Source organism: Acinetobacter sp. 3657 (assembly GCF_031456775.1).
In the GTDB taxonomy this organism is placed as follows: domain Bacteria; phylum Pseudomonadota; class Gammaproteobacteria; order Pseudomonadales; family Moraxellaceae; genus Acinetobacter.
The window spans coordinates 1-115,343 of the sequence record NZ_JAVDVH010000010.1 but is presented as its reverse complement, the minus strand read 5'-3'; the positions used below and the strand labels follow the sequence as shown (position 1 = coordinate 115,343).

Annotated in this window: 111 protein-coding genes and 2 tRNA genes (1 of these 113 running past the window's edge); 41 read left to right on the top strand and 72 right to left on the bottom strand. The window is 41.1% G+C overall.

Annotated features, from left to right (window positions below):
• A protein-coding gene (locus tag J2Y37_RS11990) for a zinc ABC transporter substrate-binding protein (protein WP_349032967.1) crosses the window boundary here: on the bottom strand, positions 1-543 show its 5' portion. 297 nt of this gene lie to the left of the window's left edge; 543 of the gene's 840 nt are visible here — the first part of the coding sequence; its start codon is at positions 541-543; the stop codon falls past the left edge of the window.
• A 259-nt stretch (positions 544-802) separates the two neighbouring features.
• Between J2Y37_RS11990 and J2Y37_RS11985 the strand changes: the two genes are divergently transcribed.
• The 3 genes from J2Y37_RS11985 to znuB are packed head-to-tail and all read left to right on the top strand — an operon-like array spanning position 803 to position 2,874.
• Positions 803-1,300 (top strand): transcriptional repressor, encoded by a 498-nt coding sequence (locus tag J2Y37_RS11985; protein ID WP_349032966.1) that lies wholly within the window; start codon positions 803-805, stop codon positions 1,298-1,300.
• Positions 1,273-2,061, top strand: coding sequence for a zinc ABC transporter ATP-binding protein ZnuC (znuC, locus tag J2Y37_RS11980; protein WP_349032965.1), 789 nt, complete (start codon positions 1,273-1,275; stop codon positions 2,059-2,061). Before J2Y37_RS11985 ends, znuC begins: the two co-directional genes overlap by 28 nt.
• A 3-nt stretch (positions 2,062-2,064) precedes the next feature.
• Complete coding sequence (gene znuB / locus J2Y37_RS11975; protein WP_005194582.1) at positions 2,065-2,874, top strand: zinc ABC transporter permease subunit ZnuB; 810 nt, start codon at positions 2,065-2,067, stop codon at positions 2,872-2,874.
• 7 nt (positions 2,875-2,881) lie between these two features.
• On the opposite strand, the gene J2Y37_RS11970 is transcribed toward znuB, so the two are convergent.
• Positions 2,882-3,508, bottom strand: a complete 627-nt coding sequence (locus J2Y37_RS11970) for a LysE family transporter (RefSeq protein WP_349032964.1) — start codon at positions 3,506-3,508, stop codon at positions 2,882-2,884.
• Between the two features lie 161 nt (positions 3,509-3,669).
• Between J2Y37_RS11970 and J2Y37_RS11965 the strand changes: the two genes are divergently transcribed.
• The 3 genes from J2Y37_RS11965 to J2Y37_RS11955 all read left to right on the top strand — a co-directional run bounded on the left by J2Y37_RS11965 (position 3,670) and on the right by J2Y37_RS11955 (position 7,421).
• On the top strand, positions 3,670-4,590 hold the full coding sequence (locus J2Y37_RS11965) for a Dyp-type peroxidase (RefSeq protein ID WP_349032963.1): 921 nt from the start codon (positions 3,670-3,672) through the stop codon (positions 4,588-4,590).
• A 169-nt stretch (positions 4,591-4,759) separates the two neighbouring features.
• Complete coding sequence (argS, locus tag J2Y37_RS11960; RefSeq protein WP_349032962.1) at positions 4,760-6,559, top strand: arginine--tRNA ligase; 1,800 nt, start codon at positions 4,760-4,762, stop codon at positions 6,557-6,559.
• Between the two features lie 259 nt (positions 6,560-6,818).
• Positions 6,819-7,421, top strand: coding sequence for an SPOR domain-containing protein (locus tag J2Y37_RS11955; RefSeq protein WP_005194574.1), 603 nt, complete (start codon positions 6,819-6,821; stop codon positions 7,419-7,421).
• Between the two features lie 59 nt (positions 7,422-7,480).
• Here the strand turns inward: J2Y37_RS11955 and J2Y37_RS11950 are convergent, their stop codons facing one another.
• The 6 genes from J2Y37_RS11950 to J2Y37_RS11925 form a co-directional block, all read right to left on the bottom strand.
• Positions 7,481-8,134 (bottom strand): glutathione S-transferase, encoded by a 654-nt coding sequence (locus J2Y37_RS11950; protein ID WP_005194573.1) that lies wholly within the window; start codon positions 8,132-8,134, stop codon positions 7,481-7,483.
• Between the two features lie 97 nt (positions 8,135-8,231).
• On the bottom strand, positions 8,232-8,630 hold the full coding sequence (locus J2Y37_RS11945; protein ID WP_349032961.1) for an OsmC family protein: 399 nt from the start codon (positions 8,628-8,630) through the stop codon (positions 8,232-8,234).
• Positions 8,627-9,574 (bottom strand): pirin family protein, encoded by a 948-nt coding sequence (locus J2Y37_RS11940; RefSeq protein WP_349032960.1) that lies wholly within the window; start codon positions 9,572-9,574, stop codon positions 8,627-8,629. The genes J2Y37_RS11945 and J2Y37_RS11940 overlap by 4 nt, the downstream gene beginning before the upstream one ends.
• 154 nt (positions 9,575-9,728) lie before the next feature.
• Positions 9,729-10,220: a flavin reductase gene (locus J2Y37_RS11935; RefSeq protein WP_349032959.1), complete on the bottom strand. Its 492-nt coding sequence runs from the start codon at positions 10,218-10,220 to the stop codon at positions 9,729-9,731.
• A 159-nt stretch (positions 10,221-10,379) separates the two neighbouring features.
• Positions 10,380-11,408: a methionine synthase gene (locus tag J2Y37_RS11930; RefSeq protein ID WP_349032958.1), complete on the bottom strand. Its 1,029-nt coding sequence runs from the start codon at positions 11,406-11,408 to the stop codon at positions 10,380-10,382.
• Positions 11,409-11,435: 27 nt separating this feature from the next.
• Positions 11,436-12,437, bottom strand: a complete 1,002-nt coding sequence (locus J2Y37_RS11925; RefSeq protein WP_349032957.1) for a DUF1852 domain-containing protein — start codon at positions 12,435-12,437, stop codon at positions 11,436-11,438.
• Positions 12,438-12,877: 440 nt separating this feature from the next.
• Between J2Y37_RS11925 and J2Y37_RS11920 the strand changes: the two genes are divergently transcribed.
• Positions 12,878-13,393: a tetratricopeptide repeat protein gene (locus J2Y37_RS11920; protein ID WP_349032956.1), complete on the top strand. Its 516-nt coding sequence runs from the start codon at positions 12,878-12,880 to the stop codon at positions 13,391-13,393.
• Positions 13,394-13,581: 188 nt separating this feature from the next.
• Here J2Y37_RS11920 and guaA read toward each other — a convergent pair whose 3' ends face one another.
• Entirely contained in the window at positions 13,582-15,150 is a 1,569-nt protein-coding gene (guaA, locus tag J2Y37_RS11915) for a glutamine-hydrolyzing GMP synthase (protein ID WP_034594860.1), read from the bottom strand.
• Between the two features lie 447 nt (positions 15,151-15,597).
• On the opposite strand from guaA, the gene J2Y37_RS11910 reads away from it, so the two are divergent.
• A complete protein-coding gene (locus tag J2Y37_RS11910; protein ID WP_349032955.1) occupies positions 15,598-16,836 on the top strand; it encodes a DUF445 family protein in 1,239 nt (412 codons plus the stop codon).
• 50 nt (positions 16,837-16,886) lie between these two features.
• On the opposite strand, the gene J2Y37_RS11905 is transcribed toward J2Y37_RS11910, so the two are convergent.
• A complete protein-coding gene (locus J2Y37_RS11905) occupies positions 16,887-17,255 on the bottom strand; it encodes a NirD/YgiW/YdeI family stress tolerance protein (RefSeq protein WP_349032954.1) in 369 nt (122 codons plus the stop codon).
• Between the two features lie 131 nt (positions 17,256-17,386).
• Complete coding sequence (locus J2Y37_RS11900; RefSeq protein WP_349032953.1) at positions 17,387-17,809, bottom strand: DoxX family protein; 423 nt, start codon at positions 17,807-17,809, stop codon at positions 17,387-17,389.
• Between the two features lie 228 nt (positions 17,810-18,037).
• Between J2Y37_RS11900 and J2Y37_RS11895 the strand changes: the two genes are divergently transcribed.
• A complete protein-coding gene (locus tag J2Y37_RS11895; RefSeq protein ID WP_349032972.1) occupies positions 18,038-18,679 on the top strand; it encodes a DedA family protein in 642 nt (213 codons plus the stop codon).
• Between the two features lie 22 nt (positions 18,680-18,701).
• Here J2Y37_RS11895 and J2Y37_RS11890 read toward each other — a convergent pair whose 3' ends face one another.
• The 5 genes from J2Y37_RS11890 to J2Y37_RS11870 all read right to left on the bottom strand — a co-directional run bounded on the left by J2Y37_RS11890 (position 18,702) and on the right by J2Y37_RS11870 (position 21,539).
• The gene (locus tag J2Y37_RS11890; RefSeq protein ID WP_004668082.1) at positions 18,702-19,292 is read right to left on the bottom strand and encodes a LysE family transporter; all 591 of its coding nucleotides are present in this window, start codon (positions 19,290-19,292) and stop codon (positions 18,702-18,704) included.
• A 208-nt stretch (positions 19,293-19,500) separates the two neighbouring features.
• Complete coding sequence (locus J2Y37_RS11885; protein WP_130162502.1) at positions 19,501-19,893, bottom strand: hypothetical protein; 393 nt, start codon at positions 19,891-19,893, stop codon at positions 19,501-19,503.
• A 9-nt stretch (positions 19,894-19,902) separates the two neighbouring features.
• Positions 19,903-20,745: a ParA family protein gene (locus J2Y37_RS11880; RefSeq protein ID WP_349032952.1), complete on the bottom strand. Its 843-nt coding sequence runs from the start codon at positions 20,743-20,745 to the stop codon at positions 19,903-19,905.
• Positions 20,746-20,828: 83 nt separating this feature from the next.
• The gene (locus tag J2Y37_RS11875; RefSeq protein WP_349032951.1) at positions 20,829-21,221 is read right to left on the bottom strand and encodes a SirB2 family protein; all 393 of its coding nucleotides are present in this window, start codon (positions 21,219-21,221) and stop codon (positions 20,829-20,831) included.
• A gap of 9 nt (positions 21,222-21,230) precedes the next feature.
• The gene (locus J2Y37_RS11870; protein ID WP_121930381.1) at positions 21,231-21,539 is read right to left on the bottom strand and encodes a BolA family protein; all 309 of its coding nucleotides are present in this window, start codon (positions 21,537-21,539) and stop codon (positions 21,231-21,233) included.
• Positions 21,540-21,728: 189 nt separating this feature from the next.
• Here J2Y37_RS11870 and J2Y37_RS11865 point away from each other — a divergent pair.
• Together J2Y37_RS11865 and J2Y37_RS11860 are read left to right on the top strand one after the other, a co-directional pair.
• A tRNA-Gly gene (locus tag J2Y37_RS11865) sits at positions 21,729-21,801 on the top strand.
• Positions 21,802-21,842: 41 nt separating this feature from the next.
• Positions 21,843-21,918: transfer RNA gene (locus tag J2Y37_RS11860), tRNA-Gly, on the top strand.
• Positions 21,919-21,966: 48 nt separating this feature from the next.
• Here the strand turns inward: J2Y37_RS11860 and J2Y37_RS11855 are convergent.
• The 8 genes from J2Y37_RS11855 to J2Y37_RS11820 form a co-directional block, all read right to left on the bottom strand.
• Entirely contained in the window at positions 21,967-22,425 is a 459-nt protein-coding gene (locus J2Y37_RS11855; RefSeq protein WP_349032950.1) for a GNAT family N-acetyltransferase, read from the bottom strand.
• A gap of 182 nt (positions 22,426-22,607) precedes the next feature.
• The gene (locus J2Y37_RS11850) at positions 22,608-23,969 is read right to left on the bottom strand and encodes an MFS transporter (RefSeq protein WP_349032949.1); all 1,362 of its coding nucleotides are present in this window, start codon (positions 23,967-23,969) and stop codon (positions 22,608-22,610) included.
• A 123-nt stretch (positions 23,970-24,092) separates the two neighbouring features.
• Positions 24,093-25,118, bottom strand: a complete 1,026-nt coding sequence (locus J2Y37_RS11845; protein WP_349032948.1) for an enoyl-CoA hydratase/isomerase family protein — start codon at positions 25,116-25,118, stop codon at positions 24,093-24,095.
• A gap of 12 nt (positions 25,119-25,130) precedes the next feature.
• Positions 25,131-25,904 carry an enoyl-CoA hydratase gene (locus J2Y37_RS11840; protein ID WP_349032971.1) on the bottom strand — a complete coding sequence of 258 codons (774 nt, stop codon included), beginning with the start codon at positions 25,902-25,904 and terminating at the stop codon, positions 25,131-25,133.
• A 21-nt stretch (positions 25,905-25,925) separates the two neighbouring features.
• Complete coding sequence (locus J2Y37_RS11835; protein ID WP_349032947.1) at positions 25,926-27,053, bottom strand: acyl-CoA dehydrogenase family protein; 1,128 nt, start codon at positions 27,051-27,053, stop codon at positions 25,926-25,928.
• An 11-nt stretch (positions 27,054-27,064) separates the two neighbouring features.
• On the bottom strand, positions 27,065-28,714 hold the full coding sequence (locus J2Y37_RS11830; protein ID WP_349032946.1) for an AMP-binding protein: 1,650 nt from the start codon (positions 28,712-28,714) through the stop codon (positions 27,065-27,067).
• 95 nt (positions 28,715-28,809) lie between these two features.
• Entirely contained in the window at positions 28,810-29,700 is an 891-nt protein-coding gene (mmsB, locus tag J2Y37_RS11825) for a 3-hydroxyisobutyrate dehydrogenase (RefSeq protein ID WP_349032945.1), read from the bottom strand.
• Between the two features lie 11 nt (positions 29,701-29,711).
• Positions 29,712-31,229: a CoA-acylating methylmalonate-semialdehyde dehydrogenase gene (locus tag J2Y37_RS11820; RefSeq protein WP_349032944.1), complete on the bottom strand. Its 1,518-nt coding sequence runs from the start codon at positions 31,227-31,229 to the stop codon at positions 29,712-29,714.
• Between the two features lie 166 nt (positions 31,230-31,395).
• Between J2Y37_RS11820 and J2Y37_RS11815 the strand changes: the two genes are divergently transcribed.
• A complete protein-coding gene (locus J2Y37_RS11815; protein WP_004668017.1) occupies positions 31,396-32,277 on the top strand; it encodes a LysR family transcriptional regulator in 882 nt (293 codons plus the stop codon).
• A gap of 73 nt (positions 32,278-32,350) precedes the next feature.
• Here J2Y37_RS11815 and J2Y37_RS11810 read toward each other — a convergent pair whose 3' ends face one another.
• The 4 genes from J2Y37_RS11810 to J2Y37_RS11795 form a co-directional block, all read right to left on the bottom strand.
• Positions 32,351-33,784, bottom strand: a complete 1,434-nt coding sequence (locus tag J2Y37_RS11810; RefSeq protein WP_349032943.1) for an amino acid permease — start codon at positions 33,782-33,784, stop codon at positions 32,351-32,353.
• Positions 33,785-33,974: 190 nt separating this feature from the next.
• Positions 33,975-34,334: a RidA family protein gene (locus tag J2Y37_RS11805; RefSeq protein WP_349032942.1), complete on the bottom strand. Its 360-nt coding sequence runs from the start codon at positions 34,332-34,334 to the stop codon at positions 33,975-33,977.
• A 26-nt stretch (positions 34,335-34,360) separates the two neighbouring features.
• On the bottom strand, positions 34,361-35,464 hold the full coding sequence (gene alr / locus J2Y37_RS11800) for an alanine racemase (protein ID WP_349032941.1): 1,104 nt from the start codon (positions 35,462-35,464) through the stop codon (positions 34,361-34,363).
• 24 nt (positions 35,465-35,488) lie between these two features.
• Positions 35,489-36,745 carry a D-amino acid dehydrogenase gene (locus J2Y37_RS11795; RefSeq protein WP_349032940.1) on the bottom strand — a complete coding sequence of 419 codons (1,257 nt, stop codon included), beginning with the start codon at positions 36,743-36,745 and terminating at the stop codon, positions 35,489-35,491.
• A 137-nt stretch (positions 36,746-36,882) separates the two neighbouring features.
• On the opposite strand from J2Y37_RS11795, the gene J2Y37_RS11790 reads away from it, so the two are divergent.
• Positions 36,883-37,353 carry an Lrp/AsnC ligand binding domain-containing protein gene (locus J2Y37_RS11790; RefSeq protein ID WP_349032939.1) on the top strand — a complete coding sequence of 157 codons (471 nt, stop codon included), beginning with the start codon at positions 36,883-36,885 and terminating at the stop codon, positions 37,351-37,353.
• Between the two features lie 77 nt (positions 37,354-37,430).
• Here the strand turns inward: J2Y37_RS11790 and J2Y37_RS11785 are convergent, their stop codons facing one another.
• Positions 37,431-38,579 (bottom strand): heparan-alpha-glucosaminide N-acetyltransferase domain-containing protein, encoded by a 1,149-nt coding sequence (locus J2Y37_RS11785; RefSeq protein WP_349032938.1) that lies wholly within the window; start codon positions 38,577-38,579, stop codon positions 37,431-37,433.
• Between the two features lie 79 nt (positions 38,580-38,658).
• Here J2Y37_RS11785 and J2Y37_RS11780 point away from each other — a divergent pair, with 79 nt between their 5' ends.
• On the top strand, positions 38,659-40,749 hold the full coding sequence (locus tag J2Y37_RS11780) for a TonB-dependent siderophore receptor (RefSeq protein ID WP_349032937.1): 2,091 nt from the start codon (positions 38,659-38,661) through the stop codon (positions 40,747-40,749).
• A 50-nt stretch (positions 40,750-40,799) separates the two neighbouring features.
• On the opposite strand, the gene J2Y37_RS11775 is transcribed toward J2Y37_RS11780, so the two are convergent.
• From J2Y37_RS11775 to J2Y37_RS11710, 14 genes are all read right to left on the bottom strand, one after another.
• Positions 40,800-41,168 (bottom strand): ribonuclease E inhibitor RraB, encoded by a 369-nt coding sequence (locus J2Y37_RS11775; RefSeq protein ID WP_349032936.1) that lies wholly within the window; start codon positions 41,166-41,168, stop codon positions 40,800-40,802.
• Between the two features lie 126 nt (positions 41,169-41,294).
• Positions 41,295-41,780, bottom strand: coding sequence for a GNAT family N-acetyltransferase (locus J2Y37_RS11770; protein ID WP_349032935.1), 486 nt, complete (start codon positions 41,778-41,780; stop codon positions 41,295-41,297).
• A 19-nt stretch (positions 41,781-41,799) separates the two neighbouring features.
• Positions 41,800-42,465 (bottom strand): pseudouridine synthase, encoded by a 666-nt coding sequence (locus J2Y37_RS11765; protein ID WP_349032934.1) that lies wholly within the window; start codon positions 42,463-42,465, stop codon positions 41,800-41,802.
• A 132-nt stretch (positions 42,466-42,597) separates the two neighbouring features.
• Positions 42,598-43,389 (bottom strand): dihydrodipicolinate reductase C-terminal domain-containing protein, encoded by a 792-nt coding sequence (locus J2Y37_RS11760; RefSeq protein WP_004668005.1) that lies wholly within the window; start codon positions 43,387-43,389, stop codon positions 42,598-42,600.
• 754 nt (positions 43,390-44,143) lie between these two features.
• Entirely contained in the window at positions 44,144-45,031 is an 888-nt protein-coding gene (locus J2Y37_RS11755) for a DMT family transporter (protein WP_349032933.1), read from the bottom strand.
• Between the two features lie 170 nt (positions 45,032-45,201).
• Entirely contained in the window at positions 45,202-46,158 is a 957-nt protein-coding gene (locus J2Y37_RS11750) for a carbon-nitrogen hydrolase family protein (protein ID WP_349032932.1), read from the bottom strand.
• Positions 46,159-46,306: 148 nt separating this feature from the next.
• The gene (locus J2Y37_RS11745) at positions 46,307-46,882 is read right to left on the bottom strand and encodes a DUF4126 domain-containing protein (protein WP_349032931.1); all 576 of its coding nucleotides are present in this window, start codon (positions 46,880-46,882) and stop codon (positions 46,307-46,309) included.
• A gap of 124 nt (positions 46,883-47,006) precedes the next feature.
• Positions 47,007-47,150 (bottom strand): zinc ribbon-containing protein, encoded by a 144-nt coding sequence (locus tag J2Y37_RS11740; protein WP_349032930.1) that lies wholly within the window; start codon positions 47,148-47,150, stop codon positions 47,007-47,009.
• Between the two features lie 189 nt (positions 47,151-47,339).
• Positions 47,340-47,795 carry a hypothetical protein gene (locus tag J2Y37_RS11735; protein ID WP_349032929.1) on the bottom strand — a complete coding sequence of 152 codons (456 nt, stop codon included), beginning with the start codon at positions 47,793-47,795 and terminating at the stop codon, positions 47,340-47,342.
• Positions 47,796-48,059: 264 nt separating this feature from the next.
• On the bottom strand, positions 48,060-49,253 hold the full coding sequence (locus J2Y37_RS11730; RefSeq protein ID WP_349032928.1) for a hypothetical protein: 1,194 nt from the start codon (positions 49,251-49,253) through the stop codon (positions 48,060-48,062).
• A 182-nt stretch (positions 49,254-49,435) separates the two neighbouring features.
• On the bottom strand, positions 49,436-52,057 hold the full coding sequence (gene acnD / locus J2Y37_RS11725; RefSeq protein WP_349032927.1) for a Fe/S-dependent 2-methylisocitrate dehydratase AcnD: 2,622 nt from the start codon (positions 52,055-52,057) through the stop codon (positions 49,436-49,438).
• A gap of 1 nt (position 52,058) precedes the next feature.
• Positions 52,059-53,219, bottom strand: a complete 1,161-nt coding sequence (prpC, locus tag J2Y37_RS11720; RefSeq protein ID WP_349032926.1) for a 2-methylcitrate synthase — start codon at positions 53,217-53,219, stop codon at positions 52,059-52,061.
• Between the two features lie 177 nt (positions 53,220-53,396).
• Positions 53,397-54,278: a methylisocitrate lyase gene (gene prpB / locus J2Y37_RS11715; protein ID WP_004667983.1), complete on the bottom strand. Its 882-nt coding sequence runs from the start codon at positions 54,276-54,278 to the stop codon at positions 53,397-53,399.
• Positions 54,271-54,981 carry a GntR family transcriptional regulator gene (locus tag J2Y37_RS11710; RefSeq protein WP_241323834.1) on the bottom strand — a complete coding sequence of 237 codons (711 nt, stop codon included), beginning with the start codon at positions 54,979-54,981 and terminating at the stop codon, positions 54,271-54,273. Before J2Y37_RS11710 ends, prpB begins: the two co-directional genes overlap by 8 nt.
• Positions 54,982-55,407: 426 nt before the next feature.
• On the opposite strand from J2Y37_RS11710, the gene J2Y37_RS11705 reads away from it, so the two are divergent.
• Both J2Y37_RS11705 and J2Y37_RS11700 read left to right on the top strand, forming a co-directional pair.
• Positions 55,408-56,613 carry an amino acid aminotransferase gene (locus tag J2Y37_RS11705; RefSeq protein ID WP_349032925.1) on the top strand — a complete coding sequence of 402 codons (1,206 nt, stop codon included), beginning with the start codon at positions 55,408-55,410 and terminating at the stop codon, positions 56,611-56,613.
• Between the two features lie 124 nt (positions 56,614-56,737).
• Complete coding sequence (locus tag J2Y37_RS11700) at positions 56,738-58,108, top strand: phosphomannomutase CpsG (RefSeq protein ID WP_349032924.1); 1,371 nt, start codon at positions 56,738-56,740, stop codon at positions 58,106-58,108.
• A 42-nt stretch (positions 58,109-58,150) separates the two neighbouring features.
• On the opposite strand, the gene galE is transcribed toward J2Y37_RS11700, so the two are convergent.
• The 16 genes from galE to J2Y37_RS11620 form a co-directional block, all read right to left on the bottom strand.
• The gene (galE, locus tag J2Y37_RS11695) at positions 58,151-59,167 is read right to left on the bottom strand and encodes a UDP-glucose 4-epimerase GalE (protein ID WP_349032923.1); all 1,017 of its coding nucleotides are present in this window, start codon (positions 59,165-59,167) and stop codon (positions 58,151-58,153) included.
• Positions 59,160-60,833, bottom strand: a complete 1,674-nt coding sequence (gene pgi, locus J2Y37_RS11690; protein WP_349032922.1) for a glucose-6-phosphate isomerase — start codon at positions 60,831-60,833, stop codon at positions 59,160-59,162. The genes galE and pgi overlap by 8 nt, the downstream gene beginning before the upstream one ends.
• Positions 60,834-60,835: 2 nt before the next feature.
• Complete coding sequence (locus J2Y37_RS11685; protein WP_349032921.1) at positions 60,836-62,095, bottom strand: nucleotide sugar dehydrogenase; 1,260 nt, start codon at positions 62,093-62,095, stop codon at positions 60,836-60,838.
• A gap of 16 nt (positions 62,096-62,111) precedes the next feature.
• Positions 62,112-62,987, bottom strand: a complete 876-nt coding sequence (gene galU / locus J2Y37_RS11680) for a UTP--glucose-1-phosphate uridylyltransferase GalU (protein WP_349032920.1) — start codon at positions 62,985-62,987, stop codon at positions 62,112-62,114.
• Between the two features lie 13 nt (positions 62,988-63,000).
• A complete protein-coding gene (locus J2Y37_RS11675) occupies positions 63,001-64,875 on the bottom strand; it encodes a nucleoside-diphosphate sugar epimerase/dehydratase (protein WP_349032919.1) in 1,875 nt (624 codons plus the stop codon).
• Positions 64,876-65,009: 134 nt separating this feature from the next.
• Positions 65,010-66,197: a DegT/DnrJ/EryC1/StrS aminotransferase family protein gene (locus tag J2Y37_RS11670; RefSeq protein ID WP_349032918.1), complete on the bottom strand. Its 1,188-nt coding sequence runs from the start codon at positions 66,195-66,197 to the stop codon at positions 65,010-65,012.
• A gap of 30 nt (positions 66,198-66,227) precedes the next feature.
• Positions 66,228-66,878 (bottom strand): acetyltransferase, encoded by a 651-nt coding sequence (locus J2Y37_RS11665; protein WP_349032917.1) that lies wholly within the window; start codon positions 66,876-66,878, stop codon positions 66,228-66,230.
• Positions 66,875-67,486: a sugar transferase gene (locus tag J2Y37_RS11660; RefSeq protein WP_349032916.1), complete on the bottom strand. Its 612-nt coding sequence runs from the start codon at positions 67,484-67,486 to the stop codon at positions 66,875-66,877. Before J2Y37_RS11660 ends, J2Y37_RS11665 begins: the two co-directional genes overlap by 4 nt.
• Positions 67,479-68,732 (bottom strand): glycosyltransferase family 4 protein, encoded by a 1,254-nt coding sequence (locus tag J2Y37_RS11655; protein ID WP_349032915.1) that lies wholly within the window; start codon positions 68,730-68,732, stop codon positions 67,479-67,481. The genes J2Y37_RS11660 and J2Y37_RS11655 overlap by 8 nt, the downstream gene beginning before the upstream one ends.
• Before the next feature lie 31 nt (positions 68,733-68,763).
• Positions 68,764-70,101, bottom strand: a complete 1,338-nt coding sequence (locus tag J2Y37_RS11650) for a UDP-glucose/GDP-mannose dehydrogenase family protein (protein ID WP_349032914.1) — start codon at positions 70,099-70,101, stop codon at positions 68,764-68,766.
• A gap of 33 nt (positions 70,102-70,134) precedes the next feature.
• On the bottom strand, positions 70,135-70,908 hold the full coding sequence (locus J2Y37_RS11645) for a glycosyltransferase (protein ID WP_349032913.1): 774 nt from the start codon (positions 70,906-70,908) through the stop codon (positions 70,135-70,137).
• Between the two features lie 2 nt (positions 70,909-70,910).
• Positions 70,911-71,984 (bottom strand): EpsG family protein, encoded by a 1,074-nt coding sequence (locus J2Y37_RS11640; protein ID WP_349032912.1) that lies wholly within the window; start codon positions 71,982-71,984, stop codon positions 70,911-70,913.
• Positions 71,981-73,096 carry a glycosyltransferase gene (locus tag J2Y37_RS11635; protein ID WP_349032911.1) on the bottom strand — a complete coding sequence of 372 codons (1,116 nt, stop codon included), beginning with the start codon at positions 73,094-73,096 and terminating at the stop codon, positions 71,981-71,983. Before J2Y37_RS11635 ends, J2Y37_RS11640 begins: the two co-directional genes overlap by 4 nt.
• Before the next feature lie 26 nt (positions 73,097-73,122).
• Positions 73,123-74,268 carry a polysaccharide pyruvyl transferase family protein gene (locus J2Y37_RS11630; protein WP_349032910.1) on the bottom strand — a complete coding sequence of 382 codons (1,146 nt, stop codon included), beginning with the start codon at positions 74,266-74,268 and terminating at the stop codon, positions 73,123-73,125.
• 5 nt (positions 74,269-74,273) lie between these two features.
• Positions 74,274-75,332 carry a nitroreductase family protein gene (locus J2Y37_RS11625; protein ID WP_349032970.1) on the bottom strand — a complete coding sequence of 353 codons (1,059 nt, stop codon included), beginning with the start codon at positions 75,330-75,332 and terminating at the stop codon, positions 74,274-74,276.
• Positions 75,332-76,795 (bottom strand): MOP flippase family protein, encoded by a 1,464-nt coding sequence (locus tag J2Y37_RS11620; RefSeq protein WP_349032909.1) that lies wholly within the window; start codon positions 76,793-76,795, stop codon positions 75,332-75,334. Before J2Y37_RS11620 ends, J2Y37_RS11625 begins: the two co-directional genes overlap by 1 nt.
• 602 nt (positions 76,796-77,397) lie before the next feature.
• Between J2Y37_RS11620 and J2Y37_RS11615 the strand changes: the two genes are divergently transcribed.
• From J2Y37_RS11615 to J2Y37_RS11595, 5 genes are all read left to right on the top strand, one after another.
• A complete protein-coding gene (locus J2Y37_RS11615) occupies positions 77,398-78,498 on the top strand; it encodes a polysaccharide biosynthesis/export family protein (protein WP_349032908.1) in 1,101 nt (366 codons plus the stop codon).
• Positions 78,498-78,926, top strand: a complete 429-nt coding sequence (locus tag J2Y37_RS11610) for a low molecular weight protein-tyrosine-phosphatase (protein WP_349032907.1) — start codon at positions 78,498-78,500, stop codon at positions 78,924-78,926. The genes J2Y37_RS11615 and J2Y37_RS11610 overlap by 1 nt, the downstream gene beginning before the upstream one ends.
• A 17-nt stretch (positions 78,927-78,943) precedes the next feature.
• Positions 78,944-81,127 (top strand): polysaccharide biosynthesis tyrosine autokinase, encoded by a 2,184-nt coding sequence (locus J2Y37_RS11605; protein WP_349032906.1) that lies wholly within the window; start codon positions 78,944-78,946, stop codon positions 81,125-81,127.
• Between the two features lie 200 nt (positions 81,128-81,327).
• Positions 81,328-82,035 (top strand): FKBP-type peptidyl-prolyl cis-trans isomerase, encoded by a 708-nt coding sequence (locus J2Y37_RS11600; protein WP_349032905.1) that lies wholly within the window; start codon positions 81,328-81,330, stop codon positions 82,033-82,035.
• Positions 82,036-82,094: 59 nt separating this feature from the next.
• Positions 82,095-82,778, top strand: coding sequence for an FKBP-type peptidyl-prolyl cis-trans isomerase (locus J2Y37_RS11595; protein ID WP_349032904.1), 684 nt, complete (start codon positions 82,095-82,097; stop codon positions 82,776-82,778).
• A gap of 57 nt (positions 82,779-82,835) precedes the next feature.
• On the opposite strand, the gene murJ is transcribed toward J2Y37_RS11595, so the two are convergent.
• Together murJ and ampD are read right to left on the bottom strand one after the other, a co-directional pair.
• On the bottom strand, positions 82,836-84,377 hold the full coding sequence (murJ, locus tag J2Y37_RS11590; RefSeq protein WP_005194458.1) for a murein biosynthesis integral membrane protein MurJ: 1,542 nt from the start codon (positions 84,375-84,377) through the stop codon (positions 82,836-82,838).
• Positions 84,378-84,475: 98 nt separating this feature from the next.
• On the bottom strand, positions 84,476-85,042 hold the full coding sequence (gene ampD / locus J2Y37_RS11585) for a 1,6-anhydro-N-acetylmuramyl-L-alanine amidase AmpD (RefSeq protein WP_349032969.1): 567 nt from the start codon (positions 85,040-85,042) through the stop codon (positions 84,476-84,478).
• Between the two features lie 145 nt (positions 85,043-85,187).
• Between ampD and nadC the strand changes: the two genes are divergently transcribed.
• Complete coding sequence (gene nadC / locus J2Y37_RS11580) at positions 85,188-86,033, top strand: carboxylating nicotinate-nucleotide diphosphorylase (protein WP_349032903.1); 846 nt, start codon at positions 85,188-85,190, stop codon at positions 86,031-86,033.
• Here nadC and J2Y37_RS11575 read toward each other — a convergent pair.
• The 6 genes from J2Y37_RS11575 to J2Y37_RS11550 all read right to left on the bottom strand — a co-directional run bounded on the left by J2Y37_RS11575 (position 86,030) and on the right by J2Y37_RS11550 (position 92,301).
• A complete protein-coding gene (locus J2Y37_RS11575; RefSeq protein ID WP_155757132.1) occupies positions 86,030-86,200 on the bottom strand; it encodes a hypothetical protein in 171 nt (56 codons plus the stop codon). The two genes, nadC and J2Y37_RS11575, sit on opposite strands and share 4 nt — an antisense overlap.
• A gap of 503 nt (positions 86,201-86,703) precedes the next feature.
• Positions 86,704-88,884, bottom strand: coding sequence for a phospholipase C, phosphocholine-specific (locus tag J2Y37_RS11570; RefSeq protein ID WP_349032902.1), 2,181 nt, complete (start codon positions 88,882-88,884; stop codon positions 86,704-86,706).
• Between the two features lie 24 nt (positions 88,885-88,908).
• Positions 88,909-89,052 (bottom strand): hypothetical protein, encoded by a 144-nt coding sequence (locus J2Y37_RS11565; protein ID WP_004667931.1) that lies wholly within the window; start codon positions 89,050-89,052, stop codon positions 88,909-88,911.
• 147 nt (positions 89,053-89,199) lie between these two features.
• Positions 89,200-89,916: a ribonuclease PH gene (gene rph, locus J2Y37_RS11560; protein WP_004667930.1), complete on the bottom strand. Its 717-nt coding sequence runs from the start codon at positions 89,914-89,916 to the stop codon at positions 89,200-89,202.
• 124 nt (positions 89,917-90,040) lie between these two features.
• On the bottom strand, positions 90,041-91,231 hold the full coding sequence (locus J2Y37_RS11555; protein WP_005194454.1) for an acyl-CoA desaturase: 1,191 nt from the start codon (positions 91,229-91,231) through the stop codon (positions 90,041-90,043).
• A gap of 29 nt (positions 91,232-91,260) precedes the next feature.
• Entirely contained in the window at positions 91,261-92,301 is a 1,041-nt protein-coding gene (locus J2Y37_RS11550; RefSeq protein WP_349032901.1) for a ferredoxin reductase, read from the bottom strand.
• Positions 92,302-92,614: 313 nt separating this feature from the next.
• Here J2Y37_RS11550 and J2Y37_RS11545 point away from each other — a divergent pair, with 313 nt between their 5' ends.
• Together J2Y37_RS11545 and J2Y37_RS11540 are read left to right on the top strand one after the other, a co-directional pair.
• A complete protein-coding gene (locus J2Y37_RS11545; protein ID WP_004667927.1) occupies positions 92,615-93,265 on the top strand; it encodes a TetR family transcriptional regulator in 651 nt (216 codons plus the stop codon).
• Between the two features lie 106 nt (positions 93,266-93,371).
• On the top strand, positions 93,372-94,007 hold the full coding sequence (locus J2Y37_RS11540) for a TetR/AcrR family transcriptional regulator (protein ID WP_349032900.1): 636 nt from the start codon (positions 93,372-93,374) through the stop codon (positions 94,005-94,007).
• A 52-nt stretch (positions 94,008-94,059) separates the two neighbouring features.
• Here J2Y37_RS11540 and J2Y37_RS11535 read toward each other — a convergent pair whose 3' ends face one another.
• Positions 94,060-94,680, bottom strand: coding sequence for a thiol:disulfide interchange protein DsbA/DsbL (locus J2Y37_RS11535; RefSeq protein WP_349032899.1), 621 nt, complete (start codon positions 94,678-94,680; stop codon positions 94,060-94,062).
• A 169-nt stretch (positions 94,681-94,849) separates the two neighbouring features.
• On the opposite strand from J2Y37_RS11535, the gene ubiG reads away from it, so the two are divergent.
• From ubiG to J2Y37_RS11480, 11 genes are all read left to right on the top strand, one after another.
• Positions 94,850-95,563, top strand: a complete 714-nt coding sequence (gene ubiG / locus J2Y37_RS11530; protein ID WP_018678339.1) for a bifunctional 2-polyprenyl-6-hydroxyphenol methylase/3-demethylubiquinol 3-O-methyltransferase UbiG — start codon at positions 94,850-94,852, stop codon at positions 95,561-95,563.
• Positions 95,563-96,261 (top strand): HAD-IA family hydrolase, encoded by a 699-nt coding sequence (locus J2Y37_RS11525; RefSeq protein ID WP_349032898.1) that lies wholly within the window; start codon positions 95,563-95,565, stop codon positions 96,259-96,261. The genes ubiG and J2Y37_RS11525 overlap by 1 nt, the downstream gene beginning before the upstream one ends.
• Before the next feature lie 27 nt (positions 96,262-96,288).
• Positions 96,289-97,035 (top strand): YciK family oxidoreductase, encoded by a 747-nt coding sequence (locus J2Y37_RS11520; protein ID WP_004667918.1) that lies wholly within the window; start codon positions 96,289-96,291, stop codon positions 97,033-97,035.
• 176 nt (positions 97,036-97,211) lie between these two features.
• Positions 97,212-97,592, top strand: a complete 381-nt coding sequence (locus J2Y37_RS11515; RefSeq protein ID WP_004667917.1) for an RcnB family protein — start codon at positions 97,212-97,214, stop codon at positions 97,590-97,592.
• A gap of 111 nt (positions 97,593-97,703) precedes the next feature.
• A complete protein-coding gene (gene argA / locus J2Y37_RS11510) occupies positions 97,704-99,059 on the top strand; it encodes an amino-acid N-acetyltransferase (protein WP_349032897.1) in 1,356 nt (451 codons plus the stop codon).
• Between the two features lie 306 nt (positions 99,060-99,365).
• On the top strand, positions 99,366-100,361 hold the full coding sequence (locus tag J2Y37_RS11505; protein WP_349032896.1) for a sulfonate ABC transporter substrate-binding protein: 996 nt from the start codon (positions 99,366-99,368) through the stop codon (positions 100,359-100,361).
• Between the two features lie 9 nt (positions 100,362-100,370).
• The gene (locus tag J2Y37_RS11500) at positions 100,371-101,357 is read left to right on the top strand and encodes an aliphatic sulfonate ABC transporter substrate-binding protein (RefSeq protein ID WP_349032895.1); all 987 of its coding nucleotides are present in this window, start codon (positions 100,371-100,373) and stop codon (positions 101,355-101,357) included.
• A gap of 32 nt (positions 101,358-101,389) precedes the next feature.
• Positions 101,390-102,565, top strand: a complete 1,176-nt coding sequence (gene ssuD / locus J2Y37_RS11495) for an FMNH2-dependent alkanesulfonate monooxygenase (RefSeq protein ID WP_349032894.1) — start codon at positions 101,390-101,392, stop codon at positions 102,563-102,565.
• Positions 102,562-103,365 carry an aliphatic sulfonate ABC transporter permease SsuC gene (ssuC, locus tag J2Y37_RS11490; RefSeq protein WP_349032893.1) on the top strand — a complete coding sequence of 268 codons (804 nt, stop codon included), beginning with the start codon at positions 102,562-102,564 and terminating at the stop codon, positions 103,363-103,365. Before ssuD ends, ssuC begins: the two co-directional genes overlap by 4 nt.
• Positions 103,366-103,378: 13 nt before the next feature.
• Complete coding sequence (locus tag J2Y37_RS11485) at positions 103,379-104,179, top strand: ATP-binding cassette domain-containing protein (protein ID WP_349032892.1); 801 nt, start codon at positions 103,379-103,381, stop codon at positions 104,177-104,179.
• Between the two features lie 240 nt (positions 104,180-104,419).
• Positions 104,420-105,031 carry a TetR/AcrR family transcriptional regulator gene (locus tag J2Y37_RS11480; RefSeq protein ID WP_004667910.1) on the top strand — a complete coding sequence of 204 codons (612 nt, stop codon included), beginning with the start codon at positions 104,420-104,422 and terminating at the stop codon, positions 105,029-105,031.
• A 312-nt stretch (positions 105,032-105,343) separates the two neighbouring features.
• On the opposite strand, the gene J2Y37_RS11475 is transcribed toward J2Y37_RS11480, so the two are convergent.
• From J2Y37_RS11475 to J2Y37_RS11460, 4 genes are all read right to left on the bottom strand, one after another.
• Positions 105,344-105,904 (bottom strand): hypothetical protein, encoded by a 561-nt coding sequence (locus J2Y37_RS11475; protein WP_349032891.1) that lies wholly within the window; start codon positions 105,902-105,904, stop codon positions 105,344-105,346.
• Entirely contained in the window at positions 105,891-106,559 is a 669-nt protein-coding gene (locus J2Y37_RS11470) for a hypothetical protein (protein WP_349032890.1), read from the bottom strand. The genes J2Y37_RS11475 and J2Y37_RS11470 overlap by 14 nt, the downstream gene beginning before the upstream one ends.
• Positions 106,560-106,753: 194 nt before the next feature.
• The gene (locus tag J2Y37_RS11465; protein WP_349032889.1) at positions 106,754-107,320 is read right to left on the bottom strand and encodes a 5'-nucleosidase; all 567 of its coding nucleotides are present in this window, start codon (positions 107,318-107,320) and stop codon (positions 106,754-106,756) included.
• 72 nt (positions 107,321-107,392) lie between these two features.
• The gene (locus tag J2Y37_RS11460; protein ID WP_349032888.1) at positions 107,393-108,526 is read right to left on the bottom strand and encodes a TDT family transporter; all 1,134 of its coding nucleotides are present in this window, start codon (positions 108,524-108,526) and stop codon (positions 107,393-107,395) included.
• Positions 108,527-108,733: 207 nt separating this feature from the next.
• Between J2Y37_RS11460 and ribF the strand changes: the two genes are divergently transcribed.
• The 6 genes from ribF (at position 108,734) to J2Y37_RS11430 (ending at position 115,168) form a co-directional block, all read left to right on the top strand.
• Entirely contained in the window at positions 108,734-109,735 is a 1,002-nt protein-coding gene (ribF, locus tag J2Y37_RS11455; protein WP_349032887.1) for a riboflavin biosynthesis protein RibF, read from the top strand.
• A 53-nt stretch (positions 109,736-109,788) separates the two neighbouring features.
• Entirely contained in the window at positions 109,789-112,626 is a 2,838-nt protein-coding gene (ileS, locus tag J2Y37_RS11450; protein ID WP_349032886.1) for an isoleucine--tRNA ligase, read from the top strand.
• Positions 112,619-113,149: a signal peptidase II gene (gene lspA, locus J2Y37_RS11445; RefSeq protein WP_004667903.1), complete on the top strand. Its 531-nt coding sequence runs from the start codon at positions 112,619-112,621 to the stop codon at positions 113,147-113,149. Before ileS ends, lspA begins: the two co-directional genes overlap by 8 nt.
• A gap of 1 nt (position 113,150) precedes the next feature.
• Positions 113,151-113,633: a peptidylprolyl isomerase gene (locus J2Y37_RS11440; protein WP_004667902.1), complete on the top strand. Its 483-nt coding sequence runs from the start codon at positions 113,151-113,153 to the stop codon at positions 113,631-113,633.
• A 118-nt stretch (positions 113,634-113,751) separates the two neighbouring features.
• A complete protein-coding gene (locus J2Y37_RS11435) occupies positions 113,752-114,300 on the top strand; it encodes an NAD(P)H-dependent oxidoreductase (protein ID WP_004667900.1) in 549 nt (182 codons plus the stop codon).
• A gap of 322 nt (positions 114,301-114,622) precedes the next feature.
• Positions 114,623-115,168, top strand: coding sequence for a type 1 glutamine amidotransferase domain-containing protein (locus tag J2Y37_RS11430; RefSeq protein WP_349032885.1), 546 nt, complete (start codon positions 114,623-114,625; stop codon positions 115,166-115,168).
• Positions 115,169-115,343: the final 175 nt, after the last annotated feature.

The following is a 115,343-nucleotide window of genomic DNA, read 5'->3' as shown; positions in this document are numbered from 1 at the left end:
GTATGACCAATAAGGTTTTGCTTTATTGCTTCCTTCATACTGTTGAGCAGCTTGTCGCATCTGTTGTGCGAAATCTCTAGCATTGGCTAAGTATTTGGCTTTATTTTCTGGGCACTGCTGTGAACGTAATGTCGCGATAAAAAAAGCAATACGTACTGCATTATTTGGTTCTAACCAAACATGACTGTCAATGGTATTTTCTAGTGACGCGCCACGTAAATTACGTTGCGGTAATATCGTTAAGATCCCCATATCTAATAACGCAACGGCTTTACGATTTTGATGTAGCAATCTCTCTAATGGGGCTTCGTGTGCTTTACCAAGCCACACCACCAAAGAAGCCTCTTGAATTGCTTTGCGATGTGCTGGTGTGAGTTGCACATCATGCCCAGTTTGATCACTGAGTAAAAGAACAGGTGTTTCTATCCCATTGGTGACTTCTTTTGCAATCAAATAAATAGGATGCGTTGAAACGACTAAACTTTGTGTCCAGCCCCATGTGCTTAACATTGAAAATGAGACAAACAGAAAAAGGCGCAACATCACAACACTACTCAACTTAGCAAAGCATGTTATAATATAACAAAAGTTAAAAAATACCTATGTCTATTTTTATATTCATCACGCCATTGCTTGCTCAGGCGACTTATATAGTTAGTTCCAAATGAATTGCATGTTATGATATACGGTCCGTTGACACTTCATAGATACTAGGCATCCGTCATCTATAGCGTAAGGTATTTTGACAACAAGCTTATCCGTGATAGATCAACCGACTCAAGGCAAACAATGAGGTCCATTTATGAGTTCTTGCTCACATGAACATGACAACGCTTTACACGGTGTTCATGGTCATCATGATATTAAAGCTCGACTCGCAGAGGCAGAACTTTTATGTGCTGCAACTGGCGCTCGACTGACTCCTCTACGTAAAGAAGTCCTTGAACTGATATTAAATGCATCTGCACCTATGGGTGCTTATGACTTATTGGCAAAAATTAAAGGTCAAGCAGACCGCCCTGCTGCGCCGCCGACGGTATACAGAACATTGGATTTCTTATTAGAAAAGGGACTGATCCATCGTTTAACGTCGATTAATGCTTATATTCCGTGTTGCCACCCACGTGAAGGACATCAAGCTGCGTTTTTAATTTGTACTGAATGCCGCTCTGTCAAAGAGGCTTCCGCACAAGGGCTGCTTCAACAACTTGATCAACTTGCTCACTCTGATCAATTTTCAGCTCAACACAGCATCATTGAAATTTCGGGAAAATGTCATCAGTGCAGCACATCGCAGTAAGCTCTCCCCTGATTCAGTTGGAAAATATCTCTGTCCAACGTGATGAGCGCGTTATTTTGAGAAATGTTGATTTTGCACTACAAGCAAAAGAAATTGTGACGCTGATTGGTCCGAATGGCGCTGGTAAGTCAACACTCATCAAAGTATTACTGGGCATCATGTCGCCCAATCAAGGCAAAGTTCACTTTGCTAAAAAACTTAAGATGGCCTATGTTCCACAGAAGTTCAATCCATCTGCTAGTCTACCGTTACGTGTTCAGGACTTACTCGATTTAGAAATTTGTGCAGCAAGTTTACGCCAAGAAATCATGGCGGATACAGGCATTCTGCAATTACAACATTCAAAAGTACAACAACTCTCTGGCGGTGAACGTCAACGCGTGTTACTGGCGCGTGCTTTATTGCGCCAACCTGATATTTTGGTGCTGGATGAACCGATGCAAGGCTTAGACATCCAATCTGAAGCAGAGCTATATGAATATGTCCGCAGCTTGCCCGAGCGATTTGGTTGTGCCGTACTCATGGTTTCGCATGACTTACAATGGGTCATGCAAGGGACACATCGTGTTGTGTGTCTGAATAAACATATTTGCTGTAGCGGTTTGCCTGAAAGCATTCAACAGCATCCTGAATACCAAGCTATTTTTGGGACGCAACGCATGTTCTATCAGCACCATCATGATGATTGTGCACATAGCGATCATGTCGAACCATGTACACATGACCCACGCCCTCACATTCACCCTGAACCAAAGGTCTAAGCAATGATGGAATGGTTACAACTGCTGCTCCCTGCTTGGATTATGGGTACACTTCTGGTATTTCTAACCGCCCCTTTGGGCTGCTTGATGCTCTGGCGCAGAATGTCATTCTTCGCCGATACCATGGCACACGGCACCTTACTCGGTGTTGCCATTGCAGGCATACTGAATTTACCTTTTTGGCTTGGTGTTGCGTGTTTAGCCGTCTTGCTGGTTGCTATTTTATGGATTTTGCACGATTCGCGCCTGCCCAATGATGCACTGCTTGCTTTATGCTCAGCCACCTTACTTTGTTCAGGTTTATTACTGATCCAACAAATTCCAAGCTTACGCCCAGAACTATTAAGCTACTTGTTTGGTGATTTACTCAGTGTTGAATGGGCTGAATTGCCAATCTTTGCTGTGGTGATTGCGGGCGCACTTATCGCGCTATATCGCTCTTGGTCGGCACAGATTCAAATTGCGATCGACCCAGATGTTGCCATGAGTGAAGGCGTAAACGCACACTGGCAACGTTTGATTTTCATGTTGCTACTGGCATTGTTTACCGTGCTGGCATTACGTGCAGTCGGTTCGTTACTGATGGGCGCACTATTAGTTATTCCAGCGCTGAGTGCTCGCTTATTGGCACATTCCCCTAAACAAATGGTGATTTGGGCATTTATATTGGCTCAATTTGGCATCACGGTTGGCCTATGGTCAAGTGCGGCATTAAACATTGCCACTGGCTTAAGTATTGTCTTATGTATGGCACTTTGTTTTGCGCTAATTTTCACAGCACAAAAATTGAAAAGTCGATCACAATCAATTTAAACCCTGTTTAGCTTGATTGCTGAATCGCACTAAGCAATAGTGCGGCACAACCAAACATCATCGCAAAGCCTCGATTTAAATACTTTTGTTGCCTAGGCGAACGCAATAATCTCAATACTTTTGAAGCCAAACCGGTATATCCCGCCATCACCATCAGATCAATCGCCACCATCGTTGACGCCATGATCAAGTATTGCAGCCATTGTGGTCGAGATAAATCTAAAAACTGAGGCAACACCGCCAATAAAAATACAATTGCTTTGGGATTACTGATATTCACCACAAAACCATTGAGCATTAGATTTAAGGCCGATTTATGCTTTTGTTCATGTTCAATTTGAATCGCTTTAATCGGTGCAGTCCATTGTTGATATGCTAAATAGATCAGATAGCCCACCCCAAACCACTTCACCGCTTGAAACGCCAATGGCGTCGTCGCAAAAAGCACCCCTACCCCAGCCGCAACAATCATGATTTGAATCAGCAGTGCAATCTGTAATCCAATCACATTCCAATACCCATGCTTAAACCCATAGTTCAAGCCATTGGACATCGAAGCAATTGCACCTGCACCCGGCGAAACACTAATCGCACAGCATGCCAACATAAAAGCAAACCAGACCTGTAAAGACATAATCAAAGAGCAAAATAAAAGTTGAATTATACCGTTTTATTGAGTGCAAGCAGTACTTTTTTTAGTCGATAAAAAATGAACAAAAAAATTGTTAAGTCCTACTTAGATCAGGCACAATGACTCCCTTTTTTGCCGCCTTAAAAATGACTAAGGAGATCTTAATGGCTGCTCAATCTGTCATTCTTCCACTACCTTCTGATCATGCGCGTTTTATTGTTCTCCGTTTAAAAGATTTAACGATCGCTGAATTAAAACGACAAATTTCAGCGCTGCTTTTAACTCGTGATCGCTTGATCACCCAACACCCAGATGCTCAGATCAAAACTGCGATCGCCTTCGGTCCTGAACTTTGGTCCAAATTGTACCCACAAACACCTGATGGGTTTAAACAACTTGATCCTGAGCAAGGTGCTTTCAATATGCCTGTGGTGCCAGCAGATGTATTTATTCACATCGCAAGTGCACGGGCTGATTTATGCTTTGCAATGAGCCAATCGTTCTTTGCAGGTATTCAAGATAAAGTTGAAGTGCTCGATGAGCGTGCTTGTTTCCGCCAATTTGATGGTCGTGATTTAACTGGTTTTATTGACGGAACTGAAAATCCGCAATTCCCCGATGATCGTGCCGAAGCAACATTGCTACCCGAATCCGCTGGTATCTTCCAAGCGGGTAGTTTTATTTTCGTACAACGTTATGTACACGATTTAGCGAAATGGCAACAACTGAAAGTCGATGCACAAGAACATGTGATTGGACGCACCAAGCTTGAATCAATTGAGCTAGATGACGAGATAAAACCTGAAAATGCGCATGTTGCTCGTACAGTGGTTGAGGATGATGAAGGTGAGGAAATGGAAATCTTGCGCCACAGCTTGCCTTATGGTGATGGAAAAGGTGAACAAGGCTTGTTCTTCGTTGCTTACACCAATAATTTAACGATTATTGATGCGATGTTAAAACGCATGTTTGGGACAGCAGGTGATGGTATTCATGACCGTTTACTGCACTTCACAACGGCTGTGGATGGTGCTTATTATTTCGCACCAAGCCATACCTTACTGGAACAAATTCTAGAAGATTAAAACAGTAAGATGCTATGCCATTGGCTGGTGTAGCATCTTTATGATCGCCACCAAACAAAGCGCTCAAAAAAGATTGACGGAATATGCGAATTCCCTGCATAGACTCTCCCCTTAAGCCATCAAAATTTGCTATATTTAACGTTTTTCCGCGACATTTATTTCGGTAACTATGAATACGGCAATACAAGCAGCTCTTGATCATGCGGTACAATCCCTTCAACAACAAGGTGTACTCCCTTCAGATTGGACAAACACGAGCCATTTAACCCGTACCAAAGACCGAAGTCACGGAGACTTTGCTTCCAATATTGCCATGATCGGCTCTAAAGCAGCAGGCATGAAGCCACGTGATCTTGCTGAAAAGATTTTAGCAGCACTGCCTGAAGTCGCTGACATTAACAAAGCAGAAATCGCAGGTCCTGGTTTTATTAACTTCTTTTTAAATGCAGACCAGCGCTTTGCTGTGCTCGATCAGATTCATGCACAAAAAGATCAATATGGTCGCAGCCAAGCCAATGCAGCCAAAAAAATTCAAGTCGAGTTTGTGTCTGCAAACCCAACCTCTAGCCTACATGTCGGGCATGGTCGTGGTGCAGCGTATGGTATGACGGTTGCAAACCTATTAGAAGCCACAGGTGCTCAAGTTGACCGTGAATACTATGTTAACGATGCAGGTCGTCAAATGGATATTTTGGCAACTTCAACCTATTTACGTTATTTAGAACTTACGGGTCAAACACTGGTCTTTCCTAAAAATGCTTATCAAGGCGATTATGTCAAAGAAATCGCACAAAGCATTATTGACCAAGATGGTGATGCGCATGTTCGCCCAGTCGCTGACATCTATAAAGATGTGCCAGAAGACGTTCAATACGCAGAAGAATTAGATGCTGAAGGCAACAAAGTTGTGCTTTCTGGTGATAAAGAAAAACATATCGATGGTTTAATCGCAAATTCACAACAACAGTTAGCTGAAGGTTATCGCGTTTTCCATCAAGCAGCATTACATGCCATTTTAGATGACATCAAAGATGATCTTGCTGACTTTGGCGTAACCTTTGATGAATGGTTTAGTGAAGCATCATTGGCCGACAAGATTGATGAAGCGCTCACAACTTTAGATCAACGTGGCTTCCTCTATGAAAAAGATGGCAACATCTGGTTTAAATCAACTGAATTTGGTGATGAAAAAGACCGTGTTGTAAAGCGTCGCAATGGTCAAACCACTTACTTTGCATCAGACATTGCCTACCACCTCAATAAATTACAACGTGGTTATACTGATCTGATTGATATTTGGGGTTCAGACCACCACGGTTATATCTCTCGTGTGAAAGCGGCGATTGATGCGATGGGTTATGACTCGAAGAAGTTAACTGTTCTTTTGGTTCAATTCGTCAGCTTATGGCGTGGTGGCGAGATGGTACAAATGTCATCTCGTTCAGGTCAGTTCGTGACTTTGCGTGATTTACGTAAGGAAGTCGGTAACGACGCTGCGCGTTTCTACTACGTGATGCGTAAATCTGAGCAGCACATTGACTTTGACTTAGACCTTGCAGTTTCACAAAGTAAAGACAATGCGGTGTATTACATTCAATATGCATATGCACGTGTAAACAGTATTGTGAATCGCGCTAAAGAAAAAGGCATTGCATTTGATGTGACATCTGCACGACAAGTTGCTGATCTGTTAACTTTAGATACTGAAACAGAAATTCTTGCGAAATTAGCGGCTTATCCTGAAGTTGTGGTACGAGCTGCGAATGTATGTGAACCACATCAGATCGGTACTTATTTGAAAGATTTAGCTGCGCTATTCCATGGTTGGTATGCACAAGATGGTGTGAAGTTTGTAGATGAAACAAATATTTCATTATCACAAGCCCGTTTATTATTATCAATAAACGTACAGCAAGTGATTCGAAATGGTTTAACATTACTAGGTGTGTCCACTCCTGAGACCATGTAAGCAAAGCAACGCTTTGCATGGTCGCAAGACGAGAGCTATGCTCGCAGTAAAGATGTAAGCAAAGCAACACTTTGCACATTGTCGCAAGACCTTGCGCCATATATGGCTCATATGCTGGAGTAAGCTGTAACAAGCAAAGCAACACTCTTACACAAGAGTAAGTAAAATACAGTAAACAAAGCATTATTTTAAATATAATGCTTTGTTTCCCAGAAGATTCAAGCTAGAAATAACATAATAGAATCAAGAGGAATTTCAGGTGTTTGGAAAAACGCAACGTGGTGTATCTGAACGACCAAATAAGCCCAAAAAACCGCTTATTCCGAAATGGCTAGGCATGTTTGTCGCCATTCTAGCGATCCTATGTGCCGCAGTCATGTTGATGCTCTGGCAGCCATGGCAACCTGTCCCTACAAAAACTCAGGTGCCTGCTGAACACTATCAAGAAGAAAACACCAACAAAGATTATCGTTTCTACGACTTGTTGCCACAACAACAAGTGACTCCGATTCCACAACAAGCTGTGCCTGAAACCAAACAACAAGGCAATATTGTGATTATTGAATCACCTAGAGTCGAAACAACAGAAGATTCAGCCAATCTCACCGCAAGTGAGCAAACACCGCCTGCACCGACCACCTATATTCTACAAGTCCGTAGCTATCCTGATCCTGATAGCGCAGATGCGCGTCGTGCAGAAATTATTCTAAATGGATTGTCTGCCGATGTGGTGAGAACTGTTGAAAATGGTCAGACATGGTACCGCGTGTTTTCTGGTCCGTATGATAGCCAAGAAGCTGCTTTAGCTGCACAACAAACACTACAGCATAGTGGCATTGATTCGATTGTCATTAAACGCTAGTCACATGATTTTAAATAAAAAAGGAACGAAAAATCGTTCCTTTTTTGCATCTCAACCACTCATGCACATTCAGAATCTAAACTCTTTTGCTCTGTGCGTTGAAAGGCTGCACGCTCCTGAACACGTTGTACAAAAGCTTGAATATGCGGATATTTGCCATGTAATCGATTTTGAATAGCAATGAGTGGGAATGCCATCTGAATATCAGCAAAAGAAAAATCCCCTGCAAAATAATCATGTTCTGACAAATAATTCTCAAGATAAAGAATATGCTCTTTTACACGCGGGCGAACAAAACCGGCTTTAACACCATCTGTAATCTTCTGAGCAATTGGGCGAATCACCCACGGCACGTGTTTACTTACACTATTCATCACCAAAGTCATCACCAATAATGGCATCAGAGAGCCTTCTGCATAATGCATCCAATAAGCATATTGCATCTGATCTTTAGCACTTTGTGGTTTGAATCTTTGCTGTTCATCATACTTTTGTTGCAGATAATCCAAAATCACAGCAGATTCAACAATCACCTGCCCATCATCCACTAAAATTGGCGCTTTGCCCAATGGGTGAATCTGTTTTAGGCTTTCTGGCGCGGTATAACTGGATGACCTTTGATAATATTCAACATGGCAATCCAAACCCAGTTCTTCTAATGCCCACAATATACGAAATGAGCGCGAGCATTGTAGATAATGTAAGGTAATCATTTTTGTGCCTGCTTTTTTGCTGTGTGATTGCTGTTTTGATCCCTCTAACAATCACACTTAGAATTATGTTTTGCCCAAGCACAATAGCACTTTAGTCTTAAAGAATCACGGTCTCTATGTCTAAACTGCGTAACAAAGTTTTAGTCACTGGTGTTTTGCTACAGACATTGAGAAGCTTTTCTTTTAAGTCTTGTGAAATAGGTTGCGTAAAGATTACGCGGCGCTGTATTTTTTCCTGTTGTTCGCGATTAGTATGAAAATCGACCTCAACTTGAAAATCATCCAACTCTATTTCCTTGTGTTTGGCATACATCCGCAAGGTAATCATGGTACATGATGCCAAACTCGCTGTGAGGAAATCATAAGGTGCGGGACCAGTATCGTGTCCGCCAGCAGCTTCTGGCTTATCGGTGAGAAATTGATGTGTACCACTCGTCACCTCACCTTTCCACGGTGCTGCCAAAGTCTGTACTTTTGCACTTGCAATCACACTCATTTCGACGCCCTCATTTGATCAGGTAATACTGGTGCTTCTAAGCGTTTGCCTTGATAGTCAGTAATCTCGCCAAAGCGCGCATCGTGATTAATCCAATCTTGGCGTGCTTGTTTTAAATCATCCATAGTACGTGCTACAAAATTCCACCACAGTAAAATAGGTGACTCAAAGGGTTCACCACCAATCAATAACACACGATGACCTTTTGTCAGCTCCACTGATATTTCAGTTAAACCTTTTTCCAAGACCACCATATTGTCTATGTTTAGCTCATGACCATTGACGCAAGCCGTTCCCTCAAGTGCCATAAAGGCATATTCAAACTCTGGGTTTAACGGAATACGTGTTTTGGTATCGGCTTGGGCGGTGAGATCTACACCCACCAAAGGGGTATGCACTTTCACAGGTGATAACGTTTCTAAAAAGTCACCGACCAACACCGTAAACTCGACTTGGTCTTTGGTGACCACAGGCAATTCTGGATAATGTTCAAAGTTCGGTTCCATATCACGCTTATCATCTGGCAATGCAATCCAGAGCTGTGCCGCATGCATTTTGGTTTCAGTATCAGGGGCAACTTCAGTATGCGAAATCCCACGCCCTGCCGTCATAAGGTTGACTTGTTTTGGACGGATCAATTGTTTTGAACCCAGACTATCGGTATGCATCATGGTGCCTTCAATCATCCATGTGAATGTCTGCAAACCAATATGTGGATGTGGCCCCACATCTAAACCATCACCTGCGGGAAACGTAACAGGCCCGGCATGATCAAGGAAACACCACGCTCCCACTAGGCGTTTCTGTCGACTTGGCAAAGCACGCTTAATCACGGTGCCCTTGCCAATTTCAGCCGAACGAATTGTAAAATCTTGAATAAATTGATTGATATAAGTTTCGCAGTCTTTTGAATCAGAAATATCGTAATCGTTGTTATTGCTCATGATATCGCTCTCTTTTTTACCTATGCTATTGCAATGAGTTGTTTTATTGATCTTAACAATACACACACCAATCAATATAGTCTTTTAGTAATACGCAGAGTGTCATGAATGAGATAATCTATTTTTAGAGGGCACAAGAGAATACACAATGGGGTTAAGCGATTTCTGTCTGCCCCACTTGATGATAAGCGCGATTGAAATAAACTAAACTTTGATCGTGCTGACTTTGTTGAATCGCAACAATAGGACAAATAAAAATAGTGTGCGTTCCGACTTGTTGAATTTGCTCAATCTCACAATCAAAACTCACCAAAGCATCATTTAAAACGGGTGCACCAGTTTCCAATTCTGTCCAAATCCCATGTTTAAATCGTTCTTCTGGACCTAACTTAGACGAAAATACTTTGGAAACATGTTCATGATGTGCACCTAAAACATTCACGGTTAAAATTTTGTTTTCTACAAAATGCACATGTGAGCTAGAGGCTTGATTCATACAGACCAACAATGTCGGAGGCGTATCAGTAACACTACACACGGCAGAGGCAGTAAATCCATATCGACCAGATAAGCCTGCCGTAGTCACGACACTAATTGCACTGGTTAACAAAGACATTGCATTTCTAAAGTCTGTTGCTTCAATCATCACATTGTTCCTAAATTGCACCTTAGTTTTGAGATTTAGTGATACCAAGCTATTCCGTCACGCAAGCACTTCATCTTTATGGAGTGGGATGAGCAGTTTGATCATGAAAAAATCCAATCAAACTGCCTCATCCCTTTACACATACGATTTTGGTAAGTATTAAGCAGAAAGTTCTCTACGGATGATTTCCGCACCTGCACTTAAAGCATTGAGCTTGCCTCTTGCGACTTCACGTGCTAAAGGCGCCATGCCACAGTTGGTCGATGGGTAGAGCTTGTCAGCATCAACAAACTGAAGCGCTTTACGTAAGGTATCCGCAACTTGTTCAGGTGTTTCAATTTGATTGGTTGCCACATCGATCGCACCCACCATCACTTTCTTGCCTCGAATCAATTCAATCAGATCCATTGGCACGCGTGAGTTTTGGCATTCTAACGAAACGATATCAATCTTGGATTTTTGCAGTTTTGGGAATGCTTCTTCATATTGACGCCACTCTGAACCGAGTGTCTTTTTCCAATCAGTATTGGCTTTGATGCCATAGCCATAGCAAATATGAACTGCAGTTTCACACTTAAGACCTTCGAGCGCTCTTTCTAAAGTGGCAACACCCCAATCGTTCACTTCATCAAAAAACACATTAAATGCTGGCTCATCAAACTGAATGATATCTACACCTGCGGCTTCTAACTCTCTCGCTTCTTGATTAAGAATTTTGGCAAATTCCCAAGCAAGTTTTTCACGACTTTTATAATGCCCATCATAAAGCGTATCAATCATAGTCATCGGACCAGGCAACGCCCATTTGATCGGTTGCTTGGTTTGCTGACGTAAAAATTTGGCATCTTCAACAAAAACAGGTTTTTGACGACTCACTGCACCTACAACTGACGGTACACTCGCATCATAACGATCACGGATTCGAACCGTCTCACGTTTTTCAAAATCTACACCGTCAAGATGTTCAATAAAAGTGGTGACAAAATGCTGACGGGTTTGTTCACCATCGCTAACGATGTCAATGCCTGCATGCTGCTGTTCTTGCAACGACAAACGTAACGCATCTTGTTTGCCGTGAATCAGTTCTTCATCTTGTAACTTCCAAGGTGACCAAAGCTTTTCTGGTTCTGCAAGCCAAGATGGTTTTGGTAAGCTGCCAGCTGTTGAAGTCGGTAATAATATTTTCATCGTCAATCATCTTCTCAATATGAATAGTTAAACAGCAGCACAGTTTTGATCAGCGTAGTTCTTCGCCCACTGCTCAAGAATATTCTGATAGGGTTTGATGAACTGCTCTTCAACGAATTTGCCTTGTTCAATCGCCAATCGGCTACGCTCTTCTCGGTCATACACAATGCGAGTAAGTGAATAATCTTGGTTCTTCAAACTCGGTTGATAAGATGTTCCTGCCGCAGCGTTAGCGTTGTAAATCTCAGGACGATAAATTTTTTGGAAGCTTTCCATGGTACTAATTGTGCTGATCAACTCAAGATTGGTGTAATCACTTAACAAATCACCTGAGAAATAGAATGCCAAAGGCGCAACGCTATTTGGCGGCATAAAGTAACGAACTTTTAAGCCCATTTTTTGGAAATATTCATCGGTTAAAGAGTATTCATCTTGCAGGTATTCGACACCCAAAACTGGATGTTGATTATCACTACGTTGATAGACCTTACTGCTCGAAACACTGAGGCAGATCACAGGCTGTTTTTTGAAGTTTGCTTTGTAAGTATCAGAGTTAATAAAGCTCTTAAACAAGTTGCCATGTAGATCACCAAAGTTTTCTGGTGTTTTGAATTCAGACTGATTTTTATTATGATCAAGCAATAACACACTAAAATCATAGTCACGTACGTAAGAAGAAAAATTATTCCCGACAATGCCTTCAATGCGCTGATTGTTTTTTTTATCAACAATATTGGTTTTTAATATTTCAATCAAAGGCAATGCATTTGTATTGCTTTCAGCATCAATTTTCATTTCAACGGAAATAATTTCAAGTTCGACAGAATAGCGATCGCTATTTGGGTTATCCCAATGTGCCAAAGTATTGAAACGATTGTCGATCATTTTTAAAGTATTGCGTAAATTTTCTTGACGACTTTCGCCTCTAGCCAAATTCGCAAAGTTGGTGGTAATGCGAGTATTGTCTGAAGGGCGATAGTCTTCATCGAAACGAATACTCTTAAGCGTAAATTTAAATTCTTTACTCATTGATCTGACACCCTAATTTCCGTGATAAATCTAATTTCTTTATGATGTGATTTATACCCGATTCACAACATGAATAAAAATGATTTAGTTTCATAGAAAAGTGAGTAAAATTCATCTTTTTAGATTTATTATTTATTAACAATCTCTTGCGTAAATGTAGAGCCGCTTAGATTAGTAATTAAGGGTGTAATTAAACAGGTTTCATGTTTGAAGTGATGGGGTGGGGCTTTTTAGGTGCAACTTTTTTACTGTAATGTCAGATTATTAAGAATAAGAAAAGTGGGGAAAGTTTCCTATAGCCCCATTATGTAGAATAGTTCTAACTTTTCATTTTTTTAAATTAGTATTAATAATATAACGAAGTAAATGTAACTTTAATTGAAAGGTACAAAGTGAAAATTCTCAAACTTACATCTATTGTTTTAGGACTAATCTTTTCTATGGAAACTTCAGCTAATCCAACTTTTTCAAATGATTTATTAGCGAAAGCTAAAAATGGTGATTCATCAGCGCAACTAGAATTAGCCGATGTATATATACATGGTTACGGAATTGAAGAAGATGAGGCTCAAGCAGAAAGCTGGGCTATTAGGTCAGCGGAAAGTGGCAATGTTAATGCGATGTATTGGCTCGGTGATGGCTATGCGACATATGCTGGTCTAGTTGAAGATATGAATCCAACTGATGCTGATGAACACTATAAAAAAGCTTTTGTGTGGTTTTCAAAAGGGTCTGACCTAAATCATACTGATTCTATGGTGGGTTTAGCTACACTATATCGTAATGGTGAGGGAGTTACCAAAGATACTGATAAAGCATTAAATTTATTTAAAAAAGCTGCTTCTCTTGGCAGTAAAGAAGCGATGAGAGATCTTGAGTTTATGTATCAATATGGAGTAGGTGTAGAAAAAAATTTAGATACCGCAAAATTTTGGGAAGATAAAGCAAATCATTAATTATGTCTAAAATCAAAATAATACGCATTATACAAAATGATTTAAAAACTCATTAAACTCTAAAATAAAAACAAAAAGCCGACTTTTCTAAGTCGGCTTTTCTTAACGAGCTTTAGCAATCCCTAATACCAAGCGCAGAGCGCTTGACGTAATTCAGGCAAGAAGCTTCGCTTCTTGAAATCCCTGAATTACTCCCATTCAATCGTCGCTGGTGGCTTAGATGACACGTCGTACACAACACGTGAAACATCTTTGATTTCGTTCATGATACGTGTTGAGATTTTATCAACCAAGTCATACGGTAAATGAGCAAAACGCGCCGTCATAAAGTCAACGGTTTCAACCGCACGAAGTGCAATCACCCATGCATAACGACGGCCATCACCCACCACACCTACTGATTTTACAGGTTGGAATACCGCGAATGCTTGAGCTGTTTTGTCATACCAACCACTTGCACGAAGCTCTTGCATGAAGATGTCATCGGCAAGACGAAGAATATCTGCATATTCTTTTTTCACTTCACCCAAGATACGCACGCCCAAACCTGGACCTGGGAATGGATGACGATAAATCATGCTGTGTGGCAAGCCAATGGTGGTTCCCAATTTACGTACTTCATCTTTGAACAAGTCACGTAATGGCTCAACCAATTCAAACTCTAAATCATCAGGTAAACCACCCACATTGTGGTGAGATTTAATGACGTGTGCTTTACCTTGTTTGCTTGCTGCAGATTCAATGACGTCTGGGTAAATCGTACCTTGCGCCAAGAATTTCACGCCATCCAATTTACGCGCTTCTTCAGCGAAGACGGCAATAAATTCACGACCAATGATTTTACGTTTTTTCTCAGGATCAACTTCACCAGCCAATGCAGATAAGAAACGTTGTTCCGCATCGGCACGAATGACTCGAATCCCCATGTTTTCTGCGAACATTTGCATCACTTGATCACCTTCGTTTAAACGAAGCAGACCATTGTCTACAAATACGCAAGTTAACTGATCGCCAATCGCTTTGTGCAACAATGCAGCCACAACAGATGAATCGACACCACCAGATAAACCTAACAGAACTTTTTCATTACCAATTTGTTGACGTAATTGCTCGATACGCAAATCAATGATGTGTTCAGGTGTCCACAAACCACGGCAACCACAAATCTTGTGCACAAAGTTTGAAAGTAACTCAGCACCTTTTGCTGTATGCGTGACTTCAGGGTGGAACTGCACACCATAAAAACGGCGGGTTTCATCACTCACTGCGGCAAATGGACAGCTCGGCGTACTTGCTGTGACTTGGAAACCTTCAGGAATCGCACCGACTTTATCGCCATGGCTCATCCATACATGAAGTTGGTTTTCACGATCTTGCAAATGACCAATTAACTGATCACGCACCACAATATCAACTTCAGCATAGCCAAACTCATGAACTGTACCGGCTTCTACTTTTCCGCCCAGTTGTTCAGACATGGTTTGCAAACCATAGCAAATACCCAAAACTGGCACACCCAGCTCAAATACAACTTGAGGTGCACGTGGACTACCTTCTTGATGTACGCTTTCAGGGCCACCTGATAAAATAATCCCGTTTGGATTGAATGCACGAATGTCTTCTTCAGACATATCGAAGGCATACATTTCAGAGTAGACACCTGCTTCACGCACACGTCGTGCAATCAGCTGGCTATATTGAGAGCCGAAATCCAAGATAAGGATACGATCTTCAGTAATTTGAGTATTGGTCGTCATAGCTAAACATAAAAGCAAATGAAATAAGCGCCCTATTCTAACATTTTTCATGCTTTGGCGCACCGCAATTCATCACCTATCTTATTTTTTAGCGCTACTCATCAACGGCCGCTAATATTTAAATTAAATTTTTGCTGCACAACATCGAAAAAGAGAGCTAAATCAACAATTCTTGCCAATTCTGCTCAACACAAAGCAAAAATTGGTGCTAATATGATGAAGCGAAAATTTGCATTACCATGGAAAGGTATTCAATCGACGCCATCGTTTGCTTATTTTTTTGCGATTTCGATGTCCTTGAAAAAGGAAAACTAACAAAAGGGGACTCAAAGCCTAATACATACATGTATAGGCGAATCATCAACATCTATCCTCAAATATTTAACTCTTTATCTATGGCTTGCCCGATCACGAGCAACAATTAGGACTTGAAGGACCAATAAAATAATGTTTCAAGAAATGATTGCGGATTTTCAACAGAATTTCTGGTTATATATTTCCATCCCGTTTATTAGTGGCTTTATTGGTTATATAACCAAAGTCATTGCGGTTCAAATGATGTTCGGGCCACTTGAATTTAAAGGGCTTAGATTATTTGGCTTACCGCTGGGATGGCAAGGAATTGTACCCCGTAAAGCAGAAAAGATGGCAACCACAGCCGTAGAGCTGATGACCTCGAAGCTAATTAAACCTGAAGAAATTTTTGCCAGACTCGACCCAAAGCGTATCGCCCAAGAAATTGAAAAACCATTAATGGCGGCCGCAGAAGACATTACCCGTGAAGTAGCTCAACAGTATCAACCTGGTTTATGGGAAGGTATGCCAGAGTTTGCACGTCAGAGATTGATTAAGCGAGTTCAAGCTAAAGCGCCTGAAATTGTTGAACATATCATGGGCGAAGTACAAAAAGATGTCACTAAGTACTTCGATATTAAGCACATGGTGGTCAACAATCTGCTTAAAGATAAACGCTTACTCAACGAAATCTTTAAAAAAGTCGGCAAACAAGAGTTCAAATTCTTTAGTAATGTCGGCTTTATTTTTGGTTTCGGGATTGGTGTAATTCAGATGGTATGCTGGGTAGTGACCCAAGGTCAGTATCCATGGATGCTCCCTTTGTTTGGTGGTTTTGTCGGCTTTTTCAGTGACTGGATTGCTTTACAAATGATGTTTAGACCACTGCACCCGAAAAAAGTTATGGGTTTTACATTCCAAGGGCTTTTCATTAAGCGCCAAAATGAAGTCGCAGCCGATTACGCCGCTTTAATTTCAAAGCAGTTACTCACTTCTCGCAACATGATGGAAGAGCTTTTTTCTGGTACACACTCAGATAAAGTCATTGATCTGGTCAGTCGACATGTCAAACAAGAAATTGACTTACAAGCAGGCGTGGTTCGCCCTCTCGTGGTCTATGCGATTGGCGGTGAGAAGTATCAAAATATCAAAACAGAAGTAACTGAACGTATTTTGCAACAACTACCAGAAACAATGCGTTATGTAGAATCTTATGCTGAAGATGCAATGGATGTCCGCAATACGCTGGTCAAACGCATGCAACGACTCAGTCCTGAAGAATTTGAAGGTATGCTACGCCCCGCATTTAAAGAAGATGAATGGTCATTGATCATCGTGGGTGCGGTACTTGGTTTTATGGTCGGCGAGATGCAAATTCTCTTTATGCTCTAAATTTTTCCCAATCAAAAAAGGAAGCGCTCGCTTCCTTTTTTTATTTTTAATCAGTGCTGATGTTTCTCAATGCTAATCACTTCAATATCAGTCGGCTTATACCGATGAGTATCCACCTCACCCACGAGTCGTACATGGTCACCGACCTTTAATCCTGCTTGACGCCAAATATCATCATCAATTTCAACACCAATCGTACCACTGGCATCTTTGAACTCATAGTGATCACTTTTGAGATGCTTGGTAATTTGACCCGTCAAAGTAACGCCTGTTTCATCTGCCATTTTTGCTGCCTGACTCACTGTCACGACATTCTTAGCGGCTTCTTGTACCAACACATGATCATCTTTACCTGCCCAAGCACTTGAAGATAATCCCAGTACAATCAAAAGCCCACAACTCACCATCATTCTTTTCATTTCAAATCCCGCTGTGTTTAACATCTTATGATCTAAGCAGATATTTCGACTTTTGTTTGTAATCATCGGTAAAATTTATAGGTAAAAAAATAACCCTCACTGGTTTAAGTGAAGGTTATTTGCATCGATGATTATTTTTCAATGGCATGATCAAGACTAAAACGACCTGCGCCATGCAGCATCAGATAAAATAGACCGCCTGACATCGCTAAGTTCTTCATAAAGTTAATTTGTTGTGCTTGATCATCGGCAGCATGAAAAAGAAATGCAGTCAAAATACTAAAGATCGCTAGGCCAAATGCGGCAAAACGTGCTTGGAAACCAAATAACAGTGCTAAACCACCACCAAATTCAACCAAAATAGTCAGCGGCAACAATGCAGCAGGCACACCCATGGCGTCCATATAGCCTGCGGTAGCGCCATAGGCGGTAAGTTTACCCCAGCCAGCAATGATAAATATATAAGCCATCAAGATACGAGCAATCAGCGCCACGGTATTTTCTACACCAGACTGCGTTACGATATTTTTTACAACAACATTCGGATTTAACATGCTTTATTCCACGTGATTTTTTTAAGATAGGAACAGTTTATGTATCTTTTATTTTGCAATAAACACTATATTTGTTCACGCATCGTTCTGTATTTGAAACAAAGAGACTTTTTCTCTTCCTCTAGCCGTTTAAGTGTTAGCGCAAGTAAAGTTACCAATTAATTTGCTTTTTATACTGACATTCCACACACGCGCTGTTAGGATTTAGCTCAAATTTATAGTGTTAACATTTTCATGGAACTCATTGATTTTATTCTGCACGTTGACGAGCACCTTTTAGAGTTTATCACCAATTATGGCGTATGGATCTATGCCATTTTGTTTCTGATTATTTTTGTCGAAACTGGCTTTGTGGTTATGCCATTTCTACCGGGTGATAGTTTACTTTTTGCAGCCGGTGCACTTGCCGCTTCAACAGGTGTCATGGATCCATGGGTATTAGGTGTGTTGCTGTTTATTGCGGCTGTATTAGGCGATACCGTCAATTATCATATTGGTCACTATATCGGCCCACGTGTATTTGAAACTAATTCGCGTTTTATCAATAAACAGCACTTGTTTAAAACACAGCAGTTTTTTGAACGTCACGGTGGAAAAACCATTATATTTGCCCGATTTATTCCATTCGCACGTACCTTTGCACCCTTTGTTGCTGGTGCGGGTAGCATGAATTATAAATATTTCCTCACCTACAACGTCATCGGCGCTTTCTGCTGGATTTCCTCATTTATTACGTTGGGTTATCTATTTGGTAACATGCCAATTGTGAAAGACAATTTCACCTTTTTGATTTTCGGCATCATTATTCTCAGTATTTTACCGGGTATTATCGGTTTTATTCGTCAAAGAATGAATCGTCGCAAAGCCTAGCCAGCTCTGCTACTACTTGAGTTTAAAAGAAACGAAATACCATCGGTAGCATACAAATCAGCAATAACATCGCCGATCCTTTATATAAATGGTCGGCTTTAATTCCAGCCAAACTTCCCGCTAACAGAGCACGTCCAAAGACCATCCAGAAAATAGAAACTGGAATCAATATCAACGTAAAAATCGTAAATACTAAAGCCGCATTTTGCACCGAATTCCATGTCTCAAGCGGAAAAATCCCTGCTGCCAACAGCACCGTTTTTGGGTTTTTTAAGGTCGATATAAATAACTGTGTCTTGCGTATATGTTGATGATGTTGAGAATGTTTTTGTAGATGAGAGCTTTTCCAGAGATGGAATGCCATCCAAAGCACGTAGAGTAAACCACCAACATGGAGAATCACCCCCAGCGCGGGCCAAATAGGTTCAAAAAGATGGATAAACAATGCCCATAAACTCACACCATATATATAGCCTAACCATTCTATAGGGATAAACGCGAGTGTTTTAGGTACACCTTGTTGGTGTGTTGCACTGGCAAGCATAGCATTGGTTGGACCGGGAATAAGTAACACCGCCAACATTGCCAAAACAAAAAACCAACTCTCTATCATATATATACCGAATGACTGTTCGTGGTCGCCACCTTAAACGAATTTAGGGGGAATAGACAAGTTTTAAGCGACTGCCTGAATAGACAAGATGAAGATAATAGCACGGGGAATAAATACAAATTATTGATTTTTATAATTTTTACTTGAAACATTTTGCTAAGATTTAGTTTTTACTGCCGTAGCGAACTACGGCAATAATCGCTAAAAACTATGATTTCGGTCGTGGTTTCACAATAATTGGACAGCCTTTAAACTGTGCTGCTTGCACAATTGCGTCTTGCTGACCTAAAACTTTTGCGAGCTCAGTATTTTTGGTATTCATCGACTGGCCCATATTCACAGAAACTGATGGACCAAAGCCCCAACCGCTTTTGCCTCCCCAGCCACCACCAAGTCCCACGCCAACTCCGACACCAGTTCGTTTCGGCGTTTGTACACCATTGTCAATATAATGCTGAATACGGTTGTATTCCGCTTGTAGTTGTTGACAGTTTAAAGCTTGGTATTGTGTTGGCGAGACATAAGCGGGTTTAACCGTTGATGCACAAGCACCCAATAGCATCGTCGCGGCCAAAACAGGCATCCAATATAAGCGTTTCATAACGTTCTCTTATTGCTTTGATTCAATCTCATTGAACAAGGTGACATAAGCAAGCGTCAACTTATGTTCAGATGCCAAATGAATCAAGGGTAGATTCTTTTGATGTGATTCTTTCATCAATACAGATGGGGGCAGCATGCTTGCTAACACAGGTAAACCTTCATCTTTTAACTGTTGAACCACTTCACGCGGTAATTTTGCTTGAGCTTGGAATTGATTAACCACGATTCCTTCAATCTCCAAGCGATCATTATGATCATCTTGGGTTTCGAGCACATTTTCAATCAAAGTTTGTAACGCACGTTTTGAAAATACATCACAATCAAATGGAATCAACACACGTTGTGCTGAAATCAGCGCGGATAATGTAAAGAAATTAAATGCAGGAGGCGTATCAATATAAATACGGTCATAACGTGAACTTAACACCTGAATCGAATCACGTAACTTATAAATTTTATGCTTACTTTCCAAAGCATGTTCAAGCGCACCTAAACTTGGACTGGCAGGAATCACATCCAAATTTTCAAAAGATGTGCGATGAACATAACTGTCCAAACCTTTGCTGCGAGGCGCTTTAAGAATTGAGCCGATCGCATTGCCGATCAAGCCCTTTTGCTGTGTTGTCGCTAAAATATCGTCAAAGAAATTTTCAATGTTTGGCTCTAATGCGGCTTTGTCCGCAGAATATGTCGCATCTTCACCTAAAAGGTATTGGCTTGAATTTGCTTGTGGATCTAGATCAATCACCAAGGTTCTATATCCTTGTTTAGCGCTAATCGCCGCTAAATTTACAGTGATACTTGATTTCCCCACACCACCTTTTTGGTTAAATACCACACGAGTTAACATGATTTCCCTCTACACGATTTTTTTTGCAAATTGCACACAGTTTAACCTAGTGCCCCAACAATTACTAAAACAATGTCAGACAATTACCCAAAAACGGGCTTCATCATCACCAAACCAAGAATCCCCACCAATGCAATTGCACCGATCAAAACACCGATACGACGCTGTACCAATAAAATGCTGCTATCCTCTCTATACGTTTTAAGCATAGACGACCAAAGCACAAAAAATAGAATCACTTTGGCATAGAACCAAGGCTGTACTTCAAAGTTATTCATCACCAGTAATATTGCGCCAGTGATAATAATCAGCGTCAGCGACAAATGTTGTAAACCCACAAAGCCTTTGCGCACTTTAGGGCTAGGTTGTTGCTGTTCCGTGCCCACAAATAACGTTGCGGCACGTGCAACAAAGACCAAAATCAACAGACTGACTGCTGACATATGAATAATCTTGGTGATTAAATGTGCATCCATAATCTATCCTTAAGGTTTTGGTGCATGTGCACATTCAGGGCTTACTGGCGCTTGACCTTGCCATTCACTTGGCACATAGGCGTGAATGGCTAAAGCGTGAATCTGTCCTGGACTCATCAGCTCAGCGGCAACCGCATAAATTTTTTGATGGCGTTGTACCAAACGTAGGCCTTGGAACGCATCACTGACCACGATCACTTTAAAATGTGATTCTTTCCCAGGAAAATAACCGCCATGCCCTGCCGACTCATTGATCACTTCAAGATGGCTCGGAGCGAGGGTTTGTAAACGTTCAATCAACTGTTGTTCTAATTTCATCAGTCACTCTGTAGGTTCAGATTGAGGTAGTCCACTAGTATACATGAGCGTACCTTGAGTAAAACGCTTATACAAAATTTCGCTTTTTTGCTTTTTAAAACCTAGAAGTGCTTTTATTTTATGCAATTAATCAATTTCTTTGCATAAAATTATTGACCCTATTTTTGCATAATGTATTATACACGGCATGCGGGAATAGCTCAGTTGGTAGAGCATAACCTTGCCAAGGTTGGGGTCGGGAGTTCGAGTCTCCTTTCCCGCTCAAATTTTTTAGTGTAAGTTTTAGAAAAAACTGCTCAATAAGCGGGAATAGCTCAGTTGGTAGAGCATAACCTTGCCAAGGTTGGGGTCGGGAGTTCGAGTCTCCTTTCCCGCTCCAGATTCAAAAAAAGCCCTAGTCGAAAGATTAGGGCTTTTTTCTTATCTTTTAAGCAAGATTACCAGCTAGCCTTAATTGCATTTTAAAGCCGACTAACTTTTCATATTCGTAGATTTCTTCCAGAATGATAAAGTTTTTACGCTCATAAAATTTTTTCGCAGTTAGCGTAGATTCAAGCGTAATTTTATCGAGTTGGTGAGAAAGAGAAATGATGAAATCAATCATTGCACTTCCGATGCCATCGCCTTGATAATCAGGTAAAACATAATTTAGAAGGATGACTCCCCCTTTAGACATCAAAATAAAACCTACAATCTTATTGTCCTTTTTGTACACATACGAATAAGAGTTGTTTATCCAATTAATGATATTTTCTTCAGTTTTATTTGATAACCATTCATCAATAACATTTTGATTATCTTGATGATCTAGAGAGCAGGACACTATACTTTTTTTGATAACATTTAAGATTACTTTTGCATCTTGCTGTTGAGCAATTTCAATCATATTCAAACCTCAAAACAACGATTAGCAATAAATGGTAGTTCTATAGATTATCATCTAGCATAATTTATGTCCGTGACTATAGCTAAAGTTAGATTGGGTGTTCGAGTCTTCTTTCCCGCTCCAGATTCAAGAAAAGCCCTAGTCGAAAGATTAGGGCTTTTTTCTGTCTATACATCTATTCGCTATGATTGTTCAGTGATTTTGGTTTTCAAATCTAAATCTTCTGATTGCATATACGCACCATTCGCTCGATAAACTCGATCTCGTGGCATAAAGGTAGTGGCGACAATCGCCACCAGCGCCATCGAGCCAATATAAATCATAATCAGATAAGGATTCCCACCTCCGACGCTCAATAATTTAGTGGCGATTAATGGTGCGATTCCCCCACCCAATACGCCTGCTAATTGCACTGAGATCGAGATGCCACTATAACGAATTTCAGCAGGGAACTGACGTGCGAACAGTTGTGCTTGTGGTGCGTACATAATTGGGAAAACCACACCGATTGCCAAAACAATCGCAGTCCAGACCAATACAGGATCTTTGGTGTTTAACATACTAAAGAATGGATAGCTAAACAGTGCCAACACACATAAGCCAAACATAAACATATTGCGCTGACCAACTTTATCTGACAAATGTCCACACAACGGCGTCATAAATAAAATCACCGCTGCACCACAGATGGTGGCAAATAAAATATCTTGGCGTGGAATCCCCAATTGGGCCGTGGTGTATGCCAAAGTAAAAGTGGAAGCGATATAGAACCATGCATTTTCAGCGGCACGCGCCACGATAATGGTAATGAGTTGTTTAGGATGACGTTTAAACACTTGTAATGCAGGGACTTTGACTTGTTCGGCTTGCTGTTTTACTTTTTCAAAGTCCGGTGATTCAGGCACTTTGACACGGATATACCACCCCACACCGAGTAAAACAATGCTCGCTAGGAAAGGAATGCGCCAACCCCAACTAAACAATGCTGGTTCAGGAAGCAAGGACACAAGCCCAAGTGCAATCGAGGCCAACATCAAACCACCACCCGTACTGGCTTGAGGCAAACTGCCCCAAAATCCTTTTTTGCCTTCAGGTGCATGTTCAACTGCCATGAGCACAGCACCGCCCCACTCGCCACCCATCGCCATACCTTGAATAAAGCGCAAGATCACCAAGCAGACCGCAGCCCAATAACCTATTGTTTCGTAAGTGGGTAATAGCCCGATCAGAATCGTTGGAATACCCATGAGCATCAAGGTCAGTAACAACATGGATTTACGACCGATCTTGTCACCAAAATGTCCGAACACTAAACCACCTAACGGTCGTCCAATGAAACCAACGGCATAAGTACCAAATGCAGCCAACACACCTGTCAGTGGATCAAGATTTGGGAAAAATAACTTATTAAAAATCAGCGCTGCCGCCGCGCCATAGATAAAAAAGTCATACCACTCAATGGTGGTGCCGACCATGCTAGAAATCCCTGCCAATCGATGTGACGACTTTTTAGGGGCTGAACCGTTTCCATTTGCTGTTTGCATCACAATTTTCCTTTCTTGGATCTTCTTGTTTTTGCGTTTTGATGCTTATGGGCAACCCTGACCATAAGCATTTCAAATCCCGCTGTCTTTCTGTACGCTTTTTTATTTTTTTTTATAATGTGTTTAGCTAAGTTTTTCTAAAATTTGCTCCAGTTCAGGATTGGCTTTCTTCCATTGAGGTTGTTTGTCTTTATCAACAATCAGCGCACGTACCCCTTCAATAAAGTCGCCATGCTCAAACCAAATATCCTGCAAATCACGCTCAAGTTGCATACATTGCTCTAATGAAAGCCCACGCCCTAAATGTTGCAGTTTTAAACTGGTTTGTTTGGCGACAAAAGAACGTTGTTGCAGAAGATGGAGCATTTTGTTTGCCCACGGTTGTAACTGCTCGTCTTGTTCATTTGCAAGACTCTGCTCAATCTCATCCAAGTGTTGAAAACCAAAATGTTTACGAATCGCTTCCGCCAATTGTTTTAATTCACTTTCAACAGGACGCGTAATAAAACGGCTGACAATTTGTTCTATGTGTTCTTTGCTCAAATCTGACGCATCGATCAGTGCATCTTGCAGCGCTTGTAACTTCTCGCTCGGTACGTGATAGTCAATCAAATCAAGATAAAGGGCATCACTACTACTGATTTGCTCGCCCGTGATCGCCATATACACGCCAATATCATCCAGTCTGGACAGGAAATGCGTTGCCCCAACATCTGGGAAAAAGCCAATCGCAGTTTCAGGCATGGCAAAGCGTGATTTCTCACTACTCACAATAATGTGACAAGCTTGCGCTAAGCCAAAACCACCACCCAGCACATAACCATCGAGCAGAACGATGACGGATTTTTGGTAGTCACGGATGGTGATGAGCATCTTATATTCGGCACTAAAATAGCCTTGATGATCGGTTGTTCCCTGTTTATAGCTGTCATACAGATAGCGAATATCGCCACCTGCACAAAAAGCTTTTGGGCTATTCGATTTGATCAAAACCGCTTGGATAGAAGCATCATCTCGCCAAAGTTCGAGTTGTGCTCGAACCCCATCAATCATTTCAAGAGACAAAGCATTGAGATGGGTCACTCGATCCAATGTGATCATGCCAAGACCAGCTTGTTGCTCAATCATTAAGTGATTTTCTTTGTTCATTTTGTTGATCTCTTATTGATTTTTAAAATTTGCCTGCCGCTTTTCAACAAAAGCTTGCATGCCTTCTTTTTGATCCGAAGTCGCAAAAATCGAATGGAACATGCGTCGTTCAAAACGTAAACCTTCGGTCAAATTGACTTCGAATGCACGATTGATGGTTTCTTTCAGCATCATGTTTGCAGTCAATGAACGTGTCGCAATTTGTTCTGCTGCTTGTAGGGTTTGTTGGAGTAGGTCTTCTTTGTTGAATACACGTGCAACCAAACCACTCAACTCAGCTTCAACTGCCCCCATTTGTCGTGCAGTCAAACACATTTCCATGGCTTTGGCTTTACCAATCGCATGGGTTAAACGTTGTGTACCACCGATCCCCGGAATCACACCTAAAGTGACTTCAGGTAAACCAAACTTGGCATTGTCAGCGCAGTAGATAAAGTCACACATCAGAGCCAACTCACAACCGCCACCCAAAGCATAACCACTGACAGCAGCAATCAAAGGTTTACGGCGTTGAGCAATACGATCTGCGAGATGGAAAAAATCATCAAAATAAATATCAGGAAAATTCAACTCTGCCATTTCCTTAATATCCGCACCTGCTGCAAAGGCTTTTTCAGAACCCGCTAACACGATACACCCAATCTCACGATCTTTTTCTAGTTGGTCGAGGGCTTGATTCACTTCACTGATCAATTCACTGTTTAGGGCATTCAACGCTTTAGGGCGATTGAGGGTAATTAACCCAACACCATTACGCTTTTCCAATAAAATAGTTTGCCACTGCATCATTCATTCCTTGTTTTGGTTTTATAGGCTACGTGCGATCACTAAACGCTGAATGTCGCTAGTGCCTTCATAAATCTGACAAATTCGTGCATCACGGTAGATACGCTCAATCGGAAAATCTTTGAGATAGCCATAGCCACCAAAGACTTGTAGCGCATTTGAGCAAACGCGCTCCGTCATTTCCGAGGCAAACAGTTTCGCCATGGATGCTTCATTCAAACAGGGTTGGCCTGCTTCTTTCAGACGTGCGGCATAGTGCACCAACTGTCGTGCTGCCTCGATTTCGGTGGCCATGCTGGCCAAGCGAAAGGCAATCGCTTGATGCTCAAAAATCGGTTTGCCAAAAGTCAGACGTTCTTTGGCATAACGCGTTGCTTCTTCTAGTGCCGCTCGTGCTAAACCCACCGCTTGTGCAGCAATACCAATACGACCACCTTCCAAGTTCGCGAGTGCAATTTTTAGACCTTCACCCTCTTTGCCCAGCATCAAACTTTTGTGCACACGAACATCAGTCAAGGCGATCTGACAGGTATCCGAAGCATGTAAACCTAATTTCTCTTCGACACGAATGACTTCATAACCTGACGTATCGCGTGGTACTAAAAAGGCACTGATGCCTTTTTTGCCTGCACTCGGATCAGTAACCGCAAACACAATAATCACCCCTGCATTATGACCCGAGGTAATAAACTGTTTCGCACCGTTGAGAATGTAATCATCGCCATCTTTGACCGCGCGGGTTTTAAGCGCAGCAGCGTCCGAACCTGTATGTGGTTCAGTTAGAGCAAATGCCCCGATCATCTCACCTTGTGCTAAGGGCTTTAAGAAACGTTGTTTTTGCTCGTCATTGCCAAATTTTAAAATCGGCACACAACCGACCGAGTTGTGCACGCTCATAATGGTCGAAGTTGCACCATCAGCCGCCGCGACTTCTTCCAGTGCCAGTACATAGGCGAGATTGCCAGTATCTGAACCGCCCCATTGTTCTGGCACCAGCATGCCCATAAAACCAAGCTGCCCCATTTGCGCCAAAGCGGTTTTGGGAAAGGTGCCATCTCGATCCCAGTCACTGACATGGGGTTTGATTTGTTCTTGGGCGAAGCTTTTCGCCATGTCACGAATGAGTAATTGTTCTTCGGTCAATTGCATATTTTCGTCCTTTAACCTGCTTTCGCTTGTTGTTTCGCAATTTCCTGATTACGTAATAAAAAGCGCTGAATTTTGCCACTTGGTGTTTTCGGCAGTTCTGTCACAAATTCAACCAGACGTGGATAGGCATGCGCAGAAAGACGTTTTTTCACAAACTGGCTCAGCTCTTCAATCAATGTATTTGAAGGCTGTGCTCCTGCCGCTAAAATCACGAATGCCTTCACCAATTCAGTCCGATCAGGATCAGGTACGCCGATCACAGCAGCTTCGATCACCGCATCGTGTTCAAGCAATGCACTTTCGACATCGAATGGCCCAATGCGATAGCCCGATGTCGTGATCACATCATCACTACGCCCAACAAAACTCATACTGCCATCAGCATGTAATTCAGCAGTATCACCCGTCAAATAGTAATGACCGACAAAAGGCGATTTACGACTTTCCTTATAACCCCCAAACCACATCATCGGTGATTGACTGATATCCACCGCCAAAATTCCTGCGGTGTCTGGCGGAAGTTCTTCGCCTTGTTCATTGACCACCGCAACGCGATAACCCGGACTTGGAAAACCTGCGGCACCTGCACGAATTACATGACTTAGACCGTGATGGTTACACACCACCATACCCACTTCAGTTTGCCCATAATGATCATAAATCGGTGCATCAAGTACCTGTTTAAACCATCGAATCACTTCTGGATTGAGCGGCTCACCTGCACTACTGACCACACGAAATTGACCTTTTAACACTGCCATTTGTGCTGGATCGGCTGCCATCATCATCCGATAGGCCGTTGGTGCGCCTGCTAAGTTGGTGATCTGATAATCTTTGACGATTTGACACAGACTGTCGGTGCTAAAACCACCTTCATAAAACAAAGTGGCATGACCCAAGAATAACGGCCCAGTAATCGCGTAATACAAACCATAAGCCCAACCCGGATCGGCAATATTCCAAAAGGCATCGTCTTCAGTTAGACCAATCGCATCTAGCATATACCGACCAAATGCAATCAAAGCTTTTAGCGGCACTTCGAGGGGTTTTGCAGGTCCCGTTGTGCCTGAAGTAAACATGAGTAAGAACGGGTCTTGGATATTGCGCATGACCAATTCACATTGATCAGACTGCTGATTCAGCTCATTCCAAAAATTAAAATCACCCACTGTAAGTGCTGTGCCTTCAGCATCAGCAACCGTCACAATCGCAGGACATTGCTCAATCTCATCCAGCTTGCTACGGTTTGCTACATCCGTCACCACCAAATTACTTTGTGCAAGCTGTATACGATGTTCAATCGCTTTAGGGCCAAAAGCGGTAAATAGCGGCTGATATACGGCTCCAATTCGCCATGCGGCTAAAATCGTCACGATCAGTTCAGGTGTTCTTGGCAATAATCCCGAAATACGATCGCCTGCCTGTACACCTTGTGATTTTAAAAAGTTGGCAAATTGACTGGACCACTGTTGTAATTGAGCAAAAGTGTATTGCTCCTTGCGTCCATCTTTGCCTTGCCAATACAAGGCCACTTTTTCACCGTCTACATGTCGGTCACAACACTCATAACACGCATTGAGTGCATCTAATGAACCTGACAGCATGTGTTGAGCTGTGCTTTCTAAATCAAAAGCTTGTGCGACATCTTTATAATTTAACATCTCTATTCCCTCAGTCTGGATTTGTAGTTATTCACGACAGAGTTTCATGATTCAAAGCCATCCTATGGCTTCGTGCCTACAATAATGCTTGGTACTTAGACTTCTTCTGGAAGGTACTGCTGGATAATGCTAGAGAAATCAAGGTGAGCATTACCACGCATACACATTTGTTGATATAGCTGCTGCACCATGCCGCCTAACAAAATCGGCTGTTTAACCTGCCCCGCCGCTTCGACTGCGAGACCTAAATCTTTCAGCATTAGCTGTGTGGCGAAACCATCTTGATAGCCACGAGAGGCAGGTGCATTTTCATTGATGTGGGGCCACGGGTTACAGACCTCTGAACTCCAGCAACGACCACTTGAAGTATTCACCACACCAGCTAATGCTTGCGGATCAATGCCAAGTTTCGCACCCAACGCCATGCCCTCTGCCACAGCAGCCATCGAGATCCCGAGAATTAAGTTATTGCAAATCTTGGCAATTTGCCCTGCACCGACATCACCACAATGGATGACATTTTTGCCCATATGACTGAGTACAGGTTTGACTTCCTCAAAGGTCTGATCATTGGCACCCACCATAAACGTTAAGGTACCCGCTTGCGCGCCAATGGTGCCCCCTGAAACAGGTGCATCGCAAATGTGAATATTTTTACTTTGTGCAAGCGCAGCGATGTCTTTAATGGTCTGTGGGTCAATGGTACTGCTGTCTATACACAAAGCACCTGCTTTCAAGACCTCCAACACACCCTCTTCACCGAGATAAACCTCTTTGACATGCTTGGCTGCTGGTAACATGGTGATCACCACATCTGCATGTTTAGCTGCGGCTTGTGGACTGTCACAAACGATGCCACCCGCGTCAGCGAAGTGCTGATTTGCCACGTCACTGAGGTCATAACCATAGACGGTAAGCCCTGCTTTGAGCAGGTTATGGGCCATTCTGCCGCCCATATTTCCGAGACCGATAAAGGCGATATTCATCCGTGATCCCCTTAACGTAAACTAATGGTGGTGTTTACACTGCCCACTTCATGGCTGTCTTCAAACCAACGACTGGTAATAGTTTTGGTTTGGGTATAGAACTGCACGGCCTGCTTGCCGTATGGTCCCAAATCGCCCAGTTTTGAACCACGCGAACCAGTAAAGCTAAAGAATGGCACAGGTACAGGAATTGGAATATTGATCCCAACTTGACCAATATCAATTAAGTTTTGGAAAGTGCGGGCTATCGCACCGCTTTGAGTAAAGAGTCCAACACCATTACCAAATGGATTGGCATTGATCAGCTCAATCGCTTGCTCCAAAGTGTCTACAGCAATAATTGCGAGCACTGGTCCAAAGATTTCTTCTTTATAAATGCGCATATCAGTGGTCACGCCATTAAAAATGGTCGCACCAACAAAGTTACCTGATTCATAACCTTTAACTTGCACATCACGGCCATCAAGCAACAGCGCTGCACCTTGCTCGACACCGCTATTAATCAAGTCAATCACGCGTGCTTTGGCGCGTTGAGAAATCACAGGACCAATGTCTGTATTCGGCTCATGCCCCGCATTCACAGTTAAAGTTTTGGCTTTTTCAACCAGCTCTTGAACCCATTGCTTACTCTCACCGACCATCACGGCAACAGACAACGCCATACAACGCTGTCCGGCTGCACCGAAAGCCGCACCAACCAAGGCATTGAGGGTTTGTTCTTTGTTCGCATCTGGCATCACCACCACATGGTTTTTCGCACCCATCATCGATTGCACACGTTTGCCATGTTGTCCTGCGAGGTTATAGACATGGGTCCCCACCGCAGTTGAACCGACAAATGAAATCGCTTTAATATGATGATGCGTGCAGAGACGATCCACCACTTCTTTGCCGCCATGTACCACATTCAGCACACCTGCTGGCACACCTGCCTGAATCGCAAGTTCAACCAACATCATGGTGCTTAAAGGATCTTGTTCAGATGGTTTCAATACAAAGGTATTGCCACAGACGATTGCCATTGGGAACATCCACAATGGAATCATGGCTGGGAAGTTAAATGGGGTAATACCTGCACAAACACCTAACGGTTGTTGCAAGGTATAAGTATCAACCCCACGCGCGACACCTTCGATGTACTCACCCATTTGCAGTGTACCGACGGAACACGCATGCTCAACCACTTCTAAGCCACGTTGAATATCACCTTCAGCATCCGCTAAAGTTTTACCCTGTTCAGCGGTAAGTACCTGTGCAATTTCTTTCATGTTGGCACGAATCAAATCTTGCAACTTGAGCATGATGCGCATACGTGCCTGAATCGGGGTTTGACGCCAAGTCGCAAAAGCATCTTGTGCAGCTTGAATGGCAGCATCCACTTCCTGAATCGTCGCAAAAGGCACACGACCAATCACTTCCTGAGTTGCAGGATTGACGATGTCTTGCCATTGCTGTGTTTCAGATTCGATGAATTGTCCGTTAATGAGTAATTTAGCGGTTTCCAATTCGATTTTTTGGATTGTATTCATAACCTCTCCATAGGCACTATTTTTATTGTGTTCAGATGTTCGAAAATAGCGATTCGTCGTATTTTCTTTTTTTAACCATTGGTTGAGACTAACAAACAAATCTTTGACCACCAATGCAAATTAATGCACGATTGGTGTGCAAATATGCACAAGGGATACAATAACAATGAAAGTGGATTGGGATCATCTGCAATTTTTTTTGGTTCTGGCACGGACCAAGACCTTGACCAGTGCTGCACGTATCATTGGTGTCGAACACAGTACCGTGGCACGGCGTATTCAGGCTTTGGAACAGGCTTTAGGCACCACACTCTTTAAACGTGAAGCCACTGGATATGAACTGACCTTCGAGGGACTGGCACTTGTTCCTCAGGTTGAACAAATGGAACAAGCATTCTTACAAATCGAAAAACCACATCAGCCCTTGCAAGGTCGTGTGCGAATTGGCACACCTGAAGGCTTTGGTACGGCATTTCTTGCACGTTTATTGGCAGAGTTTTCGATTCGATATCCGTTACTGACCATCGACCTGATCCCCGTTCCCAAAATGATCAAGCTTTCACATCGTGAAGCCGATATCGTGGTATCGATTGAGCGCCCGACCTCTGGCCCTTATATCATCACGCGCTTGTCAGATTACTGTTTAAAAATTTATGGCAGCAAAAATTATCTGTCGCAAAACCCACCGATCCGTCGGCTGGAGGATTTAACCCAACATCGTTTTGTGAATTACATTGATGATCTGGTGTATAGCCCTGAATTGTATTGCCTAGAACGCTTACCCTTAAAACTGAATGCGAACTTTCGCAGCAGCAGTATTTTGGCGCAACAGATTGCGGTGAGTGCAGGTGCAGGGTTGGCGATTTTACCCAAATTTTTGGCAGACGACAAAGCTGAGCTTGAAGAAGTTTTAGAGCAACAGGTTCGCTTTAACCATACCTTCTGGATGCTGACCTTTGTCGATTTACAACATGAACCACGGATTAAACTGGTTTGGGATTATTTGCGTAAACAAGCTGATCAATATCAACATTTGCTCATTGATTAACGATTTAAATGGCAGATAAAAAAAGAGCGAATCCTTTAGGATCAGCTCTTTTAGCTATCGTTTGATACCTAGATTATGCCAACTCACGTTGCAGTTTTCGCATCCGTGGTTTGTACACGAACTGATAGGTCACAGCTAAAATCAGCAACCAAACTGGACTGACATAGAGTGCTTTTAAAGTATCTGGTTCAAGTGCCAAAATCACCAAGGCAAACAGCAAGAATGCAATCACTAGATAAGACATCCAGACCCCACCCGGCATTTTAAAATTCGATTGCAAGTGTAACTCAGGGCGTAACTTACGGTAGCGGATATAGCACACCATAATCAGGCTCCAAACACTGATAAATAAAATCACACACAGTGCGCTCGCCAAAGTAAAGGCTTCTAGCGTATTCGGTACAAAGTACTGTAGCACTGCCCCGCCCATAATAAAAACACAAGAGAAAAATAAGCCATTGGCAGGTACGGCTTTTTTCGACAATCGCCCTAATGCCGCAGGCGCTTGACCATCTTTAGATAAACCAAACAACATCCGACTGGTCGAAAACACGCCACTGTTCATGGATGACATCACCGAAGACAGCACTACTAAATTCATAATAATCGCAGAGGTGACGATCCCTGCATTCATGAACAACTCAACAAATGGACTTTTATCCGCACGAATACTGTCCCAAGGCGTGACCGCCATCACCACCAACAATGCCAAGACATAGAACAAGATAATCCGAATCGGAATCGCATTAATCGCTTTCGGGAGATTCTTATGCGGATCTTTGGTTTCAGCCGCAGTGGTTCCAACCAGCTCCACCCCAACAAAGGCAAACACCGCAATTTGGAACCCTGCTAAAAAGCCATCCAAACCTTTCGGGAACATGCCACCATGTGACCAGACATTGCTTAACGATGCCACAGCACCTTCTGGCGCTTGGAAATGACTAAAAATCATATAACCGCCGACACCAATCAAGCCGATAATCGCGAGGATCTTAATCAAGGCAAACCAAAATTCGATCTCACCAAACAAGCGTACTGTCAGCAAATTAAGACCCAGTACAAACAGCACACAACCCGCACTAATCAAGGCTTGCCCCATCGGTGTAAATGACACTCCATCTGGCAGCCAGAAACCCAGATAATTGATCACCGCAGCTAGATCTGCTATCCCAACCAGCACCCAACCGAGCCAATAGGTCCAACCGATGTAATACCCTGCCCATGGTCCAATCAGATCATGTGCCATATCTACGAAAGATTTATACTGTAAATTGGCAAGCAATAACTCACCAAGTCCACGCATCAGAAAAAAGAACATCGTCCCGATGATGATGTAAATAAAGAGAATCGAGGGACCTGCCAGAGAAATGGTTTTGCCTGAACCCATAAATAGTCCAGTGCCAATCGCACCACCAATGGCAATCATTTGTAAATGACGATTGGAAAGCTTGCGTTGTAAATCGTTCGGTGCGTGTTGATCTTCTGAATGCTGTTGCGTAACCGTCATAAAAAGTTCCCTTTTTCTTATTCCTGTATGAGCCAGCCTTTTTATTCTGTTGCGTTGATTCACGCTCTGTTAAAATGGCTGGCGCATATTCATTGCAAGAAAATACGCATCTGCTGCTGTTTTATCTACAATAAATACGTTACTTTTCATCTTTTTTAATATTATTTAAGCAAAACGATCACTGTTTGCTTTATTTTTGTGCTGCAATCACTGCAATCTCAATCAGCCAGTTCGGATTGACCAAATCGGCTTGAATCGTGGCACGCGACGGTGTGACACAATCTTTTAACCAATCGACATAGATCGCATTGACCGTTGGAAAATCTGAGAGATCTTTTAGAAACAGTTGGACCGACAATAAACGTGATTTATCGGTATTTGCCGAAGCCAAGAGCTGCTCAATCATCGCCAGAATATCTCGCGTTTGTCCTTCAATATCGAGGTCTGGATTTTTAGGCACTTGTCCTGATAAATACACCACCTTGTTAAAAACAGTGACTGCACTCATGACTTCAGTTGAGTTGATTTTCTGAATATCAGAATGTGACATGATGATTTCCTTCGTCTTGTTAGATATTAGTCTTGATTGATAAATGTGACACGGGCAGTTACGCCACACATCAGTTCATAACCGACGGTGCCAGAGGCTGCTGCAACATCATCAATGGGTAAAATACTTCCTGTTTTTGAGGTCCCCCAAAGCACAACTTCACTGCCAATCACAGCATTTGGGATGGGCGTTAAATCCACCGCCAACATATCCATGCTGACTCGGCCAATGGTTCGGGTACGAATGCCATTTACTAAAATAGGTGTGCCTGTCGGCGAAATACGTTGATATCCATCGGCATAACCACAGGCGACGATGCCTATGCTCATCGGCTGTTCTGCGACAAAACTAGAGCCATAACCGACGCTTTGATGGGCATTTAATTGTTGTATTGCAATAATTTCACTGCGTAGACTCATGCTTGGGGCGAGTCCCCAATCTTGAATCGTGTTTTTTGGATAATCAGGCGAACTGCCGTAAAGCATAATGCCAGCACGGACATAATCAGATTGCAGTTGGGTGGCGTATCTGAGAATGGCAGCACTATTGCTGACCGATCTTTCACCGGGCAAATCTTGAATATTGCTCTCGAATTCGGTCAGTTGATAATCCACCCCGACTTGGCCGAATCGCTCTCCATCCGCATCAGAAAAATGCATCATATGGGTGATTTTGGCGACAGTGCTGAGATGCTGAAGATGTCGCCAAACTTGACGATATTGTTGTGGATTGAAGCCTAAACGATTCATCCCACTGTTCATTTTTAGGAAAATATCGAACTGCGCAGGATAGATATGTTGTTGTAACCACTCCACTTGTTGCTCACTATGCACCGTGAAACTGAGTTGATATTGCGCGCAGTCAAACAAGTCTTGGGGTGAAAAAATGCCTTCAAGCAACAGAATCGGTCCTGACCAACCCAATGCGCGTAGACGTTTGGCTTCATCAATATCGAGTAAGGCAAAACCATCCGCTGTTTTAAAAGCGTCATAGACACGTTCAATCCCATGTCCATAAGCATTGGCTTTCACCACAGCAAAGACCTTGCTATTCGGCACAGATTGTCGAACACGCTCAAGATTTTGGCGTAAAGCTTGGTTGTGAATCACCGCAGTAATTGGACGAGGCATGATTAACTTCCTTGTAAACTCAACTTATGCCGCGTGTGAATAACGCTGAATCGACAAACCATCGGTACTAATCTCGGTACGATGATTCATGACCAAATCACTGATCAACTTGCCTGAACCACAAGCCATGGTCCAACCTAGCGTGCCATGTCCTGTATTCAAAAATAGGTTCTTATATTTGGTCGCACCAATGATCGGAGTACTGTCTGGGGTCATCGGACGTAAACCTGTCCAGAATGATGCCTGTTCTAAATCTCCACCGGGGAATAGATCTCGTGTCACCATTTCTAAAGTGCCACGACGGTCTTCATTCAAGCCCAGATTAAAACCGCTTAACTCCGCCATACCACCGACACGAATCCGTTGATCAAAACGCGTCAGCGCAACTTTATAGGTTTCATCCAATACAGTTGATTGTGGCGCAAGGCTAGGATCAACAATCGGCACAGTGAGTGAATAACCTTTCACTGGATAAACAGGTAAATTCAGTTCAAGTGGTTTCAGGAAGTCACGTGAATAACTACCAAAGGCCAGCACAAATCGGTCTGCGGTCAGGATTTCACCGTTCACCATCACGCCTTTGATCTGATCGCTTTCAACAATCAGTTTTTCCACATTTTGATCAAATTTGAATTCAACACCCAAGTCTTGGGCGATTTTTGCCAAAGCATTGGTAAAGAGGTAGCAATCGCCTGTTTCATCATTCGGCAAATGCAAACCACCCACCAGTTTATCGCTATGCGCTAATGCAGGCTCAACACTGCCCAGTTGTTCAGCATTGAGCAAATTGAAGTCCACACCACATTCTTTTAACACTTGAATATCACGTTGTACCGCTTCAAGTTGTGCCTCATTGCGAAACACTTGTAGCGTGCCCTTAGAACGATTTTCATAATGAATACCAGTTTGCGCTCTGAGGTCACGTAAACAGTCACGGCTATATTCAGCCACACGCATCATGCGTTCTTTGTTGACCGCATAACTTTGTGGATTACAGTTTTTTAGCATTTGTGCCATCCACTGTAGCTGCCACATACTACCGTCCACACTTATTGCAAGCGGTGCATGATGTTGGAACATCCACTTCACTGCTTTAAATGGAATACCGGGTGCAGCCCACGGTGTTGAGTAACCCGGCGAGATTTGTCCTGCATTACCAAAACTCGTTTCTTGGGCAGGGCCAGACTGACGATCAAGTACAGTCACTTGAGCACCTTGTTGCGCAAGGTAGTAAGCACTTGCAACACCAATAACACCACTTCCTAAAACGATAACGCGCATAATAGGTCCCTCTCGCCCACTAGTTTATTTAACTAGTATATTTTCGTATCAATAGTTTTTTTGACTGTTTTTAGGCTTATAATCTAGGTAATTTAATCGATTTGTCATGAAAAAATTAAAATAAAAGGAAATAATCTATGCGTACATTAGATCGTATTGATCGCCTGATTTTAGAGATTTTGCAGCGTGAAGGTCGTATTGCAATTAGTGAGCTGGCCTCACGTGTCAATTTATCGACCACGCCCTGCTCAGAACGTGTGAAACGATTGGAGCGTGAAGGTGTGATCATTGGCTATTACGCTCGGCTCAACCCTGCGTATGTGGATCGCAGCTTATTGGTATTTTTAGAAATTAAGCTGTCTGCCAAATCAGGTGATGTATTTGATCAGGTCGCGAGAGATCTGGTCGATATTCCTGAAGTATTAGAATGTCATTTAATCTCAGGTGAATTTGATTATTTAGTCAAAGCACGACTCAAAGAAATGAGTGCTTATCGACGCTTATTGGGTGACTTATTAAAAAAACTACCCGCATCTGCATCCTCACATAGTTATGTGGTGATGGAGGAAGTAAAAGAATCTTTATATTTAGATATGAGTAGGAGCTGACGTTCACAGTCGTTTACGACAGCCCTGATACAAAGCGTATCCAATCGGACACGCTATGCTTATGCAAACCGAGGCAATTAAAAATATTTTAAAATCGCGATGTGTTTATTCTGATGTTTGAATGTTGAAAACCACTTCACCACAGGATAAAGCGCAAAAGACAACCCAATCGAAATCAGCCACAGCATCCATACATGCGCAACCGAAAGATAAGCGCCTTGATTGACACCCCAAATACTTACCGCAAGTACATAGAGTAACTTCAGCACATACAAATGCAGTAAATAAAAGAACATCGGCACTGAACCGAACACCACCAAAGGTTTAAACCACTTTTGTTGCTGCCAACGATCGAAAGCCACAAGCAGAATCAATCCCACGCCAACATTCCATAAAATAAACAGTAATGACGGCGGATATTTAGTCAGATTAAAAAAGCTCATGATACTGAGTTGTAAACTATCAAAATGCTGCCAAGGTTGATCGCCATAGATATTGATCAAACGCAGTAAAATAAACAATCCGAGACTGATCAAGCCGATGCCCAATAAATACTGATTTCTCTGTTGAGCCGTATATTTTTGACTAAAGAAATGTCCCAAGACATAGCCCAATAAAATCACCCCAATCCACGGTAAAATAGGATATGAAGTACGTAATTTGATTCCTGCAAACTCGATCCAACCACGCTCATGCAAAACCAGCCACAATGTCTGCATTGCAGTTCCTTCGGAGAAATGAACCGCGTCCAATAGGTTATGCCCAAAAATAATAATCAAGCCGCTCAGGACCATCACAGGTAAAGGCAAACGAATACAAGCCGCCAAGACCACCATACTGATTCCGATCGCCCAAATCACTTGTAAATAAATCACGTCAGGTGGGAATGTTGCAGTCCAAGCAAAATTCACCAAAGTCAGTTCCAGAAAAATCAGAAATAAACCTCGCTTCAGTAAAAAGGCACGTGTCTCATGCAAACTTTGGGTTTTGGAATAAAACAAAAAAGCTGAAATACCCGTTAACAGCACAAAAATAGGCGCACAAAGATGTGCCAATATTCGACTGCCAAATAAAGCGGGTTCAGTCGCAGATACATCCATTGGATCTGGTACTTGTTTATGCAGATAGAAAGTTTCTCTGACATGATCGAGCAACATGATCAGAATAACCAAACCTCGCAATGCGTCAATCGACTGTAACCGTTGGCTCGTTTTCACTAAGGACATAACAAAAAAAGATTTAAAAATTAATGTAATGTTATACTATTACAAAATACTCCTTTTGTCTTTCTTTGGTTGATGATTTATGCAACGCACACTTGGATTTTGGTCTTGCTTGGGGCTTGGTCTTTTCTCTACAACAACATGGGCAGATGACCCGACCACGGTACTTGAAACCATCCGTATTCAAGCGGATACATCTCAACAGGATATCCAGCAAAACAGTAGCGCAAGCAAATTCTCCCACGATGTCCTCGATATCCCCTTTAACCGGTCATTCATTTCTCAACAAGTGATCGAGCAACAAGATGTGCAACGCATTGACGATGCCTTAACCTTGGTCAGTGGTGTGTTTCATCAAAATAACTATGGCGGTGGATTTTGGGATAATTATTCCTTTCGTGGTTTTAGTAGCGATCCCAATCTCGGTGCTGCAACCATTCGTAATGGTTTAAGCGTGAATCGTGGGGTGAGCGCACCCAAAGATATGGTCAATATCGAATCACTGGATTTTCTAAAAGGACCGATGGCTGCACTGTATGGACGTGGAGAAACAGGCGGGCTACTCAATATCAATAGTAAAAAACCACAGTGGCAAAGCGAGAGCGAAATTAATCTTCGTGCCAATAGCCAAGAGCAATACCGCATCAGCCTCGAACACACTGCGCCAATCAATGATGCGCTGGCTTATCGTTTTGCTGTTGCTCATGAAGACAATCAAAGCTTCCGTAATCATGTCAGTAGCGAACGTTGGTTCTTTTCACCACAACTGACTTGGAAAATTTCAGACCAAACCCAACTCGATTTTGATAGTGAATTTACCCAACATTTGGGCACCTTTGACCGCGGCATCAGTACTGTTCAGAAACAGTTTGTGATGAATCCAAAAACCTTCACTGGTGAACCCAGTGATGGCGATATGCGCGTCAAAGACCATTTTTATCAATTGCGTTTAAGCCATGAATTTAATGATGCATGGAAACTCAACAGTGCACTCAGTTATAAAGATGCGCAAATGGTTGGTTTCTCAACTGAACCTCGGCGTATGCAAGCCGATGCTCGAACATTGGAACGCCAACGTCGTTATCGTGATTATCAAAGCGAAGATGTACTGGCACAAACCGAACTGCTGGTAAAATTAGACAGCACATGGGCACGTCATGAAGTTGTTGTTTCAACAGAATTGGGACAATTGGACTATCGTCAATATCAATTACGTCGCAATCATAGTGCTGACCGCCCCAATATCATTGATATTTATCAGCCAAGTTATGGACAGTACACACCAAGCTTAGCGCCATTTACAGATACCGATGAGCGACAACGGTATTTTGCTCTCAACCTACAAGATCAGATGTTCTTCAATGATCAATGGAGCGTCTTAGTCGGTACTCGCTTTGATCGAGTCGAACAAAACTTTGAAAATCATCTGAGCCAAACTCAACACAAGCAAAGTCTTAACCAAGCCAGTCCACGCGTCGGTGTCAATTTCAAAGCATCGGATCAATGGTCGTTTTATAGTAATTATGGGCGCTCATTTGCGATGAACAGTGGTATGGATCGCAATGGCGAAAACTTTGCTCCTGAAAAAGGTCAAAGCTATGAAATCGGCAGTAAATATAAGATCAATGACCACAGCTTGCTTAGTCTCGCATTATTCAAAATGCAAAAGCAGAACGTACTAACCACAGATCCGATCGACAATGGTTTTCAAACCGCTGCGGGTGAAGTCAGCAGCCAAGGTATTGAATTGGATCTCAACAGTCAATTCACGGATCGCTGGTCACTCAATGCCAACTATAGCTATACCGATGCCAAGATCGAAAAAGACCAAGACTTAGCAAAAGGGGCACGCCTCAGCAATGTGCCTAAACACCAAGGCTCTATCAGTACCAATTATGAATTTTTACAACAAGATGCGAGAACAGCAGGTGTAGGAGCCAACCTCACCTATGTCGGTGAGCGTAGTGGTCATAATCTTGATAATGGTTTTAATCTGCCAAGCTACACACTGGTTAATTTAAATGCCTATTACGCACCGTCTGATCGCTTACGCTATCAATTCAACCTGAATAATCTGTTTGATAAAACCTATTATGTTTCGAGTTATAGTGATTTATGGGTTCAGCCAGGTGAACCTTTGAATGCCTCAGTATCGGCACAATTCAAGTTTTAAACACGATGACTCAGCCCTCCACCAAGGGCTGAGTCACGCTTTATCCCTGCTTATTCATCTTCTTCATCATAGATGTAACTCATACAGCCCCAACCATCATACTCACCCTCAAACTCTTGGGCGATACGGGTCATCCACTCTTCCAAATCTACAATATCTTCATGTTCAAGCATCATATTGACATGAATATTCAGCACCCACATGTCCGAACCGTCTGAGTGCAATTCTTCTTGAAACATTGAGATTTTTTGCTCTTGATGTAAAAGATGCAAAGCACATTTTTCAATTTGTTCTTGTTTCTCAAAAACAATCGAAAACTCCACCTCATGGGGTTCGCTCAGGTCGTTGCCATCTTCAAACATTTGCCACAGCACATTGCCGTTGTCGTCATCGGGAAATTGTTCATGGTCGCGTGTCATAAGAATATCCTTTGTTATGTATTTGACTTGATTGTTTGGCTATAGATTAAACCATTTTTATGTCAGTTTTTAGACGCATTAATATAATTATTGTAGCCAGAACTTGAGCCAAATCATCGCTGTGAATTATCGTGAAAGGTGATTAAATTCGATTGAAAGAATCACTTGATCAAGACACCGAATGCCATTTTCAAAAATAGGTTCAGGATAGTTTTTAAAGGCATCACGCTCGATACGCGATATGCGAAAACCGCATTTCTGATACAGTCCGAGTTGATTTAGACTCGAATTCCCTGTTTTCACCCATAAAGTTTGCACTGCCAATGGCGCGACATATTCAATCGCAAATTGAATTAAAGCCTTCGCCAAACCTTGCCCTTGCATCCTTTGATCTACTGCCAGATTTCGAATCTCTGCCTCACGGTCATTTTGAGTTAGACACAGTTGCGCAATGATATGATTCTGCTCATCAACAATCAGAAAGATATTTGCTTGTTCTAGATAAGTCGAGATTTGTGCCCAATTGGGATCAGCTTCCAATAACAACAACTTTAATTGTACTTGTTGTTGTGCGGATAATGCGACCCACGATGTATGCTGAATTGAAACCATCGTCTCACCCTTTTATTTTTTAGAATTTTACCTCAGCATGAATCTCAGTATTCTGCTTATTAAAGGGATGTTGAAAAGCCAGATAAGCGGCATGCAAAGCCATCCGTTTTAAATGAAACTTGGCAGGTTCAGGATGATAGAGTTTATCCCCCATAATTGGATGACCAATATGCATCATATGAACCCGAAGTTGATGCGAACGTCCTGTCACAGGCTCTAAACGCACACGGCTTTGATCCGTTTCTGCATCATAGTGCAACGATTGAAATAAGGTTTTGGCAGCCTTACCTATTTCAAAATGCACCATCTGACGCGGACGATTTTCCCAATCGGTAATCAATGGAACCTCGACACTGCCCTCAGCCTGAATCTGCCCCTGCACCAAAGCCACATAGTGTTTTTTCACACTACGCGCCTGAAACATTTTACTGACTGCAACTTCGGCATCACGATGCTTGGCAAACATCAACAAACCAGAAGTCGCCATATCCAGACGATGGGTGACTTTGGCGGTCGGATATTTTTCCAAAACACGCAAATAGGCACTATCTTGATGTTCAGGTAAACGCCCCATCACCGACAATAGCCCCGCAGGTTTATTCACCACCACCAAGTCTTCATCTTCATACAAGATTTCTAACGGATCTTGCGGTGGCATATAAACAAAGTTGTCATTTAGAGGCATAAGGTCGCAGTGGGCTAGCAAATATCAGCGCAAATCATAAAGAAATTCCCGTCATTCGGCAAAAGCATTTTGGCGGGGTCACAATGATAATAGAAGGTGTTCCACGTGAAACAAGCTCAGCTAATGCTCTGCTCAAGAACGCGTTGGCTGTATGTGCATACTGCTATCGGACTCATCCAACTTAAAAAATGGCAATAACAGCGCTTCCATACTATAAAAACCTTTAGGCTTATCTTTTAGGTTTTCGATGGCAAATAAGATGCCATTACCAAACGCTTCACGGGTAATTGACTCATGTTTGAGTCGAACGGTTTGAAATGGAAAACCAAATAAGATTTCATGCACCCCCACAATCCCACCAGCCCGTACTGATTTAATCGTGTCTTCAGACAGCCCTAACTCACGTGTGATCACTTTGGCTGTGCCTGACACCTCAGATTTGGCTTTAAAGTGTTCTTCAATGACATCAATATCGGTATAAGGGGCGATATTTTTTAAAATCTTGGCGGCAAGAATCAGGAAGTTGATCCCGATGGTGATATTTGGGGAATGTAAGACACAGGTGCTTTCAGCCAACTGATGGAGCTGATTGATGCGAGCATCGGGATACTGGGACACGGCACTGACAATGGTAATGCCTCTTTTTGCCGCTTCTTCAGCGTAATAATCTAAGCCTTGCTCTGAGGAAAAATCGACAATCACATCAACTGGATAGCGATCGAGAAGTTCAACGATAGAATACTCATCTTTTGAATGGATAATGCCTGGATCATCTGCCTCAACCCCTAAAAATTCAGGAACAGATCGGTGCTCAAGCTGTTTAGACTGACGAATAACCCATTGTAAACTGGTCTTTTTTGACTCTAATAATACGGATGCAACTGCACGGCCTGTTTTACCAAAGCCCATGATACCCACTTTCATTTTAATTGTCCTTTTCTGCACTTAGGGGCTTCCAACTATCCCCCCTATAAAGATCTATCAGATGCGAGCCATCTCATAAATAAATAGTGTAAAAAATCTCCAGCCTGCCAAAGTTAGGCCCAAACTAACAACTCAACATAAGCCTGTCAATCAATGTACCTTCATTTAAACTGAGACAATGAGAGCTAAATGATTGAAAATATTTAATTTATTAAAATGTCACATGATGTTTAGTCAACGGCAAATTATTGACAATCAATCACTTAGATATGGTCATTGAGGAGGATGGGGAACTTTGCAGCGAGGAAAAGTGAGATGGTTTTTTTTCTTATTTATTGTTGTTTCGCAGAATTTTTAAGGGTATCAAGGGAAAACATGTTGTTTACTTCAACACCTATGACTTTGTAAGTCACAACCTTTGCCTATAAACTTTTGGTTTATAGCGTCCTAAGCCGAATCGAGACCTTTTGGGTAAGTACACACTTGCTTTGTAAGCTTCGGCGCATGCTACTCTTTTCGATCCCTTTCACACCCTTGAGACATAGTTTAGGGGGATCGCTGTGGGATTGTTTTCCTAAAAAAATGGTATTTTCCGCCAATTTTGGAATAATTTTGCATATTTATTTTTAAAAGCAGAATTATTTACCATTATTACGATTTAAATACAGTTAAAATTCTCTATAAACCATATTTAATCGAAATTTTAATCAAAAATAGACATATAAAAATGGTACGTTTTCAAGATAAACAGACTCTACGCCCAAATCACCATAATTGCCGCTACAATAACTAACCACAATCCGAGATGGTCTGTTCTTGCCAGTTTCTCTTTAAAGAAAAACGCCGAGATGAGTAAACTAAATAAAATCTCAACCTGCCCGAGCGTTTTAACAATCGCGACGGTCTGCATACTCATGGCACTAAACCAACCCAATGAAGCAAGGAAGCTACAGACACTGACTTTAAAAGTTAGCCCGAGTCGTTGCCACATGCTATACAAAGTTTTTCGACTAAACAGTCCGAGATACAACAGCATAATGATGCATTGAAAACTGATCAGACTGCACAGCACCCAAGCTGCACGATGTAGAAATGGCAACATACCCAGTTCCAAACTGGCTTCACGCACCAACAATGACGTAATCGCAAAGCATAAACCACTGCCTAAACCAATCATCAAAGTTCTGATCGATAATTGGGCCTGCTGATGCCCTTTACTCAGTAGAAAAACCGCCACAGCGCCGATTGAAACGCCAATCCAGCCCCAAACGCTTAAATGTTCCTGTAAGAACAACACACCGACTAAAGCCGCCAAGATCGCTTCACTTTTGGCCAGTCCAACCCCAATCGCATAGTTTTTTTGTTGAAATAATTTGACCATCAATGCTGTGGCATAGATTTGGCTAATGCCTGCAATCACTACATAGAACCAAAATTTATTAGAAAAATGAACTTCAGTAGCAACAGGTTGGTGAAAATAGAGAAAAGCCAGATAACTGAAGGCAAAAATCGGAGCAAATAAGAACCGCGCTAATGTGGTTCCATACACATCAACAGTGGTGCTGAGCTGTTTTTGAAATGCATTGCGCCAAGCCTGCATAAATGCAGCCATAAGGGTGAACAAGATCCAAGTGATTGCCATAAGCTTGAGCGCAAAATCAAATATGCGTGTAATTTACTCGCTTCACTGTGATTTTTCGAGCGTTACTTTAGAAAAATCACCTTGATTGATACGGTTTTAATTGCTTGTTTTTAAGTGAAAGATCACCGAAAGTACAGCGTTACTAAAAATCAAAAATAGCGGGCTGATGCTTAGTTTTGCCATGGAAACTTTTTAAAACGATGTCGGAGTCGATACATTAAGCCACCATGAAGATTGCCTAGATGCCACGCCAATTTTGAAGTTACGGTCATATCTGGAATCCAGTAACGCGGCTGCACTTGATCCAAAGGCTGCGGCTCAGCGATTTCAACTTCTGCCGCAATATAGCCCTCGCCATCCTCCAAACTCATCCGTGCCAACACCTTGCCTGATGCATCGCAGATTTGAGTTTCACCCACCATTTCAGTCAACCATTTCACGTGTGGTAACAGAGGCATATCACTCATTACCTCCCCCACATGTGCGGCATGTACCACAGGTATCCCTGTCAAACGTGCCATTTGGGCAGGCAAAGCTTCACTTTGTTGTTTATAGATTTCATGTTCGTGTCGCATCCACTTGCCTAACACTCCATACCAGTTGATCGGCATGGAGTACCAACACATGCCGCCTAAAATCAGTTGTGCGTGCTGAGCTCGAATGCGTTTCACAGTACCGTAACGTGCCCACTCCCACCCTGACACTAAAGCAACTTTGCATTTCAAGGTGGTTGAATCGACAACGCCATCATCGACACCTCCACGATAAAAGTTTTGCTCCCATGCCGTTGGGATATCTTTGTCATGCAGATGATAGTCACCATTCGCCTCGACCAAGATATAAGTGCCGTAAGCGTGCCCATCCCGAATTGCAACAAATCCACCAGTGATAACGACATTGAGCTGCGTTGCTAATCGAATTAATAGTTGTAACGGTTCGCCTTGTAATGGTTGTGGTGTCTGCAATGCCAGTGGTGAATAAACATTTGGGGAAGTCATGGACTCAGGCAGCACGATAACATCAGGTTGATGCTCCTGATATGCCGCTAAAATCAGTTGTTCAAGCTTTTTTAAATTTGCTTCGACTTGTCCAAGTTTTAATGCAGGTTGAATCGCTACAATTTTCATTAGAACCTTTTTTTGTCGAAATTTTATTCTCAAAAGATTAGCATTAAATCTTAAAAAAACTGTGGCACTGCTCGATACATTTTCGGCTTATTTATCTAATACTCCAGCAATGACCATAAATTCTAAACTCATCGCACCATATATAAACTTATAATGAGGGGCTTATATTTTTTCGCTTATTTGCCCGTACCCAACGCACCGTCACCACCACAAAAACAATCACCAATACCGTAATCGCCACAGGCATCACAAACGCCAAAACTGACAATAAAATTGAGCCAATCAACTCCCCTGTCGCCACTATAAAGTTACCGAGTCCGCCTGTGGTTGCCGTTGAGACCCCACGTGCTGCAACAGTACTCATTTGCACCACACCTGCTGTTCCACCACCAACAATAATCGCGGCTGCCCAACTTGCAAACTGAGACATTTCTCCACTACTCACCGCCATCGTGGTCAATGTTCCAGCAATCACTGCCGCAGGTGTTGCAACGGTATCCAATAGATTATCGACCCATGGCACATAGTATGCAGCAATTTCACAGATCGTCGCAAAACCGAGCGCCGCGCAAACGGTAGGCATCGCCAACCATTCAAAACCTTTTGCAGGTTCATACCATCCCATTAAGGTCGCAATACTCATCACCAATAAAGGAACAAAAACACGAAAACCACAGGCGGCACTTAATCCTACGCCTATACAGAGTCCTAAAATTGTTTCCATGTTGGTTTTCCTTGTTTGCTGTATAGGGTCGATCTATTTATTTCATATTTTAAGCCAACAAAAAAGCCCTATCGCGTGATAGGGCTTTTTTTAAAACAGTGGATAACTGTTTGTTGTTTGCGGCTTAGGCATTCTTGCTGTTGAATTGATTGCCAAGGCATTTGGTACACGGAGGTAAACGATCAGTACCAATTTCTAAATAAGCGCGATGTCCGCATTGGACACAAAAATAGAAACCAGTTCCGGGTTTTTCGCCAGCAGTTACCATCTTTGCTCTCCATAGATTTTAGAAATGGTACATATACTATAACTTGATAGTATTGATTATTTATTGACCTTTTTGACGAGTGGGTGTGGCGGGAAAGCTAAAAACTTAAACATCTTCATTATTATGTTTGATATCACAAAGATAGATAATATAAGAATATAGAAATTCATAAGAACTTTATTATATTCATCATTTTGTACCAGTACGTCGATTAGATAAGTTCGGTACCTCGCTAACCTCTTTAATTAACGCAAATGCATGTTTTCCATCTGAAGAATGGCAATCTAACTGATATTTTTGATTAGGTTTCAATTCTACCTGAATCGTTGGTTCTGAGTATTTACTCGAATAAAAACTACAATGGACTTTAATATCATGCTTGCCAGGAAGTACATGCGTTACCAATGGAAATCCTAAAACAATTCTATCTCCATATGTTTTGCCATCTACATTAATCAAATAGGTATGACTTTCATCACCTTGTCGATTCGAATAAATGACAGCGACTTGATCCAAAGGTCTCGCTTCTCCTTGATAAGCCTTTGTAACTCCCCCCATTGTTCCATATACTGAAACACATGCTGGAAGCTGAATGCAGACACACAGCACTATTACACTCTTTAAAAAAAATTTAAACTTATTCACTTAAATTAGCCTCAAAATTGGTCATAAAAACTTTTATATTCTAATGAAAAATAAATCGATAACTAATAATGTAACAACATTTACCTATCTGAAAACTCCCCTCAAAATTCAATCACATGCTTAGTATTTCGCCACCCTAAGCTGAATGAATTAGCCAATAAAAAGCCCTATCGTTTCGACAGGGCTTCTAATTTAGATAAGTCTAAGATAAGTCACATGCTTAATACAAGATGATGCATTTTAAGTCGTTATAACTAAATCTTATTATCGTGTATACACGCCATCACAATAAATCATATCTATTTGATTACCTTTATTGTCTACTTGATATGCAGCTGCCATAACCAATAAATCATATTGAAAAAGGATTTCCACACGCTGGTTTCCTTCAGCGAGTAATAAGGTATTCATGACTGGATAACCATCTGTGATTTTGTCATTTTCTTGCTGATTTATTTTGACCTGATAATTAAATTGACCACTTTTAATTGAAAGGGTATTTCCTATCTTTTGGATCTCACAAACTTGCTTATCTTTTTGTCTTAATTTTTTAGATTTAAAGTCTGGCAACAAGTCTGAAGAACAATGCGTCAATAATTTTGTACTTCCCTGGTATTGTTCCCCTGCGCAAGCCTGATAGTTAATTTTTAAACGTGCATAATCTTCTGGTATTAGTGGAATTGCATCAACTTGACCTTTAGAAATTAAATCCACTAGATCAGAGTAATCCTTAAAACCTGTCGCACCATGAATCGATTCTTCTAACTTTTCTAATACAGTATAATAAGAAGCGTTACTCCCCATATCATTTGTTATCAGATTCAAATCTTTGTCAAGAACATAGCCTTTCTTAATTAATTCTTGTTTTATTGCTTCATTAGCTTTGTTTAAATCCATTGGAGTAAAAATATATTTAGAATTAAACCAATCTTCAGATTTTTGCTGAGATGCCAAAGCAACGACTAAGGTTGTAATAGGGTTAACATTAACAAAAACGTCTTTATCAAATACATAAGAGTAGTATGTGTCTTTTACTGAAACGACTTTTAACTTACATGGGAGTTGTTTACGATCTACCTCACCAGACCATGATCCATAGAGATCACTTACAACATCTGTTTTAAAACCAGTGCCATTCACACATTTAGCAGTGACGTTCAGTCTAATATTATCCAAAACATTGCCATATGCACGAGCATTACCTTTTAACGTAATATACTCAACTTTTGTTTCTGGTTTTGTTTCTGGCTTTGTCTCTGGCTTTGTCTCTGGTTTTGTCTCTGGTTTTGTCTCTGGTTTTGTCTCTGGTTTTGTCTCTGGTTTTGTCTCTGGTTTTGTCTCTGGTTTTGTCTCTGGTTTTCCAGTGGAATTATTTGAATTACCGCTTCCACCGCCACCACATGCTGTAAGAAAAACAGTACAAAGTAATGGGAGTATTATTTTTTGTTTAGAAAGCATTTTTGTATCATCTTAGGGAGTTAAATATACTGTGCAGTATAATCTATAGTATTTTTATTTCAAAAAAATAAATTTAGCCTTCATCATCATTAAAATAATCTAATTTTTAGCTTTTTAATCACCAAGAAAAAAGCCCTATCATAGCGATAGAGCTTCTTCATAAGAACCACAAACCCAGTAATCTAAGCCACTTGACCTTCTAAAAAGTCTTGTGCAAAACGTTGTAATACACCACCCGCTTCATACACAGAAACTTCTTCTTCTGTATCTAAACGGCACGTCACAGCAACTTCAATAATTTCTTCACGACCATCAGCTGTCGAGCGTTCGATCACCAAAGTTAAGTCAGAACGTGGCGAGATATTACCAATCACACTATAAAGCTCAGTACCATCTAACTTTAAGGTCTTACGGTTGACACCCGCTTTAAACTCCAGCGGTAAAACACCCATACCCACTAAGTTCGTGCGGTGAATACGCTCAAAACCTTCAGCCACGATCGCTTCAACACCTGCGAGACGAACACCTTTCGCAGCCCAGTCACGACTAGAACCCTGACCATAGTCCGCACCCGCAACGATGATCAACGGTTGCTTACGATTCATGTAAGTTTCAATCGCTTCCCACATCCGCATCACTTCGCCTTCAGGCTCGACACGCGCTTTTGAACCTTGCTTAATAGTACCGTCTGAACGAACCACCATTTCATTAAACAATTTCGGGTTAGCAAATGTCGCACGTTGCGTGGTGAGATGGTCGCCACGATGGGTTGCGTATGAGTTAAAGTCTTCCTCAGGCACACCCATTTTTGCCAAATACTCACCAGAAGCACTGTCGAGGACAATCGCATTCGATGGAGACAAATGATCGGTGGTGATGTTGTCACCCAAAATCGCAAGTGGACGCATATTGGATAATGTACGTGGCGCAGCCAATGCCCCTTCCCAATACGGCGGACGGCGAATATAAGTACTCATTGGACGCCAGTCATACAATGGGCTTGCTGCTTCTTCATTGACACCCAAATCAAACATTGGAATGTAGATTTTACGGAACTGTTCAGGCTTGACCGACTCTTTCACTAAGGCATCAATTTCAGCATCCGATGGCCAGATGTCTTTCAGGTAAATTGGATTACCGTCTTTATCTGTGCCTAAAGCGTCTTTTTCGATGTCAAAACGAATCGTCCCTGCAATCGCATAAGCAACAACCAGTGGAGGTGATGCCAAGAATGCTTGTTTTGCATATGGATGAATACGACCATCAAAGTTACGGTTACCCGAAAGTACCGCAGTCGCGTACAAGTCACGATCAATAATTTCTTGTTGAAGGACTGGATCTAATGCACCTGACATGCCGTTACACGTGGTACATGCATAAGCCACGATACCAAAACCAAGTTTCTCTAGGTCTTTCAGTACGCCCGCTTCTTCAAGATATAGCGCAGCAGCTTTTGAACCCGGTGCAAATGATGATTTCACCCATGGCTTACGTGTTAAACCAAGTTCATTGGCTTTACGTGCCAATAGACCTGCCGCCACGGTATTACGTGGGTTTGAAGTATTGGTACACGAAGTGATTGCGGCAATGATAATTGCGCCGTCAGGCATTAGACCATCGGTACGGTGCTCAACCACGCCTGCAATGCCTTTGGCTTTCAAATCAGCCGTAGACACACGCGCATGCGGATTCGATGGACCAGCGATGTTGCGCGTTACGCTTGAAAGATCAAAACGAAGTACACGTGGATATTGTGCTTGGGTCATATCCGATGCCCAAAGACCGATTTCTTTAGCGTATTGCTCAACCAGTTTGACTTGGTCTGCTTCACGACCTGTCAAGGTTAAATAATCAATGGTGTTTTGGTCGATGTAGAACATCGCCGCAGTTGCACCATATTCTGGGGTCATATTGGAAATGGTCGCACGGTCACCAATCGACATGGTGTCTGCGCCTTCACCGAAGAACTCAAGGTAAGCACCGACCACACGTTCTTTACGCAAGAATTCTGTGAGCGCCAATACGATATCTGTTGCAGTGATGCCTGCTTGACGTTGACCGACAAACTCAACCCCAATAATGTCCGGTAGACGCATCCACGAAGCACGACCCAACATGACATTTTCAGCTTCTAAACCGCCGACACCAATCGAAATTACGCCAAGCGCATCGGTATGAGGTGTGTGTGAATCTGTACCCACACAGGTATCTGGGAATGCGATTCCATCACGCGCCTGAATCACTGGAGACATTTTCTCCAAGTTGATTTGGTGCATGATGCCGTTACCCGCAGGGATCACGTCGACATTTTTAAATGCTGTCTTCGTCCACTCAATAAAGTGGAAACGGTCTTCGTTACGACGGTCTTCAATGGCACGGTTTTTTTCAAACGCGTCAGGATCAAAACCACCAAACTCAACTGCAAGTGAGTGATCAACGATCAACTGTGTCGGAACCACTGGATTGACTTTCGCTGGATCGCCACCTTGCTCCGCAATGGCATCACGCAAACCTGCGAGATCAACCAAAGCGGTTTGACCTAAGATGTCATGACAAACTACACGTGCAGGATACCAAGGAAAATCCATGTCCTGACGGCGTTCGATTAACTGAGTTAAAGCATCGTTGAGCAATGTTGGGGCGCAACGACGTACCAATTGCTCTGCCAATACTTTCGAGGTATACGGCAAAGTTGCATATGCGCCTGGCTGAATATCTTCAACGGCTTGACGCACGTCATAGTATTCGAGCTGGGTATCGCCATTATAATTTGGCAGCGGTTTACGGTATTGTGTGTTATTCATATTAGTCACGCTCCGCCAAAGGTTTGAATTCTAGATTTTCAGGACCTGTATAGTTCGCGCTTGGGCGAATGATCTTACCGTCTTGACGTTGCTCAATCACATGCGCTGACCAACCTGCGGTACGTGCAATCACGAACAATGGCGTAAACATAGCGGTAGGAACACCCATCAAGTGATAGCTCACTGCACTGAACCAATCAAGGTTCGGGAACATGTTTTTCACTTCTTTCATCACCGCTTCTAGACGTTCAGCGATCAAATACATTTTGTTATTTTCTTGTGCTTCAGCAAGATCATACGCCACTTTCTTGATCACTTCGTTACGTGGATCAGAAATGGTATATACAGGGTGACCAAAACCGATGATCACTTCTTTCTTTTCAACACGACTACGAATGTCTGCTTCTGCTTCGTCGGCATTGTCATAACGCTGTTGGATGACGAATGCAACTTCGTTTGCACCACCATGTTTTGGTCCACGTAGCGCACCAATACCACCTGTAATCGCTGAGTACATGTCTGAACCTGTACCTGCCACGACACGTGAGGTAAATGTTGATGCATTGAACTCATGCTCTGCGTACAGAATCAATGAGGTATGCATCGCTTCAATCCATTCTTCAGATGGTTTTTCGCCATGAAGTAAGTGCAGGAAATGTGCAGCAATCGAGTCATCATCAGTTTCGACTTCGATACGGCGACCATTGTTGCTGAAGTGGTACCAATACAACAACATTGAGCCTAGGCTTGCCATCAATTTATCAGCAATGTCTTTTGCGCCCGCTTCGTTGTGATCTTCATGTTCAGGCGTTAAACAGCCCAGAACTGAAACACCAGTACGCATCACATCCATCGGGTGTGCCGAAGGTGGAAGTTGCTCAAGTGCCGTCTTAAGTGCAGCAGGTAAGCCACGTAATGCTTTTAATTTTGCTTTATAGGCTTTGAGTTCGGCTTTGTTTGGCAGTTTGCCATGTACTAGTAAGTGTGCCACTTCTTCAAATTGGCTGCCCACTGCGAGGTCAAGAATGTCATAGCCACGATAGTGCAAGTCATTACCGCTACGCCCTACAGTACACAGTGCCGTGTTTCCTGCAACTTGACCACTGAGTGCAACTGATTTTTTTGGTTTGAAGCCTGTTGTTGGCGTTTCATTACTGCTCATAAGATTGTCCTTTTTTTATATCTTTGGGTTAAAACTTGCCAATTCCCTAATCCCCCTAAATCCCCCTTTTAAAAGGGGGATTTCACATTCATCCTAGACAATCTAAGATTTATGTTATTCCCCTCTTTTTCAAAGATGAGGAACATGGTTCCGCAAGGGGGGGGGGAGATTTATTACTTATTTCTTTTCAAAAGTTCCATCTAGATATTGTTCAAACGCGTGGTAGTTAATACGCTCATACAATTCTTGACGAGTTTGCATGGTGTCCACCACATTCTTTTGTGTACCTTCTTTGCGTAAAGTCTCATACACATTTTCTGCGGCCTTATTCATCGCACGGAATGCAGAAAGTGGATATAAAGCAATACTGACATCGGCAGAAGCCAATTCTTCCGTGGTGAATAATGGTGTAGAACCAAATTCAGTAATGTTCGCCAATACAGGCACTTTGGTCAAATCAGCAAACTGCTTATACATGGCCAATTCAGTAATTGCTTCAGGGAATAACATATCCGCCCCTGCTTCAATATATGCACCTGCACGATCAATCGCTGCTTGTAAGCCTTCAACCGCCAAAGCATCCGTACGTGCCATGATCACAAAACTGTCATCAGTACGTGCATCAACCGCTGCTTTGATGCGGTCAACCATTTCTTGTTGTGTCACGATTGCTTTATTTGGGCGGTGACCACAACGTTTAGCACCGACTTGATCTTCGATATGCATCGCTGCTGCACCGAACTTAATCATCGACTTGGTGGTACGTGCAATATTAAATGCAGATGCGCCGAAACCCGTATCCACATCCACCAATAATGGTAAGTCACAAACATCAGTAATACGACGCACATCTGTCAATACATCATCAAGGTTGCTAATGCCTAAATCAGGTAAGCCCAACGAACCTGCCGCGACACCGCCACCTGATAAATAAATGGCTTTATAACCTGCACGTTTTGCCAATAAAGCATGGTTTGCATTAATTGCACCCACCACTTGTAATGGTTTTTCTTGTGCGACCGCGTCGCGGAATAGCTGACCAGCAGACTGTTTAGCCATGTTGATATTCTCCTTGAGTTTGCAGCAATGTTTGCTCAACAATTTTGTAGGATGCATTGATGTGACGGTGCATCAGCATTTCGGCGAGTTCACCGTCACCTTCAGCAATCGCATCTAAAATGCGGATATGTTCGTCCAAAGCCTTGCTTGGTCGATCAGTGGTATTTGAAAACTGGATTCGATACATGCGAATGAGGTGATATAGCTCATCACACAACATTTTTTCGAGGGTCTTATTGCCACTACTTTTAATAATGCAGTAATGGAAATCATCTTGCCCTTCTTGCAAATAATAACCTTTACCTGCTTTAAAATTTTCATCTTCAGCATGCAACCGTAATACATCGCGTAATGCCAAGATTTGTTTTTTATCGATATGTTGCGCAGCGAGTTTACACGCCAACCCTTCTAAAGAAGCACGAATCTGATATAGCTCTTGGAACTGTTGCAGCGAGAGAGAGACCACACGGGCACCAATATGTGCAGTCCGCTCCACCAATTTCTGTCCTTCGAGACGATGAATCGCCTCCCGTAAAGGCCCACGGCTAATCCCATAAATACGTGCCAGTTCAGGTTCAGAAATCTTACTTCCCGCAGGAATCTGCCCCAAAACGATCGCAGACTGAATTTGCTTAAATACGTGTTCCGTCAGTGTTCTTCCCTGACTTGTGCTGATGGCTTGTGGAACAAGGGTATCTTGCATATTGTCGACAATCTCTACCGTTTTGATGATTTTATAACGAGATATGACAAAAATTGCAATAGGATTGTCGACAATAAAAATCAAGTCTCGGACAATCTCACCAGCGGCAGTTCCTGTCTAAACAAATCAGCAACCAAATCAAGAGTCATATTAATAACAAATAAAACAAAAACTTATAGAACAAGATCAACTCAATGTTGTTTTGATCCTTGCCACAAAGCTGACTTTATCTTTTTTATTCTACGACGATGGTATGACAGCTTGATTGTCAACAATCCTGATAACCTGCTCGTCTTAGACTGATTTTGTAAGTAAATACTGCACTAGAAATGCAAATAATAGAGTGCTTCATCTGCACTTTATTGGTACATTATTGGGCATTCAAAAACACCTCCATGCCCCTTGTTGAATAAAAGGACATTGTTAATGTTTCAACATATCCCACCTTATGCAGGCGATCCAATTCTTTCATTGATGGAACAGTTCAATGCTGATCCACGCGCTGAAAAGGTGAACCTCAGTATTGGTTTGTACTATAACGAAGACAGCATCGTTCCTCAGCTTGATACCATTATCGAAGCGCAAAAACGCATTGCACCGAAGAATACGCAAACCAAGCTTTATCTTCCAATGGAAGGTTTCAAACCTTACCGTGAAGCGATTCAAGCCTTATTGTTTGGTGCGAATAGCCCAGCAATTCAACAAGGTCGTGTTGCGACGATTCAAACATTGGGTGGATCAGGTGCATTGAAAGTCGGTGCTGACTTTCTAAAAACATATTTTCCAAATTCAGAAGTTTGGGTGAGTCAACCGACTTGGGATAACCATGTTGCCATCTTCAATGGTGCAGGTATCAAAAGTAATTTCTATCCATACTTCGATGCTGAAACGCGTGGTGTCGATTTTGATGGCATGTTGTCTACGCTGAAAACACTACCTGAACAAAGCATTGTGTTGTTACACCCTTGCTGTCATAACCCAACAGGTGCGGATTTGAATCCAGCACAATGGGATCAAGTGATTGCGGTATTAAAACAAGGCAATTTAATTCCATTCCTAGACATCGCCTACCAAGGTTTTGGCGATGGTATGGAACAAGATGCCTATGCAATCCGTGCCCTAGATCAATCTGGTTTAAACTTCATCGTCAGCAACTCATTCTCTAAAATCTTCTCGCTGTACGGTGAGCGTGTTGGTGGTTTGACTTTCGTTTGTGATGATGCAGAAGCAGCAAAATGCACATTCGGTCAGTTGAAAGCAACGGTTCGCCGTATCTACTCTAGCCCACCAACAACAGGGGCATGGTTAGTGGATCAAGTGTTAAATGACGCTGCACTGAACCAACAATGGCAAGACGAAGTCAAAGAGATGCGTGAGCGTATCCTTAAAATGCGTATCATCTTAAGAGATGAGCTGACCAAAGCATTGCCAGAACGTGACTTTAGCTATTTGGTGAATCAAAAAGGCATGTTCAGTTACACAGGTTTAACGGCTGAACAAGTAGATACCTTACGTGAAGAATACGCAATCTACCTCGTTCGTAGTGGTCGTATCTGCGTTGCTGGTTTAAACATGAATAATGTCTATAAAGTTGCGAAAGCGGTTGCTGAAGTTTTAGCGAAATCTGCTTAACTTATAAATTCATCTACACTTCTTTACTTAAGAATGGCTGTTTCAACTGAAGCAGCCATTTTTTATTTTCCGCTGTCTTTGTATACTGCAAGGTATTAATAAACAACAAACAGCGCTTTCAAATATGACACAACTCACTTGCTTTAAAGCCTACGATATTCGCGGCAAACTCGGTACAGAGCTGAATGAAGAGATTGCCTATAAGATTGGTCGCGCTTATGGGCAAATCTATCAACCGAAAACTGTGGTGATCGGGTGTGATATCCGTTTAAGCAGTGAAGGCTTAAAACAAGCCACTATTCGTGGACTCAATGATGCAGGCATCAATGTGCTTGATTTAGGGATGACAGGGACGGAAGAAGTCTATTTCGGTGCATTCCACCTCGATGTTCAGGGCGGTATCGAAGTCACTGCTAGCCATAATCCAATGGATTATAACGGCATGAAATTGGTCCGTGAAAACGCCCGTCCAATCAGTGCGGATACAGGCTTAAAAGAGATTCAAGCCTTAGCTGAATCAGGTCAGTTCGTTGAAGTCACACAAAAAGGGACGACAGAAAACTATAACATTCTGCCTGAGTTCATCGAGCACCTACTGACCTATATTGACCCACAAAAAATTAAACCGCTTAAATTGGTGGTAAATGCTGGTAACGGTGCAGCTGGTCATGTGATTGATGCGATCGAACAGAAGTTCCAACAGCTCAATATTCCAGTGGAATTTATTAAGATCCATCACGAAGCAGATGGTACATTTCCAAATGGTATTCCTAATCCGATCCTGATCGAGAATCGTGACAGCACTCGTGATGCAGTACTTAAACATCAAGCCGATATAGGGATTGCATGGGATGGTGACTTTGACCGTTGCTTCCTATTTGATGAAAAGGGTCAGTTCATAGAAGGCTATTATATTGTTGGCTTATTGGCTCAAGCGTTCCTGATCAAACAATCAGGTGAGAAGATCGTGCATGATCCACGTCTTGTTTGGAACACCTTTGATATTGTAGAAAAATATCAAGGGATTGCAGTACAGTCAAAATCAGGACATGCCTTTATTAAAGATGTGATGCGTGAACACAATGCCGTTTACGGCGGTGAAATGAGTGCACATCATTATTTCCGTGATTTTGCTTATTGCGATAGCGGGATGATCCCTTGGCTACTGACAATTGCCCTACTCTCTGAGACAGATCAATCACTTTCGACTCTCGTTGAAAACATGATTGAAAAGTTCCCATGTAGTGGTGAGATTAATTTTAAAGTCGCGGATACACAGGCAACGGTACAAAAGATCTTTGATCATTATGCCGATCAAAATCCACAGATCGACCGTACTGATGGGGTAAGTCTTGATTTTGGTGCTTGGCGCTTAAATGTTCGCGCATCGAATACAGAGCCGTTGTTGCGCTTAAATATCGAAAGCCGTGCCGACAAAAAACCTCAACCAATGCAGGTTTATGTCGATGAGTTGACGGCGTTGATTACAAGTTAAGTAAAAAAACAGGGAGCAATTGCTCCCTGTTTTTTAGATGGCCTATTGATAACCATTAGGATTTTGTTTTTGCCAATTCCAACTGTCTGCCAACATATCTTCAAGTGTATATTGTGGTTGCCATCCCAACTCTGCAACGGCACGTGCATTATCTGCAAATGACGTAGCAACATCACCCGCACGACGGGGCGCAAACTCAAAAGCGACTGAAGCCTCATTCACTTGCTCAAATGTATTTTTCACTTGTAGAACTGATGAGCCATTGCCAGTGCCAATATTCCACGCACGACAGCCTTGTGCAGAAAGTCGATTTTTCAAGGCACATAAATGTGCATTTGCAAGATCAACGACATGAATATAATCACGAACACCCGTACCATCCACCGTATCGTAATCATTACCATAAATCGATAATTTTTCACGACGACCAACAGCTACCTGTGTCACATAAGGCATTAAGTTATTTGGAATCCCTTGAGGATCTTCACCAATTTGACCACTTTTATGTGCGCCCACTGGATTAAAATAACGAAGTAAGGCAATCGACCATCTTGAGTTAGCTAAAGCCACTTTTTGTAGCATCTGCTCAATAATCAATTTGGTATAGCCATAATTATTACTTGGCATTCCTGTCGGCATATCTTCATTAAGTGGCGAAGTATTGGCTTCATCATAAACCGTAGCTGATGAACTAAACACTAATGTAAACACACCTGCCTTTTCCATCGACTTGATTAACTGGATACTACCAGCAATATTATGATCAAAATATACTAAAGGAATAGTCTGGCTTTCACCCACCGCTTTTAAACCGGCAAAATGAATCACTGCATCAATCTGATGATTTTGAAAAACTTGATCTAATGCAGCTTCATTACGAATATCGGCCTGTACAAAAGCCAAAGTTTTATTTGCTAATCGCTGTACTCGGTTGAGTGATTCATCTGAGCTATTGGATAAATTGTCAAAAACAATAACCTCATGCCCTGCATTCAGCAACTCTACACAGGTATGTGAACCGATATAACCAGCACCACCTGTGACTAATATCTTAGCCATCCGTTTTTCCTAATAAAATTTTAAGCAACCCTTGTGTCGATGCATCAAATACAGATAAATCATCTTGTTCGCGGTTTAAAATTGGCAAAAGCTGATTAGCGATTTCTTTGCCTTTTTCTACACCCCATTGATCAAATGGATTGATATTCCAGAGTACAGATTGCACAAAAACTTTATGTTCATAAAGCGCAATCAACATACCCAAACTATAAGGATTGAGCTCTTTTAATAAAATAGTCGAACTTGGCTGATTACCCTCGTATTGCTTATATGCGGGTAAATCTTTGAGTTCATCTGCTGCAAGTGCCTGATTACCAAATGCCAATAAACGAGATTGAGCTAAACAATTCGATAATGCGAGATGATGCTGTTCAACCAATGCATCGGCACTTTCGACATAGGTAAATTGATTAGCATTATACCGTTTAACAGGTGCAATAAAATCACAGCTGACCGAATGTGTGCCTTGATGTAACAACTGATAAAATGCATGTTGAGCGTTTGGACCCACTTCACCCCATACAATTGGACAAGTTGCCGTCTCTACTTTCTCTCCATTCCGCTGAGTTGACTTACCATTCGACTCCATTTCCAATTGTTGCAAATAAGAGGCAAAATATTTAAGTCGCCCATCATAAGGCAAGACAGCATGGGTCTGAATATCGAGAAAGTTATTATTCCACACGCCTAACAAGCCCATTAATACGGGAATGTTTTGAGAAAATGGTGCCGTTTGGAAATGTTGGTCAATCGCATAAGCACCCGCTAAAAGCTGCTTAAACCCATCCACACCAATCATTAATGCGATGGGCAAACCAATACATGACCACAGTGAATAACGACCGCCCACCCAATCCCACAATAATAATTGCTTATCAGGAGCGATTCCCCATTCCGTCATTTTTTCTGCTTTGGTTGAAACCCCAATAAAATGATTGGTCAGAATTTTGGTATCTGTGCCCAAAGCTTTTTCTAACCATTGACGTACCGTTTCTGCATTAGAAAGCGTATCAATCGTACCAAAAGATTTTGACGAAATAATAAATAAAGTCGTTTCAGGACGTAGACGATGAAGTAATGCTGAAAGCTGACTACCATCCATAGTCGAAACAAAATGAACATCCAAGGGTTTTGCGGTCTTGACCTTAAAATCTGACAGTGCATGCGTCACCATCAATGGACCCAAATCAGACCCCCCCACCCCAATATTCACCACATCCTGAATCACCTCACCTGTTGCACCACGATATTGTCCCGTATGGATCTTTTCCACCAAGGCATACATGTGCTCGAGTTGTGCTTGAACATGCTGATTAATATTAGAAAAATCTGGACTGGTTTTTGGTAACCTTAAGGCCCAATGCATCGCAGCACGATGCTCTGTGAAGTTAATTTGCGCTGATGAAAATAGTTTTTTGATCCATTGCGTTAAATCTTGACTGTGCGCTAAATCCACTAATCCATCTAGAATAGGCTGATCAATCCGGTGTTTACTAAAATCTAAAACAATTTGATCGTATTCCACTGAAAACTTGTGAAAGCGTGACGTATCCGCCGCAAAGAATTGATTCAGGTGCGTCTCTTTAGATTGTGCTTTCAAACGAGATAAGTGTTCCAATACAGTACGCTGATCTTTGACTGGAAATAGATGCATAGGATTCATCATAATTAACGCCCCACGCCCATGTATGCAAAACCTTGTGCTTTCACATACTGTGGGTCATAAATATTACGCCCATCTAAAATCAAAGGATGTGCCATACACTGTGCCAATTGCTTAAAGTCAGGACTCCAATATTGTTTCCATGCCGTCAAGACACATAAACCATGCACATCTTGAACAGCCTCATATTGATCATCACATAAGATAAGATCATCACGCTGACCATACATCGTACTAATTTCTTCTAAGGCTTGTGGATCATGTAACTGAACAGTTACCCCCTGCGCCCAGAGTGCGACCAACATTTGATGAATCGGGGACTGTTGAATACTCGAGGTATTCTCTTTAAAAGAAGCTCCCCAAATGGCAATTGTTTTGCCTTGTAAATCACCGTGGTAATAATTCCAAAACTTACGGAATAGGATTTCTTTCTGCTGCTCGTTGATTTCCCAAACTTGAGCAAGCAATTGGCTTTTGACCCCTGTATTGGCCACAGTATTGGAAAGTGTCAAAATATCATGCGAAAAGTTCTCACCACCAAAACCAGCACCGGGTGCTAAATAAGCTGCACCAATCCGATTATCCGCGGCCATACCCTGACGTACAGAAGCAATATCAATACCCAATTTTTCTGCCACAACCGCAAGATCATTGATATAACTAATCCGTGTTGCCAACATGCCAGAAATACTTAGCTTAGTGAATTCTGCATCTAAAACAGGCATAAACAAATAATGCTGTTCTAATGGGAAGAAAGACCGTAATAGTTCTTTCACTTTTGTTTGCACATCAACTTGTGTACACCCAACAATCAACTGCTTCGCCTGTGTTAAACTCTGTAAAGCATTCCCTTCCTGAACGTTATCTGGCAAATAGACCCAGTGGTCGTCTGACAAGATCTGTTGGAATTTTTCAGTGCCGTGCAAACCGAAAGTTGAAGCGTTGATCATCAATTTTGGATGGATAATTGGACGTTGTTTTAAAGATTGCAAAAGTCGGAAAACTTGTGCTTCTTGCATCTGATTAAAACTAAACAGATAGACATCAATATCTAAAGGGATATCATCCAGATCACGATAGTTGAGAAAACCACTGCTCTGTTGTTTTTCCAGCAGCCGACTGACATTTTCATCATGAAATGAATACTGTAGATCACCTATTACGGCATTGGGATGCGAACACCAATATACAAAATGACCTGATTCCGAGAATAAAGCGGACATTACCCCTGCATATAGGGTATTGCCAAAAATTGCAATCTTCATAACTATTAATCCTGAACTATAGTGCTAATTCACGAATTAAGCCCTTGAAATCTTTGCCCAATTTAGGATGCTCAATACCGTAGTGTAATACCGCTTTGAGATATCCAAGCTTACTACCACAATCAAAAGTCTGTCCTTTCATCCGATAAGCTTCAACAGCTTGCGATTTCTGCAATGCTGCGATGGCATCTGTGAGCTGAATTTCATTTCCAGCCCCACGCGGGGTATTTTCCAATAATTGCATGATTTCAGCAGGCAGAATATAACGGCCAACCACAGATAAATTTGAAGGTGCTGTTCCAACCGCTGGCTTTTCAACAATACCCTGCATGACGATACTTTCGCCTTCACTCGGTGAAACAGTCACATCCACAATACCATACTGATCGACTAAATGATCAGGAACCGCCTCAACCATGATTTGTGCAGCCTGAGACTGTTCAAAACGTTGAATCATAAGTGATAAATCATTTTCAGGAACAGCGTTCTTCACCAACACATCTGGCAATAACACCGCAAAAGCATCGTCACCGACAATATCTTTGGCACACAATACCGCATGACCCAAGCCTAAAGGTTGAGGCTGGCGCACACTGATCACACTGACATGTTTGGGTAAAATCTCAGTAATTTCTTTGAGTAAATCAAATTTCTTTTTTTGCTCCAAGGTCGTCTCAAGCTCAAAATTACGATCAAAATAGTTCTCAATCGAAGCCTTGGAAGAGTGAGTCACCAAAATAATTTGTTCAATACCTGCCTCGACCGCTTCACGAACTACATATTCAATCGCTGGACGATCCACAACAGTAACCATTTCCTTTGGAATCGACTTGCTCGCTGGTAAAAACCGTGTACCTAAACCTGCAACAGGTAAAATAGCTTTTTTAATCATATTCTCTCTCAATTTAGTTAACTCGAACGTCACCACTACGTTTATACCCATCGACATAATGTTCAAGCTGCATTAAAGCCCAATCCACATCATGATCAACTGCTGTCATTTGATTGATTTTAGCAAAGATTGCTTGTATCTCTGGTAAAGGATAATGCTTTTCAAATGAACGTAAAATCCGAGTATGTTGCGTATATTCAGTATTATCCTGATCGATCAATAGTTCTTCATAGAGTTTTTCACCTGGACGTAAACCACTATACGCGATTTCAACATCACCCTCAGTCGAACCAGACTCACGAACTTTTAGACCACTCAATTTGATCATTTGACGTGCCAAATCTTGAATTCGAACAGGCTCTCCCATATCCAACAAGAATACGTCACCACCTGATCCTAAGGCACCCGCTTGAATCACAAGCTGCGATGCTTCAGGAATGGTCATAAAATAACGCGTCACGTCTGGATGAGTCACGGTAATCGGGCCACCCACTGCGATTTGCTGTTTAAACAGAGGAACCACTGAACCAGAAGAACCTAAGACATTACCAAAACGAACAATACTAATTTGAGTGTTGGGTTTAGTTTCAGCAACCGCTTGGCAGTATAACTCTGCCATACGCTTAGATGCCCCCATGACATTGGTCGGTCGAACAGCTTTATCGGTCGAAATCAGAACAAATGTTTCAACACCTTTTTCAACCGCCGCATTCAAACTATTCGCCGTCCCAATCGCATTATTTTTTAAACCTGCAATCGGATTACACTCAACCAAAGGCACATGTTTATAAGCGGCGGCATGATAGACCGTTTGCACCTGATATTGTTCAATAATTCGTTCTAATTTTTGTTGATCTTGCACCGTACCCAAAATCGACACGATCTCACAGTTTGCAGTTAAGCGTAATTCCTTATCAATACTATATAAAGCAAATTCCGTTAACTCATATAAAACCAACAATTTCGGTTGATTCTTAATAATTTGACGACACAACTCTGAACCAATCGAACCACCTGCACCCGTGACCATTACCACTTTATTTTGAATATTTTTTACCAAAAGATGGGCAATAGGAGGAATAGGATCACGCCCAAGTAAATCAATAATATCAACTTCTTGAATATCAGAAACTCTGATTTCTCCGTCGACTAACTGGGTCAAACCTGGTAATTCAGTAATCTTTAAACCAGAAGATTCAAATTGTTGAATAATTTCAGTTTTTCGTACCCGCCCAACTGAAGGAAGTGCAAGTAAAATTTCATCAATATGTTCTTTTTCAAACCGTTGTAAGGCTTTTTCAACAGAATAAACATTTAAACCACCAACGATTTGACCTTGTAACGAAGCATAATCATCAATAAAAAAGATCGCCAGATGATCATCAGAACGATGTAATGCTGCTGCAATTTGTTGTCCTGCATCACCTGCACCATAAATCGCAATCCGTTTACGCCCCAGCTCTGAATAAAATGAAACTTTGACCACAAAACGAATAAGTGCCCGACTCATCCAGACCCACGTAAACATCATAAAACCAAACATAAACGGAATAGACATCGGAATATGTGCTTTGGTGATATATGTCAGTGCATATAAAGCCAGCATCGTCAAAAAAACAGCCAATGCTAATTTGACGATAAAAACCTCATTAAAGGTTCGGACAATAAAACGATAGACACCTGTAAGTGCAAGACTACAAATCGCAATCAAACTAACGAACAAAGATCCATGATCAATGCCTGAAACAACATCTGCTTTCAAATCAAATAAACGAATGACATAACACAGCCACAAAATGATAGGAAAAGCGAAAGCATCCAAAATCACAAGAAACAACTGTTTATACAGCCTTGGCGCTGAGGCAAATTGATGAATAATCTTTTTCACAATGATCTTCTAATCATCCCACATTCAGTTCGAACTTTATACGCACTTCTAATGTAACTGAAAATAACTTTTACACATCAAATACGCAATACTTAAAATAGTAGGATACACGTCGCATATCCTATGGTTTTCTATTACTTAGTTGCTGGTTTGGTCATAGCGGCTTGTACTGTTTGAATAGCATCCACAGTTTTTATCAAACTTTCTTCACTCAAATTCGGGTGAACTAGAAACATTAAACTTGTTTCACCGAGTTGCTTCGCATTTTTCAAACGTTCAACGGGGCGCCAAGGCGTGTTATCAAAAGCATGCTCTAAATAAACCTCTGAACATGAACCACTAAAACATGGCACTTGCTGGGCATTGATTTCTTGCATCACTCGATCACGCGACCAACCTTCAGGAAGGGTGTCCAAATTTATCTGTACATAACATTTATAGTGCGCGTGTACATAGTGATCTGCTGGACGATGTACCGTGAAGTACGGAGAGTTTTCAAATGCCTTTAATATTTTCTCTGCATTTTGGGTCCTATTTTTTGTCCATTCAAGCATTCGTGTTAGTTGAATTCGACCAATCACCGCTTGCATTTCCATCATGCGCCAGTTGGTTCCAAAAGAATCATGTAACCAACGGAAACCTGGTGGGTGCTGTTTGTTATAAATACTGTCAAAGCTTTTACCATGATCTTTATAAGACCACATTTTCTTCCAAAGATTCTCATCATTGGTGGTGACCATACCACCTTCACCACCTGTAGTCATAATTTTATCCTGGCAAAATGACCAAGCTGAAATATGACCAATTGATCCAGCGGGTTTACCATTATATTGCGCACCATGTGCTTGAGCGCAGTCTTCGATGACGTATAAACCTTTTTCTTCAGCAAGCTGCATGATTGGGTCCATATCACACATCCAACCTGCCAAGTGCACACAAATAATGGCTTTGGTCTTCGGTGTCAAAACCGCTTCGATGGTCCGTCTAGAAATATTTTGAGAATCTAATTCAACATCAGCAAATATTGGATTTGCCCCTGCCGTCACAATAGAACTTGCAGAGGCAAGAAAAGTTCGTGATGTCACGATCACATCATCACCAGCGCCGATGCATAAAGCTTTGAGTGCGACATCTAATGCCACCGTTCCATTCGCCAGTGCAATAGCAAATTTTGTGCCCGAGAAGGTTGCAAACTCTTTCTCAAACTCACGACATTCTTGCCCTGTCCAGTAATTTACTTTGTTAGAAAGCAGCACATTTTTGACGGCATCAGCCTCTTGCTGCGTAAAACTTGGCCATGGCTCAAATGCTGTGTTTAACATATTTATATTCCCAGTTCGTATTTACAAAGTCTATTTTTTCTCTAAAATCCGTGCAGGATTTCCTATGACAGTCACACCAGACGGAACACTCTTGGTCACTACCGCCCCCATACCTACAATCGCACCTTTTCCGATGACCAAAGGCTTATCAGGTGTTCCCTGTTTAATCACTGCACCAGTGCCAATATAGGCATGATCTTCAATATGGATATTGCCATTACACTTTACCCCTGGCGCAAAAGTAACATAATCACCAATGATGCAGTCATGTGCCACATAACTATAGATATTGGCATGAAAAAATTTGCCAATTTTAATATTTGAAGTCAAACAAGTGAATGGGCACAGCAAGCTTCCCTCACCCATTTCCACTGCATCCAATATAACTGTATTAGCTGCTATCACACCTAAATGTTGTATTTCATCCTGCTCTAAACGATGAGCTAGTTTTTCACGAACACTACTATTTGCAATAGCAATCGTTACTGCCTTCTGTGTTGCTGAGTTGTTAATAAAATCTGTGTAAGTTAAAATAGAATAATCATTTAAACTTCCACCTGCTTGACCATCATCAATAAAAACAAATTGTTCTTTTTTCAAGGTAGGAAATTGTTGGCGGACTAGCGGCATTACTTCTTTACCGAAACCACTTGCACCGTAAACACCAATAAATTCTGTCATTTATCTAATTCCTTGTTCTTTGTACCTGTAAATTTACTCATTGTTGCCTCTCCAGCTTCACTGATATCATCTTTGGCAATCACTTTTTTAACCGTCTGTAGCATAATTTTAAAATCCAACCAAAGCGATCGATTTTCTACGTACCAAGTATCCAGTTTAAATTTTTGTTCCCAACTAATTGCATTACGTCCATTGACCTGAGCATGCCCTGTCATGCCAGGGCGTACATCATGACGTTTCGCCTGCTCTTTATTATAAAGAGGTAAATATTCCATCAATAAAGGACGCGGTCCTACGATACTCATATCACCTTTAATTACATTCCAAAGCTCAGGCATTTCATCCAGACTGGTAGAGCGAAGCATTTTTCCAAAAGGTGTTAATCGTTCACTATCAGGTAAGACATTGCCTTGCGCATCAACAGCATCTTTCATCGTTCGAAACTTAATCATTTCAAACGGTTTACCATGTAAACCTGGGCGCACCTGGCGAAATAACACAGGCGAACCAAGATTCTTTTTTACCTTGCGAGCAACAATAAAATACAATGGAGATAAAAGAACTAATGCAGTAGTAGCAATAATGATATCGAGTAAACGTTTAATCATAGTATTCTCGGGTAATACACTCAGGAGATATATCCAATTGGTTAATATTGCTTAATAAGACCTGATTAAGCTGACTAGCGAGTTTATCTCTATTAAACTGAGTCTCAGCTAAGTTTTTTGCCTGCTTTCCTGCTTTTTCAATTCTGTCAGGACTCGAAATAAACTCAACAACAGATTTTGCAGCATCGTCTATAGATAATCTCCAAGTGATTAGACCACAATCATGGCGCTCTATAAGGTCGACCATCCATCCGCCATAGTTAATCAATATAGGTGTACCAGAAGCTAAACTATCAAAGAATTTATTTGCAGAGTTAGCCCTCATCTCTGGTTTATCTATAAATAATGCTGTACTTAATGTCGCAGCACTCATAATCACTGGAATCTCTTTTTTGGGTACTTGCTTCATCATAAATAAGTTTTGTTGCAGAACATTCAATAGCTCTGCCTGTTCTGCCACTTTTTCATACTCAACCCCATCCCCAACCAATAGAATACGGATCTCTGGATTAAGTACTTTCAACTTAGCAGCCAACTCAACGAGATAGCCAACACCATTAATGTGACCGAAAGTTCCTGTATAAACAATAAGTGGGCGATCTTGCAACCACTCATATGATTGGCGGAACTCACGAACTTTTATTTCATCAACTTCAAATAGCTCCATATCCGAACTATTTGGAATAACAGCGACTCTTTCCTTCGGATATCCTGTTTTAATAACCCCTGATTTCATCCCAGGAGACAAGGCAACAATAGCTTTAGAATTCCTATAAGCCCAGTCTTCTAAACGATATGCCAACTTCTGAGCTATTTTATTATTTAATGCTCCCATTGCAATTGGCAATTCAGGCCACAGGTCACGCACCTCAAAGACCATCGGTATTTTTAAAGCTCTCGCTGTAAATACTGCTGGAATTGCAATTGTCAAAGGTGTACTTGTTGCAAAAACCAAATCTGCCTGCAAACTTTTGCCTTTTTTGGCGGCATGGTATGCAAACCTAAAAAAAGCTTTGATTCTTTCAGAATATGTCATTTTGTTATTATAAAAGTTGGGAAACCAATGAACTTGAATTCCTGCCTCAATCGTAGTAAACCACGTTTGCTCATCCGTTTCTTTTAACCATGAAGTAATTACATGTACTTCATGGCCTGCTGCAACTAAACGACGAGCCATTTCATATGAACGAGTTCCCCCAGACATATCAGGTGTATTAAAGTATTGGTGAAAATATAAAATTCTCATAAGTGCTCTAGTCAGTATCCAAGAAATTTAGTTAAATTAAGCTGTCACCTCGCCCAATTGCATAATAAGCAAAGCCCATCTCTTTTAATTTTTGGGGGTTATATAGATTTCTACCATCAAAAATAACAGGGTTCTTCAATTGCTGCTTGATCAGATCAAAATCAGGTGCTTTGAAGACTTGCCACTCAGTACAAACCACCAAAGCATCAGCATTTTTTAGCGTATCTTCTTTTGAGGTCATTAGAACTAAATCATCTCGGCTACCATAGATTCTCTTTACTTCTTGCATCGCCTCAGGATCATAAGCTTGCACCTTTCCGCCGTTTTCCCAAATATATTCCATCAGAACACGACTAGATGCTTCTCTCATATCATCTGTATTTGGCTTAAATGAAAGCCCCCATATCGCAAATGTTTTGCCATTCAAATCACCGTTAAAATGTCTGGCTAAAAAATTAGGTAGTTTTTGCTTTTGGTTAAGATTTACTTTCTCAACAGATTGTAATAAGGATGCATCAAATCCTAATTGATCTGCCGTGCGGATAAGTGCCTGAACATCCTTAGGAAAACATGAGCCACCATACCCACAACCTGGGTAAATAAAATGATAGCCGATACGCTCATCAGAACCTATCCCCTTACGAACATGCTCGATATCAGCGCCAAGAAGCTCTGCTAAATTAGCCATTTCATTCATAAAGCTGATTTTTGTTGCTAACATACAGTTAGCCGCATATTTAGTTAATTCGGCTGAACGTACATCCATAAAAATTATTTTGTCGTGATTTCTATTAAATGGCTCGTATAACTCTCGCATTTTTTCTTCGACATAAGCGCTATTACTGCCAATAATAATACGGTTTGGACTCATGCAGTCTTTAACAGCACTGCCCTCTTTTAAAAACTCAGGGTTTGAAACCACATCGTAATCAATATTTTCTACATTTCTTTTTTGTAATATCTCTTTAACAACCCCACTCACCTTATCAGCAGTTCCAACAGGAACTGTAGATTTATTGATGATGATTTTTCTCTTTTCCATATGTTCAGCAATAGTTTTTGCAACACTGAGTACATATTTTAAATCTGCTGAACCATCTTCATCAGGTGGAGTACCTACAGCAATAAAAATAATATCTCCGTGCTCTACACCAGCAGCAGGGTCTACAGTAAAACTCAATCGACCATTGTTATAATTTTTGATAACCAGATCAGTTAACCCAGGCTCATAAATAGGTATTAGACCTTTTTTTAAGTTCTCAATTTTGTTTTGATCAATATCTACACATGAAACTTTATGACCTACTTCTGCAAGCACTGCTGCCTGTACCAGACCTACATAGCCGATACCAAATACAGTAATATTCATTTTTAAAACTCCTAAACAAATCAAAAAATTAACTTAAAATTCTGTATGACTAGATTTCTTTCGGTATTTGAGATATCCAATACTAAGTAATTTAAAAAAACTTAGAAAACTCATACCTGAATATCTATATTTTTTTAAAGAAAACAAGAAACAAATTAAAATACCCTTTTTTCCAAAAATACGATTAATCATCGCACCTTTTGCATAAACTAGTTCTTTATTAGTAAAAGCCCCACCTGATGATTCTTTAGGGTGATATACTATAACCTTTGGAACATACCCAATTTTTAATCCTTTACTAAAAGCATCAGCTAAAAATATATATTCCTCACTAGTAGGGAAATAACTCCCCAAACCAAAATCCTCATCAAATTTTATATTAGTTTTCAATATACTTTCCCTACGAAATGCTATTTCAACGGAAGATACTTTTGCAAGGCTCAGTTTATTATGCCAAAAAAAATTTTCTTTATAATTTTTATATAATTCTCCCTCAGGAGTTTCTACCTGAAATGTTAAAATATCTGCATCAGGATAGTCTGAAAATGCTTTTTTAATGACATCCTCCATATTATCATTAAAAAAAGTATCATTATCCGTGATCAAACAAATATCTGAGTTTGATTTTTCTAAACCACGGTTTCTACTTCTAGACAATCCTCTCTCATAAAAATTTAAAAAACTTTTATTTTCATGAATCTCATCCACACACTGATTGATAACAATTATATTGTGGGGGGGAGTACCTCTATTTAGACATAAAGGTATTGCTCCATACATTGTTGAACATAAGATTTCAATTTTCAACTCTAAAACCATCCGCGATAAAGGTGATATTCATATTCTGCAACAGGAAAAAATAAGACTTTTGCAATATAAAAAATAAAAACATAAACAAGGAGTAATAAAAAAGACAGCTTACTAGATCTAGAAAAAACATAATATATAGGGAAAATAAGGAAAATATTAAAATAAGCCCAAATTCTCAACATCATATCAAAACTCATAGCTTGCAAAAACATAAAATGCGTAAAGCTAAAAATCAAAATAAAAAAGTTATTTAAGCCACTTTTTTCACTGTCTTTATTTTTTAAAAAATAATACCAAAAAACGGCTATAATTGGAAGGTAGTAAAATTTAGTCACTAACTGCATTACATCTCTACCCTCAGTATATTGAGTACCCATATAAGATAAAAATCTTAGATTAAAAAACTCAAGAATATAGATAATTAGAGACTTAAAGTTGACAAGATAAATAAAGAAAGTAGATACAAATATTAAAAACAAATATTTACTACTAGAGGTAATCTTGATTTTAGAAAAAATTAATAAGAGGAAACTAGAAAGCACACTTGATGCATGTAAAAAAAGGCTAAAAACAGAGAAAGCCAAAGCCCTAAAGTTATTTCTCTTATAAAGGTGAATAGCAATAATAGGAACTGCATATATACATATATACTGTCTCAGACCATTCATCTGATTATGATAAATCCCAGTACATAAGAAAAATATCAAAAATATAAGCCAACTTTTATAACCTTCTATTTTTAATAAAAACAGCAAATAAAAAAATAAAAAAGCCTGAATTATACTTACCAATATAAATTGAAACTGAGGGTCTCCAAGAAACCTACCAAGCTCAACAATATAGTAATACAATATTTCATTTTTTTTTAGATAAAGCGCATGCTCATTATTAAAATAATATTGAAAATAAGTTGAATAGTCAGTTCCAACATTATATTGCAAACTTGGGACTACAGCAAAAATAATGAAAGCTGGTAACCAAAGAACGAACTGCTTCCAAAAATTTAATGAAAAAAATCTTTCTACACAGTACAAATATAGCGTTATAAAAAAGAAAACAAACAGAAATATCAAAGGCCTCCTCCACTTATGGTTTTAAAAACCTTCTTCATTTGAGAAAACCAAGTATAATTAATAATGAAATCCGTTATATCACTATCATTCCAACATCTATTTATATACCATTCACAAATACTATTAATATCAATATTACTTTCATCAGCAGGAACTTTATAAACAAAACTTTTCCCATCTAAGTCCCTATCATTTTCTGAGTAAATAATAGGAAGCCCATTTGCACAATACTCCTTATTCTTTAAAGTATTGATCTTAAATATATTAGACCGATGACGCCCCAAACTACCAACACCAATATGTGTATCTTTATATATCTCGTTAAGCTCTTGACTATTCTTGAAGCCTAAATACTCTACAAATTGATTTAACTTATTGTTTACTTCTAGTTTTTTTCTAATTTTTCGCATTTCTTCATTATTTGGACCCACAATATAAAATTTAAACGGGAAATTATTATTATCATGATTTATATGATGTTCAATTGAATCAACAAACCTATCAACACCATGCCAATAATATAATGAAGAAACAGATATAAACTTTAGAATGCCAGTATTTTTAACAGGTATATTCTTTTGAATTGAATCCTCACTTACAGCATTTGATATATTAATACATTTAACATCATAAATAAAATCATCATCAGAAAAAGTAACTATATAGTCAATTAGTCCTTTGTATTGCTTTCTATATATTCTATCTAAGAAATTATACACTTTTCCTTTAAAGCTTTTTGCCTCTTGATCATATGGATATGTTGGAATTTCCATGATTATTTTAACATTTAACGACTTCACCAATCTTAGGAATGAAATAAACCTTGGTGATGCGCCAATCATGCGAATATAAACCACATCAATATTTCTCTGTTTAATCTTCTTGATTAAAAAGTTAAACATAATTTTCTTTTTAGTTAGTAAACTTTGTGCTCTTAAATTAACTCTTTCAGTATCTCCAACAATACCATACAATCCACCTATGTTACCTGCCAATAAGACATTGCAATTCAATTGTTCAATAGCTTTGGTCTGAGCATAGATTTTTTTAGAAACCCCTGAAAATTTATCACTTAGATCATCGCTATAGCTAAAGTAAAGAACATTTTTCATTAATTACAAAATCCTAAAAAGCCTTATCAATTTCCAATTTTCATGTGTATTTGGTTAATCACACTATCCCACATATCATCCACCTGCTTTTTAATTTGATTTGCAGCAGAAATAACTTTCTCAGATTTAACCTTTTTGTAATCCTTGTCACTATATTTAGATACTAAACCTTCTAATGCACCAAGATCCTTCATGTCCGAAATAAGCCCTTCACTATTACAGAAGTCATTGAATAATTCTGGGTACTTATGTGACCATCCTACACCAATACAAAGAACACCTTGCGATAATGCACTAACCAAAGCATGGAATCGTGATCCAACTACAAATTCAGATTCACCTAGAACCCATTTCAGAACTCTAGGATCCTGATCTTGTATAATAGTTACATTTTGATACTTCTCACCCAACTGACTCACCACTTCTCGATCTTGGTAACCATCATGTACGACAAATACAGGGGTTATGTTTCGAGCCTTTATTATATCTACAGCATGCCTTAGAAAAGCCAAATAGTCCTCGGCATTATCCATCTTATCTAGCATTCTGGCATTAGGAACTATGGCAACAAATTTCTCAGGTAGCTCGATCGATTTCTTTTCTATAGATTTTATATTTACTGTAAAATCTGGGCTCTGCTGTAAATTTGACAAATCTGAAATAACTTTTGAAGCATGCATATGTGATTGCGTATCTCTCGCAAATACTAAACTTGCACGATCAAATACCAGTTTCGAATATTCCTTAACAGCACTATTATTAAAAGGTCCTAATGCCTGCGGTAATAAAATTAAAGATTGTTTTTTACGATGGGGATTATTTAACTTATCACTCAATCTTTTTGCATGCTCAACCCCCCATTGATCTGAAAAAGCAAAACCTGATGCATCCAAAACAACATCAACCTCTCTAGGATGAATAATATTGCCTGTTAGTACAGCAATCAAGAGAGAATAAAGTGGTCTCTTTCTTTTAATTTCCAATGCTAAAGTTGTTGTAAACCCATAACGTTTGATATCATTTTGAAGACCAAATGTAGAAGGTACCGCAATTTTAGCATTTGGATATACTGACCAAATCTTCTCCGAAATAGCAATTGCCATTAGCTCAGCACCACGATTATGTACACCAGTACCATGGATTTCAACGATTGGTGATCTATTAGACTTCATTAAGCTTATCCCTCAAAATTATATTTAACTAATTGTGAAATCGATTTTTTTGCAGAATTTGCAACCATCCCTTCAGGATCCGCATAACCAAATGCGATTAACATAATTGGTCTCTCATCATAATCCAGCTTCAAGAAGTTCATCATTTTTTGTTCTAATTCGGGAACTTCTGGCCAGTTAATACAGCACGAACTAATACCCTGAACTTCTAATGCATTAATAAAAGACATTATTGCCAATGATCCATCAATATAAATAACATGACGATCACGCTCATCAAAATAGTTCCTCAACTTTCCAAGAACTACTGCCACATGAGGTACTTGATGCCCGAATCCAGCAGTCCCCATAGGTAATTTAATAATTTCTGAAACCAGTTGTTGATCGTCAAAAACTCTAAATTCGTATGGTTGTCGATTACACGCAGTTGGAGAGTATGCAGCCAGCATTATTGCTTTATTGATGATTTCTCTATCAACTCTGTCTTGTAGGAACCACCGTACAGATCGTCGATATTCTGCTAATTTCATTAATTCTTCATAATCAATATTTGGTTTTTCTGACTCCAAACGAAGATATGGTATTTTTTTTCTTTCACACTCATTTATATCTTTTATCTGTTTAGAAACATTTTGAACAATTATTCGTAGGTGATCAATATTGGCTTCTTTAGGAGTAATCGACATATATTCTATCAATACATCTCTAGCCCAAATTAATTCATCCAACCCCACATTTGAGCTTAATGCACGCTCATAAGCATATACGGTATCTGCTATGTAGTTTAATCCAAATGGAGTTCTACGTGGACGCATTAAAAGACCCTTTTCAAGTCTATGAATATTTCTTCGCAATAAGCCTGTATTTGCTGATGGTTTTACTAAGCCATTGTTAAAATCGACTTTACCTGCCAATACAGCTCTATGTTCCCAAGAAAATTTATTTCTAAATAAATAATAGAAATTAGACAAGAAAAAGCTTTTAAGCGCAAATTTAGTAAAGTTATGATCTAACTTTTTTAAATTTAATTTAATAAATGCTTTAATTACCCTAAGTTTACTCATCACGCTCTAATCACTCTTAATAATTTTCTAAAATCTCTTAATGTTTTTAAACCATCCGGCATAATAATTACCACCACGATGAAAATAATAAAATATATCAGTGCCGAGATAATTAAATTCAAAATTGGAAATGAGAGATTTATAAATAGATTTATGACATATGACCCTAAAGCAGCACTAAGTGACGCGACAATAGGTAATTTAAGTGGTGTAAAGAAATCTCGAGGTTTTAATGGCGTATTTTTGAAAAAATACCATAAAGATGGATACAAAATCGCATAGTTTACAATCGCATAGGCTGTCGCAACACCCTCTGCTCCCCATTGAACACCTACCACAAAACCTAAACTCACAAAAATCGCATTAAATGCACCCCATAAGATATAACGCTTGGAATGCCCCAAGCTTAATAAAACCAATCCCCTCAAACTAGCCACGGCTTGTATAAAACCTGTTATTCCAAGCAGAGTAAAAATAGGAACAACGCCTTCCCAGCCTTTACCTAATGTAACTTCAACAACCTCTTGAGCATTTACAACCAAAAAGGCCATTAAAGGCATCGAAAGAAAGGCTAAAAGTGTTGCAATCTTTTCGTAATACTTCTTAAATTCAATAGGATCATCTTGAAGTCGGCTTAACACAGGAAATGCAATGGCATTAATTGGTTGACGTAAACTCGCGATAGGCAACATCATCATTTGATATGCTCGGCTATACAAGCCCACAGCGACAGCACCCCAAAATTTACCAATTAACACACTATCCAAATTTCGATGGAAGTAATTCAGCATCTCAAACAAAGTAACATTCGCACCAAAATGAATAAGTTGACGCACGCCCTGAGCAGCTTTAGGTTTACTTGGTGTAAATGCTGAACCCTTAAAATAAAGTAATGTAGTCGCTAATGCACCAATCACGGTGCCCCATGCCAATGACCAAAACCCATATCCCAGCATTGCAAGCACAATTGATACAATTAAAGTAAATACCGCACCCACAATATCAGCAATAACTTTGGGCTTTAAATTCAAGTCTCTTTGTAGTAAAGCTGAATGTTGAGCACCAACACTAGCAATAAAAAATGTCATTGCCAATAACATAATGACGGGCTTTAATTCTTCACGTGCATAGAATCCAGCAATTAAGGGGGCTAAAAGTACGGTTAATATCGTGAGTAACAATCCAACAGCTGTATTTAGCCAAAATAACATGTTGATTTGATCATAAGTCAAATCCTTTTTCTGAATAACGGCTGTTGACAAGCCCATATCCCGAAAAATCCCCATAAAAGCCGTAATCGCCATAACCATAGCAATAAGACCAAAATCAGATGGCAATAACAAACGGGATAAAATAACGAGCGATAAAATTTGAATAACAATCGTAACTAGCTTCGATGAGATGGTTAATGCACCACCCTTTACCGCCTTTTTCTTTAAATCACTAGAAGACTCAGCTGTCACGATATTGAGTCCGCACAAAAAATACCATGTGTATAGCTATCCAACATATATAATAGCCCTCCCACCAAACGATTCGATGTTTGTACTTCAGTACAAACATCAAAATCCGATGTAAATTCAGGCAAGGTGGATTCATAAATCATTATTTGCACACCATATATTTTTGATGAACATCAAAACCAACTACTAGAGCGTTGTTCCCAAACACAAGGACCAGCGGCAACCCAATATAGCCTAAACCAATAATTGCTTTTTTTAATGTAGCAAATGTGAGCATATGAAGCCTTACTCTCTTACAATTTTTCGCCGTCGTATATAAACCTTATATAAACAGCCATAAATATTTGCGCGTACTATATCAGAATATTTATTGCTGCCACATTGCAATTGTATGAATGTGTTAACAAGCCGTGCACTGGTTCACATTCTAGTCGGCAGCCTACTTATGTGGATTTCTTTTTAGAAATACTAAACATACAAAGCCAAGACATTTATCTATGCTTTTTTACTCCTTTTCAGCTAGAATTGGACAAATTCTGGGCCTCAAGACGAATCGTTTTGGCAACTGATATTAATTAGATATAAATAATCAAGGGTCGTGTGTGAAGTACTATCAGCTTTTTTCTATTCTTACCATTAGTATCGCTGCTACAAGTTGTGCTGTTACCTCTGGTTTGCAAACGCATGACATTCCAACAGAAGGGGTCTATACCACTGATCTTGGGACAACCGTGAATGTCATCAAAATTGATCAGGAAAACTTAGTTGCGGTACAACCAGCGCAAATCGATTATCAACAGGACTACAAAGCTTTATTTCAAAAACAGCCAACAGGCTATCGTTTAAGTTCAGGCGATGTGCTCTCGATCCAGCTTTGGGCCTATCCAGAAATCACCCCTCCAACCACCACTATTTCCAATGAACAAGCGGTTCAGGCTTTAGGCTACCCAATTGATGCGAGCGGTTATATTCAACTCCCTTTAGTTGGTCGCTATAAAGCCGCTGGAAAAAGCTTGGCTCAACTCAATACCGAGCTACGCGGCCAGTTTGCGCGTTATGTAAAAACACCTGATGTTATCGTTCGCGTCTTGTCGTATCAAGGACAACGCTATTCAGTACAAGGTAGTGTACTTAGAGGTGGGCAATTCTATTTAAATGACCAACCAACCAGTATTTATACAGCACTCGGTATGGCAGGTGGTATCAATGATAAGGGTGCAAATACTTATATCCAGTTGATTCGCAATGGTCGGACCCACGATCTCAATACCATCGAGCTTGAAAAGGCTGGCTATTCACTACACAAACTTTTGATTCAACCCAATGACACCATTTATGTCAGTACCAAAGAAAACCAAAAAATATATGTCATGGGCGAATCTGGTAAAAACCAAGCCTTGCCAATGCGTGATCAAGGCATGACCCTTAGTGATGCATTAGGTGAAAGTTTAGGCATCAACCCAAACTCTGCCAGCGCCAGTCGTATTTATGTACTTAGAAGTAATCCAAATGACCGTAGTACCGCGCTCTATCATATGAACCTGATGAGTCTGGGTGACTTTGGCTTGGCCAATCAGTTTAAGTTGCATAGCAATGATATTGTTTATGTCGATGCAACGGGTTTAACGCGTTGGCAGCGTGTCATCAATCAAGTCATTCCGTTCTCCAATGCCTTATATAATATTGATCGTTTGGGGAACTGATGCAGATTAAAAACATTTTGGTGATTTGTGTGGGAAATATCTGCCGCAGCCCGATGGCAGAGTATTTACTGAAGCAAGCCTACCCCCAACTCGATATTGAATCTGCTGGTATTGCTGGACTGACTGGACATCCAGCCGATGAAAAGGCTCAACATTGTATGCATGCACTCAATATTGATATGAGTGCGCATATCGCCAAAAAACTCACCGCTGAGCATCTTAAAAAAGCAGATTTGGTGCTAGTGATGAGCCAAAATCAGCAAAAGCATATTGAGCAGACCTGGCCCTTTGCTAAAGGTAAAGTCTTCCGTCTCGGACATTGGCAAAACAAAAATGTGTCAGATCCGTATCAACACGACCAAGCTTTTTTTGATAGTACGTGCCAGCTGATTCAGCAGTGTGTGACTGATTGGAAAAATTATATTTAACTTTTAGATTTAAGATTATGAGCCAAAATACCAATACTGAAGATACAATTGACCTAAAAGAACTGTTCTTTTCTTTGCTCGCGCAATGGAAGCTTATCGCGTTATGTATCATTTTGAGTCTTGTATGTGCATTATTGTATCTGCGTACAACACCAGACACCTATGCTGTAGATGCTTTAGTTCAAGTTGAAGACAGCAAAGGGGCCTCTGCGGCACTGTTGGGTGATCTTTCTAAAATGATCGATCAAAAATCTCCAGCTCAGTCCGAAATCGAAATCTTGAAATCGCGATTGGTTTTAGGCTCAGTGATTCAAGCGCTTCATCTTGATCTCAGTATTTCTAGCCCAGATGACAACTTTATTCAGCGTTTACTAGGCAAACCGAGCTATGCCACGGAGTACACTCCAAAAGCTGTTATTTTCCGAGATAGTCAAAAAACTTTTGATATTCGTCAATTTGAAGTACCTCAAGATTTTTTGGATAAAACATTAAGCCTAGGCTTTAAAGCAGATCAATTTCAATTAATTGATACGAGAACTGATGAAATCTTGCTGGCGGCACCTCTAAATAAGCTTAATCAGTTGTCAAATCAATATGGTACATGGAATGTTAGTATTTTCTCCAAGGATCAACTAGACACTGATTATTTAATTACTAAACAATCTTTACCGACTGCGGTCAAAGCCATCAGTGCAAATTATTCTGTCGCAGAGAGAGGAAAGTTAACCGGGATATTAGGTTTAAATTATCAAGGTCAAGATAAGCAGCACATCACCAAAGTACTCAATGCTATCTTATCTGCTTATAGTGCACAAAATGTGGCACGCAAATCAGCCGAAACTGCACAAACGCTTAAATTTCTTGATGAACAGCTCCCAGAGTTAAAACAACAACTTGATGTAGCTGAAAGAGAGTTCAATAAATTCCGTCAACAATACAATACCGTTGACGTCACCAAAGAGTCAGAATTATACCTCACTCAAAGTATTACCTTAGAAACCAAAAAAATTGAGTTACAGCAGCAACAGGCAGATATTGCTGCAAAATATACTGCTGAACATCCTGCAATGCGTGAGATTAATGCTCAAATTGCATCATTAAATAAAATGATTGGTGAACTCAATAGCACCTTAAAACAATTGCCTGATCTACAAAGACGATATCTACAATTGTATCGTGAGGTGGAGGTTAAAACTCAGCTATACACTGCACTGCTAAATTCATATCAACAGCTTAGAATCGCAAATGCTGGGGAAATCGGAAATGTTCGTATTGTCGATACTGCAGTTGAACCTGTTCAACCAATCAAACCGAAAAAGTTGCTTATTCTAATTCTTGCTGTTTTCGTAGGTGGTTTCCTTGGTACTTTAATCGCCTTATTCCGCAATATGTTACGCACAGGAATTAAGGACTCTAGCCAAATCGAGCGCGATCTTGATCTACCTGTCTATGCAACTGTACCCCGCTCACCAGTGCAAGAAACGCGCATGAGTATTCTAAAGAAGAAGAAGAGTATTCCTATTCTTGCGGTTAAAAACAGTGATGATATTGCGATTGAAAGCTTACGCAGTATTCGTACCGCGATCCATTTTGCACTGAGTAATGCAAAAAATAATATCATTATGATCGCAGGTCCATCGCCAGAAGTCGGTAAATCATTTATTTCCACCAACCTTGCAACCATCTTTGCGCAAAGCAATAAAAAGGTTTTATTGATTGATGCGGATCTACGTCGTGGTTATTTGCATAAGTATTTTAATTTAGACGTAAAACCTGGCTTATCTGAGGTGCTGAGTAGCCAAGCTGAGCTAGGTCAAGTGATTCATGAAACTGAAGTCGCTGGTTTAAGTATGATTACGCGAGGGAAAAACCCAACAAATCCTTCTGAGATTTTAGGTTCTGAACAGTTTAAAGTTTTACTCGAAAAACTTAGTTCCGAATATGACCATATCATTATTGATACGCCGCCTATTTTGGCAGTAACTGATGGGATTATCATTTCGCAATATGTTGGCGTCAATTTGTTGGTTGCTCGTTATGCTAAATCACAAATGAAAGAGCTTGAACTGAGCTTAAATCGCTTTGAGCAAGCTGGCGTTAAAGTGAATGGCTTTATTCTGAATGATATTCAACGTGCAAGTGCTGGATATGGCTATGGATATAACTATGCGTATGCTTACAAAGCACAGAAAGATGATTAATTAAGCTGCAAACATGAGCAAAAAAGCCAGATCGTATGATCTGGCTTTTTTATACTTATTTTGAAAATATAATAAAACCGAATAAACATAAACCCTATAAAAAATACACGCATTTTTCAGATCAGTTATTCAATGCTGAAGCGTAGACATGCTAAGATCAGTGCCATATTTTTTACTAAAATCTCACCTTTGGACATCTCATGAGTAAAGCTTTACCTGTTATTGTCGCAGCCGTTTTAGGCGGAGCAGCCCTTATACCGATTTATTATGCAACTCAACACCCTACCACTGAACTTGGCACAAAAGCAGACAAAAATGCAGGGCCAGGCGCAAAAATCAGTTATGCCTTAGGTTATGAAGTTGCCAAGCAAACACCGCCTGAACTAGAAACAGCGGCTTTCATCACAGGCTTCCGTGATGGTCATGCAGAAAAACCTGCGGCCTACACCGAGGAAGAACTACAAGCTGCTTATGTAGAATTCCAAAAAGAATTACAGCAAAAACAAATCGAAGCAACTCAGCAAGCAGAAGCGACAGGTAACTCCTTCTTAGCTGAAAATGCGAAAAAAGATGGCGTGAAAACCACAGCCTCAGGGTTGCAATATAAAATTATTACGGCAGGAACAGGTAAACAACCAACGGCTGCGTCTGTGGTCAAAGTTCATTATAAAGGTCAATTGACCGATGGCACTGTGTTTGATAGTTCATATGATCGTGGTGAACCAATCGAGTTCCCGCTCAATCAAGTCATTCCTGGCTGGACCGAAGGCTTACAATTAATGAAAGAAGGCGGTAAGGCAACACTTTATATTCCTGGCAACTTAGGTTACGGCGAACAAGGTGTACCAGGGTCTATTCCACCGAATAGTACATTGGTTTTTGATGTCGAACTCATCGCAGTAAAATAACAGATATAGGGAGAGCATGTGCTCTCCCTTATTTTTGCAAAAGCACTTTGGAAGAAATAATGAAAAAATTAAGTCTTATTTTAATGACATCCGTGATGGGTACTGCTTATGCAGCACCGATTACTTTAAAAAGCCCACAACAAGAGCAGTTGGGTTATAGTTACGGTTATTTGATGGGTAAAGGCAATGCCAATACCTTGAAAGATTTGGATATTAATGCATTCGTGCAAGGCTTGAAAGAAGCGACACAGGGAAAAGCAGCATCTTTGACTGATGAAGACATGGCAAATGTGCTTAATCAATATAAAAAACGTATAGAAGCAAAGCAACTGGTTGAATTTCAAGAGATCGCTCAAAAGAATGATCAAACAGGAAAAGCCTTTCTCGCTGAAAATGCGAAAAAGGCCAATATCGTGACCAGAAAATCTGGCTTACAGTATCAAGTGCTTCAAGCTGGAAAAGGTAAATCACCGAGAGCTAGCTCTACGGTTAAAGTCAATTATGAAGGGCGTTTACTTGATGGGACCGTGTTTGATAGTTCGATCGCACGCAACCATCCTGTCGAGTTTCAATTGAATCAAGTAATCGCAGGTTGGACTGAAGGCGTTCAAACCATGAAGGTCGGTGGTAAAAGCCGTTTCTTTATCCCAGCCAATCTCGCCTATGGTGAGGTGGGTGCTGGTGATGGAATTGGTCCAAATAGCACCCTGATTTTTGATATTGAATTACTGGAAATAAAATAATTTAAAATCCCCCTTTGAGCTGCGACAACAGCAGTTCAAAGGAGGCAACGTTCAAATTCAATGCTTTAAATGTCTCGGTCTAAAGCCTGTGAGCAATAATCCGACAACATAAGCCACCACACCAAGCACACATAAACCCGTGACTTCAGCAACACGTAGCCATTGGGAAATATCACTTTGATACCACGTTAGACCATACCATAACGCGATAATCATAATCAGATTGGCCACCGCAAACTGGAATGCCAGTTTTTTCCAATGCGCGCCAAATCGATAGATATTGCGTTTGTGCAAATAGAAATAAAGCAGACCTGCATTGACCAAAGCTGAACCTGAAGAAGCCATCGCCAGCGCCATATGCTCTGCTTGCCAACCATTGAACTTAAAGATACCAATAAATATCACGTTTAAAATCGCATTGGTTGCCACGGCGATTAACCCGACCCGTACTGGTGTTTTGGTGTCTTGCTGGGCATAAAACCCCGGGGCAAACACCTTAATCAACATAAACGAGATCACACCAGCACTCATACACTGCAAGGCCAAAGCAGTCATTTGTGTATCTTCTAACGTGAATTCACCACGTTGAAAAAGCGCTTGAATAATCGGTGTGGACAGCATAAATAAAGCAATACTGGCTGGAATTCCTACCAACATGATGATCTTAGCCGCCCAATCCAACATCCCTCGAAACTTACTTTGATCTTGTTCAGCATGGCGTGCTGAAAGTGATGGCAGGATCACCGTTCCGATCGCAACCCCAATCAATCCCAGTGGCAGTTCAGTCATACGCTCTGCACTATATAGCCAAGACACTGAACCATCCTGCATAAAGGATGCCCAGATCGTATTTAGCAATAAGTTAATTTGCGTAACAGATACACCAAATAAAGCAGGTAACATTAACTTTAAAATACGATTCACACCTTCGTGTTTAAAGTCAACTTTCGGTGGAATCAGTAAATTTTTCTTCCAGAGTTCAGGAATTTGGATGGCAAGCTGCAAAACACCAGCCACTACCACCGCCCATCCGAGCGCCATGATCGGCTCTGCCATATAGGGGGTTAACCACCACGCACCTGCAATCATGGCAATATTCAGTAATACTGGAGCAAATGCAGGTGAAGCAAATGAACCATAACTATTTAGAATACTGCTAGCAAAAGCCGTCAGTGACATAAACATCAGATAAGGAATGGTTAGACGAAACAGGTCAACAGCAAGGTTAAACTTCTCAGTATCACTATGGAAACCGGGCGCATAGATATAAATAATCACAGGTGCAGCAACCATCGCCACAAAGGTGAGCAATGTCATTGCAGTCAGCAAACAACCAAAAACACGACTAATTAGAATTTGAACTTCAGCATGGGTACGACTGGTTTTATATTCCGTCAGAACAGGAATAAAGGCTTGAGAAAACGCCCCTTCAGCAAACAAGCGCCGAAAAAAGTTGGGAATACGAAAGGCAACCACAAAGGTGTCAAAATCTTTGCCCGCCCCAAATACATTCAACAGCACGATATCACGTACCAATCCCAGAACTCGGGATAACATCGTCATTGCACTGACAATTACTGTCGATCGCCACAATGCCATCGCACTCACCTACGGCTTATATTTCAAAAGCGTTATTGTAATGAAAGTAAAAACAGATTTCGTTGTGAAATCATAAATTCGATCATGTTTTTTTTAGATCAAGAGTTCGTGGATAATAAACGACGGAACAACGACCAATCAAAGTGTGAACCGGGATCTGTTTTACGTTTAGGCGCGATATCAGAATGACCTGCAAGATGATTTTGGATTTTAGGATAAGCTTGGCGCAGTAGGTTCACCACTTCGACCAGTGCATGATACTGTTCTGGTTCAAACGGCAAGTCATCACTACCCTCTAGCTCAATGCCAATCGAATAATCATTGCATTCTGGTTGGGCTAAATAGCTAGAACGTCCCGCATGCCAAGAGCGATCATTAAAATTGACAAATTGAATCACTTCGCCAGTGCGTAAAATCAGCAGATGCGCTGAAACCTGCATACCTTCGATGCTTTGAAAATAAGGATGTACCGACCAATCCAGCTGATTCTGAAAGAATTGTTGAATATAGCCCCCACCGAATTGAGATGGCGGCAAGCTAATATTATGAATGACAATCAGTTGAATATCCGTCTCAGCAGGACGCGCATTAAAATTAGGTGACGCAATCTGCGTTGCACCTTGTAATATTCCATCTCGAACTTGAGCAAATCTAGACTGCGGCATTGTCACTCGAATCAGCAATTTAATCTTAATATTTCCCATTCTGACATGCTTTATCACGAATAATCGAGATCAAATACTTATTTTTTATGTGGACGGTGCTAATATAACGCACACGTTTTTTGGTTAATAATCTACTGGAAATAGTATGAGCATCCCACAGTCTTTGCTTGAACAATCTATTCAAATCAATATTCAACAAGCATTACAAGAAGATATTGGGGACGGCGACATTACCGCCATGCTTTCACCTGCGGATGAACAAGCCACAGCCACCATTATCACGCGTGAAGATATGGTCTTGGCAGGCCAACCTTGGGTCAATGCCCTCATTCAGGCTTTTGACAGCTCGGTACAAATCACATGGTTAAAACAAGAAGGTGATGTGGTTGCTGCCAATGAAGCCTTTTTAAAACTTGCAGGTTCAGCGCGTAGCTTACTCACAGTAGAACGCCCTGCTTTAAACTTTGTACAAACCCTTTCTGCTGTGGCGACCAAAACAGCCAGCTACGTGAAACAGCTCGATGGTCTACACACCAAATTGCTTGATACCCGTAAAACACTTCCGGGCTTACGTATCGCGCAGAAATATGCCGTTGCCGTGGGTGGTGGTCAAAATCATCGTCTTGGTTTATTTGATGCTTTTTTGATTAAAGAAAATCACATTATGGCGGCTGGTGGTATTGTTCAAGCGATTGCTCAAGCGCATCAGATTGCGCCTGGGAAACCCGTCGAAGTTGAAGTTGAAACGTGGGATGAACTTAATCAAGCACTGGAAGCAGGTGCTGATATTGTGATGTTGGATAATTTCAGCCAACAACAAATGATTGATGCCGTGAAGCATGTTGCGGGGCGTTGTAAATTAGAAGCTTCTGGCAATATCACCATTGAAAATTTGCGTGAAGTTGCCAGCACAGGTGTGGATTACATTTCGATGGGTGTTTTAACCAAAGATGTTCGCGCTGTGGATTTATCTATGCGTTTTAATGCTTAAACCTGTTGGTCTTTTTGCTGCTGAGTCGATTGCGGCGAATCCAGTGCTTGAGATTCGGTCTCTTGCCATGCTGATTTCGCTTCAGTCGATTGGCTAGATCGTGGGTCAATCGCCATTAAAATAAAAGTGACAGCGGTGAGAAATATTAAAAAAACTTGTAACATCATTATCTCTTTTCTTGCAGTGTCCTCAATATAGCAAAGCAAAATGGGGCAAATTCGCATGCTCTGTTACAGTATGCAAAGGCTCAGTGGGATTATGTTTAAGATATGAGTCATCTCCACTTTCGTTTTTACACTCGCAAGCATATAATCTAAACAACTAAATTTATTAAAATAAAAAATGAATTAAACGATATGGATAGTATTTTTGAAACCGTATTTCACATCATTTTTAAAATTGTCCGATTTATCTTTATCGACATCATCATCAGGGCTTTTGTTGAACTTATTGTTGAGGGATTATTCCGTACTACGGGGTATTTTATTGTTCATTTTTATCGTCATCACAAGCGCATAAGTTTTGATAGCGATGAAGTGTGTATAGTTGGCTTCCTCGCTTGGCTATTTATTATTTTACTTTGTGTTTACTGGTTCTTTTTTGGTTAGCTGTTCAACATAAGCAGCCTAGCATCCGCTTAGACTGCTTATTTCAAACAAATATAAAGCCCTTATGATTCAATAAAGCCCATATATGGATCAGAAATGGAATCTTCGTTGGTTTCAATGCGCCCAGCAAAACGACGACGATAACTTGGTTCGTTTTGAATGCTAACGGTGAAATCATACCATCCACCAAATTCGGACATATCCCAACTGAGTTCTTTTTCATTCGCCGCAGTTTCGATTTGCCATGTTTTATTGGGTAAATAAGCATTGGCTGTCACAACCAACTGCGCTGTTTGGGCTGCATCATTTCGCACTTTCAAGAAAAGCTTGGAATCGCACTCCCCCATACACACGCGAATTTCTGGAAGTGCTTCTAACTGCGTGGCTTGTATCAAGTTCCCAGCAAAACTGCGATGGAAACCATTCGGTCCCAACACCCATAGGTCATATTGATGATCTTTAGTCTGCCAGACATCATCAAGTTGCTTCCCTGCTTCCACCATGTAACGGCGTGGGATCGCGTCTAAATTCAATTTGTCATAAACATGGAATACTGCGGCTTGTGCTCCTGTATTGGAGAACATTAATTTAACAGTTTTCATAACCACATCGACTTTGGCACTGCTATGCAAAATATACGGCAATGCACGTGATGGTCGTATTCCCATGTCTTGAACAGGATAGGTTTGGCTTAAAGGACGACTGACCTGTGCCAAGCGTTCCTGAGCTTTACGAATCGCATCAACCTCTGTTTTTGTTTTCTTACCAGCTAAATCAGGCAAAGGTAAAAGATTTGGCGTTTTAAAGTTAAATGCTGAGCTTAAGTCCCCACACACCGCACGACGATACGGACTAATATTAGGTTCTTGTACATCAAAACATTGTTCCAAGAAACGAATCACCGAAGAATGATCAAATACTTGAGAATTGACCCAGCCACCACGACTCCATGGGGAAATGATGTACATCGGTACTCGAACACCAGGGCCGTAGACACCCACGCCATTACTCACTTTTGGATCAGTAAAGTTTGGCTGTCCTGCTGAAGCTTTGGCATGCGTGGCATACTCATAGGACATCTGCTCTGGGCTTAAAGTGGATTTGCCATGTACTGTACCTGAAGCATCCATTGAGGGTGCGCTTGGTGAAGGTAGATGATCAAAGAAACCATCATTTTCATCAAAATTGATGATGAAAACCGTCTGACTCCATACGTCTGGATGCTCGGTTAACGCATTTAAAACTTCTTGGATATACCAAGCACCCTGAACTGGGCTAGACGGTCCCGGATGCTCACTATAAGTTGCTGGTGCAATTAACCAACTTACTTGGGGTAACTGCCCATTGGCAATATCTTGTTTAAATGAACCCAAAAAACCACCATCTGGCATGGTATTGGCGATCCCTTTATACAAAGGCTGAGTGGCGTCAATAGCCGGATCATAGGCTGGGCAAATGGTAATATTATTCACAGGTTTACCTGATAACACATTGGCACGACGGTATTGTTTAAAACCAGCCAAGGGATTGTCGGTAAAATTATCAGGCATGTTTTGATAGACCTTCCACGTTACACCCGCCTGTTGTAAGCGTTCAGGATAGGTGGTCCAGTCATAGCCAACGGTGGATGGCCCGATTGAGTCCAAATCATTGACTACACTGGCAACGTTGGCGCCTGTTGGGCCATTGGTTCCTGTCCAGATAAACATACGGTTTGAGTTGGTTCCTGTATGCATGGCACAGTGATATGCATCACACAGGGTAAAAGCATTGGCTAATGCAAATTGAAATTCAACCTCTTGTTGCTTGTAATAGCCCATTGACTGTGGCTGCTTATATTGCACCCAATTGCCCATCCGTCCATGATCCCAAGCATACTGACCATCTGTCCATGAATGTGGTGTGCCACTCACCCGCTGTGCATTGCCACGGCTACTATCCAAATGATAGGGATAAACTTTATTTTTATTGGCATCATATTGTTCCCACACTGTACGACCTTGGCTTAAAGGAATGGTAAAACGATCACCAAAGCCACGTACCCCTTTTAACGTCCCAAAGTAATTGTCAAAAGAACGATTTTCTTGGGTCAAGATCACCACATGTTTAACGTCTTTAATGGTTCCTGTCTCGACCTTAGCATCAATTGCGAGGGCTTTTTGAATACTCATTGGAAAACTGGTAAGTGCAGCGGTACCAAATAATGCTTTGGTTGAATTTAATAAAAAGTCACGACGGTTCATTGATTATTTCCTTATTGTTATTATTTAGGGTGCACAGTGAATAGTACAGTCTGAAGTCGGCGGTTTTGGATTTGGCGTGGTATTGTTGTTATCGCCATTATCATTTTCATTACAAGCACTTAATAAGAAAATACTACTGGTGAGTAAAGCTAAGAAGGTATTTCGCATTTTACTATCCGTTAAAATATTCGTGCAGATAGTCAATACAATATAAATGACAATTCGATGATCATTTGATAGCAATTCAATGACAGAAAAATAGGCAAAAAAAAGGCGGTCTAAAATTTCCAGACCGCCCGCACTATCAACTGGAGCTTACCAACCGAGTGCTTGCTGTTGCTTCAGAATCAATTCCGCGATTCCTTTTTCAGCAATCTCTAACATGGCATTGCACTGTTGGCGAGTGAACGGTTTATCTTCTGCCGTTCCTTGAATCTCAATAAATTCGCCCGCCTGTGTCATCACCACATTTAAATCGGTTTGGCAATTTGAATCTTCTTCGTAGCACAAGTCGAGGTGAACTTCGTCTTGATACATCCCCACAGAGATGGCTGCCACTAAACCTTTTAACGGGTCATGTTTAATCTTTTTATTACTTAACAACACATTCATGGCATCAACCAATGCCACGGCTGCTCCTGTAATCGCTGCGGTACGCGTACCACCATCCGCTTGGATCACATCGCAGTCGATGTTAATGGTATTTTCACCAAGTTTTTTAAGGTCAACCATCGCTCTGAGGCTACGACCAATCAGACGTTGGATTTCCTGAGTACGGCCCGACTGTTTCCCACGCGCTGCTTCACGATCACTACGGGTATGGGTTGAACGCGGTAACATGCCGTATTCAGCCGTGACCCAACCCTGTCCTTTCCCTTTTAAAAAGCGTGGAACCGAATTGTCGATACTTGCAGTACACAATACTTTGGTATGGCCAAACTCAACCAGAACTGAACCTTCTGCGTAACGGGTATAATTACGGGTAATTTTTACCTCACGTAATTGGTCTAATGCTCTTTGGTCAATACGCATAATGATTCCTTAAAACGATGGCACAAATATAATTGCCCCATAGTATATCTCAATTACACGCACTTTCCCTTTTACTTATTGGTGACGAGCATCGCTTGATCGCTCAAACGATGCTCTATCTTGATTAAGCAGCTTTGCCAAATATACCTTTCACTGCCTCAGTAAAGGTACGCTTAGTCGCCACCAAACGATCTACCATATTGTCAGGCAAAGAGTGAACCGCCAGACGTTTATACACACTCACGATCTGAGATCCAAAGGGAGCGGTATTGTATTGTTGACCATACTCTGCACAGACTTCACGTACCTTAGGTGCCATCTCGATATAACGGTTGGCAGGTACATCAGGGAACAAATGATGTTCGATTTGATGGCTCAAGTTACCGCTCAAGAAATGCATGATTTTACCGCCAGTAAAGTTTGCTGAACCACGTATCTGACGCAAGTACCATTCTGCTTTGGTTTCATTATCAATGTTGTCAGTGATAATTTCAGAGTCTTCTGTGAAATGACCACAATAAATCACGGTCGATGCCCAGTAGTTACGGATCAAGTTGGCAACAAAGTTACCCGCCAATACGGGCAAGAACATTGGACCAGCAATCACTGGGAACAACACATAATCTTTACCAAACTGACGTAGCATTTTTTTACGTAGATTTTTAGATTCTACATATACTTCTTTCCAGGTTTTGGTGCCATCAAACAACACTTTTTCCATCTCTAAGCGTTGCAAAGCCAGTAGCCATTCAAAACCCGTTGACAATACAAAACCTATCGGCACGTTGAACAAAAAGCGTGGTTCCCACTCTTGCTCACGGCTCATGCGCATCACACCATAGCCGCTAATGTCATGATCCATGCCATACACATTGGTGTAAGTATGATGCTTATAGTTATGGGTATATTTCCAGTCTTCACCGGTACACACCGTATCCCAGTCATAGGTTGCACCGTTAAGCGATGGATCATTTAACCAATCAAACTGACCGTGCATCACGTTATGACCCAATTCCATGTTTTCAACGATTTTTGACACGCCTAACATCGCCGTACCAAGCAACCAAACGGGTGGAATCCAGCCACCGAACATCAACATGCCACGTGACGCAATTTCGGTGTAGCGTACAAAGTTACGTACTTTATAGATATAATCAGAATCTTCTTTGCCAATTTTAGCCATGGTTTCAGTACGGATGGCATCAATCTTACGGCCAAACTCTTGTACTTCTTCTGGTGTTAATGCACGGCTTATGTTACCGCCAAATTTGATTGGAGGAATCGTTTTAGTCGGATTTACTGTCATCATGTTCATAATATTATACTCTATCTGGTCAATATGAATTAAAGGTCAATCTCAACGGGACTCACTGCTTCACTCACACACAACTTAATTTGCACATTGTTTTGGTTATCGATTTCACCTGTAAGTTGATTTTTCACTGCACCACTGATCTTGGTACAAACACAGGTATTACAAATCCCCATACGGCAACCAAAAGATGGTTTCAAACCCGCAGCTTCAGCACTGGCCAACAGGTTGCCACGGCCTTCAAACTCTTGCATACTGCGACGGAAATTGACTGGTTGGATTTGAGCATCCACATCCATCGTCACTGGCAAGAAGCTTTCTTGCGTTAAACGGTCTAACCAACCACGTTTCGTCCAGATTTGACGTGTCGCTTTCATCAAACCTGGAGCAGCACACACATAGGTTTGACGTTGAACAGCATCGGCACACAAACGGTCCAAAGTTTCTTCATCAAAATAAGCAGGTTGTTCAGCACTATCGACAATAATGTGTAGGTTAAAGTGCGGATATTCTGCTGCCAGTGTTTCCAATTCAGTACGGAACGCTGGATCACGTGAGTAATAAATCAACGTCACAGGTTGATTTGAACGTGCTAATGCCTGTTTCGCAATCGGAATAATCGGCGTAATACCACTACCCGCAGATACCAAAAGAATCGGTTGTTTACCTTCTTCTGTATCAAAGTCTTTTAGCGTAAATTCGCCCATCGCCTGAGTAATTTCAATCACATCACCAGCACGTGCGCTGTTAGCTAAATAGTTAGATACACAACCTTGTTTTTTGATACCTAACACCAATTTGTCGTGACTTGGTGAACTTACCAAGCTATACGCTCGTTGATGCTGCACACCATCAATACGAACCGTCACCATCACAAATTGACCAGGCTGATAGGTTGTAAATTTATTGTTACTGCTTAAAGTGACCTTGATCATTTCATCTGCAATAGGCTCAATCGCTTCGATTTTTGCCATAATGCGGCGCAAAGTCCACATCGGGTTAACTTTTGCAAGGATAAAATCAACAAAATCTTCTCTAACCCAATGTGGCTGATAGCTTAACTGTGCGCTCATAAGTTCCTCGTTTTGTATCTGGCTATTTATATTGAGTGAACAACTGTTCGTATAGTGAACATGTGTACACTATATTTATTTGTGTTCACTGAGTCAACACTTGTTCACTAATTTTTTGATTATTTTTTCTACTTTTTTTTAAATAATTAAAAAGAATGAAGAAATAAGTAAGGCATGGAGCACATTTAGCCGTTAAAACAAAGCCATTCATTTCAAAAGCCGAAGAATCTATCTGATTTAGCAACCGATTAAGACTAAAAAAAACCTATTTTTTTTGCTAGACTCTATAGTATAAATTTTATGGATCTTATTCATGTCGATTAGAGATGAACGAAAACAACAGAGTCGTCAGGCTCTACTGGATGCAGCGCTCCATCTCAGCACGTCTGGGCGCTCATTTAGTAGTATTAGTTTGCGTGAAGTTGCTCGCGAAGTTGGTTTAGTACCAACCGCTTTTTATCGTCATTTCCAAGATATGGAGGCACTGGGTCAAGAACTGGTTGATCAGGTCTCATTACATCTTAAGAGCTTGATTCACCAATTGGGTCAAAGCTATCTAAAACACAGCGGCGCAGCCAAAACACGTACCAGCATCGAACTTTTTGTACAGGCGGTGAATCATAGCCCGCAACAATGGCAGTTTATGATTGCGGAACGTTGGGGTGGCTCTGAAACGGTACGCATTGCTATTGCACGTGAAATTGAATTTTTGATTGAAGATTTGGCGGTTGATTTATATAAACTTGACACCTTTAAGCACATTAAAGAAGAAAAGTATCTGCAAGTCTTATCAACCATCTTGATCAACATGTCGTTTACATGGGCGATGACATGGATCAATCTACCCAAACAAGTTACGATTGATGATTTATTAGAACAACAAAATCTGTTTATTGACAATGCCACCACTCAAGTGAGTTTGTTATTTCGTGGTATCTCCAACTGGGAACCACAAAACGCTTGACCATATCGAAGACTCGGTTTGATATATAAAAGCATTGCTTAGCGTTAGTATGCATTAGACAATAATGCGATGCCGTTTAGAACACTATGAGGAGCTTATAAGCATCATGAATCCTGATCGTCATACTCAGTTCTTAATTCGTAAAGAAAAAATTTTACAGGTTGCTGAAAAGTTATTATTAGAAAATAACCAAGAAATGACCCTCGATGAACTGGTTGCCGAATTGGACATTGCCAAAGGAACCTTATACAAGCATTTCAGAAGTAAAAATGAGTTATTACTTGAACTTATTATTCAAAATGAAAAAGAAATTTTAAAAATTTCAGACCAATACCATACTGATATCAAAGAGTATGCGCCTCGCTATATGTTGCATCATCTCATGGCCCCTAGTCGTACTATTTTGCTGCATCAGCTAGAAGAACACTTGACCATGACGGAGTCTAAGCTTAAGCATCTCTTTGACGAACTGTATGCGATTCGTCAGCAACGTATTGTTTCACTCAAAGACATGACTGAGAAATATTTAAAATCACAGAGTTATGATATGTCGATTCGTGATTATTTATCTTATATCTGGTCACTAACTTACGGCGCAGCACTATTACTTAATTCGAGCTATTACCAACGTTCCATCGGTTCACGTGAAAAACTGATTAATCTGTATGTTAATCAAGCTTTGTCTTTACCCACTCAAACTGTGAAAATCGACTTAACCGAGCTCCAACAAGAACAACAATAAATGCAAAAAAGGACTGTTGATACAGTCCTTTTTAGTCTAAAGCATTGGTAATTTACTTAGCTTTACGCTCTTTTTCTAATAAATAATCAACTACTTGAGTGACTTTAGCATCCTCACCCTGCACCACATATTTACCATTAACCACGACCACTGGAACACCAGTCAACTGATATTGCTGCGCCAATTTATTTGACTCCGCAATTTTTGCAGTAATCGGGAACGAGTTAAACATGCTATTAAACTTCTGTTCAGGCACACCATAACGGGCAAAGAATTTTGCTTGAGACGCTTGATCAAAGATTTGCTGACCACCGTCATGAATGGCATGGAAAAGTGGAATATGGGTTTTCTTACGCACGCCTAGAGCTTCTGACACATAGTAACCACGAGCACCCTGTTCCCATACCTTATTCATGGCTGCTGGGGTGCGTAGGAAATAAACATCTTTTGGAATTTTCTTTAGCCATGTTTGCATGTGTGGTTCAAGGTTAAAACAATGTCCACAACCGTACCAAAAAAATTCGCGCACTTCGAGTTGACCAGCAGGTGCAGTCGTTTTAACCGGATTTGCCACCACGGTATAATCTTTGCCTGCTACAAAATCTGCAGCCATTGCGTTCATCGAAAATGAGATAACAGCCGTGCTTAAAACACCTAATACTAACTTTTTCATTGCCTTTGCTTTTCCTCTAAGCATTTTTCGTAAGTTTATATGCTAAATATAAAACAAACACGAGCAATTCGTTTTGCTTCTGTGAAGTTTTTTATTCGATTTATCGCTTTTTTTGCCAGAATCGCTACACTAGACTCAGATCATTATGCCAATAAATAGAGGTACGTCCATGTCGCAATTGAATGTTGACCCGCAAGAAATCGCAAAATTTGAAGCATTGGCTGCCAAATGGTGGGATCAACATTCGGAGTTCCGTCCACTGCATCAAATCAACCCGTTACGTTTAAACTGGATAGATGAACGCGTCGGCGGCTTGGCAGGCAAAAAAGTCCTTGATGTCGGTTGTGGTGGTGGCATCTTGGCAGAAAGCATGGCACGTCGTGGTGCAGATGTATTAGGTATTGATATGGGTGAAGCGCCACTTGCTGTTGGTCGCTTACATGCCCAACAAGATAATGTGCAAAACATTGAATATCGTCAAATTCCTGTAGAACAACTGGCACAAGAACAAGCAGGTCAATACGATGTGGTCACTTGCATGGAAATGATGGAGCACGTACCAGATCCAGCGTCTATCGTAAAAGCTTGTCAAACACTGGTCAAACCTGGTGGACACGTGTTCTTCTCCACCATTAACCGTAATCCAAAATCCTATTTATTCGCAATTATTGGCGCGGAATATGTGTTGCGTTTATTGCCTAAAGGCACGCATGACTATCATAAATTTATTCGCCCATCAGAAATGGCACATGATATTCGTAATGCAGGTCTAAGCCTAAAAGAGATGACCGGCTTACATTACAACCCGATCACCAAACATTATTGGTTAGCGCCGAATGTTGACGTCAACTACATGGTTCACACCACGAATACAGGTGCGTAATGAAAGCTGTTTTATTTGATCTTGATGGTACGCTGATTGACACGGCTGCAGATTTTATTCGTATTATTCAGCAGATGTGTCGGGATGAGCAACGCCCAGTCGTAGATGCAGAAACCATTCGTACTCAAGTTTCTGAGGGGGCGCGTGCCATGGTGAAATTGGTTTATCCAGAATTGGATATTACTGATCCCGTGTTTCTCGCACACCGCCAACGCTTTTTAGATGTCTACGGCGACAATATCGTGGTTGATACCAATCTGTTTGAAGGCATGTATCCTTTATTAGAAGAACTGGAAGCACATCAGATTCCGTGGGGCATAGTGACCAATAAACCCCGTGGTTTAAGTGAATTACTGCTCGCTGCCTTACAACTCACAGAGCGTTGTGCGGTGCTGGTTTGTCCCGAAGATGTCAGTAAAACGAAGCCTGATCCTGAACCGATGTATTTAGCAGCAAAGCAGCTCAAGCTCGATGCGAAAGACATTATTTATGTTGGTGATCATCCACGTGATATAGACGCAGGTCGCAACGCAGACATGTATACCATCTTGGCGGCTTATGGCTATTTACCGGTCGAATCACGAGATAATCTCGCCGCTTGGCAAGCAGATGCAATTATTCAAACCGTCCCTGAACTTCATCAACTGCTCAAACAGAAAATCACGGTGTTGTCAGAAAATCAGGGTATGATGAGTTAAATAGGCAAGATAACAGGAGGCATAACAATGAAATATTCAGAATATCAACCTCGTCCAGATCTACTCAAAGATCGTATCATCCTGATTACTGGTGCGGGTGATGGTATTGGTCGAGCTGCTGCGATGAGTTATGCCCTGCACGGCGCAACGGTTGTATTGCATGGCCGAACGCTCAATAAACTCGAAGTCATCTATGATGAAATCGAAGGTTTAGGTGCGCCACAACCTGCTATTTTACCTTTGCAACTTTCAACAGCGTCGAGCCATGACTATGAGCTTTTAGTTGATACGCTGCAACAGCAATTCGGACGTTTAGATGGCATTTTGCATAATGCAGGGATGTTAGGTGATCGGGTTGAGCTGGCAAATTATCCTGTAGATGTGTGGGATGATGTGATGGCGGTGAATTTACGTGCACCCTTTGCCATGACCCAAGCATTACTGCCTTTACTCGAACAATCTGAACATGCTTCTGTGATCTTTACCAGTTCAGGTGTCGGGCGTGAAGCGCGTGCCTTGTGGGGCGCTTATTCGGTGTCTAAAATTGCGACTGAAGCCATGAGCAGAATTTTTGCTCTAGAAAATAGTTATGCAAATATTCGCTTTAATTGCATCAATCCAGGTGGAACGCGTACCGCAATGCGGGCCAAAGCCTATCCCGATGAAGATCCTAAAGTATTGCCAACACCAGATAGCATCATGCCTGCATATCTTTATTTGATGGGCGATGATAGTTTAGAGATGAATGGGCAAAGCATTGATGCGCAAAGTTAATAACGTGATTAAAACAATTTAAAACAACATTGAAAACTGACCTTAAGTCTGCCTTTGTGATCGAAACTGGGAGAGATGCTCCATATTTTTAATTGAATACTGAATCGATCTTCACAGTTTCTCTGCATTTTTAAGGTACAGTTTTCACATGAGAGACATCCGATCTTAGGTGTATCATGAGAAATAAATTCATTATCTTAATCTTAGGTTCAGCCACCCTGTTTAGCAGCATGGTGAGTTTTGCAAATCCGCGTTTTGATCGTGATGACGATTCACGTGGTCATAAACACAGTCGCAATTTTGAACGTCCAGATAATGACAATCGTATGCGTGAACGCCGTATGCGTGAAGAACGTGGCGTGGAGCGGTTAAAACAACATCGCTGGCAAGCAGGCTATGTCATGCCTCAACATTATCGAGGAAACAGCTACAAGATTGATTATAAAGAAAATAATCTACCAAAACCAGGTCGAGACCAACAGTGGTATAAAGTCAATAATGACTATATCTTAGTCAACTCCAATGATAATAGTATTGTGCGTATCATGGGTTTCTAAATACTTTGTGCTTATTAAACTGTAGAAAAGTCGGTTGTTGTTTTAGGAATCGGTTTATCTTTTGGTTTTTTTAGTTAAAATCAGATTCATTGATGTATATCTGAGATCAACATGGCGAATCAAATAACCGAAACTTCACAAAGTACAACACAAGATTATGTACATTGGTTTCGCCATTCTGCACCATATATCAATGCACACCGCCATAAAACCTTTGTACTGATGTTTAGCGGTGAGGCGGTCCAACACCAAAACTTCCAACATATCATTCATGATATTGCGCTATTGCACTCTCTCGGGATTCGATTGATCTTGGTGTATGGTGCACGCCCGCAAATCAATCAGAATCTACTTGAAAGAAAGATTGAAACACCTTTTCATCAAAATCGCCGTATGACCACACGTGAATCGTTGCCTGCGGTGATGAATGCCGTGGGTTCAATTCGTTTAGAGATTGAAGCGCTCCTTTCCATGGGATTGGCAAACTCGCCAATGTACGGCGCTCGCATTGATGTGGTTTCAGGTAATTTTGTCACGGCTAAGCCCTATGGTATCCGTGATGGCGTTGACTTCCAGTTGACAGGGGAAGTGCGTTCCATCGATACCGATGCGATTCAACGACATTTAGACAGCCACAATATCGTATTATTAGGACCTACGGGTTACTCAACCACAGGTGAAGTTTTCAACTTATTGGCAGAAGAAGTGGCAACCAAAACGGCGACTGCCTTAAACGCCGATAAGCTGATTTTCTTGGGCGAAAAACAGGGTCTAATGAATGAAAAGCAACAATTATTACGTGAGTTAAGCCCTCGCCAGCTTGAATCTTATATTCAACAATATCAAGCACACCATCCAGAATTTGCCCTGCATCTCAAACAAGCACAGCAAGCCTCTTTGTCTGGCGTGCATCGCGTACATTTGATTTCTTATACCTATGATGGCGCGTTGATTGAGGAACTCTTTACCCGTGATGGCATAGGAACCATGATCACCGATGCACATTATGAAGAAGTGCGTATTGCCAATATCAACGATGTCGGTGGCTTAATTAATTTACTTCGCCCGCTTGAGCAAGAAGGAATTTTGGTTTATCGCTCTCGCGAACTGCTTGAAAGTGAAATCGAGCAATTTGCCGTAATTGAACGCGATGGAATGATCTTGGCATGTGCAGCACTCTACCCGATTTCATCGGCATTGAATGAAACGCGTTCGGCTGAAATTGCTTGCGTTGCGGTTGACTCTAGCTACCGCAAATCCAATCGTGGCAGTCAAATTCTGCAATTCTTAGAAAACAAAGCCAAACAACAAGGGATTCAACAGCTATTCGTACTCACGACACGAACAGCGCACTGGTTTTTAGAACATGGCTTTGTACCCGCTCATATTGATGATTTGCCCAATTCGCGCCAAGCCCTATATAACTACCAACGTAACTCGCTGGTGTTTAAAAAAGTACTGGCCTAATGAAACTGGAGATATTTTTATTTCTGATAAAGATATCTCCAATTCATCATGATTTCTGTTTAACAACTGCCAGAGTATCTATTTACTTGATCTATAAAAATAATAAAACCGAATTAAAACAATATCTTAATAAATTAAAAATGATTTCCTGTTATTCCATCTAAAGATAAGATTATTCGTTCTTCTTTTTTGCACTTTTCATTATAAGTAATGCCCGATTATTTATTTTTTATGCATTAAAAAAAGTTTTAGCTTGGTTGCTCATCTTATTGAAGTCTTTTTGATTTTTCGGGGAGCACCACCAACATGGTCAATTCTATTCATCGCTCATGGGCAACATACACTTTTCTGGCAGTAAGTCTTGCCAGCGTGATCGGGATTGCAGGTTGTGCAAAAGAAACTGAGCAGCAAGACACCACAAAACAACAGACCACAACATTAAGCATCGGCTTTCAAAAATATGGCATCTTGCCGATTGTTAAAGCAAAGGGTGAATTAGAAAAAAGTCTTGCTGCTCAAGGTGTCCATGTCAAATGGGTTGAATTTCCTGCGGGTCCCCAGCTTTTAGAAGGTCTCAATGTTGGCAGTGTGGTTTTTGGTGAAGCAGGCGAAGCGCCTCCAATTTTTGCGCAAGCAGCCAATCCAAACTTGGTCTATGTCGCCAATCAGCCCCCTGCACCGACGGCTGAAGCGCTCATTGTGCAAAAAGACTCACCTATTCAATCCATACAAGATCTCAAAGGGAAACGTATTGCGCTCAATAAAGGTTCGAATGTGCATTACCTATTACTCAAGCTTTTAGAGGCAAATAAACTCAGCTTAAATGACATTCAACCCGTCTATCTTCCACCCTCGGATGCCCGCGCTGCCTTTGAAAAAGGTGCGGTTGATGCTTGGGTGATTTGGGATCCTTTCTTCGCAGCAGCACAACATCAAATTCATGCACGTGTGCTTGCAAGCGGTGAACATTTGGTCAATAACCATCAATTTTATTTAGCAGATCGCAAATTTGCGGAAAATCACCCTGACGCACTGAAAACGCTGGTCAGTACCCTCAATCAAACCACAGATTGGGTTAAAAACCATCCTGACGATGCAGCAAAATTATTAGAAAAACCGACTGGGCTGGGGTTTGATGTTTTAAAAACATCGATTTCACGTATGGGATTTGGCGTTCAGCCCATTTCTGCACAAGTCGCCAAAGAACAGCAGTATGTTGCCGATGCATTCTTTGCTCAGAAACTCATTCCAAAGCAACTTGTGATTCAAGATGCTGTCTTAAAAAACCAACTTAAAAAATAGAGGCTCAGTATGAAATGGTTCGTTAAAGTTTCGGTTATTGGTTTAGCCTTCAGCACATTTACACTCAGTGGATGCCAAAAACCAGAACAAACGGCTGGAAAGACCACTTCATCAACTGAGATTCAAAGCGTCAAAACCCTTTCAATTGGCTTTCAAAAATCATCACTCAATTTGTTGGTTGCAAGACAACAAAAGCTGTTTGAACAATCATTTCCAAATGCCAAAATTGAGTGGCGGGAATTTCCTGCAGGCCCGCATATGTTAGAAGCCCTCGCCGTTGGCGCAGTTGATTTTGGCTATGTTGGAAACACGCCACCGATCTTTGCCCAAGCCGCAGCAAAACCATTGAGCTATGTTGCTTATGAAATAGTGGCACCGACGGCACAAGCGGTTCTAGTTCACGCAGATCACACGATTCATTCGCTTCAAGATTTGAAAGGTAAACGTGTTGCTGTACAGAAAGGCTCAAGTGCGCATGAATTGTTAGCCAAAACTTTGCAAAAAGCAGCTTTGTCTTGGCAAGACATTCAACCCATTTGGTTAGCCCCAGCCGAGGCACGTGCCGCATTTGATAAACAAGCGGTTGATGCATGGGCGATTTGGGAACCCTACTTAGGCACTGCCGAATTACAAGGTCACACCCGAACGTTGGTTGATGGTCGTGCATTTCCAACCACATATTCTTTTTATATTGGCAATCCTGACTTTATTCAAAAACATCCTGATTCCGTCCAGAAACTGATCAAGACCAACAATCTTGCAGATCAATGGATTGTGCAACACCCAGATCAAGCATTACAGATTTATGCACAAAGCACAGGGCTAAGTATCCCCGTCGCGCAACAGGTACTCGACAAAAGACCAAAGCCCTCACCTGTTCAACCGCTCACGACTGAGGTCATCCAGCATCAACAACAAATCGCCGATTTATTTAAACAATCACAACTCATTCCGATGCAGATTGACATCCAACAAAGTGTTTGGTCTGCCCAATAATCATTGCTTTTATTTTCATGAGGAACCTCGACATGAATATTTTCTGGTTTATCCCCACTCACGGTGACAGTCGTTATTTAGGTACCAGCAAGGGTGCTCGTCAGGTCGATCATGCTTATATGAAACAAATTGCCGTTACAGTCGATCATTTAGGTTATGCCGGTGTTTTGATTCCAACAGGGCGCTCATGTGAAGACCCGTGGATCACGGCGGCGAGTTTAATCGATGCGACCAAACAACTTAAATTCCTCGTTGCATTACGTCCGGGGATCACCACAGCTTCACTTGCTGCACGCATGGCAGCAACTTTTGATCGTTTGTCGAATGGTCGTATTCTCCTCAACCTTGTTACGGGCGGAGATGAGCAAGAATTAAAAGGTGATGGTCTGTATGAAGACCACAGCACTCGTTATCAGACAGCTTCTGAATATGTAAAAATTTGGCGAGAAATTCTCACTCGCTCGCATACGGGTGAATCATTTACTTTTCACGGAGAACGTCTCAGTGTCGATGATGCCAAACTGCTCTATCCACCCGTACAAAAGCCATATCCACCTTTATGGTTCGGTGGTTCATCAGAGGAAGCAACTGAGCTTGCCGCTGAACAAGTGGATACCTATTTGACTTGGGGTGAGCCACCTGCTGCGGTGAAAGAAAAAATCGAACACTTGCGTGCCAAAGCAGCGGCTAAAGGGCGTACGCTCAATTATGGTATTCGCTTACATGTCATCGTCCGCGAAAGCAATGAACAGGCTTGGGCTGCTGCGGATGAACTGATCCAATACCTCGACGATGAAACTATTGCCGCAGCACAGAAAAAATTTACTCAAATGGATTCGGTTGGGCAACAACGCATGGCAGCGCTACATGGGGGACGTAAAGATCAACTTGAAGTCTCACCTAATCTTTGGGCGGGTATTGGTTTAGTTCGGGGTGGTGCAGGAACTGCTTTAGTCGGTGATCCTGAAACCGTTGCAGCACGTATCCAAGAATATGCTGATTTGGGGATTGATACCTTTATCTTCTCTGGCTACCCACATCTAGAAGAATCAATTCGGTTTGCTGAATTGGTGTTCCCATTACTACCGCTTAAAACCCGTGAGAAATTAGCACAGCCGCATTTAACAGGACCATTTGGTGAAATCATTGCCAATAACTATGTGCCTGAGGTCAAGCAACCCAGAAAAGTGGTTAAGGAGAGCGTATGAGTGCACAGACGCTATTCAATGATGTTTCACGTGGAACAAAAAGTTTAGGGAGAGGTATGCTGCCGTGGTTGTTCCCCATTTTATTGGTCATGATCTGGCAAATCGCCTCAAGTGTGGGTGTATTACAAAGTCGAGTGCTACCCGCACCAACGGCTGTCGTGAGTGCTTTTTGGCATTTATTGGTGAGTGGTGAGCTTTGGCAACATGTCAAAGTCAGCGCTGGTCGAGCGTTGTTGGGTTTGTTGATTGGGGGTGGTTTAGGGCTGATTTTAGGACTGTTAAATGGTTCATCAAGGATTGCTTCGACCTTACTTGATACCACCTTGCAGATGATCCGTAACATCCCTGCACTGGCACTAATTCCATTGGTAATTTTATGGTTCGGAATCGATGAAACAGCCAAACTTTTTTTGGTTGCTGTCGGTGTATTTTTTCCGATGTATATCAATACTTATCATGGTATTCGCTCAGTCGATCCTCAACTGATTGAAATGGGTAAAAGTTACGGACTCAATCGCTGGCAGCTCTATAAAGACATTATTTTACCCAGTGCAATGCCTTCTATTTTGGTCGGGCTGCGTTTTTCTTTAGGGTTGGTTTGGGTCTTACTCATCGTGGCGGAAACTATTTCTGCGCAAGCAGGAATCGGCTATATGACCATGAATGCACGCGAGTTTTTACAAACTGATATCGTATTGGTCGGCATTTTACTCTACGCCTTGCTGGGAAAATTAGCGGATGTATTGGCACAAGCTTTAGAACATTATTTATTGCGCTGGCATGCAGGCTATCAAAAATAAAAAGGAGATAAATATGAGCAACTTAAATTTAAATTTCTTTGATGACAGTTTGATCCAACCTGTGGCTGAGCCAGAAACGCCAACCACTCCCGCAAATGGTGCAGACATTCTGATTGAACAACTCTATAAGTTTTATGGCGAGGTCAAGGTTTTAGAGGATTTAGATCTAAATATTCAAGCTGGGGAATTTGTTGCCATTGTAGGACGTAGTGGTTGCGGCAAAAGTACGCTACTGCGTCTGATTGCCCAACTGGAAAAACCAAGTTACGGTGAAATTAAATTCCAGTCGGCACGTAACTTTCGGGAAGGCATCACCAGTGCCGATATTCGAGTGATGTTTCAAGACCCTCGCTTACTGCCATGGAAGAACGTTTTACAAAACGCACAATTAGGTTTAGCCAAAACCCAACATCACCTAGCAGAAACGCTTTTAGCAAAAGTCGGTTTAAAAGACAAAGCCATGCAGTGGCCCACTCAACTCTCTGGTGGACAACGCCAACGTGCTGCTTTAGCACGTGCCCTCTCCCATACGCCACGTATTTTGTTGCTGGATGAACCATTAGGGGCTTTAGATGCACTGACGCGTTTGGAAATGCAAAAGCTCATTGAACAGTTGTGGAAAGAACAAGGCTTTACGGCGATTTTAGTCACCCATGATGTTAGTGAAGCAGTCCAACTTGCCGATCGGATTATTTTACTCGATCAAGGACACATCGCTCACAACTTTCAGGTCAACCTGCCACGTCCACGTAAAAAAAGTATTGCGTTTGCACAACTCGAACAGCACGTCCTAGATGCGGTTTTAGCCACCTAAAACCGCCTTATCAACATTAAAATGTTATTAAAACCATAAAATGCGAAGTGCTTGCCCTTCAATGCAGCAGGAATAATTTACAAATCATGTAATTCAATTTTTAGATATCCATCATTTTCAAACACATCGTTACCGTTAATCTAAGAACTACATTTTTTTTAATAAAAAACTGTGTTCTTGTGCACAAAACCGACAATTTATCTTACAATGTCAATGACATTTTTTGAATCAAGCTCGCAGATGGAACAGAAAAAAAGTACACAAAAGCGCAATCAACTGCTGAATGCTGCCCTAGATGTTTTTTCCGTCTATGGGTTCAGTGGCGCTAGTTTGGATGAGATTGCACAACTCGCTAGTATGCACAAATCTAATATTTTCTATTACTATGAAAATAAAGAGTCTCTATACGTCGAGGTGCTAACCACGGTGTTGCAAAAGTGGCTTGCGCCCTTGCAAACATTAGAATCAGAACTTGAGCCGACCGAAGCACTCACCCACTATTTAATTCAAAAGCTAGAAAGCTCACGCGATCAACCGAAAGCATCGCGTTTGTTTGCACTGGAGATTATCCAAGGTGCACCGCATATTTTACCGATCTTAAAAGGTCCTTTGAAAAAGCTATTTAAACGCAAAACCAAAGTGATCCAAATTTGGCAAGAACAAGGTAAATTGTCTAAAGAGATTGATCCTGAACTGTTTATTATCAATATCTGGGCAATCACCCAAAACTATGCTGATTTTTCCACTCAAATGGAAATGGTGACGGGTAAAACCTTGCGCAATCGCAGCATGTACCAACGCTCTGTTGAACACACAGTTCATTTGATGCTGTACGGCGCATTACCACGTTAAATTTTCTTCACAAGCCTTAATTTTAGCGATTGAAATACAATAAAAAAGCGACTTTGTTAGTCGCTTTTTTATTGTCAAATGGTTAAGGCGATCATTCAAGTGAACTAATCAAAAATGTGGGACATTGATTAAGAAACATACGTGGAACATGAATAGTCACGAAAATGCCGTTCCTGTGCGCTGAACCCTGAACGGCTTAGGCTAAAATATTGATGCTAAAGAGGAAACTTCAAGCATTTCGTATAAGGCGTATTATGTTAATTTTAGATCAATTTAATTTTTATTCTAAACTCTATCCTTAATTAATGAGTGCTATTTCATTAAAATGGCTAATTCTTGCCACTCATCAAAATTAGTACTCCAAGGAATTTCCCAATTAATTTCTTGTTCTATCCTTAATACTCGCATACCTATATTTCTGCGAGATGTAGCAATTTCAAAAAGCTCTAACAATACATCCCATAATTCAATTATCACTTCACGCTTTGGTGAAACGCCTCTATGTGCTAAGTCGTTACGCGCTTTTCGAACTCTGTTAAGTTTATGATAAATTTCATTTTTTATAATTTTAGATAGTTTTAAAAGCTCATGTTTCGCGCTAATTATATTATTATCTATCTTGGATTGGAGTTGATCATGCCGTTTATTCACTTTGGGTGAATAACTACTACTATTTCTAGAATACTGATTTATCCATAAAATCTCTGTAAGTTGTTCGACAACAATCCATAAATTATTAAGAGCATCACTATTATTTTGATTAGTTAAAGATGTATAACCATTTAAGAGGAAAAAAGGCGAAAAGTGAGGAATTGACCTGATAATTTCCTGACCTTCAGAGAAAGCTTTTTTTAAATTATCAACACTCAACACTCAACACTCTCGGATGCATCAGTGGTTCAAGTAGTTCAGTTATAGATGCCCAATTTTCTCTTAATCGCGTATGAAGCGATGGTGTATAAGCGAACAAATTAGTTTTTTTATGTAGGGAACCAATCACTAACTCATGCGAATGTAAAACTTCAGCATGTATTCCACCTAATAATAAAGAACATAGGATTTCATTTAATTTGGCAATTCCTTCAGATCTTGTTGGGAAAGCACTGCACTGGGGAATTGCTATTGCTCCATCGTAGCTTACCAATGCATCCAATCTTTGATTAATTTTTAAAGGAAGTATTCCTACTACTTCTGATAATTGCATTCCAGCATAAGAATTTTCATTAATTTGTTCCAGTGAGAAACTTATTTGTTTTTTTCTATCGCTAACTATTGCTGAATATGGTCTTAAATGAACCATCCAAGCAGGATTATATGACGGCACACTAGAAATCGGTTCGACATAATCAAAAGGAGCATCTGATTTTTCAATCCAATCTTCTCCATACCAAACAGAAGTTTCAGTTGGTTTATTTTTAATTACGTCTGTTAGTGTTTTAGGAATATTACGATTCTCTGAGAGAAATGGATTAAAATCATCCTCAAATGCGTATATTTGACCTGTCTGAGTATCCTGATAGTGCTTCATATTTTTTCTATTTCAAATCCTGAGTTTCGCTATATTTATAACTTAATAAAAAGGATCAATAAAATTAAATAATCCCATTTAACATAATGGGCGTTATGCGTAACCAGCTTGCAAGCTAAAGTAACTTTTAATTTCAACAATCTACCGATACGCAAAAGCCCACCCATACAAACTACAAGGCTAGACCTTTACATTTAAAAATGTGCCTGATACAAAGCCAATAATTTTTGAGCACCCAAGAGTAAGTTCTCTTCCCAGTCTAGATGGGCCGTATCATCCGCCCCATCGGTAATATATTTGACTGAAATCAAACGCACATCCAACTTACGGCAGACTTTTGCCAAGGCATAGCCTTCCATATCCACTAAATTACAGCTTACTTTCGGCTGTCCTGTTTCGAAGGAGTCTCCCGTTCCACAAATCCCTTTGGGTAAATACTCAAAATGGGGCTGCGCATGAATTTCGGCAGGAATATCATCATCCATTGGCGTGACACCCACCGCAAAACCTAAGGGAGACACATCCATATCCCGCTGCACAAATGTGGTCACTTCAACCAGACTATGTGCATTAAAATGCGAACTCCCCGCACTACCCAAATTGATTAAAGTCTTACATCCTGTTTTTTGAATCACCTCAAAAGCTTTAAATGCCGCATTGATTTTGCCAATTCCGCTGTAATGAACATCAATCCCCGCCTGTTCAAACAGACCTTTAGATTCATTTGGCAAAGCCATAATTAAGGCAACATCAGCACGCATACACTAGAACTCGTTTTAGGTGAAATTGAAAACCATATATAAAAAAAGCTGTGGTCATCCACAGCTCAAATATTATTGTATCTTCTGCTGCAATGCGACCAAGCATGGAGAGAAAAATAATTGGCCACTATACGCGCCCGCCACTGTTTTCTTCATTACCAAAGCCCATAAGCCAACTAAAAGTAGACTTAAAACCACAGCAACATACTGTAGCGCATCAATATGTAACTGATGTGCCAAATTAAAGATCGCTAGGATAAAAACCCCAAATGGAAAGGTCAGACCCCACCACCCTAAGTTAAATGGAATCCCAGTTCGCGCATGTCTCAGTGTGGTTAAAATGGCAATACCGAACCACCATACCCCAAAGCCTAACAACACTAGACTCGCTACAATCCCGAGAGCAGGCAATAATATTGCTAAGCTTTCAAAACCCATGGCTTGCATAATCCGTGGTGCTTGTTCGCCCAATAAAAGTAATGCCAACGCCCCTGTGCCAATCGGTCCTAAACACAACCAACTTGAGATCGCCACTTCTTTCTCAGGCAGTTGATGCAAGGCCAAGCGCAACATCAAAATCGTCAATATTGCAAAAGCAGGCAAAACAGATATTCCCCACAACACATAACCCGTGATCAAAATATAAAAAGCATGTTGATCTGCTGCCAAATGTTGTACTAACAGACCCGCAGAGCTTGCTGCAACCTCACACGCCACGATCGGTAATAACCAAACTGCTGTCATACGATGTAAATGATGATCTTGACAGCTAAACATACAAAATGGCACGAGCCACGCAATCACAACCGCAAGGAACACATCGATGTACCAAAGATATTGTGCAATTTGAATAGCAATATCACCATATAACGCTGTACCAAAACTGAGAAAACCATTGGCTATGGTTGCCAAGCCCATCGGAATCGCACCTAAAAATAAACTCATATTGGGATGCATGAAAATCTGCTTGGCTTCTTTAGGAAACAAGATCCAGCGTAGGAGATAAAGAATACTAAAGGTACTAAATAGCAGAATATTGAACTGCCATAATTTGGTCGCCAGCATAAACATGAGCGATGACGCAAAAGGTAACTGTGCTAAAATCATTGCCACGACACCCGTTCCCATGGTTGCAGTAAACCAGTTCGGGGTAAAATGACGAATCACATCTCTGCTCTGTTGTAACTGGTAAAATGGCTTTTTCATCTCTAGCTCTAAGTAAAGCGACGATAAGAGAATCTTAGTCTAATTTATTAATAAGAAAAATTGATTTATTTTTATTTAATAGATCAATTTAATTGATATATAGTTCTTAAATATTGAAAATATCTTGTATAAAAACACAACAACAAGACGAAACGCTGAGAATATGGCAAAATACAGCCTTTGCAAAATTCGCTGAATTTAACGCCCATGAAGTTGCTTCGTCTCAACGCTTTATCGCCAGATTTTCAGTTACCGCCGACTGCGGTAACGATTGGCAATTTTGATGGTGTCCATTTAGGGCATCAAACGATGATTGCTCAACTTAAAACATTGGCAGCAGCCAAAGGCTTAAAAACATTAGTGATGATTTTTGAGCCACAACCTCTCGAATTTTTTAAAGGTTATGAAGCTCCACCACGTATTAGCTCTCTACGCGAAAAAGTAGAATATTTAACAGAGCTGGGCGTCGACTATATTGCTGTCGCCAAATTTAATCATTATTTTAGAAGTTTAAACGCCACTGAATTCGCTGAATTACTCAAACTCAAACTCAATGCCAAAAGCTTGGTATTAGGCGATGACTTTCATTTTGGCAAAGATCGTCAAGGCAATAGCAGTTTTTTACGCGATTATGGTTTTGATGTGATCAACCTTAATACCGTTGCCTTAAATGGTGACCGTGTTAGTTCAACCCGTATTCGTCAAGTCTTACAAGAAGGTGACCTCGCATTAGCAGCAAAGTTACTGGGTCGCCCTTATAGCATCACAGGTCGTGTGCAATATGGCGATCAAATCGGACGTACGCTTGATTTCCCAACGATCAATGTCCGCTTAAACCGTCATAAACCGTGTTTAAGTGGGATTTATGCTGTAGATGTCGTATGTGAAAATGCGTCACTTACAGCAACAATAAAACATGCAGATCCTGCGCTAAATGGTATTGCAGGATACCAAGGTGACAGTTTGTTTGGTGCAGGTCATGTGGGGACACGCCCTGCGATTCAACAAGCTCAACCTGAATGGCGATTAGAGGTACATTTCCCCGATGTTTCTGCTAATCTGTATGGCTTATTAATGCGGGTAACCTTTCTTCACTATTTACATGGTGAACTGAATTATCCTTCGCTTGAAGCACTCAAAGCTGGAATTGATGATGATGTACAGCAGTTACGAGATTATCGTAAGCGTACACCAGAATTTCCTTTTTAAATTTAATTGTAAAACCTGTCAGTTTAGACTGATCAAACTGGAAGACAACTTGCATGAGCGATAAGCAAACTCCTGAAAATGCAGTGGATTATAAAACCACACTCAATTTGCCTGACACTCAATTTGCCATGAAAGCAAATTTGGCTGTGCGTGAAGCCAAATGGTTAGAAGAGTGGTATGCCGACAACATTTATCAGCAGATTCGTGCATCGCGTATTGGTAAGAAAAAATATATTTTGCATGATGGCCCTCCGTATGCGAACGGTACCATTCACTTAGGTCACGCCGTCAACAAAGTGCTTAAAGACATTATCGTCAAAAGTCGTACTTTGGCAGGTTTTGATGCGCCTTATGTACCCGGTTGGGACTGCCACGGTTTACCGATCGAACTTAAAGTTGAAGAAAAAGTCGGTAAAGTCGGTGAGAAAGTGGATGCTGCGACGTTCCGTAAGCACTGCCGTGAATATGCACAACAACAAATCGATATACAACGCGCTGATTTTAAACGCTTAGGTGTGTTAGGTGATTGGGATAATCCCTATCTAACCATGAACTTTAAGCAAGAAGCCGATATTGTGCGTGCTTTAGGTCAAATTCAAAAAAATGGTCACGTACAGCCGGGTTTAAAGCCCGTGAACTGGTGTATGGACTGTGGCTCTGCACTTGCTGAAGCTGAAGTTGAATACGAAGATAAAAAATCTGATGCGATTGACGTTGGTTTTACCGTTGTTGATCTCAAAGATTTAAGTGCGCGTCTCGGTATAGATGTCCAAGACGTGACTGATATCGTGATTTGGACCACCACACCGTGGACCTTGCCTGCCAACCAAGCTGTGGCATTACACGCTGAAATTGACTACCAGTTGGTTCAGGTCAGCACTGATCGCGCTAAGCAAAACTTTATTTTGGCCAAAGATTTAGTCGAATCGGCGATTGAGCGTTACAAGCTTGAGCATCCTGTTGTTTTGGCTGATTTTACTGGTAACAAACTTGAAAACTTGTTGCTTCAGCATCCATTACTGGTAGATCGTCAAGTTCCAATCATTTTAGGTGAGCACGTTATTGCAACCAGCGGTACTGGGGCGGTACACACTGCACCCGGACATGGTGTGGATGACTATAAAGTCGGCTTACAATATAACCTTAAAGTCGATAACCCAGTGGGTGGCAACGGTGTGTATTTACCGACTGCCCCTATCTTTGCTGGCGAGCACATCTATAAAGCCAATCCGAAAATCATTGAAGCTTTAGGGGCGACAGGTCGTTTGTGGGCACATCAACCGATCAAACACAGCTATCCACATTGCTGGCGTCATAAAACGCCGATTATCTTCCGTGCGACACCGCAATGGTTCATTAGCATGGATCAAGAAAACTTGCGTAGTAAAGCACTCAATGCCATCGAGAATGACATTGAGTTCGTACCAAGTTGGGGTAAGAGCCGTATCGAATCAATGATTGATGGCCGTCCAGACTGGTGTATCTCTCGTCAAAGGACTTGGGGTGTTCCTATCCCATTCTTCGTGCATAAAGACACCAATGAATTACATCCTCGCACCCCTGAATTGATCGAGGAAGTTGCGAAACTGATCGAGCAAGAAGGCATTGATGCTTGGTTTAATCGTGAAGCCAAAGACTTCATTGGTGCAGATGCTGAACAATATAATGCTATTCGCGACACCTTAGATGTTTGGTTCGATTCAGGTACGACACACTATGCAGTTCTTGAGCAGCGTGAAGAACTGGAATGTCCTGCTGATTTATATCTAGAAGGTTCAGACCAACATCGTGGCTGGTTCCAATCTTCGCTACTCACCTCAATCGCAACCCATAATCGTGCACCCTACAAAGCATTGCTAACGCATGGTTTCACGGTTGATGAAAATGGTCGTAAACTCTCTAAATCATTGGGTAACTACATCCCATTAGAAGAAATCATCAAGCAATTGGGTGCAGATGGCTTACGTCTGTATGTTGCCTCAAGCGACTATCGCTATGAAATCGCAGCGAGTAAAGAGATCTTTAGTCGTGTCAGCGATAGTTATCGTCGTATTCGTAATACCTTACGTTTCTTACTTGCCAACTTAAATGGTTTTAAACCAAGTACCGATGCACTCCCTGTAAACCAATTGATCGAGCTTGATCAATATATTTTACAACGTGCTCACGATGTACAAAAAACCATTGTTGCAGCTTATGAAGAAATGAACTTCCATGCGGTGTGTAGCGCATTAACCACGTTCTGTATTAACGATTTGGGTGGTTTCTATCTCGACATCATCAAAGACCGTCAATACACCACTAAAGCCGATTCACAAGCACGTCTATCTGCTCAAACTGCGCTGTATCATATCGTTCAGGCCTTTGTCCGCTGGATGTCTCCTATCTTGAGCTTTACTGCGCAAGAAGCTTGGTCACTGATTCCAGAACAAACTGAAAAATATGTATTCACCGCTGAATGGTATGACATCCCTGTTGCCTCAGCTGAAAGACAAATCAGTGAAGCAGATTGGCAAACATTGATTAGCGTAAAGTCAGCAGTAAATAAACAGATCGAAGCAGCACGTAACGCTAAACTGGTGGGCAGTAACTTATCTGCTAAAGTTGAACTTTGGGCAGATGAAGCGCTAGAAAAAGTATTAAACCAATTGGCTAACGAACTTCGTTTCGTCTTGATCACCTCACAAGTCATCGTTCACCCTTATGCTGAGCAAGGTGAAAGCACAGACCTTGCAGGTTTACGTGTTCGAATTTCGGCTGCTGAAGGTGAAAAATGTGTACGTTGCTGGCATGTATTGCCTGATGTAAATACACATGTTGGCCATGCTGGCTTATGCTCCCGCTGTATCGTCAACGTCACTGGCAGTGGCGAAGTGAGAAAGTATGCCTAATTCACAAACCAAAACGGGCTTGTTCCAATTTTACCCACACAATCTACTTTGGCTTGGACTTTCACTCCTTGCGATCGTGTTGGATCAATGGACCAAATGGATTGCGAGCTCGCATTTAAATTATGCAGATCCTATTCCAGTACTGCCTTTTCTAAATTGGACATTGCTGCATAATTATGGCGCAGCATTTAGCTTCTTATCTGACGCTGGTGGATGGCAACGTTACTTTTTTACGTCGTTAGCAGCATTAGTTTCAGTCATTTTTATTTTCTGGCTGATGCGCATGCCGAAGAAAATGATCGTTTTACCGATGGCGATTGCATTGATCCTTGGTGGCGCGCTGGGTAATTTAATTGACCGCGTTAGTTTGGGCTATGTGGTGGACTTTATCCATGTTTACTATCAAAACAGCCACTTCCCAGCGTTCAACATTGCAGACAGTGCCATTACCTTAGGGACTATTCTGCTATTGATTGATACGTTCTTCCTTGAAAAGAAACGCAACCAAAACAAGGATGCATAATATGACTGACATTATCCAACCGAACGAAGAAACGCGTATCCAAGATGGCTCAAAAGTTGATTTGCATTTTTCTGTTTCGATTGAAAATGGCGTTGAGATTGACAACACACGTGGCCGTGAAGAGCCCGTCAGTCTTGTGATTGGTGATGGTAACTTGTTACCTGGATTTGAAAAGGCTTTATTTGGCTTACGTGCAGGCGACCGTCGTACCGTACATTTGCCACCTGAAGATGCTTTTGGTCCTTGGAATCCTGAAAATATCCAAACCTTTGATACAGTAAAGTTTGAGCAACCTCCAATCGTTGGTCATATGATTGAATTCGAAGATAAAGCCAAAGCAAGCTTGTTTGGTATCGTGAAATCAGTCAATGATGACATCACAGAGATCGATTTTAATCATCCATTGGCAGGGAAAAACATTACTTTTGAGGTCGAAATCTTTAAAGTCACCCCTGCGGGTCAGCAAGCCATTAAACTGATGTAACACAAAAGCTCTCAAATGAGAGCTTTTTTTATCCCTCAAGATAAGTATAAGATTATTTAGACCTTCTCATATTCGTGAAAATTAAATCGTCAAACAAATAAATTATAGGAATTAATAAATGCTCATTCATATTGTTGTTGGAAGTGTTCGTGAAGGACGCACTGCGATTAAAGTAGCCAATTGGCTACAGCAGGCGATTACAGCATTTTCATTGGAAAACATCCAAACAGAAATCGTAGACTTGAAAGAATGGGATCTGCCTATTTTTGCAGGTGCTCACCCTCCTGCCTCAGGGATTTATGATCAACCCAAACAACAACAGTGGGCCGATAAAATTGCGACTGCTGATGCTTTTATCTTGATTAGCCCTGAATATAATCATGGTTATAGCCCAGCGCTTAAGAATGCATTGGACTACTTAGGTAAGGAATGGCAAGGTAAACCTGCTGCTTACATCGGTTATGGCTCAACCAATGGCTCTCGTTCAATTGATCAGATCCGTCAGGTGGGTACACAACTTGGCATGATTGATTCTAATGCGACCTTAGAAATTCGGGATATTTTCAAACGTAATAAAGAACAAACCTTTGAAGCAAATGAATTTGAGGTGAAGGGTTTGAAAGGAATGGTTGAGAAATTAAAGAAATATCATTCAGCCTCACTGTAAGCCTGAACGTACAGTGATCGGGGTCATTGACGGATATACAGTGCTCCGTATTCACTTTAATATACAAATCATACAGAGACAGGAAGTCTCGTTCAGAATAACAAGACCCACAGGAAGTGGTTGTTTATAGGAAGTAAGCAACAATAAACTAAATACGAAAAAAAGCCCCATCAGGATGATGGGGTTTTTTTATTGCTTTTATTAGGATGTAACAGAACTAACCATCTTGTCCTTTAAGATACAATCTGCCACTTAAAGCACTACATTTCTCCCGCTTTTGCATTGCTAACCTAACTAAAAGCAATCTCAAGGAGAAACTACGATGGCTAAAAAAGCATTATTTATAACTTCAAATGTTGGTGTTGAACACGATGAACTTATCCAGCCCCTTGAGTTCTTAAAAGCTAAAGGGATTGAAGTCATACATGCCGCAGAGACATCTCAAACAGTACAAACAGTGAAAAGTGATAAAGAAATAGGGCCTAGCTATTCCCCTCAAACGTCTTTAGATCAGGTTTCAGCAGAAGATTATGACATTTTGATCATTCCGGGCGGTACTGTAAATGCAGATAGCCTTCGCCTCAATGAAACAGCACACAAAATTATTCAATATTTTACTGATCAGAAAAAACCTATTGCTGCAATTTGTCATGCACCTTGGGTTCTAATCAATGCAGAGCGAATCAAAGATAAGAATCTAACCTCATATAAAAGTATTCGCTTAGATCTTGAAAATGCAGGAGCGAATTGGGTGAATGAAGCTGTACATCGCTGTAACACCAATGACTGGCCTCTGATTACCTCACGTTGCCCAGATGACATTCCGCAGTTTAACGAAGCAATTCTAAAAGAGCTTACTCAAACCTAAGATTAGAGTTTAGTCTATTTTTCTACTAATAATTTTACTTTTCATTCCGCAATAAAAAACCTCCCAACATAAGTTGGGAGGTTTAGATTTAAAAGCTGGCGATGACTTACTCTCACATGGCAAGTGCCACACTACCATCAGCGCGAAGAGGTTTCACTTCTGAGTTCGGGAAGGG

Excerpts from the sequence above, each read along its gene's own strand:
- J2Y37_RS11985 (WP_349032966.1), top strand. The coding sequence starts at position 803 with ATGAGTTCTTGCTCACATGAACATGACAACGCTTTACACGGTGTTCAT.
- znuC (WP_349032965.1), top strand. The coding sequence starts at position 1,273 with ATGTCATCAGTGCAGCACATCGCAGTAAGCTCTCCCCTGATTCAGTTG.
- znuB (WP_005194582.1), top strand. The coding sequence starts at position 2,065 with ATGATGGAATGGTTACAACTGCTGCTCCCTGCTTGGATTATGGGTACA.
- J2Y37_RS11970 (WP_349032964.1), bottom strand. The coding sequence starts at position 3,508 with ATGTCTTTACAGGTCTGGTTTGCTTTTATGTTGGCATGCTGTGCGATT.
- J2Y37_RS11965 (WP_349032963.1), top strand. The coding sequence starts at position 3,670 with ATGGCTGCTCAATCTGTCATTCTTCCACTACCTTCTGATCATGCGCGT.
- argS (WP_349032962.1), top strand. The coding sequence starts at position 4,760 with ATGAATACGGCAATACAAGCAGCTCTTGATCATGCGGTACAATCCCTT.
- J2Y37_RS11950 (WP_005194573.1), bottom strand. The coding sequence starts at position 8,134 with ATGATTACCTTACATTATCTACAATGCTCGCGCTCATTTCGTATATTG.
- J2Y37_RS11945 (WP_349032961.1), bottom strand. The coding sequence starts at position 8,630 with ATGAGTGTGATTGCAAGTGCAAAAGTACAGACTTTGGCAGCACCGTGG.
- J2Y37_RS11940 (WP_349032960.1), bottom strand. The coding sequence starts at position 9,574 with ATGAGCAATAACAACGATTACGATATTTCTGATTCAAAAGACTGCGAA.
- J2Y37_RS11935 (WP_349032959.1), bottom strand. The coding sequence starts at position 10,220 with ATGATTGAAGCAACAGACTTTAGAAATGCAATGTCTTTGTTAACCAGT.
- J2Y37_RS11930 (WP_349032958.1), bottom strand. The coding sequence starts at position 11,408 with ATGAAAATATTATTACCGACTTCAACAGCTGGCAGCTTACCAAAACCA.
- J2Y37_RS11925 (WP_349032957.1), bottom strand. The coding sequence starts at position 12,437 with ATGAGTAAAGAATTTAAATTTACGCTTAAGAGTATTCGTTTCGATGAA.
- J2Y37_RS11920 (WP_349032956.1), top strand. The coding sequence starts at position 12,878 with ATGGAAACTTCAGCTAATCCAACTTTTTCAAATGATTTATTAGCGAAA.
- guaA (WP_034594860.1), bottom strand. The coding sequence starts at position 15,150 with ATGACGACCAATACTCAAATTACTGAAGATCGTATCCTTATCTTGGAT.
- J2Y37_RS11910 (WP_349032955.1), top strand. The coding sequence starts at position 15,598 with ATGTTTCAAGAAATGATTGCGGATTTTCAACAGAATTTCTGGTTATAT.
- J2Y37_RS11905 (WP_349032954.1), bottom strand. The coding sequence starts at position 17,255 with ATGAAAAGAATGATGGTGAGTTGTGGGCTTTTGATTGTACTGGGATTA.
- J2Y37_RS11900 (WP_349032953.1), bottom strand. The coding sequence starts at position 17,809 with ATGTTAAATCCGAATGTTGTTGTAAAAAATATCGTAACGCAGTCTGGT.
- J2Y37_RS11890 (WP_004668082.1), bottom strand. The coding sequence starts at position 19,292 with ATGATAGAGAGTTGGTTTTTTGTTTTGGCAATGTTGGCGGTGTTACTT.
- J2Y37_RS11885 (WP_130162502.1), bottom strand. The coding sequence starts at position 19,893 with ATGAAACGCTTATATTGGATGCCTGTTTTGGCCGCGACGATGCTATTG.
- J2Y37_RS11880 (WP_349032952.1), bottom strand. The coding sequence starts at position 20,745 with ATGTTAACTCGTGTGGTATTTAACCAAAAAGGTGGTGTGGGGAAATCA.
- J2Y37_RS11875 (WP_349032951.1), bottom strand. The coding sequence starts at position 21,221 with ATGGATGCACATTTAATCACCAAGATTATTCATATGTCAGCAGTCAGT.
- J2Y37_RS11870 (WP_121930381.1), bottom strand. The coding sequence starts at position 21,539 with ATGAAATTAGAACAACAGTTGATTGAACGTTTACAAACCCTCGCTCCG.
- J2Y37_RS11855 (WP_349032950.1), bottom strand. The coding sequence starts at position 22,425 with ATGATTGAAATTGCTCAACAGCAAGATGCAAAAGTAATCTTAAATGTT.
- J2Y37_RS11850 (WP_349032949.1), bottom strand. The coding sequence starts at position 23,969 with ATGCAAACAGCAAATGGAAACGGTTCAGCCCCTAAAAAGTCGTCACAT.
- J2Y37_RS11845 (WP_349032948.1), bottom strand. The coding sequence starts at position 25,118 with ATGAACAAAGAAAATCACTTAATGATTGAGCAACAAGCTGGTCTTGGC.
- J2Y37_RS11840 (WP_349032971.1), bottom strand. The coding sequence starts at position 25,904 with ATGCAGTGGCAAACTATTTTATTGGAAAAGCGTAATGGTGTTGGGTTA.
- J2Y37_RS11835 (WP_349032947.1), bottom strand. The coding sequence starts at position 27,053 with ATGCAATTGACCGAAGAACAATTACTCATTCGTGACATGGCGAAAAGC.
- J2Y37_RS11830 (WP_349032946.1), bottom strand. The coding sequence starts at position 28,714 with ATGTTAAATTATAAAGATGTCGCACAAGCTTTTGATTTAGAAAGCACA.
- mmsB (WP_349032945.1), bottom strand. The coding sequence starts at position 29,700 with ATGAATATCGCCTTTATCGGTCTCGGAAATATGGGCGGCAGAATGGCC.
- J2Y37_RS11820 (WP_349032944.1), bottom strand. The coding sequence starts at position 31,229 with ATGAATACAATCCAAAAAATCGAATTGGAAACCGCTAAATTACTCATT.
- J2Y37_RS11815 (WP_004668017.1), top strand. The coding sequence starts at position 31,396 with ATGAAAGTGGATTGGGATCATCTGCAATTTTTTTTGGTTCTGGCACGG.
- J2Y37_RS11810 (WP_349032943.1), bottom strand. The coding sequence starts at position 33,784 with ATGACGGTTACGCAACAGCATTCAGAAGATCAACACGCACCGAACGAT.
- J2Y37_RS11805 (WP_349032942.1), bottom strand. The coding sequence starts at position 34,334 with ATGTCACATTCTGATATTCAGAAAATCAACTCAACTGAAGTCATGAGT.
- alr (WP_349032941.1), bottom strand. The coding sequence starts at position 35,464 with ATGCCTCGTCCAATTACTGCGGTGATTCACAACCAAGCTTTACGCCAA.
- J2Y37_RS11795 (WP_349032940.1), bottom strand. The coding sequence starts at position 36,745 with ATGCGCGTTATCGTTTTAGGAAGTGGTGTTATTGGTGTTGCAAGTGCT.
- J2Y37_RS11790 (WP_349032939.1), top strand. The coding sequence starts at position 36,883 with ATGCGTACATTAGATCGTATTGATCGCCTGATTTTAGAGATTTTGCAG.
- J2Y37_RS11785 (WP_349032938.1), bottom strand. The coding sequence starts at position 38,579 with ATGTCCTTAGTGAAAACGAGCCAACGGTTACAGTCGATTGACGCATTG.
- J2Y37_RS11780 (WP_349032937.1), top strand. The coding sequence starts at position 38,659 with ATGCAACGCACACTTGGATTTTGGTCTTGCTTGGGGCTTGGTCTTTTC.
- J2Y37_RS11775 (WP_349032936.1), bottom strand. The coding sequence starts at position 41,168 with ATGACACGCGACCATGAACAATTTCCCGATGACGACAACGGCAATGTG.
- J2Y37_RS11770 (WP_349032935.1), bottom strand. The coding sequence starts at position 41,780 with ATGGTTTCAATTCAGCATACATCGTGGGTCGCATTATCCGCACAACAA.
- J2Y37_RS11765 (WP_349032934.1), bottom strand. The coding sequence starts at position 42,465 with ATGCCTCTAAATGACAACTTTGTTTATATGCCACCGCAAGATCCGTTA.
- J2Y37_RS11760 (WP_004668005.1), bottom strand. The coding sequence starts at position 43,389 with ATGAAAGTGGGTATCATGGGCTTTGGTAAAACAGGCCGTGCAGTTGCA.
- J2Y37_RS11755 (WP_349032933.1), bottom strand. The coding sequence starts at position 45,031 with ATGGCAATCACTTGGATCTTGTTCACCCTTATGGCTGCATTTATGCAG.
- J2Y37_RS11750 (WP_349032932.1), bottom strand. The coding sequence starts at position 46,158 with ATGAAAATTGTAGCGATTCAACCTGCATTAAAACTTGGACAAGTCGAA.
- J2Y37_RS11745 (WP_349032931.1), bottom strand. The coding sequence starts at position 46,882 with ATGGAAACAATTTTAGGACTCTGTATAGGCGTAGGATTAAGTGCCGCC.
- J2Y37_RS11740 (WP_349032930.1), bottom strand. The coding sequence starts at position 47,150 with ATGGTAACTGCTGGCGAAAAACCCGGAACTGGTTTCTATTTTTGTGTC.
- J2Y37_RS11730 (WP_349032928.1), bottom strand. The coding sequence starts at position 49,253 with ATGCTTTCTAAACAAAAAATAATACTCCCATTACTTTGTACTGTTTTT.
- acnD (WP_349032927.1), bottom strand. The coding sequence starts at position 52,057 with ATGAATAACACACAATACCGTAAACCGCTGCCAAATTATAATGGCGAT.
- prpC (WP_349032926.1), bottom strand. The coding sequence starts at position 53,219 with ATGAGCAGTAATGAAACGCCAACAACAGGCTTCAAACCAAAAAAATCA.
- prpB (WP_004667983.1), bottom strand. The coding sequence starts at position 54,278 with ATGGCTAAACAGTCTGCTGGTCAGCTATTCCGCGACGCGGTCGCACAA.
- J2Y37_RS11710 (WP_241323834.1), bottom strand. The coding sequence starts at position 54,981 with ATGCAAGATACCCTTGTTCCACAAGCCATCAGCACAAGTCAGGGAAGA.
- J2Y37_RS11705 (WP_349032925.1), top strand. The coding sequence starts at position 55,408 with ATGTTTCAACATATCCCACCTTATGCAGGCGATCCAATTCTTTCATTG.
- J2Y37_RS11700 (WP_349032924.1), top strand. The coding sequence starts at position 56,738 with ATGACACAACTCACTTGCTTTAAAGCCTACGATATTCGCGGCAAACTC.
- galE (WP_349032923.1), bottom strand. The coding sequence starts at position 59,167 with ATGGCTAAGATATTAGTCACAGGTGGTGCTGGTTATATCGGTTCACAT.
- pgi (WP_349032922.1), bottom strand. The coding sequence starts at position 60,833 with ATGATGAATCCTATGCATCTATTTCCAGTCAAAGATCAGCGTACTGTA.
- J2Y37_RS11685 (WP_349032921.1), bottom strand. The coding sequence starts at position 62,095 with ATGAAGATTGCAATTTTTGGCAATACCCTATATGCAGGGGTAATGTCC.
- galU (WP_349032920.1), bottom strand. The coding sequence starts at position 62,987 with ATGATTAAAAAAGCTATTTTACCTGTTGCAGGTTTAGGTACACGGTTT.
- J2Y37_RS11670 (WP_349032918.1), bottom strand. The coding sequence starts at position 66,197 with ATGTTAAACACAGCATTTGAGCCATGGCCAAGTTTTACGCAGCAAGAG.
- J2Y37_RS11665 (WP_349032917.1), bottom strand. The coding sequence starts at position 66,878 with ATGACAGAATTTATTGGTGTTTACGGTGCAAGTGGTTTCGGTAAAGAA.
- J2Y37_RS11660 (WP_349032916.1), bottom strand. The coding sequence starts at position 67,486 with ATGATTAAACGTTTACTCGATATCATTATTGCTACTACTGCATTAGTT.
- J2Y37_RS11655 (WP_349032915.1), bottom strand. The coding sequence starts at position 68,732 with ATGAGAATTTTATATTTTCACCAATACTTTAATACACCTGATATGTCT.
- J2Y37_RS11650 (WP_349032914.1), bottom strand. The coding sequence starts at position 70,101 with ATGAATATTACTGTATTTGGTATCGGCTATGTAGGTCTGGTACAGGCA.
- J2Y37_RS11635 (WP_349032911.1), bottom strand. The coding sequence starts at position 73,096 with ATGAAAAATGTTCTTTACTTTAGCTATAGCGATGATCTAAGTGATAAA.
- J2Y37_RS11630 (WP_349032910.1), bottom strand. The coding sequence starts at position 74,268 with ATGAAGTCTAATAGATCACCAATCGTTGAAATCCATGGTACTGGTGTA.
- J2Y37_RS11625 (WP_349032970.1), bottom strand. The coding sequence starts at position 75,332 with ATGAGTAAACTTAGGGTAATTAAAGCATTTATTAAATTAAATTTAAAA.
- J2Y37_RS11610 (WP_349032907.1), top strand. The coding sequence starts at position 78,498 with ATGCAGATTAAAAACATTTTGGTGATTTGTGTGGGAAATATCTGCCGC.
- J2Y37_RS11605 (WP_349032906.1), top strand. The coding sequence starts at position 78,944 with ATGAGCCAAAATACCAATACTGAAGATACAATTGACCTAAAAGAACTG.
- J2Y37_RS11600 (WP_349032905.1), top strand. The coding sequence starts at position 81,328 with ATGAGTAAAGCTTTACCTGTTATTGTCGCAGCCGTTTTAGGCGGAGCA.
- J2Y37_RS11595 (WP_349032904.1), top strand. The coding sequence starts at position 82,095 with ATGAAAAAATTAAGTCTTATTTTAATGACATCCGTGATGGGTACTGCT.
- murJ (WP_005194458.1), bottom strand. The coding sequence starts at position 84,377 with ATGGCATTGTGGCGATCGACAGTAATTGTCAGTGCAATGACGATGTTA.
- ampD (WP_349032969.1), bottom strand. The coding sequence starts at position 85,042 with ATGCCGCAGTCTAGATTTGCTCAAGTTCGAGATGGAATATTACAAGGT.
- nadC (WP_349032903.1), top strand. The coding sequence starts at position 85,188 with ATGAGCATCCCACAGTCTTTGCTTGAACAATCTATTCAAATCAATATT.
- J2Y37_RS11575 (WP_155757132.1), bottom strand. The coding sequence starts at position 86,200 with ATGATGTTACAAGTTTTTTTAATATTTCTCACCGCTGTCACTTTTATT.
- J2Y37_RS11570 (WP_349032902.1), bottom strand. The coding sequence starts at position 88,884 with ATGAACCGTCGTGACTTTTTATTAAATTCAACCAAAGCATTATTTGGT.
- J2Y37_RS11565 (WP_004667931.1), bottom strand. The coding sequence starts at position 89,052 with ATGCGAAATACCTTCTTAGCTTTACTCACCAGTAGTATTTTCTTATTA.
- rph (WP_004667930.1), bottom strand. The coding sequence starts at position 89,916 with ATGCGTATTGACCAAAGAGCATTAGACCAATTACGTGAGGTAAAAATT.
- J2Y37_RS11555 (WP_005194454.1), bottom strand. The coding sequence starts at position 91,231 with ATGAACATGATGACAGTAAATCCGACTAAAACGATTCCTCCAATCAAA.
- J2Y37_RS11550 (WP_349032901.1), bottom strand. The coding sequence starts at position 92,301 with ATGAGCGCACAGTTAAGCTATCAGCCACATTGGGTTAGAGAAGATTTT.
- J2Y37_RS11545 (WP_004667927.1), top strand. The coding sequence starts at position 92,615 with ATGTCGATTAGAGATGAACGAAAACAACAGAGTCGTCAGGCTCTACTG.
- J2Y37_RS11540 (WP_349032900.1), top strand. The coding sequence starts at position 93,372 with ATGAATCCTGATCGTCATACTCAGTTCTTAATTCGTAAAGAAAAAATT.
- J2Y37_RS11535 (WP_349032899.1), bottom strand. The coding sequence starts at position 94,680 with ATGAAAAAGTTAGTATTAGGTGTTTTAAGCACGGCTGTTATCTCATTT.
- ubiG (WP_018678339.1), top strand. The coding sequence starts at position 94,850 with ATGTCGCAATTGAATGTTGACCCGCAAGAAATCGCAAAATTTGAAGCA.
- J2Y37_RS11525 (WP_349032898.1), top strand. The coding sequence starts at position 95,563 with ATGAAAGCTGTTTTATTTGATCTTGATGGTACGCTGATTGACACGGCT.
- J2Y37_RS11520 (WP_004667918.1), top strand. The coding sequence starts at position 96,289 with ATGAAATATTCAGAATATCAACCTCGTCCAGATCTACTCAAAGATCGT.
- J2Y37_RS11515 (WP_004667917.1), top strand. The coding sequence starts at position 97,212 with ATGAGAAATAAATTCATTATCTTAATCTTAGGTTCAGCCACCCTGTTT.
- argA (WP_349032897.1), top strand. The coding sequence starts at position 97,704 with ATGGCGAATCAAATAACCGAAACTTCACAAAGTACAACACAAGATTAT.
- J2Y37_RS11505 (WP_349032896.1), top strand. The coding sequence starts at position 99,366 with ATGGTCAATTCTATTCATCGCTCATGGGCAACATACACTTTTCTGGCA.
- J2Y37_RS11500 (WP_349032895.1), top strand. The coding sequence starts at position 100,371 with ATGAAATGGTTCGTTAAAGTTTCGGTTATTGGTTTAGCCTTCAGCACA.
- ssuD (WP_349032894.1), top strand. The coding sequence starts at position 101,390 with ATGAATATTTTCTGGTTTATCCCCACTCACGGTGACAGTCGTTATTTA.
- ssuC (WP_349032893.1), top strand. The coding sequence starts at position 102,562 with ATGAGTGCACAGACGCTATTCAATGATGTTTCACGTGGAACAAAAAGT.
- J2Y37_RS11485 (WP_349032892.1), top strand. The coding sequence starts at position 103,379 with ATGAGCAACTTAAATTTAAATTTCTTTGATGACAGTTTGATCCAACCT.
- J2Y37_RS11480 (WP_004667910.1), top strand. The coding sequence starts at position 104,420 with ATGGAACAGAAAAAAAGTACACAAAAGCGCAATCAACTGCTGAATGCT.
- J2Y37_RS11470 (WP_349032890.1), bottom strand. The coding sequence starts at position 106,559 with ATGAAGCACTATCAGGATACTCAGACAGGTCAAATATACGCATTTGAG.
- J2Y37_RS11465 (WP_349032889.1), bottom strand. The coding sequence starts at position 107,320 with ATGCGTGCTGATGTTGCCTTAATTATGGCTTTGCCAAATGAATCTAAA.
- J2Y37_RS11460 (WP_349032888.1), bottom strand. The coding sequence starts at position 108,526 with ATGAAAAAGCCATTTTACCAGTTACAACAGAGCAGAGATGTGATTCGT.
- ribF (WP_349032887.1), top strand. The coding sequence starts at position 108,734 with ATGAAGTTGCTTCGTCTCAACGCTTTATCGCCAGATTTTCAGTTACCG.
- ileS (WP_349032886.1), top strand. The coding sequence starts at position 109,789 with ATGAGCGATAAGCAAACTCCTGAAAATGCAGTGGATTATAAAACCACA.
- lspA (WP_004667903.1), top strand. The coding sequence starts at position 112,619 with ATGCCTAATTCACAAACCAAAACGGGCTTGTTCCAATTTTACCCACAC.
- J2Y37_RS11440 (WP_004667902.1), top strand. The coding sequence starts at position 113,151 with ATGACTGACATTATCCAACCGAACGAAGAAACGCGTATCCAAGATGGC.
- J2Y37_RS11435 (WP_004667900.1), top strand. The coding sequence starts at position 113,752 with ATGCTCATTCATATTGTTGTTGGAAGTGTTCGTGAAGGACGCACTGCG.
- J2Y37_RS11430 (WP_349032885.1), top strand. The coding sequence starts at position 114,623 with ATGGCTAAAAAAGCATTATTTATAACTTCAAATGTTGGTGTTGAACAC.